101 protein-coding genes and 1 pseudogene (1 of these 102 only partly in view) are annotated in these 114,831 nt (G+C 65.5%); 57 read left to right on the forward strand and 45 right to left on the reverse strand.

Annotated features, from left to right (window positions below; genetic code table 11):
* Positions 1-333, reverse strand: a 333-nt coding sequence (locus tag BM315_RS10730) for a serine dehydratase beta chain (protein WP_280140422.1), incomplete at its 3' end; no start/stop codon positions are given.
* A 451-nt stretch (positions 334-784) separates the two neighbouring features.
* Between BM315_RS10730 and choX the strand changes: the two genes are divergently transcribed.
* The 6 genes from choX to BM315_RS10760 all read left to right on the forward strand — a co-directional run bounded on the left by choX (position 785) and on the right by BM315_RS10760 (position 7,488).
* Positions 785-1,723: a choline ABC transporter substrate-binding protein gene (gene choX, locus BM315_RS10735; protein ID WP_090500722.1), complete on the forward strand. Its 939-nt coding sequence runs from the start codon at positions 785-787 to the stop codon at positions 1,721-1,723.
* A gap of 661 nt (positions 1,724-2,384) precedes the next feature.
* On the forward strand, positions 2,385-3,581 hold the full coding sequence (locus tag BM315_RS10740) for a quaternary amine ABC transporter ATP-binding protein (RefSeq protein ID WP_090500724.1): 1,197 nt from the start codon (positions 2,385-2,387) through the stop codon (positions 3,579-3,581).
* Position 3,582: 1 nt separating this feature from the next.
* Positions 3,583-4,464, forward strand: a complete 882-nt coding sequence (locus tag BM315_RS10745) for an ABC transporter permease (protein WP_090500726.1) — start codon at positions 3,583-3,585, stop codon at positions 4,462-4,464.
* A gap of 35 nt (positions 4,465-4,499) precedes the next feature.
* Positions 4,500-5,444 (forward strand): choline ABC transporter substrate-binding protein, encoded by a 945-nt coding sequence (locus BM315_RS10750; RefSeq protein WP_090500728.1) that lies wholly within the window; start codon positions 4,500-4,502, stop codon positions 5,442-5,444.
* A gap of 192 nt (positions 5,445-5,636) precedes the next feature.
* Positions 5,637-6,494, forward strand: a complete 858-nt coding sequence (locus BM315_RS10755; protein WP_090500730.1) for a glycine betaine ABC transporter substrate-binding protein — start codon at positions 5,637-5,639, stop codon at positions 6,492-6,494.
* Positions 6,495-6,690: 196 nt separating this feature from the next.
* Entirely contained in the window at positions 6,691-7,488 is a 798-nt protein-coding gene (locus tag BM315_RS10760; RefSeq protein ID WP_090500732.1) for an alpha/beta fold hydrolase, read from the forward strand.
* Positions 7,489-7,589: 101 nt separating this feature from the next.
* Here the strand turns inward: BM315_RS10760 and BM315_RS10765 are convergent, their stop codons facing one another.
* Positions 7,590-7,820 (reverse strand): hypothetical protein, encoded by a 231-nt coding sequence (locus BM315_RS10765; RefSeq protein ID WP_090500965.1) that lies wholly within the window; start codon positions 7,818-7,820, stop codon positions 7,590-7,592.
* A gap of 113 nt (positions 7,821-7,933) precedes the next feature.
* On the opposite strand from BM315_RS10765, the gene BM315_RS10770 reads away from it, so the two are divergent.
* Positions 7,934-9,589, forward strand: a complete 1,656-nt coding sequence (locus tag BM315_RS10770; protein WP_090500734.1) for a SulP family inorganic anion transporter — start codon at positions 7,934-7,936, stop codon at positions 9,587-9,589.
* Between the two features lie 7 nt (positions 9,590-9,596).
* Here BM315_RS10770 and BM315_RS10775 read toward each other — a convergent pair whose 3' ends face one another.
* Positions 9,597-9,785 carry a CopG family transcriptional regulator gene (locus tag BM315_RS10775; RefSeq protein ID WP_090500736.1) on the reverse strand — a complete coding sequence of 63 codons (189 nt, stop codon included), beginning with the start codon at positions 9,783-9,785 and terminating at the stop codon, positions 9,597-9,599.
* Positions 9,786-9,973: 188 nt separating this feature from the next.
* On the opposite strand from BM315_RS10775, the gene betI reads away from it, so the two are divergent.
* The 3 genes from betI to betA all read left to right on the forward strand — a co-directional run bounded on the left by betI (position 9,974) and on the right by betA (position 14,320).
* Positions 9,974-10,564: a transcriptional regulator BetI gene (gene betI, locus BM315_RS10780; RefSeq protein ID WP_090500737.1), complete on the forward strand. Its 591-nt coding sequence runs from the start codon at positions 9,974-9,976 to the stop codon at positions 10,562-10,564.
* Between the two features lie 444 nt (positions 10,565-11,008).
* Entirely contained in the window at positions 11,009-12,481 is a 1,473-nt protein-coding gene (gene betB, locus BM315_RS10785) for a betaine-aldehyde dehydrogenase (protein ID WP_090500739.1), read from the forward strand.
* A 153-nt stretch (positions 12,482-12,634) separates the two neighbouring features.
* On the forward strand, positions 12,635-14,320 hold the full coding sequence (gene betA / locus BM315_RS10790) for a choline dehydrogenase (RefSeq protein WP_090500741.1): 1,686 nt from the start codon (positions 12,635-12,637) through the stop codon (positions 14,318-14,320).
* Between the two features lie 3 nt (positions 14,321-14,323).
* Here the strand turns inward: betA and rpoS are convergent, their stop codons facing one another.
* Both rpoS and norR read right to left on the reverse strand, forming a co-directional pair.
* On the reverse strand, positions 14,324-15,247 hold the full coding sequence (rpoS, locus tag BM315_RS10795; protein WP_425287780.1) for an RNA polymerase sigma factor RpoS: 924 nt from the start codon (positions 15,245-15,247) through the stop codon (positions 14,324-14,326).
* Positions 15,248-15,401: 154 nt separating this feature from the next.
* Positions 15,402-16,961 (reverse strand): nitric oxide reductase transcriptional regulator NorR, encoded by a 1,560-nt coding sequence (gene norR, locus BM315_RS10800; RefSeq protein ID WP_090500743.1) that lies wholly within the window; start codon positions 16,959-16,961, stop codon positions 15,402-15,404.
* A 213-nt stretch (positions 16,962-17,174) separates the two neighbouring features.
* On the opposite strand from norR, the gene hmpA reads away from it, so the two are divergent.
* Positions 17,175-18,356 (forward strand): NO-inducible flavohemoprotein, encoded by a 1,182-nt coding sequence (gene hmpA, locus BM315_RS10805; RefSeq protein WP_090500745.1) that lies wholly within the window; start codon positions 17,175-17,177, stop codon positions 18,354-18,356.
* A 78-nt stretch (positions 18,357-18,434) separates the two neighbouring features.
* Here hmpA and BM315_RS10810 read toward each other — a convergent pair whose 3' ends face one another.
* Together BM315_RS10810 and BM315_RS10815 are read right to left on the reverse strand one after the other, a co-directional pair.
* Positions 18,435-19,658: a CaiB/BaiF CoA transferase family protein gene (locus BM315_RS10810; RefSeq protein ID WP_090500747.1), complete on the reverse strand. Its 1,224-nt coding sequence runs from the start codon at positions 19,656-19,658 to the stop codon at positions 18,435-18,437.
* A gap of 159 nt (positions 19,659-19,817) precedes the next feature.
* Positions 19,818-20,996: an acyl-CoA dehydrogenase gene (locus BM315_RS10815; protein ID WP_090500749.1), complete on the reverse strand. Its 1,179-nt coding sequence runs from the start codon at positions 20,994-20,996 to the stop codon at positions 19,818-19,820.
* 193 nt (positions 20,997-21,189) lie between these two features.
* On the opposite strand from BM315_RS10815, the gene BM315_RS10820 reads away from it, so the two are divergent.
* From BM315_RS10820 to BM315_RS10860, 9 genes are all read left to right on the forward strand, one after another.
* On the forward strand, positions 21,190-22,098 hold the full coding sequence (locus tag BM315_RS10820; RefSeq protein ID WP_090500751.1) for a LysR family transcriptional regulator: 909 nt from the start codon (positions 21,190-21,192) through the stop codon (positions 22,096-22,098).
* A 551-nt stretch (positions 22,099-22,649) separates the two neighbouring features.
* The gene (locus tag BM315_RS10825; RefSeq protein ID WP_090500752.1) at positions 22,650-23,774 is read left to right on the forward strand and encodes a Re/Si-specific NAD(P)(+) transhydrogenase subunit alpha; all 1,125 of its coding nucleotides are present in this window, start codon (positions 22,650-22,652) and stop codon (positions 23,772-23,774) included.
* Between the two features lie 13 nt (positions 23,775-23,787).
* Entirely contained in the window at positions 23,788-24,120 is a 333-nt protein-coding gene (locus tag BM315_RS10830) for an NAD(P) transhydrogenase subunit alpha part 2 (protein WP_090500754.1), read from the forward strand.
* A gap of 5 nt (positions 24,121-24,125) precedes the next feature.
* Complete coding sequence (locus tag BM315_RS10835) at positions 24,126-25,577, forward strand: NAD(P)(+) transhydrogenase (Re/Si-specific) subunit beta (protein WP_090500968.1); 1,452 nt, start codon at positions 24,126-24,128, stop codon at positions 25,575-25,577.
* Positions 25,578-26,012: 435 nt separating this feature from the next.
* On the forward strand, positions 26,013-26,228 hold the full coding sequence (locus tag BM315_RS10840; RefSeq protein WP_090500756.1) for a DUF1127 domain-containing protein: 216 nt from the start codon (positions 26,013-26,015) through the stop codon (positions 26,226-26,228).
* Between the two features lie 252 nt (positions 26,229-26,480).
* Positions 26,481-26,687, forward strand: coding sequence for a DUF1127 domain-containing protein (locus tag BM315_RS10845; protein ID WP_090500757.1), 207 nt, complete (start codon positions 26,481-26,483; stop codon positions 26,685-26,687).
* Between the two features lie 94 nt (positions 26,688-26,781).
* Positions 26,782-27,099 (forward strand): DUF2388 domain-containing protein, encoded by a 318-nt coding sequence (locus BM315_RS10850; protein ID WP_090500758.1) that lies wholly within the window; start codon positions 26,782-26,784, stop codon positions 27,097-27,099.
* A 163-nt stretch (positions 27,100-27,262) separates the two neighbouring features.
* Positions 27,263-27,583 (forward strand): DUF2388 domain-containing protein, encoded by a 321-nt coding sequence (locus tag BM315_RS10855; protein ID WP_090500760.1) that lies wholly within the window; start codon positions 27,263-27,265, stop codon positions 27,581-27,583.
* Positions 27,580-29,535: a DUF7844 domain-containing protein gene (locus BM315_RS10860; protein ID WP_090500762.1), complete on the forward strand. Its 1,956-nt coding sequence runs from the start codon at positions 27,580-27,582 to the stop codon at positions 29,533-29,535. The genes BM315_RS10855 and BM315_RS10860 overlap by 4 nt, the downstream gene beginning before the upstream one ends.
* Before the next feature lies 1 nt (position 29,536).
* Here the strand turns inward: BM315_RS10860 and BM315_RS10865 are convergent, their stop codons facing one another.
* From BM315_RS10865 to BM315_RS10880, 4 genes are all read right to left on the reverse strand, one after another.
* The gene (locus tag BM315_RS10865) at positions 29,537-31,198 is read right to left on the reverse strand and encodes a M48 family metallopeptidase (protein ID WP_090500764.1); all 1,662 of its coding nucleotides are present in this window, start codon (positions 31,196-31,198) and stop codon (positions 29,537-29,539) included.
* A gap of 16 nt (positions 31,199-31,214) precedes the next feature.
* Positions 31,215-31,580, reverse strand: coding sequence for a hypothetical protein (locus BM315_RS10870; protein WP_090500766.1), 366 nt, complete (start codon positions 31,578-31,580; stop codon positions 31,215-31,217).
* Positions 31,562-32,932, reverse strand: coding sequence for a CHASE2 domain-containing protein (locus tag BM315_RS10875; RefSeq protein WP_090500769.1), 1,371 nt, complete (start codon positions 32,930-32,932; stop codon positions 31,562-31,564). Before BM315_RS10875 ends, BM315_RS10870 begins: the two co-directional genes overlap by 19 nt.
* Positions 32,933-33,046: 114 nt before the next feature.
* Positions 33,047-33,451 (reverse strand): GFA family protein, encoded by a 405-nt coding sequence (locus BM315_RS10880; protein ID WP_090500772.1) that lies wholly within the window; start codon positions 33,449-33,451, stop codon positions 33,047-33,049.
* Between the two features lie 131 nt (positions 33,452-33,582).
* Between BM315_RS10880 and BM315_RS10885 the strand changes: the two genes are divergently transcribed.
* The 5 genes and pseudogenes from BM315_RS10885 to BM315_RS10900 all read left to right on the forward strand — a co-directional run bounded on the left by BM315_RS10885 (position 33,583) and on the right by BM315_RS10900 (position 37,352).
* Positions 33,583-34,521 (forward strand): AEC family transporter, encoded by a 939-nt coding sequence (locus BM315_RS10885; protein WP_170862205.1) that lies wholly within the window; start codon positions 33,583-33,585, stop codon positions 34,519-34,521.
* A gap of 287 nt (positions 34,522-34,808) precedes the next feature.
* On the forward strand, positions 34,809-34,991 hold the full coding sequence (locus BM315_RS24665; protein ID WP_170862200.1) for a hypothetical protein: 183 nt from the start codon (positions 34,809-34,811) through the stop codon (positions 34,989-34,991).
* Positions 34,913-35,188, forward strand: a pseudogene (locus BM315_RS10890) (citrate transporter); the annotation flags it as partial. The gene BM315_RS24665 and the pseudogene BM315_RS10890, both read left to right, overlap by 79 nt.
* A 91-nt stretch (positions 35,189-35,279) precedes the next feature.
* Positions 35,280-36,041: a TerC family protein gene (locus BM315_RS10895; RefSeq protein ID WP_090500774.1), complete on the forward strand. Its 762-nt coding sequence runs from the start codon at positions 35,280-35,282 to the stop codon at positions 36,039-36,041.
* A 522-nt stretch (positions 36,042-36,563) separates the two neighbouring features.
* Complete coding sequence (locus BM315_RS10900) at positions 36,564-37,352, forward strand: gamma-glutamyl-gamma-aminobutyrate hydrolase family protein (RefSeq protein WP_090500776.1); 789 nt, start codon at positions 36,564-36,566, stop codon at positions 37,350-37,352.
* 58 nt (positions 37,353-37,410) lie between these two features.
* On the opposite strand, the gene BM315_RS10905 is transcribed toward BM315_RS10900, so the two are convergent.
* The 7 genes from BM315_RS10905 to recC all read right to left on the reverse strand — a co-directional run bounded on the left by BM315_RS10905 (position 37,411) and on the right by recC (position 51,513).
* Entirely contained in the window at positions 37,411-39,093 is a 1,683-nt protein-coding gene (locus BM315_RS10905) for a phosphate ABC transporter substrate-binding/OmpA family protein (protein ID WP_170862201.1), read from the reverse strand.
* Between the two features lie 211 nt (positions 39,094-39,304).
* Positions 39,305-40,162, reverse strand: a complete 858-nt coding sequence (locus tag BM315_RS10910; RefSeq protein ID WP_090500780.1) for a hypothetical protein — start codon at positions 40,160-40,162, stop codon at positions 39,305-39,307.
* Positions 40,159-41,808, reverse strand: coding sequence for an AAA family ATPase (locus BM315_RS10915; protein ID WP_090500782.1), 1,650 nt, complete (start codon positions 41,806-41,808; stop codon positions 40,159-40,161). The genes BM315_RS10910 and BM315_RS10915 overlap by 4 nt, the downstream gene beginning before the upstream one ends.
* A 9-nt stretch (positions 41,809-41,817) precedes the next feature.
* Entirely contained in the window at positions 41,818-42,573 is a 756-nt protein-coding gene (locus tag BM315_RS10920) for a PspA/IM30 family protein (RefSeq protein WP_170862202.1), read from the reverse strand.
* Positions 42,574-42,730: 157 nt separating this feature from the next.
* Entirely contained in the window at positions 42,731-44,566 is a 1,836-nt protein-coding gene (recD, locus tag BM315_RS10925) for an exodeoxyribonuclease V subunit alpha (protein ID WP_090500972.1), read from the reverse strand.
* Between the two features lie 90 nt (positions 44,567-44,656).
* Positions 44,657-48,202 (reverse strand): exodeoxyribonuclease V subunit beta, encoded by a 3,546-nt coding sequence (recB, locus tag BM315_RS10930; RefSeq protein WP_090500786.1) that lies wholly within the window; start codon positions 48,200-48,202, stop codon positions 44,657-44,659.
* Positions 48,199-51,513, reverse strand: a complete 3,315-nt coding sequence (gene recC / locus BM315_RS10935; RefSeq protein WP_090500788.1) for an exodeoxyribonuclease V subunit gamma — start codon at positions 51,511-51,513, stop codon at positions 48,199-48,201. Before recC ends, recB begins: the two co-directional genes overlap by 4 nt.
* Before the next feature lie 100 nt (positions 51,514-51,613).
* Between recC and BM315_RS10940 the strand changes: the two genes are divergently transcribed.
* The 6 genes from BM315_RS10940 (at position 51,614) to BM315_RS10965 (ending at position 58,267) form a co-directional block, all read left to right on the forward strand.
* On the forward strand, positions 51,614-52,741 hold the full coding sequence (locus BM315_RS10940) for a PilT/PilU family type 4a pilus ATPase (protein ID WP_090500790.1): 1,128 nt from the start codon (positions 51,614-51,616) through the stop codon (positions 52,739-52,741).
* A 210-nt stretch (positions 52,742-52,951) separates the two neighbouring features.
* Positions 52,952-54,598, forward strand: a complete 1,647-nt coding sequence (locus BM315_RS10945) for a Na/Pi cotransporter family protein (RefSeq protein WP_090500791.1) — start codon at positions 52,952-52,954, stop codon at positions 54,596-54,598.
* A gap of 165 nt (positions 54,599-54,763) precedes the next feature.
* Positions 54,764-55,594, forward strand: a complete 831-nt coding sequence (locus tag BM315_RS10950; RefSeq protein WP_090500793.1) for a hypothetical protein — start codon at positions 54,764-54,766, stop codon at positions 55,592-55,594.
* A 149-nt stretch (positions 55,595-55,743) separates the two neighbouring features.
* Positions 55,744-56,751, forward strand: coding sequence for a methionine ABC transporter ATP-binding protein (locus BM315_RS10955; protein ID WP_090500795.1), 1,008 nt, complete (start codon positions 55,744-55,746; stop codon positions 56,749-56,751).
* Complete coding sequence (locus BM315_RS10960) at positions 56,751-57,428, forward strand: methionine ABC transporter permease (RefSeq protein WP_090500797.1); 678 nt, start codon at positions 56,751-56,753, stop codon at positions 57,426-57,428. The genes BM315_RS10955 and BM315_RS10960 overlap by 1 nt, the downstream gene beginning before the upstream one ends.
* Positions 57,429-57,490: 62 nt before the next feature.
* A complete protein-coding gene (locus BM315_RS10965) occupies positions 57,491-58,267 on the forward strand; it encodes a MetQ/NlpA family ABC transporter substrate-binding protein (RefSeq protein ID WP_090500799.1) in 777 nt (258 codons plus the stop codon).
* Positions 58,268-58,368: 101 nt separating this feature from the next.
* Here the strand turns inward: BM315_RS10965 and BM315_RS10970 are convergent, their stop codons facing one another.
* The gene (locus tag BM315_RS10970) at positions 58,369-59,256 is read right to left on the reverse strand and encodes a LysR family transcriptional regulator (RefSeq protein ID WP_090500801.1); all 888 of its coding nucleotides are present in this window, start codon (positions 59,254-59,256) and stop codon (positions 58,369-58,371) included.
* A gap of 111 nt (positions 59,257-59,367) precedes the next feature.
* Here BM315_RS10970 and BM315_RS10975 point away from each other — a divergent pair, with 111 nt between their 5' ends.
* Positions 59,368-59,793 (forward strand): VOC family protein, encoded by a 426-nt coding sequence (locus BM315_RS10975; RefSeq protein WP_090500803.1) that lies wholly within the window; start codon positions 59,368-59,370, stop codon positions 59,791-59,793.
* Between the two features lie 8 nt (positions 59,794-59,801).
* Here the strand turns inward: BM315_RS10975 and BM315_RS10980 are convergent, their stop codons facing one another.
* The 5 genes from BM315_RS10980 to BM315_RS11000 are packed head-to-tail and all read right to left on the reverse strand — an operon-like array spanning position 59,802 to position 63,784.
* A complete protein-coding gene (locus BM315_RS10980) occupies positions 59,802-60,437 on the reverse strand; it encodes an SCO family protein (protein WP_090500804.1) in 636 nt (211 codons plus the stop codon).
* Between the two features lie 11 nt (positions 60,438-60,448).
* Positions 60,449-61,348 carry a heme o synthase gene (gene cyoE / locus BM315_RS10985; protein ID WP_090500806.1) on the reverse strand — a complete coding sequence of 300 codons (900 nt, stop codon included), beginning with the start codon at positions 61,346-61,348 and terminating at the stop codon, positions 60,449-60,451.
* A gap of 17 nt (positions 61,349-61,365) precedes the next feature.
* Positions 61,366-62,472: a COX15/CtaA family protein gene (locus BM315_RS10990; protein ID WP_483153964.1), complete on the reverse strand. Its 1,107-nt coding sequence runs from the start codon at positions 62,470-62,472 to the stop codon at positions 61,366-61,368.
* Positions 62,473-62,493: 21 nt separating this feature from the next.
* On the reverse strand, positions 62,494-63,078 hold the full coding sequence (locus BM315_RS10995; RefSeq protein ID WP_090500811.1) for a hypothetical protein: 585 nt from the start codon (positions 63,076-63,078) through the stop codon (positions 62,494-62,496).
* Positions 63,053-63,784 (reverse strand): SURF1 family protein, encoded by a 732-nt coding sequence (locus BM315_RS11000; RefSeq protein ID WP_090500973.1) that lies wholly within the window; start codon positions 63,782-63,784, stop codon positions 63,053-63,055. The genes BM315_RS10995 and BM315_RS11000 overlap by 26 nt, the downstream gene beginning before the upstream one ends.
* A 75-nt stretch (positions 63,785-63,859) precedes the next feature.
* Between BM315_RS11000 and BM315_RS11005 the strand changes: the two genes are divergently transcribed.
* Positions 63,860-64,063, forward strand: coding sequence for a twin transmembrane helix small protein (locus tag BM315_RS11005; protein WP_090500813.1), 204 nt, complete (start codon positions 63,860-63,862; stop codon positions 64,061-64,063).
* A gap of 18 nt (positions 64,064-64,081) precedes the next feature.
* Here BM315_RS11005 and BM315_RS11010 read toward each other — a convergent pair whose 3' ends face one another.
* Genes BM315_RS11010 through coxB form a run of 4 tightly spaced genes read right to left on the reverse strand, consistent with a single transcriptional unit; the run spans position 64,082 to position 68,288 of the window.
* Positions 64,082-64,969 (reverse strand): cytochrome c oxidase subunit 3, encoded by an 888-nt coding sequence (locus BM315_RS11010; protein ID WP_090500815.1) that lies wholly within the window; start codon positions 64,967-64,969, stop codon positions 64,082-64,084.
* Between the two features lie 41 nt (positions 64,970-65,010).
* A complete protein-coding gene (locus tag BM315_RS11015) occupies positions 65,011-65,562 on the reverse strand; it encodes a cytochrome c oxidase assembly protein (protein ID WP_090500817.1) in 552 nt (183 codons plus the stop codon).
* A 12-nt stretch (positions 65,563-65,574) separates the two neighbouring features.
* Complete coding sequence (gene ctaD, locus BM315_RS11020; RefSeq protein WP_090500819.1) at positions 65,575-67,158, reverse strand: cytochrome c oxidase subunit I; 1,584 nt, start codon at positions 67,156-67,158, stop codon at positions 65,575-65,577.
* Between the two features lie 5 nt (positions 67,159-67,163).
* Positions 67,164-68,288, reverse strand: a complete 1,125-nt coding sequence (gene coxB, locus BM315_RS11025; RefSeq protein WP_090500821.1) for a cytochrome c oxidase subunit II — start codon at positions 68,286-68,288, stop codon at positions 67,164-67,166.
* A 352-nt stretch (positions 68,289-68,640) separates the two neighbouring features.
* Between coxB and BM315_RS11030 the strand changes: the two genes are divergently transcribed.
* On the forward strand, positions 68,641-69,297 hold the full coding sequence (locus BM315_RS11030) for a hypothetical protein (RefSeq protein WP_090500824.1): 657 nt from the start codon (positions 68,641-68,643) through the stop codon (positions 69,295-69,297).
* A 141-nt stretch (positions 69,298-69,438) separates the two neighbouring features.
* Here the strand turns inward: BM315_RS11030 and pgi are convergent, their stop codons facing one another.
* From pgi to BM315_RS11045, 3 genes are all read right to left on the reverse strand, one after another.
* Entirely contained in the window at positions 69,439-71,103 is a 1,665-nt protein-coding gene (pgi, locus tag BM315_RS11035) for a glucose-6-phosphate isomerase (protein ID WP_090500826.1), read from the reverse strand.
* Positions 71,104-71,136: 33 nt separating this feature from the next.
* Positions 71,137-72,078, reverse strand: a complete 942-nt coding sequence (locus BM315_RS11040) for a carbohydrate kinase family protein (RefSeq protein ID WP_090500828.1) — start codon at positions 72,076-72,078, stop codon at positions 71,137-71,139.
* A 323-nt stretch (positions 72,079-72,401) separates the two neighbouring features.
* Complete coding sequence (locus tag BM315_RS11045) at positions 72,402-73,976, reverse strand: carbohydrate porin (protein ID WP_090500830.1); 1,575 nt, start codon at positions 73,974-73,976, stop codon at positions 72,402-72,404.
* 166 nt (positions 73,977-74,142) lie between these two features.
* Here BM315_RS11045 and BM315_RS11050 point away from each other — a divergent pair, with 166 nt between their 5' ends.
* The 6 genes from BM315_RS11050 (at position 74,143) to BM315_RS11075 (ending at position 81,132) form a co-directional block, all read left to right on the forward strand.
* Positions 74,143-75,417 carry an ABC transporter substrate-binding protein gene (locus BM315_RS11050; RefSeq protein ID WP_090500832.1) on the forward strand — a complete coding sequence of 425 codons (1,275 nt, stop codon included), beginning with the start codon at positions 74,143-74,145 and terminating at the stop codon, positions 75,415-75,417.
* A 16-nt stretch (positions 75,418-75,433) separates the two neighbouring features.
* Complete coding sequence (locus BM315_RS11055; protein ID WP_090500834.1) at positions 75,434-76,399, forward strand: carbohydrate ABC transporter permease; 966 nt, start codon at positions 75,434-75,436, stop codon at positions 76,397-76,399.
* On the forward strand, positions 76,399-77,241 hold the full coding sequence (locus tag BM315_RS11060; protein WP_090500836.1) for a carbohydrate ABC transporter permease: 843 nt from the start codon (positions 76,399-76,401) through the stop codon (positions 77,239-77,241). The genes BM315_RS11055 and BM315_RS11060 overlap by 1 nt, the downstream gene beginning before the upstream one ends.
* Before the next feature lie 25 nt (positions 77,242-77,266).
* A complete protein-coding gene (locus BM315_RS11065; protein ID WP_090500838.1) occupies positions 77,267-78,403 on the forward strand; it encodes an ABC transporter ATP-binding protein in 1,137 nt (378 codons plus the stop codon).
* 29 nt (positions 78,404-78,432) lie between these two features.
* On the forward strand, positions 78,433-79,905 hold the full coding sequence (locus BM315_RS11070; protein WP_090500840.1) for a glycoside hydrolase family 32 protein: 1,473 nt from the start codon (positions 78,433-78,435) through the stop codon (positions 79,903-79,905).
* Positions 79,906-80,139: 234 nt separating this feature from the next.
* Positions 80,140-81,132, forward strand: a complete 993-nt coding sequence (locus tag BM315_RS11075; protein WP_090500842.1) for a LacI family DNA-binding transcriptional regulator — start codon at positions 80,140-80,142, stop codon at positions 81,130-81,132.
* A gap of 26 nt (positions 81,133-81,158) precedes the next feature.
* On the opposite strand, the gene BM315_RS11080 is transcribed toward BM315_RS11075, so the two are convergent.
* The 5 genes from BM315_RS11080 to BM315_RS11100 all read right to left on the reverse strand — a co-directional run bounded on the left by BM315_RS11080 (position 81,159) and on the right by BM315_RS11100 (position 87,129).
* Positions 81,159-82,220 (reverse strand): PA0069 family radical SAM protein, encoded by a 1,062-nt coding sequence (locus BM315_RS11080; RefSeq protein ID WP_090500844.1) that lies wholly within the window; start codon positions 82,218-82,220, stop codon positions 81,159-81,161.
* A 139-nt stretch (positions 82,221-82,359) separates the two neighbouring features.
* Entirely contained in the window at positions 82,360-82,662 is a 303-nt protein-coding gene (locus BM315_RS11085; protein ID WP_090500846.1) for a P-II family nitrogen regulator, read from the reverse strand.
* A gap of 1 nt (position 82,663) precedes the next feature.
* Complete coding sequence (locus BM315_RS11090) at positions 82,664-83,605, reverse strand: sodium-dependent bicarbonate transport family permease (RefSeq protein WP_090500848.1); 942 nt, start codon at positions 83,603-83,605, stop codon at positions 82,664-82,666.
* A 286-nt stretch (positions 83,606-83,891) separates the two neighbouring features.
* A complete protein-coding gene (gene oadA, locus BM315_RS11095) occupies positions 83,892-85,700 on the reverse strand; it encodes a sodium-extruding oxaloacetate decarboxylase subunit alpha (protein ID WP_090500850.1) in 1,809 nt (602 codons plus the stop codon).
* A 13-nt stretch (positions 85,701-85,713) separates the two neighbouring features.
* Positions 85,714-87,129, reverse strand: coding sequence for an acetyl-CoA carboxylase biotin carboxylase subunit (locus tag BM315_RS11100; protein ID WP_090500975.1), 1,416 nt, complete (start codon positions 87,127-87,129; stop codon positions 85,714-85,716).
* Positions 87,130-87,296: 167 nt separating this feature from the next.
* Between BM315_RS11100 and BM315_RS11105 the strand changes: the two genes are divergently transcribed.
* Entirely contained in the window at positions 87,297-88,259 is a 963-nt protein-coding gene (locus tag BM315_RS11105) for a LysR family transcriptional regulator (protein ID WP_090500852.1), read from the forward strand.
* On the opposite strand, the gene BM315_RS11110 is transcribed toward BM315_RS11105, so the two are convergent.
* Positions 88,201-88,425 (reverse strand): PA3496 family putative envelope integrity protein, encoded by a 225-nt coding sequence (locus tag BM315_RS11110; protein ID WP_090500854.1) that lies wholly within the window; start codon positions 88,423-88,425, stop codon positions 88,201-88,203. The genes BM315_RS11105 and BM315_RS11110 overlap by 59 nt on opposite strands.
* Positions 88,426-88,610: 185 nt before the next feature.
* The gene (hexR, locus tag BM315_RS11115; RefSeq protein WP_090500856.1) at positions 88,611-89,477 is read right to left on the reverse strand and encodes a transcriptional regulator HexR; all 867 of its coding nucleotides are present in this window, start codon (positions 89,475-89,477) and stop codon (positions 88,611-88,613) included.
* Between the two features lie 113 nt (positions 89,478-89,590).
* Between hexR and zwf the strand changes: the two genes are divergently transcribed.
* Positions 89,591-91,078, forward strand: a complete 1,488-nt coding sequence (gene zwf, locus BM315_RS11120) for a glucose-6-phosphate dehydrogenase (RefSeq protein WP_170862203.1) — start codon at positions 89,591-89,593, stop codon at positions 91,076-91,078.
* Between the two features lie 46 nt (positions 91,079-91,124).
* On the opposite strand, the gene BM315_RS11125 is transcribed toward zwf, so the two are convergent.
* Positions 91,125-91,508 carry a c-type cytochrome gene (locus tag BM315_RS11125; protein ID WP_090500859.1) on the reverse strand — a complete coding sequence of 128 codons (384 nt, stop codon included), beginning with the start codon at positions 91,506-91,508 and terminating at the stop codon, positions 91,125-91,127.
* 774 nt (positions 91,509-92,282) lie between these two features.
* On the opposite strand from BM315_RS11125, the gene ectA reads away from it, so the two are divergent.
* From ectA to BM315_RS11150, 5 genes are all read left to right on the forward strand, one after another.
* Entirely contained in the window at positions 92,283-92,825 is a 543-nt protein-coding gene (ectA, locus tag BM315_RS11130; protein WP_090500861.1) for a diaminobutyrate acetyltransferase, read from the forward strand.
* Positions 92,822-94,096, forward strand: a complete 1,275-nt coding sequence (ectB, locus tag BM315_RS11135; protein ID WP_090500863.1) for a diaminobutyrate--2-oxoglutarate transaminase — start codon at positions 92,822-92,824, stop codon at positions 94,094-94,096. Before ectA ends, ectB begins: the two co-directional genes overlap by 4 nt.
* A 171-nt stretch (positions 94,097-94,267) precedes the next feature.
* Positions 94,268-94,663, forward strand: a complete 396-nt coding sequence (locus BM315_RS11140; protein WP_090500865.1) for an ectoine synthase — start codon at positions 94,268-94,270, stop codon at positions 94,661-94,663.
* A gap of 30 nt (positions 94,664-94,693) precedes the next feature.
* Positions 94,694-95,611 carry an ectoine hydroxylase gene (gene thpD, locus BM315_RS11145; protein WP_090500867.1) on the forward strand — a complete coding sequence of 306 codons (918 nt, stop codon included), beginning with the start codon at positions 94,694-94,696 and terminating at the stop codon, positions 95,609-95,611.
* A gap of 85 nt (positions 95,612-95,696) precedes the next feature.
* Positions 95,697-97,127 (forward strand): aspartate kinase, encoded by a 1,431-nt coding sequence (locus BM315_RS11150; protein ID WP_090500869.1) that lies wholly within the window; start codon positions 95,697-95,699, stop codon positions 97,125-97,127.
* A 76-nt stretch (positions 97,128-97,203) separates the two neighbouring features.
* Here BM315_RS11150 and BM315_RS11155 read toward each other — a convergent pair whose 3' ends face one another.
* On the reverse strand, positions 97,204-100,080 hold the full coding sequence (locus tag BM315_RS11155) for a putative bifunctional diguanylate cyclase/phosphodiesterase (protein ID WP_090500871.1): 2,877 nt from the start codon (positions 100,078-100,080) through the stop codon (positions 97,204-97,206).
* A gap of 232 nt (positions 100,081-100,312) precedes the next feature.
* On the opposite strand from BM315_RS11155, the gene uvrD reads away from it, so the two are divergent.
* The 4 genes from uvrD (at position 100,313) to BM315_RS11175 (ending at position 105,366) form a co-directional block, all read left to right on the forward strand.
* Positions 100,313-102,502: a DNA helicase II gene (gene uvrD / locus BM315_RS11160; RefSeq protein WP_090500872.1), complete on the forward strand. Its 2,190-nt coding sequence runs from the start codon at positions 100,313-100,315 to the stop codon at positions 102,500-102,502.
* A gap of 101 nt (positions 102,503-102,603) precedes the next feature.
* Positions 102,604-103,698 (forward strand): TRAP transporter substrate-binding protein, encoded by a 1,095-nt coding sequence (locus BM315_RS11165; protein ID WP_090500874.1) that lies wholly within the window; start codon positions 102,604-102,606, stop codon positions 103,696-103,698.
* 121 nt (positions 103,699-103,819) lie between these two features.
* A complete protein-coding gene (locus BM315_RS11170) occupies positions 103,820-104,398 on the forward strand; it encodes a TetR family transcriptional regulator (RefSeq protein ID WP_090500875.1) in 579 nt (192 codons plus the stop codon).
* A 125-nt stretch (positions 104,399-104,523) separates the two neighbouring features.
* The gene (locus BM315_RS11175; RefSeq protein WP_090500877.1) at positions 104,524-105,366 is read left to right on the forward strand and encodes a Tim44 domain-containing protein; all 843 of its coding nucleotides are present in this window, start codon (positions 104,524-104,526) and stop codon (positions 105,364-105,366) included.
* 167 nt (positions 105,367-105,533) lie between these two features.
* Here BM315_RS11175 and BM315_RS11180 read toward each other — a convergent pair whose 3' ends face one another.
* Positions 105,534-106,007 (reverse strand): aminoacyl-tRNA deacylase, encoded by a 474-nt coding sequence (locus BM315_RS11180; protein WP_090500879.1) that lies wholly within the window; start codon positions 106,005-106,007, stop codon positions 105,534-105,536.
* Between the two features lie 201 nt (positions 106,008-106,208).
* Between BM315_RS11180 and BM315_RS11185 the strand changes: the two genes are divergently transcribed.
* Positions 106,209-106,619: an SMI1/KNR4 family protein gene (locus tag BM315_RS11185; protein WP_090500977.1), complete on the forward strand. Its 411-nt coding sequence runs from the start codon at positions 106,209-106,211 to the stop codon at positions 106,617-106,619.
* 27 nt (positions 106,620-106,646) lie between these two features.
* On the opposite strand, the gene BM315_RS11190 is transcribed toward BM315_RS11185, so the two are convergent.
* Together BM315_RS11190 and BM315_RS11195 are read right to left on the reverse strand one after the other, a co-directional pair.
* Complete coding sequence (locus BM315_RS11190; RefSeq protein ID WP_090500881.1) at positions 106,647-107,312, reverse strand: GntR family transcriptional regulator; 666 nt, start codon at positions 107,310-107,312, stop codon at positions 106,647-106,649.
* Positions 107,313-107,523: 211 nt separating this feature from the next.
* The gene (locus tag BM315_RS11195) at positions 107,524-108,303 is read right to left on the reverse strand and encodes an SDR family NAD(P)-dependent oxidoreductase (RefSeq protein ID WP_090500883.1); all 780 of its coding nucleotides are present in this window, start codon (positions 108,301-108,303) and stop codon (positions 107,524-107,526) included.
* A gap of 122 nt (positions 108,304-108,425) precedes the next feature.
* Here BM315_RS11195 and BM315_RS11200 point away from each other — a divergent pair, with 122 nt between their 5' ends.
* The 5 genes from BM315_RS11200 to BM315_RS11220 all read left to right on the forward strand — a co-directional run bounded on the left by BM315_RS11200 (position 108,426) and on the right by BM315_RS11220 (position 113,160).
* Positions 108,426-109,817, forward strand: coding sequence for an aspartate aminotransferase family protein (locus BM315_RS11200; protein ID WP_090500885.1), 1,392 nt, complete (start codon positions 108,426-108,428; stop codon positions 109,815-109,817).
* A gap of 66 nt (positions 109,818-109,883) precedes the next feature.
* Positions 109,884-111,251, forward strand: coding sequence for a glutamine synthetase family protein (locus BM315_RS11205; protein ID WP_090500979.1), 1,368 nt, complete (start codon positions 109,884-109,886; stop codon positions 111,249-111,251).
* Between the two features lie 72 nt (positions 111,252-111,323).
* Positions 111,324-112,082: an SDR family NAD(P)-dependent oxidoreductase gene (locus BM315_RS11210; protein ID WP_090500887.1), complete on the forward strand. Its 759-nt coding sequence runs from the start codon at positions 111,324-111,326 to the stop codon at positions 112,080-112,082.
* A gap of 100 nt (positions 112,083-112,182) precedes the next feature.
* Positions 112,183-112,665 (forward strand): acyl-CoA thioesterase, encoded by a 483-nt coding sequence (locus BM315_RS11215; protein WP_090500889.1) that lies wholly within the window; start codon positions 112,183-112,185, stop codon positions 112,663-112,665.
* 90 nt (positions 112,666-112,755) lie between these two features.
* Complete coding sequence (locus BM315_RS11220; RefSeq protein WP_090500891.1) at positions 112,756-113,160, forward strand: DUF3301 domain-containing protein; 405 nt, start codon at positions 112,756-112,758, stop codon at positions 113,158-113,160.
* A 140-nt stretch (positions 113,161-113,300) separates the two neighbouring features.
* Here BM315_RS11220 and blaOXA read toward each other — a convergent pair whose 3' ends face one another.
* A complete protein-coding gene (gene blaOXA / locus BM315_RS11225; RefSeq protein WP_090500893.1) occupies positions 113,301-114,083 on the reverse strand; it encodes a class D beta-lactamase in 783 nt (260 codons plus the stop codon).
* Positions 114,084-114,128: 45 nt separating this feature from the next.
* Positions 114,129-114,831: the 3' portion of an alpha/beta fold hydrolase gene (locus tag BM315_RS11230; RefSeq protein ID WP_090500895.1), read on the reverse strand. The gene runs 176 nt beyond the window's last position; only the last 703 of its 879 coding nucleotides appear in the window; its start codon lies beyond the right edge, outside the window; its stop codon occupies positions 114,129-114,131.

Genomic DNA, 114,831 nt, shown 5'->3' on the forward strand with positions numbered 1-114,831 from the left:
GCGCGCCCAGTCGAAGGCCACCGGCACATCGCCGTCGAGCAGCAGCTGGCCGCTGGCGAGCAGCGCCGCGATGCGTGGCTCGATCTGCGCCGGGTCGATCTGGTCCGGCCAGTCGCCCATCAGGCCCATGATCACCGCCCGGTCGCTGCCGTGACCGACCCCGGTGGCCGACAGCGAGCCATACAGGCGCACTTCCACGCGCCGCACCCGCGCCAGCAGGCGCCGCTCGCGCAGCGCGCCGACAAACAGCGCGGCAGCGCGCATGGGGCCGACGGTATGCGAGCTGGAAGGCCCGATACCGATCTTGAACAAATCGAACACACTGATAGCCACAACGATCTCCTGCAGGCATTCCCGCTTTGCGGCCATCATCGGGATTTGCGCAAAGCGCAGGAGTCTCACACCGACGCGTTCGTGTCCAAAGCCGTCAGACCGGCAATCGAGGGGCCGAACGGGGGCGATTCGGTGCGGCGCTAGCTGGCGTCGCCTTGCCGCACCGCCAGGCAGTAGCCGTTCTTATCAAACAACCTGAATGTCATTGATTTTATGGGTTATGACGTTCTTTGTGGGAGGGGCCGGGCGGCGTCTGGACGACGAGGGATCTCCTACGCCTCGCCACGAGCAGATGCGACGCCTGTAGTTCTGCCAGCGACCCGATGCGTAGGCAGCGACCCGCTTTCGGCGCAATGATCCGACGCCCATGCCCGGCCAGCAGCCGTTCGTCTCGCCAGGCTCATGGCCAGAAACCCCAAAGGGATCCGTCACTCGCCATATGGATAAGCCGATGAATTTTCCCAAGCACTACCTGCTGGCGCTCGCCCTGAGCGGCCCGCTGCTGGCCCACGCCGCCGAACCCGCCAGCTGCGACCTGGTGCGTCTGGCCGACGTCGGCTGGACCGACCTGATCACCACCAACGCCGTAACCCGCCTGCTGCTCAACGAACTGGGCTACCGCTCCCAGGTCAAGCGCCTGTCGGTGCCGGAGACCTTCAAGGCGCTGCACGACAACGAGCTCGACGTGTTCCTCGACACCTGGCTGCCCAGCTCGGAGAAAGACATCCGCCCCTACCTGGACGACGGTTCGGTGGAGCTGCTGGCGGTCAACCTGGAGGGCGCGAAGTACACCCTGGCGGTCAATCAGGCCGCGCACGCAGCCGGCCTCGAGGACTTCCGCGACATCGCCAGATTCCGCCAGCAACTGGGCGGCAAGATCTACGGCATCGAACCGGGCAACAGCGGCAACCAGCTGATCCAGCAGATGATCGACAAGAACATCTTTGACCTCGGCGGATTCGAACTGGTGGAGTCCAGCGAGTCGGCCATGATCCTGCATGTCAAACGCACCGATCACCTGAATAAATGGGCGGTGTTCCTCGGCTGGGAACCGCACCCCATGAACAACCAGCTGAACATGCGCTACCTGACGGGAGGCGATGACTACTTTGGCCCCAACCTGGGGGGCGCCACCGTCTACACCACGGTGCGCAAGGGCTTTGCCACGCAATGCCCGAACCTCGGCCGACTGTTCAGAAACATGCGTTTCAGCCTGCAGATGGAAAACGACCTGATGGAGGCGATCCTCAATCAGAACACCACCCCCAGGCGCGAGGCCAAGGCCTGGCTGAAGGCCCACCCGCAGGTACGCGCGCAATGGCTCGAAGGCGTGACCCGGCGCGACGGCAGCGTGGCGGATTTGCCATCGGACAGCAAAAAAACGCCCTGAAATTGAATTTTTTTCATTCCCCCGCAGCCCCCGGGATACGCCGGCTACACTTGTATCAATAGCTGAAGACCACGGCCGGCGCGGGTTTCAGCCTGGGTCGAGGGCTGAAAAGCCCTGTTATGGTTTTTCCGCCAGCGTCATGTCGTCGTCCAATACGTCAGAGTCGTAAACCGACAATTGCCGCGATCCGAAGACTATATCGTTGAGTCAGCCGATTTCGTCGCTGCCGCCTCCAGAGGAGATGGCAGACCGCAGCCCCACAGCTCCGGACCGAATAACAGATAAGCGCTGGCAGCACCTTTTGGCTGCCAGCCCAACAAGAAAATTTCGGATGTACGCGCATCTCGGTTCGAGATGTGAACTCCCAGGGATTGGGCTTCTCAACGCTGCCAGAGGGTTTGGAAAGCAGTTTGCACTACGGCAAGGCAAGGTTCACTCGCCAGCAGGCTCGAGCAGCGCCCATGACCCATAAGGTTCCAGGCGTGTGTATGGGTTGTGCCTGAGCGCCCTGCAACCCGTCCGGCAAACGATCTTCCAGCACTCGAAACCATGTCCACACCCACAGGCAAGTACAGTCGGCATCACCTGACGAACGCCCCGATGGCGCGCGGCAGGTTCCATGTAGCTGATCTGGATGTCTACTGAAGGGGAACTACCCATCATGCAGTCTGGAAAAATCGTCGTCGAAAATCTCTACAAGGTTTTTGGCGCACAGCCACAAGAAGCAATCGACCTGCTCAAGCAGGGTTGGAGCAAGGACAAGATCCTCGCCGAGAAGGGTGCGGTAATCGGCGTCAGCGACGTGTCCTTCAGCGTCGAGGAGGGTGAAATCTTCGTCCTCATGGGCCTCTCCGGTTCGGGCAAGTCCACCCTGATCCGCCTGATCAACCGCCTGGTCGAGCCATCGGCCGGCAACGTCTACATCGACGGGCAGAACGTCGCCAAACTGCCGAAGAAGCAACTGATCGACCTGCGTCGCCGCGACATGAGCATGGTCTTCCAGTCCTTCGCCCTGATGCCCTCGCGCACCGTGCTGGACAACGCCGCCTTCGGCCTCGAGGTGGCCGGCAAGGGTCGCAAGGAACGCGAGAAGCGGGCCATGGAAGTGCTCAAACAGGTCGGTCTCGACACCTTCGCCCACAAGTATCCCCACGAGCTCTCCGGCGGCATGCAGCAACGCGTCGGCCTGGCCCGCGCCCTGGCGGTGGACCCCTCGATGATCATCATGGACGAGGCGTTTTCCGCCCTCGACCCGCTCAAGCGCCGCGAGATGCAGGACGTGCTGTTGGAGCTGCAGAAGACCCACAGGCGCACCATCATCTTCGTCTCCCACGACATTGAAGAAGCCATGCGCATCGGCACGCGCATCGGCATCATGGAAGGCGGCAAGCTGATCCAGGTCGGCACCCCGCAGGAGCTGGTCGACAACCCGGCCAACGACTACGTGCGCAACTTCTTCGACACCGTCGACACCAACCGCTACCTCACCGCCGGCCAGCTCAAGGCCGACAGCGTGCCGCTGTTCGTGCATAACGGCAAAGCACCGGACGCGCACACGGTGTCCCAGGCGCTGCAGGCGCTGGACAAGCACTATGCCTTCATCGTCGACGAGAACCACCGCTTCTACGGCTCCATCAGCCTGGAGAAAATCGCCCTGCTGGTCGAAGGCGGCCAGACCATAGGCCTCGACCAAGCGCTGTTGAAACAGATCAGTCCGGTACCGGAAGACATGCCGCTGGATCAGGTGATCGGGCGTCTGGTGGACAACGAGGGACCGATCCCGGTCGTCGACGGCAAAGGCATCTACTGCGGCGCCATCAGCAAGGGTCGCCTGCTGACCCGCATGCAGGGGGAATGACATGAGCGACAAGAAACTCGACCTGGGCAGCTGGGTCAACGACGTGGTCCAGCACCTGCTGGACAACTACAGCGGCGGCTTCGACAGCATCGGCAGCGTGGTCAGCGGCTTCTCCGAGGGCATCGAGAGCGTCCTGATGCTGCCGCCGGCCTGGCTGCTGATCGCCATCTTCGTCGGCCTCGGCCTGTGGCGCATCGGCGCGCGCTTCGCCGCCTTCACCGCGGTGTCGTTCATCCTCATCGTCCTCACCGGCTTCTGGGAACAGACCGTGGTGACCCTCGGCCTGACCTTCTCCGCCACCCTGATCAGCCTGATGCTGGGCATCCCGCTGGGTATCTGGGCCGCCACCAGCGAACGGGTGGCCACCATCATCCGGCCGATCCTCGACTTCATGCAGACCATGCCGGCCTTCGTCTACCTGATTCCGGCGGCCATGCTGTTCGGCCTCGGCCGCGTACCGGGGATCATCGCCACGGTGATCTTCGCCATGCCGCCGGCGGTGCGTCTGACCAACCTGGGCATCCGCCAGGTCAACAAGGAAATCATCGAGGCCGGCCAGTCGTTCGGCTGCAACAGCCGCCAGCTGCTGTTCAAGGTGCAGTTGCCGAACGCCATGCCGTCGATCATGGCCGGGGTCAACCAGACCATCATGATGGCCCTGTCGATGGTGATCATCGCCTCGATGGTCGGCGCCGGCGGCCTGGGTAACGACGTACTGGCGAGCATCCAGCGCCTGGATATCGGTCTAGGCTTCGAGAGCGGCATGGCCGTGGTGTTGCTGGCGATCATCCTCGACCGCATCACCGAAAGCTTCGGCACCAAGCAAACCGAGAAACGCGGCAGCCTGATCAGTTGGGTGAGCGCGAAATTTCAAAGCCAGTAAGGCCTTCACTTCTCCATTCATACAGGACGTCATAGATGAACAAGTTGAAAAGCATTGCCGGGATTAGCCTGCTGTCCTGCGCCCTGCTGCAAAGCGCCTGGGCCCAGGAGCCGGAAAGCTGCAAGCAGGTGCGTTACGCCGAAATCGGCTGGGCCGACATCGCCGCCACCACCGGCGTGGCCATGACCCTGAGCGAAGGCCTGGGCTACCAGACCCGCAAGATCATGGCGTCGGTGCCGATCGCCTTCACCGGCGTGCAAAAGGGCCAGATTGATGTATTCCTCGGCTACTGGGCGCCCTCGATGGACCCGGTGATCGAGCCGTTCCTCAAGGATGGCGGAATCAAGGTGCTGCCGACCGCCAACCTGGAAGGCGCCAAGTACACCCTGGCGGTGCCGACCTATGCGGCCGAAGCCGGCCTCAAGAGCTTCCAGGACATCGCCAAGTTCAAGAAGGAACTGGACGGCAAGATCTACGGCATCGAGCCCGGCAACGACGGCAACCTGCTGATCGAAAAAATGATCAAGGGCGACCAGTTCGGCATGGGCCAATTCCGCATGGTCGAATCCAGCGAAGCCGGCATGCTGGTGCAGGTGCAGCGCGCGGTGAAGAAGAAGCAACCGGTGGTGTTCCTCGGCTGGGCCCCGCACCCGATGAATACCCAGTTCGACATCACCTACCTGGAAGGCGGCGATGACATCTTCGGCCCGGACTACGGCGCGGCCAAGGTCTACACCGTGGTCCCGGCGGACTACGAAGCGCGTTGTGCCAACATGGGCAAACTGCTGAACAACCTGCAGTTCAGCGTCGAGATCGAGAGCCAGCTGATGGAGAAGGTGCTGGAGAAAGAAGACCCGGCCGTAGTGGCGAAAAACTGGATCAAGGCCAACCCGCAGATGCTCGACAAGTGGCTGGCCGGGGTCACCACCTACGACGGCCAGGACGGCATCGCCGCCGTGAAGAAACACGTCGGCCTGTAACGCCTAGCGCCGGCAATCCGCAACCACTTAAAGCAACCCTCAGCTGCGAGGCCTAACGGTCATCGCCTGAGTCGTTGCGCCGAGATTTTTACCTGTTGCCCGCAACAGAACCCGTAGGAGCCACGCGTTACCCAGCAAGACCCGCAATGAAAATCCATCTGCACTGCTACTCACACTGACGGAGCACTATCAATGCGCAACCTGAAGACCTTCTGCCTGCAAGGCCTCGGCGTCGCCGCCCTGGCCCTGGGCATGACCACCGCCATGGCGGCGGACAAGCCCACCCTGACCATCGGCTACGTCAACGGCTGGGACGACAGCGTCGCCGCCACCCACGTCGCCAGCGAAATCCTCAAGAGCAACCTCGGCTACACGGTCGAGCTGAAAGCGGTCGAGCCGGCCATCATGTGGCAGGGCGTGGCCCGCGGCGACCTCGACGTCACCCTTTCCGCCTGGCTGCCGGTCACCCACGGCGAGTACTACGCCAAGATGAAGGACAAGGTGGATATCCTCGGCACCAACTACGCAGGCGCGAAGATCGGCCTGGTGGTCCCGGATTACGTCGAGGCCAAGACCATCGAAGACCTGAACAAGAGCAAAGCAGCCTACGACGGCAAGATCACCGGCATCGACGCCGGCGCCGGCGTGATGCGCCGCACCGAAGAAGCCATCGAGAAATACAAACTGGACTTCAAGCTGATGCCGAGTTCCGGCCCGGCGATGGCCATCGCCCTGGCCCGCGCCGAGAAGAAGCAGGAGGCCATCGTGGTTCCCGGCTGGATTCCGCACTGGATGTTCGCCAAGTGGAAACTGCGCTTCCTCGAAGACCCACAGAATGTCTTCGGTGCAGCCGAGCATATCGACACCGTGGCCAGCATGGGCATGCAAGCCAAGGCTCCGGAAGCCGCCGCCTTCCTCAAGAAATTCTCCTGGGGGCCAGAAGAAGTGGGCGCGGTGATGTTGGCCGTCAGCGAAGGCGTCAAGCCGGAACAGGCCGCCAAGGACTGGGTCGCCGCCAACCCCGAGCGCGTGGCCGGCTGGTTGAAGTAAGCACGGCTACAGCAACAACGGAAAGCGGGCTTCGGCCCGCTTTTTGGTTTCTGATATTTGTACTCGACCGCACCCCGGCAATTCGCAGGACCGGCTGGGGACCAGGAGCCACTGCGCCGAAAAGGACCACGTTCATTGCTCGGCCGGAACCCGCGCTAGAATTAATCCGCGCCCTTTTCCCTGCCGAGGATTCGCCATGCAGCCTGCAATGCCGTTCTTTCGCGAGGCCGGTGCCGGCCCCGGGGTGGTCTGCCTGCACTCGAACGCCAGTACGTCGAGCCAGTGGCGGGCATTGCTGGAGCTCTTGGCGCCGCGCTTTCATGTGCTGGCCGCCGACTCGCTGGGGGCGGGGCGGAGTCCGGCCTGGCCCGGCGAGCGGGCGGTCGCGCTGCGCGACGAAGTGGCCCTGCTCGAGCCGCTGTTTGCCCGCGCCGGCGAGCCCTTTGCCCTGGTCGGCCATTCCTATGGCGCGGCGGTGGCCTTGATCGCCGCGCTCAGCCAGCCCCGGCGCGTTCGCGCCCTGGCCCTGTATGAACCGACCCTGTTTGCCCTGCTCGATGCCGAATCCCCGCCGCCGAACGCCGCCGACGGCATCCGCAGCACCGTGGCGATCGCGGCCGCGGCGCTGGAGGCGGGCAACCCGCAGGGTGCAGCCGAGTGTTTTATCGACTACTGGATGGGCGCAGGCAGCTGGGCGCGCATGCCCGAGTCGCGCCAAGGCCCTATCACCACCTCGATCGGCAATGTGCGCAGCTGGGCCGGGGCCTTGCTCAATGAGCCCACGCCGCTTACGGCCTTCGCCGAGCTGGATATTCCGGTGCTGTACATGCTGGGCCAGGACTCGCCGGCCTCCTCCCTGGGCGTCGCCCGACTGCTGACCCGGACCTTGCCGCGGGTCGAGATGGTCGAGTTCGCGGGCGTCGGGCACATGGGCCCGATCACCCACCCGCAGCGGGTCAACGAGACGATCTTGCGCTTTCTCGAACGGGTCTGAGGCGACTCGGTGGAAAACGCTCCGCGGGTTTTCCAGCCTACCCAGTCCTGGCCCGCTTCGCCCTGTTCCCTGTTCCCTTCGGGAGCCGGCCCGATCGGTAGTTAAAAATGGATCTCCGCGTTCTTGATCCCCAGTTCGCGCAGCTCGTCGATCAATTCATCCAGATGGACAAAGGACTCGACCTCCTCGCGCTCATCGACCAGGAAGTAACTTCTCCCCGCATCCTTCTTGAAGAACACGATCCACTCCTTGAGGTTGGTCGGGTTGGCGATCACATGGGTGTCGAAGGTGACGCCCTCGGCATGTTTGCTTTTAACGTCGTTACGGTTCATCTCGGTCACCCGCTGGTTGGTGCTCGCGCACACCTGTGCGCTCAGTGTCAAAGAGGCGCTTTATTATCACCGCATGATAATATCACGCACATCCACTGACCGAGGAGATCACCATGATTGCGCTAGGCGAAGCCTGGAAGGCCGGCTTGCTCGGACGCAAGCACTGGCTGAGCAACCTGGTCGCCGGGGTGATCGTCGGGATAGTCGCGCTACCGCTGGCCATGGCCTTTGCCATCGCCTCGGGGGTCAAGCCCGAGCAAGGCATCTATACGGCGATCGTTGCCGGCGTGCTGGTATCCCTGTTCGGCGGCAGTCGCGTGCAAATCGCCGGGCCGACCGGGGCGTTCATCGTGATTCTGGCGAGCATCACCGCCGCGCACGGCATCGATGGCTTGCAGATCGCCACCATGATGGCCGGCGTCATGCTGCTGTTGCTCGGCATCACCCGGCTCGGCGCGATCATCAAATTCATCCCGGCGCCGGTGATCGTGGGCTTCACCGCCGGGATCGGGGTGATCATCTGGGTTGGCCAGTGGCAAGACTTCTTCGGCTTGCCCAAGGTCGACGGCGAGCATTTCCACGAGAAGGTCTGGCACCTGCTGCAAGCGCTACCGGACCTGCACCCGGCCACCACGCTGCTGGCCATCCTCAGCCTGGGCCTGGTGCTGTTTTCCCCCAGGTTGCCGGGCCTCAAGCGCGTGCCGGGCCCGCTGGTGGCGATGCTGCTGGTCACGCTGATCCAGGCGCTGTTCCAGTTCGACGGTGTGGCCACCATCGGCAGCGCCTTCGGCGGTATCCCCCGGGGCTTGCCCGAGTTCGGCCTGCCCGATGTCAGCCTGGCGCGGGTGATCGAGCTGATCGGCCCGGCCTTTGCGATTGCCATGCTCGGGGCGATCGAGTCGCTGCTGTCGGCGGTGGTGGCCGACGGCATGACGGGCAGCAAGCATGATTCCAACCAGGAACTGATCGGCCAGGGCATCGCCAACCTGGCCGCGCCGCTGTTCGGCGGCTTCGCCGCCACTGGCGCGATTGCGCGCACCGCCACCAATATCCGTAACGGCGGCAACAGCCCGCTGGCCGGCGTCATGCACGCGCTCACCCTGCTGCTGATCATCCTGTTCCTCGCCCCGCTGGCGTCCGACATTCCGCTGTGCGCGCTGGCGGCGATCCTGTTCGTGGTCGCCTACAACATGAGCGAACTGCGCCACTTCAAGCGCATGGTGCTGCGGGCGCCGCGGGCGGACGTGGCAATCCTGCTGATCACCTTCGGCCTCACGGTATTCAGCGACCTGGTGGTCGCGGTGAACATCGGCGTGATCCTGGCGATGCTGCATTTCATGCGCCGCATGGCCGCCTCGGTAGAGGTGCAGCAGGTGGTCGAGCAGGAGCTGGAAGAGGAGTTACGGCTTGGCGGGCATAGCCGCCTGCCGCCCGGGGTGCTGGTGTACACGATCGAAGGGCCGCTGTTCTTTGCCGCGGCGGAGAACTTCGAGCGCGCCCTGGCACAAACCCATACCGATCCGCAGATGCTGGTGATTCGCCTGAACCGCGTCCCCTTCATGGACATCACCGGCCTGCAGACGCTGGAGGAAGTCATCCAGCAACTGCACAAACGCCAGATCGTGGTGAAACTCTGCGAGGCCAACCGCAAGGTGCTGGCCAAGCTGGACAAGGCCGGCATCCTGCAACAGGTCGGTGCGGCGCATTATCACCCCGACTTCAACGCCGCGCTGGGCGCCTACCAGGAGCGCGAGCAGGCGCCGGGCTAGCCGCGGATCATGACTTGGCGCTGGGGCCGCGCTTGCTCTGGGTGGCGTAGCTGACGCCGTGGCTCTCGAGGTAATCGCGAATCAGCTGGCGCACGACCTGGGAAGGCGTCAGATCCTGCCCGGCGCACAGCTCCTCGAACGCCTTCTTCTTGACCGGATCGATCAGCACGGTGAGACGCGCAGTCTTGCTTTCCATAAGATAGCCAATCACTCAAGTTTGATGTTAATCAAATTGTAATGGCATAGTCCGCCACTGTCACGGCGCGGGCTTGCCTGCCTGGCCCGGCCACAACCGGCAGGCCGGCATATTTAATTGATCGATCAATAAAAACCGTCCTAGACTGCGGTCCACCCAGGGACAGCCCTCAAGCCACGGAGACACCGATGCCCAAGGTCGGAATGCAGCCGATCCGCCGCTCGCAACTGATTGCGGCCACCCTCGAAGCCGTCGACCAGGTCGGCATGGGCGATGCCAGCATTGCCTATATAGCCCGCCTGGCGGGGGTCTCCAACGGCATCATCAGCCATTACTTCAAGGACAAGAACGGCCTGCTCGAGGCCACCATGCGCCACCTGATGCTGGCCCTGAGCACTGCGGTGCGCACCCGCCGGGCCGCGCTCGAGGACGACAGCCCGCGCGCCCACCTGCGGGCGATGATCGACGGCAACTTCGACGACAGTCAGGTCAACGGTCCGGCGATCAAGACCTGGCTGGCGTTCTGGGCCAGCAGCATGCACCAGCCGTCCCTGCGCCGCCTGCAGCGGGTCAACGACCAGCGCCTGGACTCCAACCTGTGCTGCCAGTTCCGCCGCGTCCTCCCCGTGCCGCAGGCCCGCGCCGCCTCGCGCGGCCTGGCCGCCCTGATCGACGGCCTGTGGCTGCGCGGAGCGCTGTCCGGCGGCAGCTTCGACACCCGCCAGGCGATCCAGATCGCCTACGACTACCTCGACCAGCAACTGGGCAAGGCGGGCTGAGTGCAACGCTGTCCATAAATGACGATGGGACGTTGCTGATCGCCGTGTGCGCCGGTGCGCATGGCGCACCCTACGGACTGCGGCTCCGCAGCCGCTAGATCACGCCGCCCGCAATGCCGATCGCCGTGTAGGGTGCGCCGTGCGCACCATTAACAACCCACGCCATGACCTCGGGCGCCGGTGCGCACGGCGCACCCTACGGGCCGCAAGACCCTTTCACCCCGCCTCTACCACCCTGCCTGTCGCATCCAGGCCAGAGTGGGTCGTTCCCGATTATTTTTGTTGATTGATCGTTCAATAAAAATAACGTAGGCTGATTTTCACTCTTTTCCGGCCTGGACATTGTCGCCGCGCGCGACACCTGACCCCGCCGATCCATCTGGCCAGGGCGCAGCGAAGCCGCCAGCCAGCCTTGCCAAGACAACCGACAACAGAGGACTGCCCATGGCCCGATTCGACGAACAGAAGCTCTACATCGGCGGTCGCTATGTCGACTCGACCAGCGGCGTCACCTTCGAAAGCATCAACCCGGCCAACGGTGAAGTGCTGGCCAACGTGCAACGCGCCAGCCAGGAAGACGTCGAACGCGCCGTGGCCAGCGCGAGCGCCGGACAGAAGGTCTGGGCGGCGATGACCGCCGTGCAGCGCTCGCGGATCTTGCGCAAGGCGGTGGACATCCTGCGCGAGCGCAACGACGAACTGGCCGAGCTGGAAACCCTCGACACCGGCAAGCCGCTATCGGAGACCCGCTACGTCGACATCGTCACCGGCGCCGACGTGCTCGAGTATTACGCCGGCCTGGTGCCCGCCATCGAAGGCCAGCAGATCCCCCTGCGCGACACCAGCTTCGTCTACACCCGCCGCGAACCGCTGGGCGTGGTCGCCGGCATCGGCGCCTGGAACTACCCGATCCAGATCGCCCTGTGGAAATCCGCCCCGGCCCTGGCCGCCGGCAACGCGATGATCTTCAAGCCCAGCGAAGTGACTTCGCTGACCACCCTCAAGCTGGCCGAGATCTACAGCGAAGCCGGCCTGCCCGATGGCGTGTTCAACGTGCTCACCGGCAGCGGTCGCGAAGTCGGCCAGTGGCTGACCGAACACCCGGGCATCGCGAAGATTTCCTTCACCGGCGGCACCGTCACCGGCAAGAAGGTCATGGCCAGCGCCTCCAGCTCCACCCTCAAGGAAGTGACCATGGAGCTGGGCGGCAAGTCGCCGCTGATCGTCTTCGAGGACGCCGACCTCGACCGCGCCGCCGACATCGCGGTGATGGCCAACTTCTACAGCTCCGGCCAGGTCTGCACCAACGGCACCCGGGTGTTCGTGCCTCGCATGCTGCAGGCGCGTTTCGAAAGCAAGGTGCTCGATCGGGTCAAGCGCATCCGCCTGGGCGACCCGCAGATTGAGTCCACCAACTTCGGCCCGCTGGTCAGCTTCGCCCATATGGAAAGCGTGCTCGGCTACATCGCCAAGGGCCGCAGCGAGGGCGCGCGCCTGCTGATCGGCGGCGAGCGGGTCAGCGACGGCGACTACGCCAAGGGCGCCTACGTGGCGCCGACCGTGTTCACCGACTGCACGGACGGGATGTGCATCGTCCGCGAGGAAATCTTCGGCCCGGTGATGAGCATCCTGGTCTACGACAGCGAAGAGGAAGTGATCCGCCGCGCCAATGCCACCGACTACGGTCTCGCCGCCGGCGTGGTGACCCGCGATCTGGCCCGCGCGCACCGCGTCATCCACCAGTTGGAAGCCGGCATCTGCTGGATCAACACCTGGGGCGAGTCGCCGGCGCAGATGCCGGTGGGCGGTTACAAGCAGTCCGGCGTCGGTCGCGAGAACGGCCTGAGCACCCTGGAGCACTACACCCGGATCAAGTCGGTGCAGGTCGAACTGGGCGACTACGCCTCGGTGTTCTGACCACCGAAACCCTTGTAGGAGCGGGCCATGCCCGCGATAGCGTTTCGTGGGCATGGCCCGCTCCTACACAGTGATCACCACCCCGTAGCCCGGATGTAATCCGGGAACAGTCACCGCGTTTTCCCGGATTGCATCCGGGCTACAGGAGCTTCCATGTCCCAAGAATTCGACTACATCATCATCGGCGCCGGCTCGGCCGGTAACGTGCTGGCCACCCGCCTGAGCGAAGACCAGGACGTCAGCGTGCTGCTGCTGGAAGCCGGCGGCCCCGACTACCGCCTAGATTTTCGCACCCAGATGCCCGCCGCACTGGCCTTCCCGCTGCAGGGCCGGCGTTACAACTGGGCCTACGAGACCGAGCCGGAACCCTTCATGAACAACCGGCGCATGGAGTGCGGACGCGGCAAAGGTCTCGGCGGCTCGTCCCTGATCAACGGCATGTGCTACATCCGTGGCAACGCCCTCGACTACGATGGCTGGGCCAAGGAGAAGGGCCTGGAAGACTGGACCTACCTGGATTGCCTGCCGTATTTCAGAAAAGCAGAAACCAGGGACAGCGGCGCCAACGCCTACCACGGTGGCGACGGCCCGGTCAGCGTATGCACGCCGAAGAACGGCAACAACCCGCTGTTCCACGCCATGGTCGAGGCCGGGGTGCAGGCCGGCTACCCGCGCACCGACGATCTGAACGGCTACCAGCAGGAAGGCTTCGGCCCGATGGACCGCACCGTCACCCCACAGGGCCGGCGCGCCAGCACCGCGCGCGGCTATCTGGACCAGGCCCGCGGCCGGCCGAACCTGCGCATCGTCACCCACGCCCTCACCGAGCGCATCCTGTTCAGCGGCAAGCGCGCCGTCGGCGTGGCCTACCTGCACGGCGACAGCAACACCCCGACCACCGTCAATGCGCGCCGCGAAGTGCTGCTGTGCAGCGGCGCCATCGCTTCGCCGCAGATCCTGCAGCGCTCCGGGGTCGGCCCGGCGGCGCTGCTGCGCGAGCTCGACATCCCGCTGGTGCATGATCTGCCCGGGGTCGGCGAGAACCTCCAGGACCACCTGGAGCTGTACCTGCAGTACGCCTGCAAGCAGCCGGTGTCGCTCTATCCGGCGCTGCAATGGTGGAACCAGCCGCCGATCGGCGCCAAATGGCTGCTGCTCGGCAAGGGCACCGGCGCCAGCAACCAGTTCGAGGCCGGCGGCTTCATCCGCACCCGCGCCGAGTTCGAGTGGCCGAATATCCAGTACCACTTCCTGCCGGTGGCGATCAATTACAACGGCAGCAACGCGGTCAGGGAGCACGGTTTCCAGGCCCATATGGGCTCCATGCGTTCGCCGAGCCGCGGCCGCATCCGGGCGAAATCCAAGGACCCGCGCCAGCACCCGAGCATCCTGTTCAACTACATGAGCAGCCCGCAGGACTGGCAGGAATTCCGCGACGGCATCCGCATCACCCGCGAGATCATGAGCCAGTCGGCGCTCGATCCCTTCCGCGGCCGCGAACTGAGCCCGGGCAAGGAGGTGCAGAGCGACGCCGAGCTGGACGCCTTCATCCGCGAACATGCGGAAACCGCCTTCCACCCCTCCTGCTCCTGCAAGATGGGCGAGGACGAAATGGCAGTGGTCGACGGCCAGGGCCGGGTGCACGGTATCGAAGGGCTGCGGGTGGTCGATGCCTCGATCATGCCGCTGATCACCACCGGCAACCTCAACGCGCCGACCATCATGATGGCCGAGAAGATCGCCGACAAAATCCGCGGGCGTACCCCGCTGCCGCGCAGCACCGCGCCCTACTACGTGGCGGGCGGCGCGCCGGTGCGAAACACCCCGCAGCGTAACTAGGTTTCACTCGAGCAGGGTGGCGCTGGACTGGCCATCCTCCTGCAGGATCGCACGCAGTTGCTTGAGTGCCTCGACCTGGATCTGCCGCACCCGTTCGCGGGTCAGGCCGAACTCCTGGCCGATCGCCTCCAGCGTGCAACTGTCGTGGCCACGCAGACCGAAATGGCGCACCACGACCTCGCACTGCTTGGCGCTGAGACCCGCCAGCCACTTGTCGATGCTATGCGCCAGTTGCTCATCCTGCGCCAGCTCGCAGGGATCTTTGGCATATTCGGCGCTCAAGGTGTCGAGCAGGGTCGTCGCCGAATCGGATTGGAGCACGGCATCGGTCGAGCCGACCCGCTCCCCCAGCGCCAGTATGCGCTTGACCTCCTCCAGCGGTTTTGTCAGCAGTCCGGCGATGTCCTCGGCAGTCGGTTCATGCTCGAGCCTACTGGCCAGCAGATGGGCGGCGTGCAGATAGCTATTGAGCCGCTTGGCGACATGGATCGGCAGGCGGATAGTGCGGGTCTGACTCATGATGGCCCACTCGATGTGCTGACGGACCCACCAGGTGGCGTACGTCGAAAAACGGTAACCCAGCTCCGGGTCGAACTTGCCCACCGCATGGATCAGCCCGAGATTCCCCTCCTCGATCAGGTCCAGCAGCAGCAAGCCACGGTTGATATAACCTCGGGCAATCCGCACCACCAGGCGCAGATTGCTCTCGATCATGCGTTGGCGCGCCAGCGGGTTGCCCTGCTGCGCCAGACGCGCGAAGTACAGTTCCTCTTCCGCACTGAGCAAAGGACTGAAACCGATTTCGCTCAAATACAGCTGGGTCGCAGTCAACGCCCGCTGGCAGGCGACAGGTTTGCGTTTCTTCCCTGAGCCGCGTTTCGCTTGAGGTTGAGCGCATTCGTCCTGCTCGGCGCGGCACGATTGCATCGGTTGCATGGCGGTCACTCTCGGTGTAGCGGTTACACCCCCAAGCTAAGGCCCTGCGCAAAACCGGTGTTGACGCACGTCAATAGCGGTGACCGCTCGGCCAGAGATGCACCGGGCCACTGGCGGCTGCGGGGATGCCGAGTGCCGCCCGGCGCTACGACTTCAAGCCCAGACGTCTGGCCAGACGTATCAGGTTGGCGCGATCGACCCCCAGCTCGCGGGCGGTGTCGGCCCATTTGTACTGGTGACGCTGCAGGGCGGCGTCGATCAGCTGCTTCTGATAGGCATCCACGGCCTCGCGCAGCGGCACGCCGCCGGCGGCTGCGGCTGCGGGTAGCGCCAGCGGCGGCGACTCGACAGCGCCGTCGCGCTGGGGCAGGTCCAGTGCCTGGCTGTCGATGCTGAGGATGCGCGGCCGCTCGGTGCAGGCCGACAAGGCCTTGAGCGCGGCGCGGCCGATCAGGTGCTCGAGTTCGCGCACGTTGCCCGGCCAGTCGTGGGCCAGCAGGGCCTTCTGCGCATCGCCGGTCAGGCGCAGGCTACGCAGCCCCAGGCGCGCGCGATTCTCCTCGAGGAAGTAACCGGCCAGCAGCAGGACGTCGCGGCCGCGCTCACGCAACGCCGGGACTTTCAGCGGGTACACGCTCAGGCGGTGGTAGAGGTCGGCGCGAAAGCGCCCGGCGCGCACTTCGTCGGCGAGGTCGCGGTTGCTCGCCGCCAGCACCCGCACATTGACCCGGTGCTCGCGGTCCGAGCCGACCCGCTGCAACTGCCCGCTCTGCAGCACCCGCAGCAACTTGGCCTGCACCACCACCGGCAGCTCGCCGACCTCGTCGAGAAACAGGGTGCCGCCGTCGGCCAGCTCGAACTTGCCGCTGCGCTCGTTGACCGCGCCGGAGAAGGCGCCCCGCACATGGCCGAACAACTCGCTCTCGACCAGGGTCTCGGGCAACGCCGCGCAGTTGAGGCTGATCAACGGGCGCCTGGCCCGCGCCGATGCGGCATGGATGGCCTCGGCCACCAGCTCCTTGCCGACCCCGGTTTCGCCGCTGATCAACACCGTCAGCTCGCTGTCGCCGACCAGCGCGATTTCCTCCTGCAGGCGTTTGTGCTGCGGGCTCTGGCCGATCAGCTCGCGCGGCCGATGCTGGTCGGCAGCCTGCTTGTAGACCTCGGCCAGCCGATGCTCGTCCTCGACCCGACGCAGCAACTGGGCGATGCGCTCATTGGCCATCACGGTGGCGGCGGCCAGGCTGGCGAACGCGTCCAGGGTTTCCAGGTCGACGCGACCGAAGCGGGCCGGGGCCAGCGAGTCGAGGGTCAACAGGCCCCACAACTGGTCCTGCAGGTACAGCGGACAGCCCATGCAGTCATGCACCTCGAGATGACCGCAATGACCTTCGACCAGACCGTCGTAGGGGTCCGGCAGGCCGCAGTCGCTGGCGAAGCGGGTCGGCCCGCGCTGCGCCAGCAGGGCCTGCAGGCGTGGATGCTCGGCGAGCTTGAAACGCCGGCCGAGGGTGTCGGCGCTCAGGCCGTCGACCGCCAGCGGCACCAGCACCTCGCCCTCGAGCCTGAGCAAGGCCACCGCATCGCACGGCAACAGCTCGCGCAGGGCCAGCAACAGCCGCCGATAACGCTCGACCTCGGACAGCTCGCGGGACAGGTCGGCAACCAGCGGGATCAAGGCCGTCAGCAGTGGGTTTGCTGTCATAAAGACTACTCAGCGTCATTCAGACCCGTCTCTGCCAGCGGTCATAAAGACAGCAAAGCATGCAAGTCATTGAAATTATTGGTCTATATAAGTGGCACGAATTGTGTAACAACCCAGGCGCCATGAACTTAGCACGTCTGAGTGCGCCGGCCGAACGCTTCTCGATAATCGCCCGCATGCCTCAGGCTGCACAGCCCACCCAGGAACCACTCAATGCTCACTGCCCAACAACGCACCCTGATCAAGGCCACAGTGCCGCTGCTGGAAACCGGCGGCGAAGCCCTGACCCGGCACTTCTACCAGCTGATGCTCGGCGAATACCCGCAGGTACGCCCGCTGTTCAACCAGGCGCACCAGGCCAGCGGCGACCAGCAACGCGCACTGGCCAACGGCGTGCTGATGTACGCCCGCCATATCGACCGCCTGGAGGCGCTCGGCCCGCTGGTCGGGCAGATCGTCAGCAAGCATGTGTCGTTGCAGATCCTGCCCGAACATTACCCGATCGTCGGCAGTTGCCTGTTGCGGGCGATTCGCGAGGTGCTCGGCGCAGAGATCGCCACCGACGCGGTGATCGACGCCTGGGGCGCCGCCTATGGCCAGCTGGCGCAGATCCTGATCGACGCCGAAGAGAGCGCCTATGCCGCCAATGCCGCAGCCAGCGGCGGCTGGCGCGGCGCCCGCGACTTCCGGGTGGCGCAAAAGATCGTCGAAAGCGAGGAGATCGTCTCCCTGCACCTGGTGCCGGCAGACGGCGGTGCGCTGCTCGACTTCCGGCCGGGCCAGTACATCGGCCTGCGCCTGCAACTGGAGGGCGAGGAAGTGCGGCGCAACTACTCGCTGTCGGCCCGCGGCAATGGTCGCGAATACCGCATCAGCGTCAAGCGCGAGCCCGGCGGCAAGGCGTCCAACCACCTGCACGACCGGGTGCAGGTCGGCGACCGCCTGGAACTGTTCCCGCCGGCCGGCGATTTCGTCCTGCGCGAGTCGAGCAAGCCGCTGGTGCTGATCAGCGCCGGCGTCGGCATCACCCCGGCGCTGAGCATGCTCGAGGCCGCGCGCGATCACGGCCGGCCGATCCACTTCATCCATTGCGCCCGGCATGCCGGGGTGCATGCCTTCCGCGACTGGGTCGAGGCGCAGAGCGAGGCGCACCCGCAGGTCCGGCATTACGTCTGTTACAGCGAGCCGCGCGACCAAGACCAGGCCGATGCCGAGGGTTTTCTGAGCCGCGCGCAACTGGCCGAGTGGCTGCCGGCCGAACGCGACCTGGACGCCTACTTCCTCGGCCCCAAGCCGTTCATGGCCCAGGTGAAGCAGCACCTGCGCGAACTCGGGGTGCCGGAGCAGCAGAGCCACTACGAGTTCTTCGGCCCGGCCAGCTCGCTGGAGGCCTGAGTAGCTCTACAGATCCGCTGTCACCGGCCTGGGTGCGGCACATGTGTTTCGCCTAACGCCTGGTGCGCAAAGCGCACCCTACAGCACCCCGGCCCGCCGCAGTTCGGCTATCTGCTCCAGGCTCAAGCCCAGCCATTGCTGCAACACCTGCTCGGTGTGTTCGCCGAGCAGCGGCGGGGCGTTGCGGTATTGCACCGGGGTCGCCGACAGGCGAATCGGGCTGGCCACCTGCGGCACGCTGCCGGCCAGCGGATGCGGCAGTTCGACACGCAGGCCGCGGGCCTGGACCTGCGGGTCGGCGAACACCTGCTGCAGGTCGTTGATCGGCCCGCAGGGCACCCCGGCCTGTTCCAGGGCCGCCAGCCACTCGGCGGTGGTCTTGAATACGGTGGCCTGGCGGAGCAGCGGGATCAGTTCGGCGCGATGGGCGACGCGCGCCTGATTGGTGGAAAAACGCGGGTCGACGGCCAAAGCCGGAAGGCCGGCGACCTCGCAAAATTTGCGGAACTGCCCATCGTTGCCGACCGTGAGGATGATGTCGCCGTCGGCGGTGGGAAAGTCCTGGTAGGGCACGATGTTCGGGTGGGCATTGCCCAGCCGGCGCGGCGCCACGCCGGTGGTCAGGTAGTTCATCGCCTGGTTGGCCAGGCAGGCGACCTGCACGTCGAGCAGGGCCATGTCGATGTGCTGGCCTTGGCCGGTCTGGTCGCGGCTGGCCAGGGCGGCCAGAATCGCCGCGCTCGAGTACAGGCCGGTGAGGATATCGGTCAGGGCCACACCGACCTTGACCGGCCCGGCGCCCGCTTCGTCGTCGGCGCGCCCGGTCAAGCTCATCAGGCCGCCCAGGCCCTGGATCATGAAGTCGTAACCGGCGCGCTTGGCGTAGGGGCCGTCCTGGCCGAAGCCGGTGATCGAGCAGTAGATCAGTTTCGGGTTGAGCGCCTTCAGCGTGGCGTAATCGAGGCCATAGGCGGCCAGGCCGCCGACCTTGAAGTTCTCGATCAGGATGTCGGCCTTGGCCACCATCTCGCGCACCAGGCGCTGGCCCTCGGCCTGGGTGAAATCCACGGTGAGCGACTGCTTGTTGCGATTGGCCGACAGATAATAGGCGGCCTCGCTGGTGTTCTCGCCCTGGGCATCCTTGAGGAACGGCGGGCCCCAGTGGCGGGTGTCGTCGCCGACCCCGGGGCGCTCGATCTTGATCACCTCGGCGCCGAGGTCGGCGAGAATCTGCCCGGCCCAGGGCCCGGCGAGTACGCGGGAGAGGTCGAGTACACGGATATGCGACAGGGCACCGGGCATGGGAACTCCGTAGGGTGCGCCGTGCGCACCGACAGCAAACAGGACGTGGATGGGTTCGCCGCAAGGCGACGTAACCCTTCGGGCAATCTGATGGGGGGCTCTGCGCACCGCCAGCAAAGCATGGTGCGCAGAGCCTGGGCGGCCCCGCACACCCTGGCTTTAGAAAAACGCCTGAATCCCGGTCTGCGCGCGACCGAGGATCAGCGCATGGACGTCGTGGGTGCCTTCATAGGTATTCACCACTTCCAGGTTGACCAGATGCCGGGCCACGCCGAACTCGTCGCTGATGCCGTTGCCGCCGAGCATGTCGCGGGCCAGGCGGGCGATGTCCAGGGACTTGCCGCAGCTGTTGCGCTTCATGATCGAGGTGATTTCCACCGCGGCGCTGCCTTCGTCCTTCATCCGGCCCAGACGCAGACAGCCTTGCAGGGCCAGGGTGATCTCGGTCTGCATGTCGGCCAGCTTCTTCTGGATCAGCTGGTTGGCGGCCAGTGGGCGGCCGAACTGCTTGCGATCCAGGCAGTACTGACGCGCGGTGTGCCAGCAGTCTTCGGCGGCGCCCAGCGCACCCCAGCTGATGCCGTAACGGGCGGAGTTGAGGCAGGTGAACGGCCCTTTCAGTCCACGCACATCGGGGAAGGCGTTTTCTTCCGGGCAGAACACGTTGTCCATGACGATTTCGCCGGTGATCGAGGCGCGCAGGCCAACCTTGCCGTGGATCGCCGGGGCGCTCAGGCCCTGCCAGCCTTTTTCCAGGACGAAGCCGCGGATCTCGCCGGCGTCATCTTTGGCCCAGACCACGAAGACATCGGCGATCGGGCTGTTGGTGATCCACATCTTGGCACCGCTCAGGCGGTAGCCACCGTCGACCTTCTTCGCCCGGGTGATCATCGAGCCCGGGTCGGAGCCATGGTCCGGCTCGGTCAGGCCGAAGCAGCCGATGTATTCGCCGCTGGCCAGTTTCGGCAGGTATTTCTGCTTGGTCGCCTCGTTGCCGAACTCGTTAATCGGCACCATTACCAGGGACGACTGCACGCTCATCATCGAGCGGTAGCCGGAATCGATACGCTCCACTTCGCGGGCGATCAGGCCGTAGCACACGTAGTTCAGGCCGCTGCCGCCGTAGGCCTCGGGGATGGTCGCGCCGAGCAGGCCGGTGTCGCCCATCTCGCGGAAGATCGCCGGGTCGGTCTGCTCGTTGCGGAAGGCCAGCTGCACGCGCGGCTTGAGCTTATCGGCGGCGAACTGCTGGGCGCTGTCGCGCACCATGCGCTCTTCTTCAGTCAGTTGCTGATCGAGCAGCAGCGGGTCGATCCAGTTGAAGCTTGCCTTGGCCATCGTGAAAACCTCGAGTTGGGACGGGGGAGTAGCGTCGCGGCCACTGGCCGCGCCCACGGGGTGCATGGGATTGATCCTAGGCCGCATCGGCCCGCGGGGCAAACGAGGATTTTGCATGCTGTTGTGCTCTTTACGCACTCCGAGTTAGCTTTGAACGGCATTTAATCCAGAAAATAGTGAGAGTGCCGCACAGATGCGCCGTAAAATCCCCAGCACCACGGCCCTGATCGCCTTCGAGTCGGCGGCCCGCCACCAGAGCTTCACCCGCGCGGCCGAGGAACTGGCCCTGACCCAGAGCGCCATCTGCCGGCAGATCGCCGGGCTGGAGGAGTTTCTCAACGTCGAACTGTTTCGCCGCTCGCGGCGCGGAGTCCAACTGACCGAGGCCGGCCTGTCCTACGCCCGACGGGTCGCCGCGCAACTCGACGCGGTGGAACGCGACACCCTGGCGGTGATGGGCCAGCAAGGCGCCATGAGCATCGAGCTGGCGGTGGTGCCGACCTTCGGCACCCAGTGGCTGCTGCCGCGCCTGAAGGATTTCCAGCGCCTGCACCCGCAGGTCACGGTCAACCTGACCAACCGTACCCGCCCGTTCCTGTTCGCCGATACCCAGTTCGATGCCGCGGTGTACTTCGGCGACGCCGACTGGTCCGGTACGGCCTCGCACCGACTGATGCGCGAAAACCCCATGCCGGTGTGCAGCCCGACGCTGCTCGACGGGCAAAGCGCCCTGAGCGCCGAAGGGATCGCCGGTCTGCCGCTGCTGCAGCAAACCACCCGGCCCTACGCCTGGCGCCAGTGGTTCGCCTCGCTGGGGTTGAATGTGCCCCGGGACATGAGCGGGCCACGCTACGAACTGTTCTCCATGCTCGCCCAGGCGGCCATGCACGAGATGGGCGTGGCCCTGATTCCGCCCTTCCTGATTCAACGGGAACTGGCCGAGGGCCGTCTGGTGCTGGCACTGGAACATGCCTGCAACAGCGACAAGGCCTATTACCTGATGATTCCCGAGCGCAAGGTGGAATCTGCGGCGCTGCAAAGCTTTCGCGACTGGCTGGTTCGGCAAGCGCGGGACTATTCCCGGGAAAGCGGCCTGGAATAAACGACAGCAAGCGAAGCAACTGCTCCGGCTGCAGCCCGCCGGGCGCCCTGTCGGGTATTCCTGCTGGCGGCGGCAGCCCCCTTTCAGCATGGCCAGCTCAAGCCAAACTGACCCCGTAGTCAACAATGTCCGCAACTACAACCTGACGCTCGGTGCCGAGCGCAGGCGTCCAATTTATTGCACAAAAAAGCAGGTGCACCGCCCTGAACGCTTAGGCTGCACGGTTTATTTGCCCATGCGACAGCCATTTGATGGGCGGCCATTCATGATGCCCATGCCGGCGACGCGAGAAATAGCCGCCACCTGCCCTGGCGGCCAGGCGCAGCAAGCCTTTGCCGAAGAGAATGGCCGATAAGTCGCTGAGTGACTTGTAGTTGTCGCAAGGTTTTACTCCCTAACGCCTTGAAGGACTTATGCTGCGCCTGCAAAATGCCGCCCCGCCCGCAACATAGCTTCTGCTAGGGTGATTTGTGCTGATCCTCCCTTCGCCGACGCACCATCCGCAGTGCGCCGGTTCATTAAAAAGATAAAGATCACGCAGGAGATTTGACGTGCACATCGGTGTTCCTCTCGAAACCCATGCCGGCGAAACGCGGGTAGCCGCCACGCCCGAAACCATCAAGAAACTGGTCGGCCAAGGCCACCAGGTCACGGTGCAGAGCGGAGCCGGCGTCAGCGCCAGCATTCCCGACAGTGCCTATGAAGCCGTAGGTGCGGCCATCGGTAGCGCTGCCGCCGCCTTCGGTGCCGATCTGGTGCTGAAAGTGCTGGCCCCGAGCGACGCCGAACTGGCCCAGATGCAGACCGGCGCGGTGCTGGTCGGCATGCTCAACCCGTTCAGCAACGAGACCATCGCGCGGATCAATGCCCGCGGCATCACCGCCTTCGCCCTCGAAGCCGCGCCGCGCACCTCGCGCGCGCAGAGCCTCGACGTGCTCAGCTCGCAGGCCAACATCGCCGGCTACAAGGCCGTGCTGCTGGCCGCCCACCATTATCCGCGCTTCATGCCGATGCTGATGACCGCCGCCGGTACGGTGAAGGCCGCCCGCGTGCTGATCCTCGGCGCCGGCGTCGCCGGCCTGCAGGCCATCGCCACGGCCCGGCGCCTGGGTGCGGTGATCGAAGCCTCGGACGTGCGCCCGGCGGTCAAGGAGCAGATCGAGTCGCTCGGCGCCAAGTTCGTCGACGTGCCCTGCGAGACCGACGAGGAGCGCGAATGCGCCGAAGGGGTCGGCGGCTACGCGCGGCCGATGCCGGCCTCGTGGATGGCGCGCCAGGCCAAGGCGGTGCACGAGCGCGCCAAGCAGGCCGACATCGTCATCACCACCGCGCTGATCCCCGGGCGCAAGGCACCGACCCTGCTGCATGAGAGCACCGTGGCCGAGATGAAACCGGGTTCGGTGGTCATCGACCTGGCCGCGGCGCAAGGCGGCAACTGCCCGCTGACAGTGGCCGAGCAGGTAATCGTCAGCAACAACGGCGTGACCATTGTCGGCCACAGCAACCTGGCGGCCCTGGTCCCCGCCGACGCCTCGGCGCTGTACGCGCGCAACCTGCTGGACTTTCTCAAGCTGGTCATCGACAAGGACGGCCAGTTCCACCTCAACCTCGAAGACGACATCGTCAAAGCGTGCCTGATGTGCCGCGACGGCCAAGTCGTACGAACCAACGGCTAAGGGGAAAACAACCATGGATATGATTTCCGACGGTATCTACAACCTGATCATCTTCGTGCTGGCCATCTACATCGGCTATCACGTGGTCTGGAACGTCACCCCGGCCCTGCACACCCCGCTGATGTCGGTGACCAACGCGATCTCGGCGATCGTCATCGTCGGCGCCATGCTCGCCGCCGCCCTGACCGTGACCCCACTGGGCAAGACCATGGGCACCCTGGCCGTGGCCCTGGCCGCGGTCAACGTGTTCGGCGGCTTCCTGGTGACCCGGCGCATGCTGGAAATGTTCAAGAAAAAAGCGCCCAAGACGGCAGTAGCCACCGGCGCGCTGGCGGAGAAGCACTGATGACCATGAGCATGAACCTGATCACCGTTCTCTACCTGGTCGCCTCGGTGTGCTTTATCCAGGCCCTCAAGGGCCTGTCGCACCCGACCACATCGCGGCGCGGCAACCTGTTCGGTATGCTCGGCATGGGCCTGGCCATCGTCACCACCGTCGCCCTGGTGTACAAGCTCGGCGCGCAAGTCAGTACGGAGGGCGGCGCCACCCAGGGTCTGGGCTTCGTCATAGTCGCCCTGCTGGCCGGCGGCTCGGCCGGCACCCTGATGGCCAAGCGCGTGGAAATGACCAAGATGCCCGAACTGGTCGCCTTCATGCACAGCATGATCGGCCTGGCGGCGGTATTCATCGCCATCGCCGCGGTGGTCGAGCCGCAGTCGCTGGGCATAGTCGCCAGCCTGGGCGATGCGATCCCGGCCGGTAATCGTCTGGAGCTGTTCCTCGGCGCCGCCATCGGTGCCATCACCTTCTCCGGTTCGGTGATCGCCTTCGGCAAACTCTCGGGCAAGTACCAGTTCCGCCTGTTCAAGAGCGCACCGGTACAGTTCAACGGCCAGCACAAGGTCAACCTGGCGGTCGGCCTGGCGATTCTCGGCCTCGGCCTGGTCTACACCTTCACCGGCAACCTCGGCGCCTTCGCCCTGCTGGTGGCCCTGGCCTTCGTCATCGGCGTGCTGATCATCATTCCGATCGGCGGCGCCGACATGCCGGTGGTGGTGTCGATGCTCAACAGCTACTCGGGCTGGGCGGCCGCCGGGATCGGCTTCTCGCTGAACAACTCGATGCTGATCATCGCCGGCTCCCTGGTTGGCTCGAGCGGCGCGATCCTCTCCTACATCATGTGCAAGGCGATGAACCGCTCGTTCTTCAACGTCATCCTCGGCGGCTTCGGCGGCGCCACGGATGCCGGCCCGGCCGCCGGCAGCCAGGAGGCGCGCCCGGTCAAATCCGGCTCGAGCGACGACGCCGCCTTCCTCCTGAGCAACGCCGACAGCGTGATCATCGTGCCCGGCTACGGCCTGGCCGTGGCCCGCGCCCAGCACGCGCTGATGGAGCTGACCGAGAAGCTGACCCACCGTGGCGTCACCGTGAAATTCGGCATCCACCCGGTGGCCGGGCGCATGCCCGGGCACATGAACGTGCTGCTGGCCGAGGCCGAGGTGCCCTACGACATGGTGTTCGAGATGGAGGACATCAACTCCGAGTTCGGCCAGGCCGACGTGGTCCTGGTGCTGGGCGCCAACGACGTGGTCAACCCGGCGGCGAAGAACGATCCGAAGTCGCCGATCGCCGGCATGCCGATCCTCGAGGCCTACAAGGCCAAGACCGTGATCGTCAACAAGCGCTCGATGGCCAGCGGCTACGCCGGCCTGGACAACGAACTGTTCTACCTGGACAAGACCATGATGGTCTTCGGCGACGCCAAGAAGGTCATCGAGGACATGGTCAAGGCCGTCGACTGACCGCTGCAGCGCATGAGCAAACCCGGCCACTGCGTGCCGGGTTTTTTTCTGCGCGCAGGAACCCGCCCTTTCGCCTTGCGACTTCTCTGCAGGGCCTCGTCACCGATGCAGATCGGTCTCGCCCCGCAGCAGGTTTGGATAAAAAGCTGAACTACAGATCAGCGACCCCTGCCAATCAATCTGAAACTGTACCTATAGATAACCACTGCATTTCTATTCAATAACAAGATAAAAGTCCGTATTACGCACTACAACACGGCAATTCACTTATAACCCATACAGTTTCCGTATAAAACAGCAAAACAGTTACTAAGCACACTATCTAATAGCTCAACAATTTAATCCAGCTGTGACTATTGCACCGGTTGCCAGAAGCGGAACATAGGCACCAGGCAAAACACTCTCTAGACCCGCCACAAGCGGAAGGATGACACCATGGGACGTACACTCAGTTCCGACCTGCTTTTTCAAACCCACTCCTCCAGCGCTACCAGCGGTCTGCCGCTGCGCATGGTTGCCGCCCTGCTCACCTGGCAGCGCCGCATCGTCAGCCGCCGCCAACTGGCGCGCCTGGATGCCCGCCTGCTGGCCGATGCCGGCATCAGCGAGGCCCAGCGCCACGCCGAGCTGAGCAAGCCGTTCTGGCGCTGAGCCCGGCGGCGCAAGCCGCTGCACTCACTCCGACAAACCCGCCCACGCCCAGCGTTGGCGGGTTTTGTCATTATGGGGCGACGCAGCAGGGCGGGCAGAACAGATGGTAGCGAGCGCAAGTGGAACAGTTTTTAAAAAACCAAAACTGAACCAATACAATCAAACCCCACTGTGACTGTCGGCAACACCGATGCCACGCGACCATGGACGCTCATATATCCACACCCGCCCAGCGCGGGAAGGACCATTGCCATGGAGCGCATCCTCAGCAACATCACCCCTGCATTCAGCCAGCCATCCGTCACCTGGCTCACCCGCCTGCGCGCCACCTTCAAGCACTGGCTACTCAACGCCCGCACACGCCGCCAGTTGGCCTTGCTGGACAAGCGCCTGCTCGCCGACGCCGGCATCAGCCCGAGCGAGCGCGAGGCGGAGCTGGCCAAGCCGTTCTGGCAATAGGCCAGGCTGTGCGCCGGGTTGCGGCTGAGCTAGGATTACTTCCGACAGGCATGCTGTTTGGCGTGCTACCAATGATTACTCGGGAGTTACCAGGATGAACTCTGTACGTCTATTCGGCTTTGCCGCCCTGCTGGCTCTTGCCACCACTGCCTCGGCCACCAGCTTCGTAGTCACCACTGACGCCGTGGTCGGCGCCATAGGCGCCACCTCGGATGCCACCTCCGACGTCACCTCGTCGCTGGGCGATGACAAGGTAGTGCTCGCTGCCCGTGACGATGCCGCCAGCTTCGTCGCCAGCCAAGGCCACATCCGTGGCGTGCGGCTGGAAGCCGCCCTGCTGCACATCCGCCAGCAGGCGCCGAACCTGGTCGCCGACGATCTGCAACTGGCACAGGCCATCCTCAGCCTGTAACCACAGCCAGGGCATGCCCAGCCGCTGGCTCTGGTTCCCGGCGGGACATTCCGTTAGCCTTGCCGGCCCGACCCGTTCGGCCGGAAGCCTCGTGTGTTGCCTGCTGGAACCGATACGGGTTCTCGCCGTCAAATCGCCATCGCTCGCTTTTTGGAGACTGCTCATGCATCGTCCGTTGCTCGCCGCTGTTGCGCTGATTGCGCTGTTCACGGGTGGTGTCCAGGCGCAAACCCTGGTCGCCACCAGCAACATCATCGTTCGCGCGCTGGATCGCACCTTCGATTTCACCTCGGACACCACCACCTCGATCCGCGACTCGAAAATCGTCCTCGCCGCGCGTGACGATGCCGCCAGTTTCGTCGCCAGCCAGGGCGCGATCCGTGGCGCACAGCTGGAAGCCGCGCTCGGCACCATTCGCAGCCGCGTGCCGCAAGCACAGCACGTCTCCGATCAGGTACTGGCCGAAGCCATTCTCGCCAGGTGACCCTGACCCGCGCCTGGCTGCTGGCACTTGCCCTGCTGACCAGTAGCTGCAGCTATGCCGAGTTGCAGCTGGCGCTGGATGGCGCTGCGCTCAGCCGCAGCGAACGGCAGGCCAGCCAGGCTCTCCTGGCCGAAGCACTCAGCGTCCTTCCTCCCGCTTTCAAGCAGCGCCTGGACCGGCGCGTCAAGGTGCGTTGGCGACCCATGCCGAACGAGGTCTACGGTCGCGCCGGACGCTTCAGCGGCATCGAACTGAACAGCCAGCTGCTGCCGTCCCTCAGCGATGGCAGCGCCGCCACCACGCCGACCCGGCGTCCGCACGGTAACGTGCGCCGTGAGCTGCTGGCCACCGTGCTGCACGAGCTGACTCATCTCTACGACCGCGCGCAGCTCTGGCCACAGGAGCAGCAGCGCCTGCTGCAGCGCTGCCGGCAGCGCCTGGCCAGCCTCGGCGCGGTGGGTTTGTCCGACGCTTGCCGTGGTCAAACCGCGAGGCGCTTCACCCTCAGCGACGACCCGCTCCTGCTCGACCTGGCCGGCTGGCCACAACGGGTCGGCACGCGCGGCGCACGCGAGCAGGCCAACGGCCAGGTGGCGCGCAGCCCGGATGCCTACGAGCTGAGCAACCCGCGCGAGTTCGTCGCGGTGAACATGGAGTACTTTCTCCTCGACCCCGGCTACGCCTGTCGCCGGCCCTCGCTGGCGCGTCACCTGCGCGCGCATTTCGGCGGCTGGACAGCGGCCCGCCAGCAGCCCTGCGCCGACGGTTACGCCTACCTCAACGCCGGCCGCGATTTCGCCCGCCAGCCGCTGGGCACACTCGACCCCGCACGGGTCTACCAGATCGACTACCTGCTCGCCGAGGCCAACCAGCAATGGGCCAGCCGCTGGGGCCACAGCATGCTGCGCCTGGTGATCTGCGCCCCCGGCCGACCGCGCGGGCCGGATTGTCGGCTGGATCTGGACCAGCACCTGGTGCTGTCCTACCGCGCCTTCGTCGGCGATCTGCAACTGTCCAGCTGGGACGGCCTGACCGGCGCCTACCCGTCGCGGCTGTTCGTCCTGCCGCTGGAACAGGTGATCGAGGAATACACCAAGGTCGAGCTGCGCAGCCTGGCCTCGGTGCCGCTGCGGCTCGAGCGCGCCCAACTGGAGCGCCTGGTCACCCGTGCCGCCGAGCAGCACTGGAGTTATGACGGCGACTACTACTTCATCTCCAACAACTGCGCGGTGGAGACGCTCAAGTTGCTCCGCAGCGGCAGCCAGCACCCTCGCCTGCAGGCGCTCGACAGCATCCTGCCCAACGGCCTGCTCGACAGCCTGGTGGCGCGCGGCCTGGCCGACCGCAGCGTGCTCGACGACCCGCGCGAGGCCCTGCGCCTGGGCTATCGCTTCGACTCCTTCCGCGAGCGCTACCAGGCCATGTTCGCGGTGCTGCAGCAGCGCCTGCCGATCGCCCAGGACAACGTCGAAGACTGGCTGGCGCAGAGCGCCGAGGCCCGCCGGCCCTGGTTCGCCAAGGCCGACCTGCGCGCCAGCGCCGCGCTGCTGCTGCTCGAGCAGGCGGCGCTACGCCGGCAATTGCTGCTGGCCCAGGACGAACTCAAGCGCCGCTACCTCAGCGGCCGCGCGGCCCAGGATCCGGGCCTGGACAAGGCCGGCGGGGCGCTGGAACAGATTCTTGCCAACAGTGGTTTCCTCAGCCGCCCGGCGGAGCTGCTCGAGGGCGGTTACGGCCTGCCGCAGCGCGCCGAATGGCAGCGCCTGGAAGCCGAGAGCCGCAGCCGCCAGCAGCAACTGCGCCAGCTCAGCGACGACCTCGACCAGGAAGTGCGCAACCTGCTGGAGCCGACGCGCCTGGCCGAACTGGAGGCCAGCGAAGCCAACCTGGTGCAGCTCGGCGAACACCTGCGCGCGCTGCACAAGGCCAGCGGCGGGCTGCGACTGCCTTGACTCAGCTCCCCATCAACTGATCCAGATCCGGCAGACCCAGTTGCTCCAGCGGGTTTCCCTTGGCCTTCTGCGGCTTGAACTCACCGATCACGCTGTCACATTGCGCCAACAGGCTTTTACTCTTGCTGCCCTGACAGGTCTGGTAAGCCTGCAGAGCCTGCTCAACGCGATCGCCCTGCAAGTGCACCATGATCGCCAGTGGCGCCATCAGCTCCGCGCCCCAGTTGTCCTGGCCACGTTGCAGATAACGCGCGGCCTGATCCGTCCGGCCCAAGCTGAGCGACAGGCTGATGACCTGGTCATAGCTGGCCAGCGACGCATACTGCCATTCGCTCTTGGGCACCTGTTCGAGGCTGGAGAGCGCCTGCTTGTAATGGCCCTGTTGCACACCGAGAACAAACTGCAAGGTCTGCGCCCGCAGGCTATTGCGGGTCGGCCCCTTGGCGACCTCGGCGGCCAACTGGCGCGCCTCCTGTTTGTCGCCCCGATCCAGTGCCTTGGTGGCGCGATTGATCAACACCTGTCCAGCCAGAATTTGACCACTCTTGCCACCTAGCAATGAACGCTGATAGCTGGCGAGCTGAGGTTTACGTCGGCGCTCGACCCGGTATTCGCTGGCAATGTAGCGGGTCAGCTCGGCCTCACGCTGGGCGGGTAACTGGTGGGTCTTACCAAAGTCCTGCCACAGGTCGACCGCCGCATACTGAGTCGCCGTCAGGCCACTCTGCACCCCTTGTTCAATCAGCCCTCCAAGCCCTTTTTTGTGTATGGCCTGGCTGAACAGTTGCTTTTGCTGCGCCTGGTAACGTTGCAACAGGGTCTCGCGGGCGCCTGCGAAACTCTGCAAGCGTTGGATGCTATGCACCGCCCCGCGGGGCGAGTATCCCGCCCGGCTCGCCAAGTCGACGGACAAGAGATCTGCCTCGTCTTCCTGGGCACGCGTCCAACTGCTGTTCCAGAAATTGTCGGTTACGGCTTTGAGCAAAGTCCCCGATAGCGAACTCTGGATAATGGTTTTACCCACCGCATCCGGATCGCCGATCACCCACTTACGCGACGTCCCGCTTTTCTGGCTTTCCAGACCGCCCACAGTAGCTGCCAGGTTCACAGCATTGACGGAAGCATCGAGCAACTTCTTTTGCTGGTTGAAGAAGTGTTGACGATCAAGGTGCCCAAGCAACAGGTGCGCAGCCTCATGACCGAGAATCGCCGCCAGCTCATCCTCGCTCTCGATAGCCTGCAAGGTACCGATATTGATGTAGATGATGTTCTCTTTGGTGGCCTGGGCACCGAAACTCTCGGAGGCGCTGAAACGCACTCTGATCGCCGGCTTTTCGTGCGGCCAATGCGCCAGCAGTTGACTCAGCACGCGGTCGCAATAGGCCTGCAACTCGGCGGCCTGGAAACTCTCCACCTGAGCCATCTGCTCGCTCAGGTCGAGTTTGCCAAAACCGCGCACTTCATCGGGATCGGTCGAGCCCGCCAGGCTGTCGACCAATTTGTTGTTGAGCCAGGGATTGGCCGTGACTTGTTGCAGTTCAAGCGGGCGGGCCCGGGGGCTATCGATGAACTTGCCTTGCACAGGTTGCTGATTCACCAGCATCGCATGCTGGCAGCCGCCCAGGGTCAAACAGGTCGCGGCCAGAATGAGTTTCTTAAACATACAGACGTCCTTGTATTTACTTGCCGCAGGCTTGCGAATAGCCCATCACCGCCTTGACCTTGCTGTCCGCCTGCATGCTGGTTTCGGCAACCTTGCGGCAATCGAATGCAACGGTCTTGCCCTGATTCAGCTTGACGTCCAGTGGATCAAGCCAGACTTGTCGATCCGCCAGCGCAATCAGAATCAGGTTCTTCTCTTCATCGAAGCTCAGCACCTGAACCTCGGGAGGCGGCAATTGATCGCGCGCAAGATCGCCGAGAAAGTCGCCTTGGGCGTCATACAGCGCCACCTTCTCCAACGGATAGCCGATGATTTTCAGCGGCTCCTGCGCCCAGGTCGGGGCACTGCATAGCAGCAGTCCGATCAGTAGGGTTTTACGCATCCTGCATCTCCTTTCTTGTTTAGCTTGCCAATTCGTTGTTCCCACCAGGCCGCCAGCCTGGGCTCGCCGAGGTAGGCGTAGAACAGGCCGATCACCAGAATCAAACCCAACCAGTCGAGCGGTGCTATGTGCCACCACAGCGCCAATACGACGCTGGCGCCGATCGCACACAGACTGAGCGCAATGAACCAGAACCGGTAATGGCTCATCCAACGCAACAGCCGACCTTTATGGGTAATGGGTTTCGCCGGAATCCACAGCGCGACCAGGCCCGCGACCAGCACCAGGCCCATCTCCAGGGCATCGCTTATGCTCACCCCACTGATGACCTCGGGGGCGCTACGCCAGTATTCACGGCCTTGAGTAAGCAAGTTATCCAAGGCCATGGCATGCCAGTAGACGCCCGGGAGCTGGCCCTGCACCGGGCTCATCACCAGATCCGGAATGCCTCGGATATGCGCGCCCAGCAGGACATGCTTGCCACGCAATACCTCGGCCACCCGTGGGTCGCGCAGTTGATTGGCATACAGGGTTCGGGTGTACGGACAGGGTTGTGGCCGTTCGACTGCATTCGCATCGCGCTGCGACCTGACGCTGTCTGTACCGAGCATGCTCAACAGCTGCATGGCATTGCTGCGTTGACCCCGCACGCCACAGCCGCTCAGGTCAACAAAACGGCTCATCCGTCCGTCACTCCAATAGCCCCAGCGCACCAGCAGAGGCTCGGCGAACGGTTCCAAGGCACAGGCCTCATCGACGCAGCCTTGCTGGTACATCTGCAGCGCCGGAGTGCGCGAATCGCTTTCGCCAGGCACCAGCAACAGCGGGTAACGCTCGCCAAAGCCGCTCCAATTGACCTGTGCCGTGCGGGCGAGCGCCCGCAGCTCCGTGAGCATCTGGGAGCGCCCTTCGGCGTCGCGATAATCCGCCAGAATCAGTGGAATGCCTTGCTCGTCGGCACTGCTCAATACGCGCTGCAGGCTTACGGTCGAGCCGCCGTCGTAGCGACGCTGGGTAAAGAGGACATCGACAAATACCGACTTCGGCTGGTAGCTGAGCAACTGACGCAACAGCCGAGCCTGCTCGTTGTAACGCAACGGCCAGCTCGCCTGCATGCGGGCCAAGGCCTGATCATCGATGAGCACGACCACCACATCAGCCTGCGCCTGCGCCGGGTAGGACGGTGCAAACATGCGCAGCAACCACGTCTCCGTACTCTGCTCGGAAGACTCGCGCAAGCCGAACGGATTGAAGAAGGTCACAAACAGCATCAGCAACAGGCCGATCACTGCGCCAGGCTTGGTCAGCAACGGGCTGGTACACAGCCAGTTGAAAAGCGCCTTTGCAAACACTGCACATTCCTTTGCCTGATCAGGGCTCGGAATGTGACACAGGACTCAAGTGAAGAAAACAGAAATTTGACATCAAATTAGTGGCACATTTCCGTGGGCGTCATGCCTCAAGGCCTAGCGGATATTCTCTTGCCACTCATCGGGCAACTGCTCGTCCAGATGCAGCCAGGGCAAACGGCTCTGCACCCAGATATGCCGGTCCGCCGGCGCCAGCTCCGGCTGATCCAGGGTGGCGACGGTGATGTCCAGGGTCTGCGGACTGAGCGTGGTAAACAGGGTCAGCTGCGCGCCGCAAGTCGGACAGAAACTGCGCGTGCAACTGGCCGAGGAGGCGTACTGGCTGGGCGCACCGGCCAGCCAGCGGAAACTCGCCAGCGGCACCGTGAGCCAGGTGGTGACGATGCCGCCGCTGCTACGCCGGCACACCGTGCAATGGCAGTGGGCGATATCGGCCAGGGGGGCGGCGAATTGATAGCGCATGGCGCCGCACTGGCAGCCGCCGCTGTGGATCTCGGTCATAAGCGCTCCAGGTGCAAGGCAATAGACGGGGCGGAATCAGTAAACAGGAGCGGCCCCGGCTAAGGCAATCACCCGCTTGCATTGCAAGCCAGCGGATATCGGCCTTGCGCCGCCGCGGCGGGCTGACCAAGATAGGCGCCTGCCACGCGCCAGGGGTTGCCGTGATCGATTTGTTGCTGGCCTTGTGGCCATTGTTCGCCTTGATCGTCGCCGGTTTTTACCTGCGCCGCTGGGACTTCCCCAGCGAAGCCTTCTGGCCCGGCGCCGAGCGGCTGAACTACTTCATCCTGTTTCCCGCCCTGCTGTTCAGCAGCCTGGCCACGGCGCCGCTGGATAACCCGGCGCTGCCGCGCCTGGCCCTCGCGGTCATGCTCGGCCTGGGTAGCGCCTGGCTGGCCCTGCTCCTGCTGCGCCGCCTGCGCGGCTGGCCGGCCGGGCGTTTCGGCGCCTTCAGCCAGGGCGCGCTGCGCTTCAACACCTACCTGGGCCTGGCCGCAGTGGGCAGCCTGTTCGGCCAGGCCGGCCTGACCCTGGCGGCGCTGATGCTGGCGCTGATGGTGCCGACGGTGAACGTGCTGTCGGTCTGGTCGCTGACCGCCGAGCGCGGCGTCAGCGCGCGCAGCCTGCTGCTGCCGATCCTGAAGAACCCGCTGATCCTCGCCTGCCTCGGCGGCGCCCTGATCAACCTCAGCGGCCTCGGCCTGCCCGGCGGCAGCGACCGTCTGCTCGGCCTGCTCGCCGCCGCCAGCCTGCCGCTCGGCCTGCTCTGCGTCGGCGCCGCACTCAAGCCCGAGCAACTCGGCGGCGAGATCCCCGCCCTGGCCTGGAACAGCGGCCTGCGCCTGCTGGCCATGCCAGTGCTGGCCTGGGCCGTGGCCTTTGGCCTGCGCTTGCCGCCGATGGAAAGCAGCGTGCTGGTGCTGTTCTTCGCCCTGCCGACGGCGCCGACCGCCTACGTGCTGACCCGCCAACTGGGCGGCGACAGCCACCTGATGGCCGGCATCATCACCCTGCAGACGCTGCTCGCCGCGGTCAGCCTGCCACTGGCGTTGCAGTTGCTCGTGCCCTGAGCGGCGGCAGGACAGGCCGGCCAAGGCCAACCGCCAGCCGACGTCAGGCGACGAAAGCTTGCCGAAAGCTTCGGCGCCTAGCATCTACCCCACCGCCGGCACCAGACCGGCCTGCTCGGGCGCGGCGTCTTGCACGCTGCCCGGCCAATCCCGACAACAACAAAATGGTGATTGCCATGCTTCATGCCCCCAGCCTGACCGGCCGCCCCGCACCCTCTCTCCGCCCGCTGAATGCCCTGCGCTGACTCTACCCCGCGCCGTGCCCCACTCACCCCGGAGAGACCGCCATGCTGACCTTCCTCGGTTTCGCCATGCTCATGACCTTCATGTACCTGATCATGAGCAAGTGCCTGTCCGCCCTGCTCGGTGGCTTCGCCGCCGGCATCGGCCCGATGATGCTTTTTATTACGGCGTGTTACCGGTGCTGGCCGCAGCGGCCAGCCAGTACGGCATCACTCCGGTGGAGATGACGCGCGCCTCCATCGTCGGCCAGCCGGTGCACCTGCTGAGTCCGCTGGTACCCTCCACCTACCTGCTGGTCGGCCTGGCCAAGGTCGAATTCGGCGAGCACCAGCGTTTCACCTTGAAGTGGGCAGTATCGATCTGCCTGTGTATCCTCCTCGCGGCATTGCTGCTGGGAGTATTCCCACTATTCGGCAGGCCGTGATCGCCGCGCCCTGAACCCCTACCGCTGCAGCCGGCATTGCCCGGCTTCGGCGCGTAACAACCCCACTGAATGCACACAAGGAAACTGCAACATGGAGTGGCTGACCAGTCCAGAAATCTGGATCGCCTTCTTGACCCTGACCGCCCTGGAAATCGTCCTCGGCATCGACAACATCATCATGATCGCCATCCTGGTCGGGCGCATGCCGCCGCACATGCAGGCGCGCACCCGCCTGTTCGGCCTGGCCCTGGCGATGGTCACGCGCATCATGCTGCTGCTGTCGATCACCTGGATCATGCGCCTGACCACCGACCTGTTCGAGTTGTTCGGTCAGGGCATCTCCGGCCGCGACCTGATCCTGTTCTTCGGTGGCCTGTTCCTTCTATGGAAGAGCAGCAGCGAGATCTACCACGGCCTGGAAGGCGAAGACGAGTCCCAGCAGACGCCCAACGGCGCGGCGCGCAACTTCATCGGCACCATCATCCAGATCGCCATCATCGACATCGTCTTCTCGCTGGACTCGGTGATCACCGCCGTCGGCATGGTCGACCACGTGCCGGTCATGGTCGCCGCCATCATCGTCGCCGTGCTGGTGATGATGCTGGCCGCCGGTACCATCAGTGCCTTCATCGACAAGCATCCGTCGCTGAAGATGCTGGCGCTGTCGTTCCTCACCGTGGTCGGTACCGTGCTGATCGCCGAAGCCTTCGAAGTGCATGTGCCAAAAGGTTACGTCTACTTCGCCATGGCCTTCTCGCTGGCGGTGGAAGCGATCAACATCCGCATGCGCACCGCGCGTGGCGGCAAGGCCGTGGAGCCGGTCAAGCTGCGCATGGATATTCCGGGCGAGTAAAGTCAACCGGATGAACGACAACGGGGCCGCAAGGCCCCGTTTTGCTTTCCGCCTGGATGCCATTCCAGGGTGAACCGCGGCACCGCAACGCGGCGGCTCTGTTCGCGCGCTGGTCGAACGGCATCCTCACCCGCTGTTGGCGGCCGCCAGCCTGCCCCTGCTGCTGATGCTGGTGGCGGGTTGAAGGCTTGACTTGTCAGGCGTTAAAAATATTGGACTACCCCGCATGCTAAAAACGAAAATATATTCGTTTAAAAACAGCTATATAGGCCAATATTTCGCAGTGCCCAGCAGAGCGAGCGCTCGGTTTCCCCCACAAATAGCGCATCATTCGTTTGACATATTTTACGGCTTTGGCAGACTGGGCCGGTGTTTCGACGGCCAGAGCGCGCCGGGAACAGGCTCAATCGCCTCGCTCCCGACACGCCTGCGCCGCCTAGCAGGCAACAAACAGGAAGCAGCGCCGCCGCGCCGGCCCTTCCTGCACAGCAACGGCAGGCCCTCCCTGCCCCAAGGTGATCTATGTCCAACAACAACAGCGGCAAACGCAAGCCCGTGGTCCTCATGTCCATGGGCGTTCAGGAACGTAAAGGGCATGCCTATCAGGTGATGACCCACAAATACATTGTCCCCCTCGTCGAGCTCTCCGGCTGCGTACCGCTACTGGCACCGACCTGCTGCGGCAGCGACGACCTCGAGCAATACCTCGACATGGTCGACGGCGTGTACCTCACCGGCGCCGGCAGCAACATCGACCCGGCGCTCTACAACCAGGAAAACCTCACCCCGGACAAGGCCCAGGACCGCGATCGCGACCTGTTCGACCTGCCGCTGATCCGCGCCGCCATCGCCCGTGGCCTGCCGCTCTTCGGCATCTGCCGCGGCATGCAGGAAATCAACGTGGCCCTGGGTGGCGACATCCACCAGAAACTCTATGCCGTCGGCGACTTCGACGACCACCGCGAAGACTCCGACGACCCGGTGGATGTGCAGTACGGCGAAAGCCACAGCGTGCGCCTGGTAGCCGGCAGCTGGCTGGCCGAGTTGCTGGGCAAGGATGAGATCAGCACCAACTCGCTGCACGGCCAGGGCATCGCCACCCTGGGCGAAGGCCTCGAGCCGCTGGCCTACGCCGAAGACGGCCTGATCGAAGCCATCCATGCGCCCGGCCTGGCGCAGTTCACCCTCGCCGTGCAGTGGCACCCGGAATGGCAGGCCAGCGCAAATCCCGACTCGGTGAAAATCTTCCAGGCCTTCGGCGCGGCCTGCCGCCAGCGCATGGCGCAGACCACGCCGGCGAACCACCGCTAGCCGACCGCGCTTGCGCGGCCGAGCACCTGCACGCAGACGCTCGGCCGGGGTTGGCGGGCTATTCGAGGGTGAACCACTGCACCTCGACCCGGCGGTTCTGCTCGCTGTCGGCACCGAGCGGCTCTTCCCAGCCACGGCCGACCAGTTCGATGCGCTCCTCGGCGATCCCCGGATGGCGCGCCAGCAGCGCCTCCTTGACCGCCTGGGTGCGCTGGCGCGACAGCTCCATGGCCTTCAGCGCCATCTTGCGCAGCAGCGCCGGGCCGCCCTGACGCTCGAACTCGCCGACCATGGCGTTATCCACATGGCCGCGTAGCAGGACGATGGAGCCGGGGCTGACCTGGAGGAACTGCTTGATGGTGTCCAGGTAGTCCTGGTTGTCCTTGGCCTGTTTGTCCAGCTCAGCCGAGTTCGGTTCGAAGAAGAAGCGGATGTCCTTGCTCAGCAGCGCGTCGCCCTCCAGGGCGACCTTGCCGCTGGTGCGGATCGGCGCGATGGCGATGCTCTGGCCCTTGAACTGGCCGCCCTCGGCCAGTGCCTTGAGGTGCTGCAGATCAGCGAAGCGCGCCGGATCGGCCGGGTTGCGGATCAGCGCACCATAGGCCAGCACCGAAGACTGGAAGATGCCCTGGAAGGAGCCGGCCGAATCGATGCTGCCGTCGAAGAACGCCAGGTTTTCCGGCAGGTTGCTCAGGTGCACCTTGCTCAGCTCGTCGAGGGTTTCTTCCGGGGTCCAGCCGAACGCCTGGGCGACTACGCCGGCATGGCTTTTCGGATCGTCGCGCAGCAGGCGGTTGCCTTCCAGCAGGCCGTGTACCAGGCCCTTGACGATCTGCGGGTGGGCCGTGGCGAAACCCTTGTTGACCACCAGGATGTCGGCGACCACCAGCAGGTTGCGGTTGGACACCAGCATCTTCGCCGCGCCGGCGGATTCGGCGACCACTTCATCGGTACGCGGCGACCAGCCGACGCAGCCGTTCAGGCGCTGCTTGCCGGTCAATTCCGCGGCGTAGGCATCGCAGGCGATAAAGGCATCCTCGTAGAACACCAGGCCCAGCTCGTTCGGCCCCGGCCGGGCGTCCAGGTCGCGCAGCACCTTGACCGGCACGCCGGCTTCGGACGCCAGGTAGCGGATGAAGAACTCGCTCTCGTTGAACTGGGTGGCGCCGAGCACCTTGCCCTTGAGCTGATTGACGCTGGCGATGGCGCTGTCCACCACCACCTGGTCGGCGCCGCGGGAGAAGGCGATCTGCGCCGGCACCGTGACCTCGAACTGCCGGCCGAGCACGGCCAGCACATCGGCAGTGGTGGCCACCGCGGCCATCTGACCGTTGTTCAGCGCCGACCATTCCTCGCTCTCGCCCTTGCTCAGGCGCACCTGGAAGCCGTACTGCTTGGCGAAGAAGGAGTCGGGGTTGGGCGCCAGCCCGCCGTTGGCGACGATCAGCCCGCCGTAACCGGCGTACTCGCTCATGTCGACGTCGATGATGTTGTTCTTCATCTCGTAGGGCGCGGCCGATTGCAGGGTCGGCGTACCGCTTACCGGCTCGACCGGCACAGGCCCGCCGTCCACCCCGAGGCTGGCGGGCAGGCCGCCGAGCACGCTGTCGCCACCTTCCTTGAGCATGTCCTTGCCGACCAGCCAGGCGCCCAGGCCAAGCAGGCCGAGCACCAGCACTATGGTCAGCAACTTGCCGGCGGCATTGCCGCGCTGGCGCGCCCTGGGTGCGAATAGATACATGACGCCTCTCCCTGTCGGATGCGGGCCAGCGGCCCGCCAATCAAAAGTGTTCATAGCCTAAATCGCTTCCCGGATTTCATCCGGACTACGGTCTGCGACAACGTAGGGTGGATAACGCCTTTTTCATCCACCATCGTCGATGGTGGATGGGTGAAGCGTCATCCACCCTACCCAGATCCGTGACCCGGATAAGCCTGGGTGCAGCAGCCCATCAGTGTCGAAGCGACTGGCCTTGCGCCGGCTTGTCGCCCTGGCCTTGCAGCACATAGCGCGGCAGGCTCTGTTGTTCGTCGAGTTCGAGCACGCCGAGCAGGTCGCGCTGGCTGTTCAGCCAGCGGCTGGCCTCGTTGAACGAGCTGGTCAGGGCGTTCAGCGCCAGGCCGATCTGTTCCTCGTCGGTGGCCAGCAGGGTCTGTTCGCGGATCAGGGCGATCTGCTGCTCGATGCGCTGCAGCTCGGCATCCACATGCTCCTGGCGCCGCAGGCCTTCGACATGGGCCGCCTGGCGCGCGTCTATCACCTGCTTCTGCTGTTCCAGGCTGCGGCGCAGTTCGTCGCTCAGCTCGGCGGCGGCCAGGCGCAGATCGATCTGTTCTTCCTGCTGCTGCAACTCGGCGCTGTCGCGGGCGGCGGTGTCCGCCACCACGCTCAGCGCCTGGCCGGCGACCAGCAGGCGCAGGTTGAGCCACACCAGTTGCTCCAGGCTGGCGGCGTGCGAGGCCATCAACGGCGAGCGCGCCAGCAGTTGCAGCACCTCGCGGGCGCGCGCCTCGACCTGCTGCTGACGCTGGCGCTGCGCCGCATCGAGCAGGGCCAGGCTGGCCTCGTAACGTTGTCCGGCAGGGTCGACCGGCTGCACTTGCCGGGCATCCACGCTGCGACGAAAACGCGCGTTGCGCGCCAGCAGCGCCAGATAAGCCAGCTCCAGGCCGGCGCCAAGGACCCAAAAGCCGGGGCTGACAAAGGCGCCCAACAAGCCGAACGCCGCCAGGCCGAACCAGTTCGGCGCCAGCGGCATGCCCAGCGGGCGGGCATTGAAGGCCGCCCATAGGTAGCGTCCGCCACTCATGGGCTGAGGTTCTCGTCGGCGAGATGGCGCAGGGACTCGGGCACGAAGGCCATGTCGGTGGCTTCGCGGATGGCGATGCTCATCTGCAGGCGCAGCACCTGCTCGGCCACCGGCGGCTGGTAACCCTGCAGGCAATGCTCGAGCGCTGCCAAGGGCTGCATCTGCGCGGTGCGCACCTGACGGTAGACCTTCACCGCCAGCGCCTCGGCGGCGCCCGGAGTGAGCAGCAAGGGTAGCGGCAACTTCACCAGCGCCTTGCTTTCCAGCTTGAGCTCGAAGCGCTTGAGCAGGGCCCTGAGCAGCGCCGCGCTCTCCTCGATTGTGGTGGTCGGCAGCAGCGGGATCTTCACATCGACCCGACCCGGACGCTTGAGGTCGACCTCGATCAGGTCGGGGCGCGAGGAGGCGAGAATCCAGATCACCTTGCCGCGGTTGTCGGCGTCGCCCATCTCCTGGGCGATCATCGAGTAGAGGCGCCCGGACAGGCCACTGTCGCCACTGCCGCCATCGCGCTTGCCGAGGGTCTGGTCGGCTTCGTCGATAAATACGATGCAGCGGCCGAGGCCACGGATCAGGCGGAAGATCTTCTCCAGGTTGCCTTCGCTGGAACCGACCCAACGGTCGCGGAAGTTCTTCAGCTTGACCACCGGCACCCCGGCCTCGCCGGCCAGGCACTCGACCAGGTAGGTCTTGCCGGTGCCGACCGGGCCGCAAAAGATGTAGCCCTTGGGCAGCGCGCGCAGGTCGGCGGCCTGCCAGAGCGCCATGTCCTGACGCAGCCAGACTTTCAGCGCGTCCTGGGCGTGGTAATCGTCCAGGGTGCGCTTGGATTCGATGAATTCCACCAGGCCGGCGCTGTCGGTTTCCACCAGCTGCTTCTTGGCTTCGACCCAGTCCTGGGCGCCGAGCACCTTGCCCTGGTGGGCGCGGCGCTTGACCAGGCTGGCCAGGGCGCTGAGGCTGACCCCGGCCAGGGCCTGCACCGCGCCGTTATCCTCGGCGGCGAAGGCCTTGGGGTGGTCCAGGCGCAGCTGCGCCAGGCACTGGCCGAGGCTGTCGGCATCCGGCAGCGGCACCTGCACCCGGTCGATGCGCGGGTTATTGGCCACCAGCGGATGCAGGTCATTGAGGTTGTCGGCGAGCAGCAGGCTGGCGAAGGCCATATCGGCGAACGGCGGCTCGGCAGCCCAGTCGCGCACCAGGCTGGCCAGGCTGGCGCTGGCGAAATCGCCCTGACGGCTGGCCGGCAGCACCAGCTCGGCGCCGCGCAGGATCACCGCCACATGTTCGCTGTCGCCGCGGCCCAGCGCCTGCAGGTTGGCGCGGTAACGCAGGTAGCGGCTGATCAGCTCGATCGCCGCGCGCGGCTCATGGGGCCAGGGCTGGATCTTTTCCGCCGCCGGCCACTGGGCGAAACGCTCGCCGCCGCGCAACAGACTGAGGCCGTTGCCCGGATCGTAGAGAAACACCAGGTCGAAGGTGCCGAGCAGCCTGGCCTCCAGGTAGCGGGTCAGGCTGACCAGGCGACCGTCCAGCGGGAAGCGGTCGGCGACATTGCCATAGAGCACGAACTGGCCGTGGGCGCCGCTCTCGTAGGCCAGGCGCAGCTCGTCGAGCCAGGCGGGTGCTTTGCCTTCACTGCTCATGGGCGCGCCTTACTGGCTTTCGGATTGCGGGTTGCTACCACCCATACTGCGATTGGCCGGCGCCTCGGGGGTGGCCTCCTGGCCCGGCAGGCTGATGCCTTCCTTGGCGGCGAAATCGGCCAGGGCCTGGTCGGCCAGGGCGTCCATCTCGGCTTCCTTGAGGTTCACTTCGCTCATGTCCATCGAGTCGCGGGCCATGCGCGCGCGGCCAGCGGCCTGGGTGCGTTCTTCCTCGACCATCTCGTGCAGGCGGTTGAGGGTGTCGCCGGAGCCGCCGATGCTGCTGACCATGCCGGCGGCCATCTCGTTCATCTCGGCCATGGCGGTCTTCATGCGCAGGTCGTTGATCGCGCCCTTGAGCGCCTCGATCTTGCTGCGCGCGGCGGCCACCGCCACTTCGCGGGCCTTGGTCAGGTTCTGGTAGGTCTCCTCGGCCTGGGCCAGCTGGCGGCGGTTTTCCTCCAGCTCGCGGCCAAGGTTCTGCAGGCGCAGGGCGTTCTGCGCGGCGGCCGACTTGTTGCCGGCGCGCAGGTGCGCGGTGGTGCGCGCATGCAGCTCGCGCTCCTCGGCCTCCTGCTTGCGCACCTGGCTCATCAGCCGCTCGGCCAGGCCGGCATGGGCGGCCAGGCCCTGGTTGAAGTTGGCGATCTGCTTGCGCAGGTTCTCCTGTTCCAGCTCCAGCAGGGCTTCCGGGTTCTTGCGCTCCAGGTCCTTGATGAACAGGGAGAGGATGCCTTTGAAGATATTGGTCAGACGAAAGAACATGGTGTCTCCTTGCGCTATGCGGGCAATCCATCGGTACCGGCGCCGCCGGTCAGGCTTGGCGCATTCTTGGCGAGCGCGTCGATTGTTGCAACCTTCTCGGCAATTGGCCGGACTCGGGCCACGACTGCCGGCGATGGGCACCATCCTACAAAGGCGGCTAGAACAGCGGCAGCTGAGCGTGACCGGCGCCGCTCGCGGGCGGCGCTGCAGGCCCGGGCTGGGTGGCCGGGTCGACAGCCAGGCGCTCGGCCAGGCCCGCCGCGCGCTCGGCGCGGGTGGCGACCGCCTCGCCCAGGCGCGCCGGCAGGCCCCAGATTTCCACCTTGTGCTTGGCCCGGGTGATGCCGGTGTAGAACAGGCTGCGGCTCAGCAGCGGGCTGGGTTGTTCGGGCAGGACCAACAGCACTTCGGAAAATTCCGAGCCCTGGCTCTTGTGCACGGTCATGGCGAAGGCGCTGTCGTGGCTGGGCAGCCGCGCCGGGGCGAAGGGCCGGTAGCCGGCCTCGCCTTCGAAGAACACCCGCAGACCGAACTCGCTGTGCAGGCAGATGCCGATATCGCCGTTGAACAAACCGAGGGCGTAGTCGTTCTGCCGCACCATCACCGGCCGGCCGACATACCAGCGTTCGCGGCTGGCGACCTGATTGCGCCTTTTCACCCGCGCCTCCAGCGCTTCGTTGATGCCGGCCACGCCCCAGCTACCTTCGCGCTGGGCGCAGAGGGCGCGGAAGTCGTTGAAGGCGGCAAAGGCCGCCTGCGGATCGGCGCTTTTCGCCGCGGCGAGAAAGGGCGCATAGCCGCGATCCAGCCGTTCCAGCAGATCGGCGGGGGTCGGCTGGGCGTTCCAGGCCAGGTCGCTACGCTGTTCTTTGAGCAAACTCAGGGTGCCGCTGACGTCGCCGCCGTTGATCCGCCGGGCCAGCTCGCCGATGCCGCTGTCGCCGGCGAAGCGGTGGCTGTGGGTCAGCAGCACCACGGCATCGCCCAGGCGTGAAGTGGGTGGTGCGACCGCTACCGGCTGGCCGGTGATGCGCTGCAGGTCGGCAGCGGCCTGGGCGTCGAAGCCGCGGCCTTCGCAGAGTTCGGCGAATACCGCGCCGGCTTCCACCGCACAGAGTTGGTCCTTGTCGCCGAGCAGGATCAGCCGCGCGTTGGGCGGCAGGGCATCGACCAGTTTGGCCATCAGCGCCAGGTCGACCATCGAGGCTTCGTCGACCACCAGCACGTCCAGCGCCAGCGGGTTGGCTGCGTTATGGCGTACCTGCGGGCTGTCGCCACGGCTGCCGAGCAGGCGGTGCAGGGTGCGCGCCTCGTCCGGCAGAGCCGCCCTGATCGCCTCGCTGACCGGCAGGCTGGCCTTGGCATTGCGGATCGCCTCGGCCATGCGCGCCGCCGCCTTGCCGGTGGGTGCGGCCAGGCCGATGGCCAGCCGAGCGCCGCCTGGCTGCTCCAGCAACGCGGCGAGCAGGCGCACCACGGTGGTGGTCTTGCCGGTGCCGGGGCCGCCGGAAATCACCGCCAGCCGGCGCCGCACCGCCTGGGCGGCGGCCAGGCGTTGCCAGTCCGGTTGCTGGGCGTTGAAGGCGAACAGGCGGGTCAGGCTTTCGCTCAGCTGCGCCTCATCGACGGCTGGTAGAGCGGCGGCGCGGCTAAGCAGCTGTTCGGCGAGCTGGCGTTCGTAGACCTGGTAGCGCGCCAGATAGAGGCGCTCGCCGACCAGAATCAGCGGGGTGAAGTCGCCGTCGGTGCCGACCAGGGACGAGGCGGCAAGCCGCACCTGCCACTCGGCCAGCGGCGGCAGGCAGAAGCCGTGTTCCGGCCAGGGCCGCTGCCCGGCGCGTCGGGCCAGCGGCAGGCAGACATCGCCGTTATCCAGCGCCGCACAGAGCAGCGCGGCCGAGGCCAGCACCAGCGGTTCGGCGGCCGGGTCGAGGCGGCGCAAGCTGTCGACCAGGGCGCGCTCCAGCGGGCCGAGGGGCAGATCAGGCAGCATGGCGGTACTCCGGTAGGAGCGGGCCATGTCCGCGATGCTCTTGCGCCGTCGAATTTTCGCGGGCATGGCCCGCTCCTACAAAAGCTGCCATCACCCCTCTCCTTCGAACAGCTTATCCAACGCATCCAGCAGCTCATCGCCGGGCCGCGAGAAATACACCCCGGCCGTTGGCATGCCGCGCAGGAACAGGTAGTAGGCGCCGCCCAGCTGGCTGTTATCGAAGTCGCTCAGGCGCTGGCGCAGGAAGCGCCGCAGCGCCACCAGGTAGATAAGGTATTGCAGGTAGTAGTGCTCGCCGGCCAGGGCCTGGAGCAGGCGTTCGCCGCCGTAGTAGCTGGCGTCCGGGCCGAGCCAGTTGGATTTGTAGTCGGCGATGTACCAGCGCCCATCGTGCTCGAAGGTCAGGTCGATAAAGCCCTTGAGGAAGCCTTTCAGGTTGTCGAACTCCAGGCGTGCGGCGGCTTCGCGCATCGGCACGGCCAGGCCATGAGCCGGATCGCTGAGGATCGCCCGCAGGCGCTGCAGGTCGAGATTGGCCACCGGGAAGGTGAAGCCAAGTTCCGGCAGGCGCCGCGCCGCGTGTAGGCTGGCCAAGGTCAGGCCATTGCCGTCGAGGTCGCTGTCGAGCACCTGCTGCAATTGGCTCAGCGCCACCTCGCTCCAGTCGCTGTCGATGCCGTGGCCGCGCAGCGCCGGTTCGATCAGCTCGGCCAGGGTTGCCTTGCCGCGCGCCCAGTCCTCCAGAATCGCGTGCAGGCAGGTGCCGGCGCGGGCGCCGCGGGGGAAGGCGAAGAAGCCACTGCCCGGCTCGCTGGCGGCGGGCAGCACCAGGCCGTCGCGGTCCGGCGCCTCCATGTGCATGCCGGAGGCCAGCCCGGAGAAGCTGCCGATGCGCCAGGCGCTGTGCAGGCTGCGGTTCATCTGCTGCAGCTGCAGGGGCGGCCGCGCACGGCGTTCACCGGCGGCGCTGGCTTCGCTGTCGCGCAACGCCTGCACGGCCATATGGCCGTGGCTGGCGCCCACCAGCTGCTCGATCTCGCCGCGCAGGCCAGCAGGGCCGAGGGCCTGCAGATGGCCGGCGAGTTCGCCCAGGGCATCCTCGCCGGGCAGCTGGCGACCGTGCAGCAGCCAGGCCAGGGCGCTGCTGTGCAGGCCGGCCTCGCTGAGGCTGCCGTCCTTTTTCGGCTTGCAGTCCACCGGCCCCCAGTGCAGCCAGAGGCGGTCACGGGCCCGGGTCAGGGCCACGTAGGTCAGGCGCAGGCGCTCGGCGAAGCGCTCGTGGCGGGCGCGCTCACGGTGGACGTCGAACTGCTCGCCACCCAGGTCGAGCAGCGGCGTGCCGTCGTCGGCGTGGCAGCTGATGTCTTCGCTCTGGCGCAGCAGCGCGCCGTCCCACAGGTAGGGGCAGAACACCAGCGGGTATTCCAGGCCCTTGGCGGTATGGATGGTGACGATCTGCACCCGCTCGGCATCGCTTTCCAGGCGCAGCAGGGCTTCTTCGCCGTGGGCCTCGGCGCTGCGCTGGGCGTTGAACCAGCTCAGCAGTTGTTCCAGCCCGGGGCGTTGCAGGCTCTCGCTCTGCAGCAGTTCGGCCAGGTGCAGCAGGTTGGTCAGGCGCCGTTCGCCATCGACCAGGGCGAGCAGGCGCGGCGCCACCTGCTGCTCGTCCAGCCAGGCGCGGAAGGCGCGCATGAAACCCTGTTGCTGCCAGAGCTGGTGATAGCGCTCGGCGGCTTCGCGCTCGGCATCCCAGGCCTGGGCGTCGTCCTGGCAGGCGGCCAGATCGGCGGCGCTGCGGCCGAGCAGACGGCTGGCCAGGGCATAGCGCAGTGCGCCTTCGCGGCCCGGCTCGGCATAGGCGGCCAGCACCGCGGCCAGTTCGCCGGCCTCTTCGCTGTGCCAGACGTTTTCCTTGCCGCGGCGCACGCTGGGCACGCCGCGCGCCGCCAGTTCGGCGGCGACTTCGCCGGCCTGGCGGTGGCTGGCGACCAGCACCGCGATATCGCCGCCTTTCAGCAAGGTGCGCTCGCCCGACGCCTCGAAATAGGCCTCGCCACGGCCGCTCGCGGTCAGCAGCGTGGCGATGCGTCGGGCCGTGTCGCGAGCCACCAGGGCGCCGGCCTCGCCTTTGCCGAGGTAATCGTCGGCCAGCCAGACCAGCGCCAATGGTGCGTCCTGTTCGGCATCGACAACCGGCAGTACCAGCTGCGGCCGCGCCCGCTGGCTGGCGCCGACCTGCGGATAGGCCAGGCCCTTTTCGGCGAAGGGCATGGGCCGGTCGAACAACTGGTTGAGCGCGGCGATCAGCTCCGGCGTCGAACGGTGGTTGGTGGCCAGGCTGTACTGGCGCGCGGCTTCGGCGCGGGCCTGGAGGTAGGTGGCCAGGTCCGCGCCCCTGAAGGCGTAGATCGCCTGCTTGGGGTCGCCGACAAAACACAGGTCGCCCTGGTTTTCGTAGATCCGCCGGAACACCTGGTATTGCACCGGGTCGGTGTCCTGGAACTCGTCGATCAGCGCCACCGGGTACTGTTCGCGCAGGGTGCCGGCCAGGTGGTCGCCACCCTCGCCATAGAGCGCCTGTTGCAGTTTGTTGAGCAGGTCGTCGAAGGCCAGTAGGCGCTGGGCCGCCTTGCGTTGCGGCAACTGCTCATTGAGCTGGCCGATCAGGCGTACCTGCAGGTCGATCAGGCGCTGCTCGGCTTCGGGCTGCGCGGCCTGCAGCGCCTCGCACAGGCCTTGCAGGGCATCGGCCAGCGGGCTATCCGGCGCGCTTTCGCCTTTCTTGCTGGCCTTGGCCAGGCCTTCGCGGGACAGCCGCTGGTGCGCCTCGGTCTTGCCGAACAGCGCGGCGACGTCGCTGAAGTAACCGTCCAGCTCGGCCTGCCAGGCGCCGAGCTTGGCCGGGTTGCACATATTGCTCTTGAAGCCGGCGAAGGCCTTGAGCTGCTGCAGCCACTCACCGCTCAGTTGCTGCCAGGCATCCCGCGCCTGCTGCCAGGCGTGGCGCAATGCGCTCATCTCGCTGCTGGCACCGGGCGGCGGCTCGATGCGCAGGTAGGGCTTGCCCAGGTGGTTGCGCAGACGCTGACGCAGGCTCTGCGGGGTGATCTTCTGCTGTACCAGGAAGGCCGCCCACTCCGGCTCGGCGGCCGCCAGCTCGTGGCGCCAGAGGTCGGCGAGCAGGGCGTCGAGGATTTCGCGGTCGTCGTGGGTCAGCTCGTTGTCGAAATCGCCGCCGGCCTCGAACGCCGCATCCTGCAACGCACGCTGACAGAAGCCGTGGATGGTGAAGATCGCCGCCTCGTCGAAGCCGTGCACCGCCAGCAGCAGACGCCGATGACTGGCCGTATCCGGGTACTGCGCGTGCAGGCGGTTGAGCAAGTCGTCCGCGCCTGGGCCGTTGTCGTAGACCGCCAGCAGCTCGGCCAGGCGCAGACGAATGCGTTCGCGCAATTCGGCGGTGGCCGCGGTGGTAAAGGTCACCACCAGAATCTGGCTGACGTTGAGCCGTTTCTCCAGCAACAGCCGGGCGTAGAGGGCGGTGAGGGTCCAGGTCTTGCCGGTGCCGGCGCTGGCCTCGATCAGCGAGCGGCCGGCGAAGCTGTCCTGCAGCAGATCCAAAGGCGCGCTGGTCATGCTTCGTCCTCGTCACTGCCGTGCAACGCATCCAGGGCCGGGCCGTAGAGTTGTTCGGCCAGCGCCTCGAAGCGCGCGTCCAGCGGCTCGCGGTCGCGGAAGGCCAGGGCGTTCCAGGGGTCCTGGCCTTCGCCGCTCATATAGTCGTTGCCTTGCCACATCACCCGCGCTTCGCTGCGCGCGGCGTCGAGCGGTTCCTTGCGGCCGGGTTTGCGCCATTTTTTGGCGAAGCCATAACTACACTTGGCCAGCACCGGCAGCGGTTCGCACAGGGCGCTCTTGTAGGCCTCGAGCCAGGGTTCGAGCAGTTGCAGCGGGTTGCTCAGCGGCCCCAGGCGCCACTCGCTTTTCGGCGACAGCAGGCGGCTGTCGCGGGCGATGCCGGGGGTGGCGGCGCAGTTGAGCAGCAGGTGGCGCAGCCAGAACGGCGCCAGCTCCCAGGCGCCGAGGTCGCGCAGGCGGTAGTCGAACAGGCCGCTGGCGCTGACCCCGTCGAGCCAGCCGTGGATGCGCACGCCGGCCAGCTGGATATCCACCAGCAGCGGTTGCGGGACGTCTTGCGGGCGTTCGTCGAACAGGGTCGGGGCGAAGGCGCGGATCGGCCCGCGAATCTGCCCCCAGTGGGCCTGGCCCAGCTCGCCCACCGGCAACCAGCCGGAGGCGGCGGCCACGCGGCGTTCCTCGCCCTCGCTCCAGCCCTGTTCGATGGCCTGCAGCGCCAGCTGACGCAGGCCGTGCTGGCTGGTCCACTCGACGCTGAAGGGTTCGTCGCCGGCCAGGGCCTCCTCGCTCTGCGCCAGACGCAGGCCGAGGCGCTGTTCCAGCAGGTAGCGCGCCGGGTGCTTGAAGCAGTGGATCAGCTGGCTGGGTTCCAGGGTCAGCGGATCGCCGCCCGGCCCGTCCGGTTCCGGCGCGGCCAGGGTGCCGGCGAAGGGCTGCGGCGCTTCGACCGCCTGGCTCAGGCGCTGGGCGGCGCGGAACCAGGGCGCGGCAAAACCGGCCTGGGCGCCGCCGGCGAAATTGCCGGCGGCGAAGGGTTGCAGCGGGTGCTGGTGGGTGATCTGGGTGCTGGCTTTTTTGCTGGTCTCAGATTCGTCGCGGCTGAAGCCCCTCCCACAAGTTGCGGTCAGATCGATGACATCCAGCAGTTCGCTGACCAGCACCGAGGGTGGCAGTTCGGCGTTGCTGCGCGGGTCGCGGCCGACGTAGCTGAGGTAGAGGCCGCCGCGCGCCGAGAGGAGGATTTCCAGCAGCAGGTAACGGTCGTCGAGGCGCCGGGCGCGGTCGCCACGCCGCGGTTTCTGCCCGATCAGGTCGAAGCCGGCCGCCGGGGTGCGCCGCGGCAGGGCGCCATCGTCGAGGCCGAGCAGGCAGACCAGGCGAAACGGCAGGCTGCGCATCGGCACCATGGTGCAGAAGGTCACCGCGCCGGTGAGAAAGCCCGAGGCGCCGCCGCCCTGCTCCAGAGCCGAGGTCAGCTGCTGGCGGATCAGCGCCAGTTCCAGCGGCCGCTCGATGCCGGCAGCCGTGGCCTGATCCTGCAGCGCCGCACAGGCGCGGGAGAGCAGCAACAGGGTGTCGCCGGCCTCGCGCTCGTCGAACAGGGTGTCGATCAGCGCCAGCAGGGTCTCGCTCCACTCGCCCAGGCTGCGCGGGCGTTGCAGGCTCTGCGCCAGGGCGGCCAGGCGTTCGACGAAGGCGGCCAGGCGCCCGAGCAACTGCGCGCGACCGCCTTCCAGGGCATCCAGCGGCCAGCTGTCGCCGAGCAGAGGCGCGTGCGCGCCGGCCAGTTTCGGCGGCGCGGCGAAGCCCAGGAGCAGGCGATCCAGACCCTGGCGCCAGGTGAAGGCGGCATCCGCCGGCAGGCCCAGCTGCTGACGATGCTCGCCATCGCGGCCCCAGCGCACGCCGGCCTCGCGCAGCCAATCGCGCAGCAGCGGCAGGTCCTCGGCTTCGATGCCGGCGCGGCGGGCGAGCGCCGGTTGCTCCAGCCAGGCGAGGATTTCCTCGGCGGCGAAGCGGCTGTCGGGCAGGGCGAGCAGGTTGAGGAAGGCTTCGATCAACGGGATTTCCGCGCGCAGGCTGCGGTCGGCCAGGCTGAAGGGAATGCGGGGTCCGGCCGTCCGGGCAGCGCCGCTTTTAGCCGCGAAAATCGCCTCGATATAGGGCGCGTAACGTTCGATATCCGGGGTCAGCACCACCACCTGATCCGGGGTCAGCTCGGGATCGGCGGCGAAGCGGGCGAGCAACTGGTCATGGAGGATTTCCACCTCGCGCAGCGGCGAGTGGGCGATATGCAGCTCCAGCGAGCGGTCGTCCTCGCGCAACACCAGTCGCTCATCGGCCTGGCGGGTGCGCAGGCGCAGGATGTCGTTCTGCAGCGCCTGCAGCAGGCTGCTGTCGTGCAGATCCTCATCTTCGGAATACAGACCGATTTCCTGGCTGCCTTCGCTCGAAGCCAGGGAGAACAGGCTGTCGAAGAAGTCGCGGCCCTGCTTGCCCAGGCTGGCGAGCAGCGGATGGCCAACATCCAGGTACCAGTCATCCGGGCTCAGCTCGGGTTGGCGGGCCAGCTCGCGGATATCGCGAATCTCGCCCCAGGCCTCACGGCAGGGATTGAGGGCGAAGATCACCACCTCGGTGTGCCGCGCCAGGCCTTCGAGCACGCGCAGGTGGTGGGTCGGCAGGCTGCTGATGCCGAATACCAGCAGGCGTTCCGGCAGAGCGGCAATGGGCGACGCGTCGTACAGACGGCGCAACAGGTCGTCGAGCAGGCGCGCACGGTGCGGGTGGCCGCCCTCGGTCAGCTCGCGCCAGAGCAGCGCCTGCCAGGCTTCGTCCGGGCCCAGGCCGAGCAGTTCGTTGCGCTCCCAAGCCGCCAGCCAGTCGTCGCGATACAGCAGGTATTGGTCGAATACATCGGCGATCTTGCTGGCCAACGACAGGCGGCGGCGCTCATCGCCGCCCTCCAGGTAATGCGCCAGGCGCGGCGCTTCCGCGAGGTTGACCGGCTCGCACAGCCAGTCGTAGAGGCGCCAGGCCAGGGTGGTCGGCGCGAACGCCGATTGCTCGGGCAACTGACCCAGCACCAGGCGCGACAGATCCCAGACGAACTTGGCCGGCAACTGCACCTCGAGCTGCATGGCGATGCCCTGCTTGCGCGCCAGTTCCAGGGTCAGCCAACGGCCCATGCCCTGGCTCGGCACCACCACCAGCGCCGGCGCCAGGGGCTCGCGCAATGGCTGGGCGAGCAGGCTGGTGGCCAGTGCGCCGAGGGTTTCCAGATCGGGAGCGTGATAAAGACTGAGCATGGTGGGCACTGCATCCGTGGCGAAGCGCTAGATTAACCAGTCTGGCGGCGTGGAGCGACCGCCAGTGCTAGGATGGCAGCGCACAAGGCCAGGAGGCACGATGAACGACACGACCGATGACCCGGTGGATGTATTCCCCTATCTGCAACTGCTCTACGAACGCGGCGGTTCGGACCTGTTCTTCAGTGTCGGCGCGCCACCGCACATGAAGGTCGAAGGCCATAGCCAGGCGGTCGGCGAACGCCTGCTGAAGGCCGGCGAGGTGCAGCGGCAAGCCTACCAGTTGATGACCCAGAAACAGATCATGGAGTTCGAGCGCGATCTGGAGATGAACCTGGCGGTCAGCGTGCAGAACGCCGGGCGCTTCCGGGTCAACGTCTACTACCAGCGCGGTGAAGTGAGCATGGTGGTGCGCCTGATCAAGAGCCGGATTCCCGACTTCACGGCGCTCGGCCTGCCCAAGCTGCTGGAAAAACTGAGCATGCAGGACCGCGGCCTGATCCTCATGGTTGGCGCGGCCGGCTCGGGCAAGTCGACCACCCTGGCGGCCATGCTGGACTTTCGCAACCGCCACAAGAGCGGGCATATCGTCTGCATCGAAGACCCCATCGAGTTCCTGCACAAACACCAGAAGTCGATCATCGACCAGCGCGAAGTCGGCCTGGATACCCACAGCTTCGCCGACGCCCTGCGCAACGTGCTGCGCGAGGCGCCGGACGTGATCATGCTCGGCGAGATCCGCGATGCCGCGACCATGCAGCACGCCCTGCACTACGCGGAAACCGGCCACCTGTGCCTGGCCACCCTGCATGCCACCAGCAGCAGCCACGCGGTCGAGCGGATCGTGCGTTTCTTCCCCGACGAGGCGCGCAAGCAGGTATTGGCCGACCTGGCGCAGAACCTGCTGGCGGTGATCGGCCAGCGCCTGGTGCCCGGCGTGACGCAGAAACGCGTGGCCGCAGTGGAGTTGATGCTGGCCACTCCCTATATCCGCGACCTGATCCAGCGCGACCAGCTGGACGACCTCCGCGAAGCCACGGCACGGGCGCTGGAACAGGGCCTGCAGACCTTCGACCAGCACCTCTACCAGTTGCTCGAAGCCGGCCGGGTCAGCCTGGGCGAGGCGCTCAAGTTCGCCGATTCGCGAACCGACCTAAGCCTCAAGGTCAAGCTGCAGCACGGTTTCGGCGCCGAGGATGGCGAGTTCAAGGTGCTGCACGACAGCTGAGGGCGGGAGAGAAACGCTCGCCTATTGCACCGTCGCCAAACGCCCGTTGCGACCACCTGCAGGCGGTCTCGCGGCGACGCTCGAAATCTGACACCTGCAGAAAGCGGCTGACGCCCAGTGCATTTACGGCTATAGCTAAATGCAGGCCTGGATAAAACCGTGCTTCATGCATCCAACAACCACAGGCCGGTCGCCAGGGAGGCCGTCGTCATGCTCACCCTGCTCAATCTGCTGTCTGCCGTCGCCCTGCTGATCTGGGGGACCCACATCGTTCGTACCGGCATCCTGCGGGTGTACGGCTCGCACCTGCGCCAGGTGCTCAGCCACAACGTCAGCAAGCGGCCGATGGCCTTCGCCGCCGGTATCGGCGTCACCGCCCTGGTGCAGAGCAGCAACGCCACCGCGCTGCTGGTCACCTCCTTCGTCGGCCAGGGCTTGATGGCGCTGCCGCCAGCGTTGGCGATCATGCTCGGCGCCGACGTCGGCACGGCGCTGATGGCGCGGGTGCTGACCTTCGACCTGAGCTGGCTGTCGCCGCTGCTGATTTTCCTCGGGGTGATCTTCTTCCTCTCCCGCCGGCAAACCCGTGCCGGCCAGCTGGGCCGCGTGGGTATCGGTCTGGGCCTGATGCTCCTGGCGCTGGAACTGATCGTCGCCGCTGCCACGCCGATCACCCAGGCAACCGGAATCAAGGTGCTGTTCGCCTCGCTGACCGGCGACCTGCTGCTGGATGCCCTGATCGGCGCCTTGTTCGCCCTGATTTCCTACTCCAGCCTGGCGGCGGTGCTGCTCACCGCGACCCTGGCCGGCGCCGGCCTGATCAGCCTGCCGGTGGCCATCGGCCTGGTGATCGGCGCCAATATCGGCAGCGGCCTGCTGGCCTTCCTCACCGCCAGCCTGCAGACCCCGGCGGGACGGCGGGTGGCCCTGGGCAGCCTGCTGTACAAACTGATCGGCCTGATCGTGGTGATCCCCCTGCTCAACCCGCTGGTGAGCTGGCTGGACAGCCTCGAGTGGCGGCCGGCGGAGCTGGTGATCGGCTTCCACCTGCTCTACAACAGCCTGCGCTGCGTGCTGATGCTGCCCACGGTCGGGCCGATGGCGCGCTTCTGCAACTGGCTGCTGCCGGATCGCCCCGACACCAGTGGCGTGGCCCGCCCGCGCCACCTCGATGCTACGGCACTGGCCACACCGAGCCTGGCGCTGGCCAATGCGGTGCGTGAGACCCTGCGCATCGGCGACCTGATCGATACCATGCTCAGCCACCTGCTGGAAGTGCTGCGCAGCAACCAGCCGGCGCTGAGCAAGGAGTTGCGCCGCCTGGACGACGACGTCGATGCGCTCTACAGCGCGGTCAAACTCTACCTGGCGCAGGTGCCGCGCGAGGCGCTCAGCGAACAGGACAGCCGGCGCTGGGCGGAGATCATCGAGCTGGCGGTCAACCTGGAGCGCGCCGGCGACATCATCGAACGCATGCTCGGCAAGGTGCAGGATCAGAAGACCGCACAGCGCCATTCGTTCTCCGAAAGCGGCCTGGAGGAACTGGCCAGCCTGCACGGGCGGCTGATGGTCAACCTGCGCCTGGGGCTATCGGTATTCCTCTCCGGCGATCCCGAGAGCGCTCGCCAGCTGCTGCGCGAGAAGCGCCGCTTCCGCGCCCAGGAGCGCCGCCTGGCCCACGCCCACGTCGGCCGCCTGCACCGCCAGGTGGTGCAAAGCATCGAAACCAGCTCGCTGCACCTGGAGCTGATCGGCGACATGAAACGCCTCAACTCGCTGTTCTGCAGCAGCGCCTACGTGGTGTTGGAGTCCGCGGACACCGGTGCGCTGCATGCGGAGGAAGTGGGTGGCGAGTAGCACACAGGCAAAAGACAGCGTGCCTCTGGAGTTGCGTTTGAATAATGCGCAGCGCGGATTTCATTGGGCTACGGGACTGGCGCAGAATTGTCGACGACGGTTTGGTTGCGCCCGGCCCGGCGGTGTAGAATTGGCCGTTTTTTGCCCGATATGAGACTCGCAGTAATGATCTCGTTCGCCTCACGTTGTCTTTCCATCCTTGCCTTTTCGCTGCTGTTGGCCGCGTGCCAGAGCACGCCACAAGAAGCCGGCGCGGCCACCGACGAGCTGCTCGGCGACTTTCGCCTGCTCGAACAGAGCCTGGCCAGTGGCCAGTTGAGCGAGGCCGAAAGCCACCTCGAGTCCCTGCAATCGCGCGCCAGCGGCGACGCCCGCCTGGAGGTCTATCAGCGCCAGCTGGCCGAGGCCTATCTGCGCCAAGGGCAAACGGCCCTGCAGTCCGGCGATCTGGACCGTGCGACCAAGGCCCTCAGCCAGGCGCGCCAGTTGATGCCGCAGGCACCCGCACTGACCACCGGACTGGGTGGCGCGATTGCCCAGGTCCGGCAAAGCGAACTGGCTGCAGCGGATCTTGCCAGCAACGCCGCCGAGCAGGCAGCCGCTCAGGCCCGGGCCGCACGGGACGAGCAGGTGCGGCAATTGCGCCAGGCCGCCGAGCGTCAGGCGGCTGCGCTCAGGGCGATCCAGTTGCCCGAGGAGGTGGCGCAGCCCGCCCAACTGATCGACCCGGCCGCGCCCAGCAGCATGATCGCCCTGCCGATGCTGGACAGCCGGGACAACCAGGGCCTCTACCGTCTGCTCGATGCGGTCGCCGCGGATGTGGTCAGGTTCCGCTGCGCGGTGGCTATCCAGGTCCGCCAGGCCAGTGACTATCTGTGGCTCGCCCCACTGCTCGAGGCCCGGATCGAACGTCTCGACCCGGACTTCAGCCCGACCATGAAACAGCTACTCGAGCCCGAGCAGACCCCGCAACTGCTGCTCAGTCCGCAGCGCTAACCGCAACGGCATCTGCAGGCCCTGCATTTACTCATGCGTTTTGGCTATAACCATAGGCCTACAAAGATTTTTGCGGCCTAAACAGTGCCGGGTAGACTAGGCGCCTTTGTGCCTACCCGGCAGCTCGACAAACCCAAAAGGTTTAATGCGTGATCAACTTCCATCAGGTTCACAAGGCGTATCGCGTCAGTGGCCAAGATATCCCCGCCTTGCAGCCGAGCGACCTGCGGATCGCCCGCGGCGAAGTGTTCGGCATCATCGGCCATTCCGGTGCCGGCAAGAGCACCCTGCTGCGCCTGATCAACCGTCTGGAGGAACCCACCGGCGGGCGCATCGAGATCGACGGCGAAGACGTCACCGCGCTGGACGCGGCGGGCCTGCGGCGCTTCCGCCAGCGTGTCGGAATGATCTTCCAGCACTTCAACCTGCTGTCGTCGAAGACCGTCGCCGCCAACGTCGCCCTGCCGCTGAAGCTGGCCGGGCTGCTGTCGCGCAGTGCCATGGAGGCACGGGTGGCCGAGCTGCTGGCGCGGGTCGGCCTCAGCGAGCACGCGGGCAAATACCCGGCGCAACTGTCCGGCGGGCAGAAGCAGCGGGTCGGCATCGCCCGCGCCCTGGCCACCGAGCCGAAGATCCTGCTGTGCGACGAGGCCACCAGCGCCCTCGACCCGCAGACCACCGCTTCGGTGTTGCAACTGCTGGCGCAGATCAACCGCGAGCTGAACCTGACCATAGTGCTGATCACCCACGAAATGGACGTGATCCGCCGGATCTGCGACCGCGTGGCGGTGATGGACGCCGGCGTGATCGTCGAGCAGGGCTCGGTGGCCGAGGTCTTCCTGCATCCGCAACACGCCACCAGCAAACGCTTCGTCCTGGAAGCCGAACAGGTCGACGAAGACGAACTGCACGACGACTTCGCCCATGTGCAAGGGCGCATCCTGCGCCTGACCTTCCAGGGCCAGGCTACCTACGCGCCGCTGCTCGGCACGGTAGCGCGCGAGACCGGGGTGGATTACAGCATCCTCGCCGGGCGCATCGACCACATCAAGGACACCCCCTACGGCCAGTTGACCCTGGCCCTGACCGGCGGCGACCTGGACGCCGCGCTGGCGCGCTTTGCCGCCGCCGACGTGCACATGGAGGTGCTGCGCTGATGGAGGCTCTCCTGACCCGCCTGTTACCGAACGTCGATTGGGCGGAAATCGGCTACGCCAGCCTGGATACCCTGAGCATGCTCGGCGGCTCGCTGCTGTTCACCGTACTGCTCGGCCTGCCCCTGGGCGTGCTGCTGTTCCTCACCGGCCCGCGGCAGATGTTCGAACAGAAGGCGCTGTACGGCGTACTGTCGCTGCTGGTGAACATCCTGCGCTCGGTGCCCTTCGTCATCCTGCTGATCGTGATGATTCCCTTCACCGTGCTGGTCACCGGCACCTCGCTGGGCGTGGCCGGAGCCATCCCGCCGCTGGTGGTGGGCGCCACGCCGTTCTTCGCCCGCCTGGTGGAAACCGCGCTGCGCGAAGTCGATCGCGGCATCATCGAGGCGACCCAGGCGATGGGCGCGAGCACCCGCCAGATCGTGCTCAACGCCCTGCTGCCCGAGGCGCTGCCGGGCATCTTTGCCGCGGTGACGGTGACCGCCATCACCCTGGTGTCCTACACCGCCATGAGCGGCCTGATCGGCGGCGGCGGCCTCGGCGACCTGGCGGTGCGCTACGGCTACCAGCGCTACCAGCCCGACGTGATGCTGGTCACCGTGGTCCTGCTGCTGGTGCTGGTGCAGATTCTGCAAAGCGCCGGCGACAAGCTGGTGGTGCACTTCTCGCGTAAATAATTGCGCTTTATCGAATCGCGGCTATCCGCCGAACCCGCATCCATCCCACAAGGAGCTTCATGATGAAAAAATTGCTGAGCGCCATCGCCGTCGTCGCCGCGTTTTCCAGCGCCGCCCAGGCCGAAACCCTGAACGTGGCGGCCACCGCCGTACCCCACGCGGAAATCCTCGAGTTCGTCAAACCGACCCTGGCCAAGGAGGGCGTCGAGCTGAACGTCAAGGTCTTCACCGACTACGTGCAGCCCAACGTGCAGGTCGCCGAGAAGCGCCTGGACGCCAACTTCTTCCAGCACCAGCCGTACCTCGACGAGTTCAACCAGAGCCGCGGCACCGAGCTGACCAGCGTCGCCGGCGTGCATGTCGAGCCCTTCGGTGCCTATTCGAGCAAGATCGAGGACCTCAAGGACCTGCCGCAGGGCGCCAACGTGGTCATCCCCAACGACGCCACCAACGGCGGCCGCGCCCTGTTGCTGCTGCAGAAGGCCGGGGTGATCCGCCTGAAGGACGACGCCGGCATCACCGCGAGCGTCAAGGACATCGCCGAGAACCCGAAAGCCATCAAGGTGCGCGAACTGGAGGCGGCAACCCTGGCGCGCGTGCTGGGCCAGGTCGACCTGGCACTGATCAACACCAACTACGCCCTGGAAGCCAAGCTCAACCCGACCGAGGATGCGCTGATCATCGAAGGCAGCGACTCGCCCTACGTCAACATCCTGGTCGCCCGCCCGGACAACCAGGACAGCGCCGCCATGCAGAAACTGGCCAAGGCGCTGAACAGCCCCGAAGTCAAAGCCTTCATCCTGGAGAAATACCAGGGCGCGGTAGTTCCGGCGTTCTAAGCTGTCGCTTCTCCGCTAGTCACATGAGCCCGCTCCCGTAGCGGGCTTTTTCTTGTCGGCAAGTCGTTCTGGTGTGCACGACCTAGGCGGCCCCGCGCACCCTAGGGTGCTGGGTAGGGTGCGCCGTGCGCACCAGCTTCCAGCAGGCATTCCAGCAGACAGTCCAGCGCCGGCTGGCGCTGCGCCCGGCGCAGCAGCGCGATCAGTTCGCGGTGAAAGGTCAGTTCGCCCAGTTCCAGCACCCGCAGCCGGGTCGGCCGCTGCAACCACAGGCCGGCGCACGGGACCAGCGAGACGCCGAGGCCGCACTCGACCATGCGCACTATGGCCTCCAGCTCGTCCAGCTCCAGCGCCTCCTGCACGCTCAGGCGCTGCTCGCGGAGGAACTGGCTGACCAGTCGGCCACCGAAGGAGCGGCGGTCGTAACGCACGAACGGCTGCCTGGCGAGGATCTGCAGCGGGTCGTCGCCGGCAACGCTCAATGGCGTGATCAGGACGAAAGGTTCGCGCGCCAGGCCGATCTGCAGCAGTTCCTTGGGCAACTCGAACGGCGGCTTGATCAGCAGCGCCAGGTCCAGTTCGCCGGCATCCACCCGGCTCAGCAGATCGAGCGACACACCGGGCACCAGCTTCAGTTCGACCCGCGGCGCCAGTGCCCGAAAGCGTGGCAGGGCGTCGGGCAGCATGCCGGTCTGCAGGCTGGCGATGGCGCCGACCCTCAGCTCGCCCTGCCACTCGGCCGCGGCGGTCGGCAGGGCCATCTGCGTATAGAGCGCGAGCATCTGCTCGGCCAGGGGCAGCGCGTGCCGGCCGGCGCCATTGAGCACGGCGGCGCGGCCGCTGCGGTCGAACAGGCGCACACCCAGGCTCTGCTCCAACACGCGCATCTGCGCGCTGACCGCCGACTGGGTCAGGCCAACCTGCTGACCGGCGGCAGCGAAGGTGCCATGGCGGGCGACCATCACGAAGGTTCTCAACTCGCGCAACATAGCGGGCTCGACTGATCAATTTTGTTTGTGCTTGCGAACAAGGATATTCGCTTTCAATCAGTAATGCTGTTGCTGAGAATTGGCCGGACATCGACCATCAGGAGTCTCGCCATGGCACTCGCCCCCTTCCACCTGGCCATTCCCGTCCACGACCTGGCTGCGGCCCGGCACTTCTACGGCGAGGTATTCGGCTGCGCCGAAGGCCGCAGCAGCGAGCACTGGGTGGACTTCGACTTCTTCGGCCACCAGTTGGTGATCCACCAGGCGCCGCAGATGGACTACCAAAGAGCCGCGCACAGCAACCCGGTGGACGGCCACGAGGTGCCGGTGCCGCATTTCGGCGTGGTGCTGGGCTGGCAGGATTGGCAGCAATTGGCCGAGCGGCTAAAGGCCAGGCACACCCGCTTCGTCATCGAGCCTTACGTGCGCTTCGCGGGCCAGGTCGGCGAGCAGGCCACCCTGTTCCTCCTCGACCCCAGCGGCAACGCCCTGGAGTTCAAGGCGTTCAAGGATAGGTCCCAACTGTTCGCCAAGTAGCCCATCGATCACTTCAGCGGATTGATCAACCCCGGCAACTGCGCCGCCAGTTTTGCGTTGTTCAACGGCGCGCGGATGAAGCCGCGCTGGGTACCGTCCGGGCCGATGATCACCAGGTTGCCGCTGTGGTCGACGGTGTAGTTTTCCTGGCTGGTATCGGCCGGGATATAGGGAATGCTCAGCGCATTGGCGAACTTCTGCAGGTTGGCTTCCTCACCGGTCAGGCCGATGAAGCCGGCATCGAAGTAGGCCAGGTATTTCTTCAACTGCTCCGGGGTGTCGCGCTTGGGGTCGACGCTGACCAGCACCACCCGCAGGTTGGCGCGGGTTTGCTCCGGCAACTGGCCCTGCAGCTGGCGCAGTTGGGCGAGGGTCGCCGGGCAGATGTCCGGACAGAAGGTGTAGCCGAAAAACAGCAGGCTCCACTGCTCCTTGAGCTGATCGACCGCCACCGTCTGGCCATTCTGGTCGATCAGGCTCAGTTCCGGCAGCGCACGGCTCTGCGGCAGCAGCACGATGCCGGCATCCAGCAGCGCGGTCGGGTCACCCTGACCCTTGCTGGTCAACACCTTGTTGACGGTGAGGCCGAGGACCAGGGCGATGACGGCGACGAGGATGAAAACGGTTTTCTGGGTTCGGGTCATGACACCAACGATTACAGGTTGAGCAGCAGGTAATGGTCGAGCAACAGGGCGATGAACAGCAGGAACAGGTACCAGATACTGTACTTGAAGGTGTTGATCGCCGCGTGCGGTTTGCTGTCACGGTACAGCACCCAGGCCCAGTGCAGGAAGCGCCCGCCCAGGCCGATGGCGCAGACCAGGTAGAGCAGGCCGCTCATGTGGATGGCGTAGGGCAGCAGGCTGACGGCGAACAGCGCGCCGGTGTAGAGCAGGATGTGCACCTTGGTGTAATGCTCGCCATGGGTCACCGGCAGCATCGGGATGTTGGCTTTGGCGTATTCGGCCTTGCGGTGAATGGCCAGGGCCCAGAAGTGCGGCGGGGTCCAGGCGAAGATGATCAGCACCAGCAGCAGCGGCTCGGCGGTCAGCTCGCCGGTGACCGCGACCCAGCCAAGCAGCGGCGGCGCGGCACCGGCCAGGCCGCCGATGACGATGTTCTGCGGCGTGGCGCGCTTGAGAAAGCCGGTATAGATCACCGCATAGCCGAGCAGCGAGGCCAGGGTCAGCCAGGCGGCCAGCTCGTTGGTGAAGACCAGCAGCAGGCTGAGGCCGGCCACCGCCAGCAGCAGGGCGAAACTCAGCGCCGCCAGCGGGGTGACCCGGCCTTCGGCCAACGGGCGCTTGTGGGTGCGCGCCATGATCGAGTCGATACGCCGATCCACCACATGATTGACCGCCGCCGCCCCTCCGGCGCACAGGCCGATGCCCAGGTTGCCGAACACCAGCACCGTCCAGGGCACGCCGGCGCGGGTAGCGAGGAACATGCCGACCAGCGAGGTGATCAGCATCAGCACCACCACCTTGGGCTTGGTCAGTTCCAGGTAGTCGCGCCAGCTGGCGTGGGCATGATGTTCGCGCAGTAGAGTAGCCATGGGGTCTCTCCTTGTTGTTATGGGCGGGGCAGCTCGAGGCTGCCATGCTCTTGTGGGGTCGACCGGGCGGTCATCCGTGTTGGCCGCGGAGCCATCGGTGTGTCGGTCTTCGCGGTCGAGGTCGCGATCACAGGGGAGCGTACTCGGTAGTTGACCAGCACCAGAGTCAGCAGCAACAGCGCACCACCGGCGTTATGCGCCACCGCCACCAGCAGCGGCAGATGGAACACCACGTTGCTGATGCCCAGGCCGATCTGCGCGCCCAGCGCCAGCAGCAGCAAGCCGGCCAGGCGCGACAAGCCGGCGCGGCGCAGGCGCCAGGCCAGGAGCAGCAGCACCAGAGCCACCACCAGCGCGCCGAGACGATGGCTCATGTGGATGGCCGTGCGCGCGGCGCTGTCGAGCTGGCCGCCGAGGTAGTTCGGACCGATATGCTGGGTCAGGTGAAAACCGTTGGCGAAATCCATCGCCGGCCACCATTCGCCGTGACAGGTCGGCAGATCCACGCAGGCGACCGCCGCATAGTTGCTACTGACCCAGCCACCGAGGGCGATCTGGCCGATCACCAGCAGCAGGCCGAGCGCGGCCAGGCTGCGCAGGCGCGCGGAAGGCCTGGGCAACGGCGCGGCGGCGCCGGACAGGCGCGGGTGCAACCGCAGGCACAACAGGAACAGCAGGCTGAGGGTGGCAAAACCACCGAGCAAATGGCCGGTCACCACTTGCGGCCAGAGCTTCAGGGTGACCGTCCACATACCGAAGGCCCCTTGCAGGATCACCAGCCCGAGCAGCAACAGCGGCAGTTTCAACGGTTGCCCCGGCTCGCCGCGACGACGCAGCGCCTGTACCGCCAGGGCCAGGATCACCAGACCGAGGCTGCCGGCAAAATAGCGGTGGATCATCTCGTACCAGCCCTTGGCCACCTCCACCGGCGCCTCGGGGAAGCGCACCTCGGCCAGCGCCTGCTGCTGCTCGCTCATCGGCACCGCGAGAAAGCCGTAGCAACCCGGCCAATCGGGGCAACCCAGCCCCGCGTGGGTCAATCGGGTATAGGCGCCGAGCAGCACCACCACCACGGCCAGCAGGGTGGCGAACAAGGCCAGGCGATAACCGGGTTTGCCCATCATCAAGTTCCTTGTTGCTGCGCGTCAGCCGATCTGGGAAATCTTCAGCAAATGCCGCAGGTCGTTGAGAATCGCCTTGCCCTGGCTGCGGCTGTCGTAACGCAGCACCAGATTGCCGTGCGGATCGACTATCCAGAGTTGCGCCCCTTCGACTTTGCCGGCGCTTTCGGCATAGACCCGGGGCTCCAGTCGATAGCGGCTCAACTGCGGAAATTCGCGACGCAGCAACGCGTCATAGTCATCGGCCAGGGGCTGGGCGCTGGCCAGGGCATGGGAGGCCCGGGCGGTATCCCGATTGAGGCCGATATGAATCTGCCGGGCGAGAAACACCAGTTGCTTGCAGTCCGCATCGCAGACGCCCGCCACTGTCACCAGCAGCTGCCAGCGCACTTCCTGCGCGCCGCTCACGCCGAGATCCGCGCGGGTCTGGCCGTTGCCGATCAGCTCGCCGTGGTAGCTGCGGGTTTCCGGCACCCAGAAGCGCCATTGGTACATGGCGCTGGCCAGGATCATCGGGCCGATAACCACGGCGAGAATCATGACTAGCTGCAGGCGCCCACGGCGACGGCGGCTGGCTGACGCGTCAGGCAGAGTGATGGCTGGGTTCATGGCGAGTCTCCCGCGCGTTGTGCAAACCTAAATAGACGAACAGGCCGAGCAAAGCCGTTGCCAGAGCGAACCATTGAACAGCATAGCCCAGGTGCTTGTCCGGGCTCATGGCGACCACCGGCCAGTCGACCCGCAACGACCCGGGGCCGGGCTGCAGCCGCAGCTCGAACGGCAAGCCCGCGCGACCCAATTGCCGCCAGAGTTCGTCCGGCTTGACCGCGCCTATCACCCGCGGCCAGGCACTGCTCTGCGGCCCCTGCTGCAGTTGCAGGGCCTCGCCCAGGGGTACGTACACCCTGGCCTGCAGCCGTAGCGGCGTGTCGGGGGTGGCGAAGGTCGGGGTTATCCGGCGATCCGGCCAGGGCAGCCAGCCGCGATTGAGCAACAGCCACTGGCCGCTGGCCTGGTCATGGAAGGGTTGCAGGACTTCGACGCCGGCCTGGCCATCACGGGTGCGGTTATCCAGCAGGAAACTGTGCCGCGCATCGAAGTAGCCCTGCAGCTGGACCCGTACATAGGCAGGATCGGCAAGCTTTGCCAGCTCGGCGATAGCGATAGGTGCGGCCAGTTGCCGAGCCTGATGGGCCGCCAGCAATTGGCGCTTTTCCTCGGCACGCGCCAGTTGCCAGAAACCCAGGCCGATCAGCCCGGGCAACAGCAGCAGCACCAGCAGACTGGGCAGCCAGCCGGGGCGAAAGGCGCTCATCGCGTACGCGCCGAAGCCCGGGCCAAGCTGGTTATACTGCATCTGCAAGACATTCCCCTCCCCCCGGAGTTACGCATGCTCAAGGTCGCAATCGTCCTCTTGCTGTTGGCCACCGTGGTCAGTCTGTTCAGCGGCCTGTTCTTTCTGGTCAAGGACGAGGGCCGCTCCTCCCGCGTGGTCAACTCCCTGACCGTTCGGGTCACGCTCACCGCCCTGACTGTAGCCCTGATTGCCTGGGGCTTCTACAGCGGCCAACTGGTGCCCCAGGTGACCTGGTAAGTAGCTTTGCCGCGAGTGTCAGAGCACATAAACGAAGGTGAACAGGCCGATCCACACCACGTCGACGAAGTGCCAGTACCAGGCGGCGGCCTCGAAGCCGAAGTGATGCTCAGGGCTGAAGTGGCCACGCATCACGCGAACCAGCATCACCGTCAGCATGATCGCCCCCAGGGTGACGTGAGCGCCGTGAAAACCGGTGAGCATGAAGAAGGTCGCGCCATAGATGCCCGAGCCCAGGGTCAGGCCCAGTTCGGTATAGGCATGGATGTACTCTTCGGCCTGGAACACCAGGAACGCCGCGCCAAGGATCAGGGTCAGCGCCAGCCAGAGGGTCAGCGGCTTGCGCTGGTTCTTGCGCAGGGCGTGGTGGGCAAAGGTCAGGGTGAAGCTGGAGCTCACCAACAGCACGGTGTTGAGCAAGGGCAAACCCCAGGCGCTGATGATCCCGCTGGGCGCCGGGTAGAGCTTGGGATCCGGGGTGTCGAGCAACGGCCAGCTGTACTCGAAGCCCGGCCAGAGCATGTTGGCGATACCCTTGTCGCCCTCGCCACCCAGCCAGGGCCCGGCGAAGGTACGCACGTAGAACAGCACGCCGAAGAAGGCGGCGAAGAACATCACCTCGGAGAAGATGAACCAGCTCATGCCCCAGCGGAACGAGAGGTCCATCTGCGGGCTGTACAGGCCGGAACGGCTTTCCTTGATCACGGTGCCGAACCAGCCGAACAGCATGTAGGCGAGGAACAGGCCGCCGACGAAGAAGATCAGCGGGCCGTTGGAGTCGGCCCGCTCGGCCTTGAGGTCGTTGAACCAGGTGCCGAGCCCGACGACCGTGATCAGCAAGCCGAGGGTGGCGATAATCGGCCACTTGCTCTGGGCGGGAACGTAGTACTGCTCATGAGCTGCCATCTTTGTTCTCCTTATTGGCCCGCCGGTTATTGGCCCACCGGTTATTGGCCCACCTGGGCTACAGGCGGTTTACTCGCAGTGATATCGAACAGGGTGTAGGCCAGGGTCAGGTGGCGTACATCTGCCGGCAGATCCCGGTCGACGATGAAACGCACCGGCATTTCGATACGCTCGCCCGGCTGCAGTACCTGCTGGGTAAAGCAAAAGCATTCGGTCTTGTGGAAATACGCGGCCGCCTTGGAGGGCGCGACGCTGGGAATCGCCTGGGCGGTCATCGGCCTGTCCGTGGGGTTGTGCGCGACGAACACCATCTGCGTGCTGTCGCCCGGATGCACCGCCACCTCATCGGCCATGGGGCGGAACTCCCAGACCATATCGGCCGCATTGGTCGCGAGAAACTGCACACGCACCCGGCGCGCTTCGTCCACGCCTTGCTCCCCGGCCTCGTAGGCGCCGGCGGTCTTGCCGTTGATGCCGAAGGCCTGGCACATCACGTCGTAGATCGGCACCAGGGCGAAACCGAAGCCGAACATCGCCACCACCACCAATGACAGGCGGATAACCAGGCGGCGAATCGACAGGGCTTCGCTCATGGCCGCGGCTCCTTACTTCACGTCCGGCGGGGTCTGGAAGGTGTGGTAGGGCGCCGGCGACGGTATCGTCCACTCCAGCCCCTCGGCACCGTCCCAGGGCTTGGCCGCTGCCGGCTGGCCGCCACGGATGCACTTGATGACGATGAACAGGAACAGCAACTGGGTCGCGCCGAACATGAAGGCGCCGATGCTCGAGACCATGTTGAAGTTGGCGAACATCATGTTGTAGTCGGGGATGCGCCGCGGCATGCCGGCCAGGCCGACGAAGTGCATGGGGAAGAACGCCAGGTTCATGCCGACGAAGCTCATCCAGAAGTGCAGCTTGCCGAGGGTTTCGTCGTACATGTGCCCGGTCCACTTCGGCAGCCAGTAGTAGGCCGAGGCGAAGATGCCGAAGATCGCCCCCGGCACCAGCACGTAGTGGAAGTGCGCCACCACGAAGTAGGTGTCGTGGTACTGGAAGTCCGCCGGGGCGATGGCCAGCATCAGGCCGGAGAAACCGCCGATGGTGAACAGGATGACGAAGGCCACCGAGAACAGCATCGGCGTCTCGAAGGTCATCGAACCCTGCCACATGGTGCTGGCCCAGTTGAACACCTTCACCCCGGTCGGCACGGCGATCAGCATGGTGGCATACATGAAGAACAGCTCGCCGGTCAGCGGAATGCCGACGGTGAACATGTGGTGCGCCCACACGATAAAAGACAGGAAGGCGATCGACGCCGTGGCATAGACCATCGAGGTGTAGCCGAACAGCGGCTTGCGGGCGAAGGCCGGGATGATCGAGCTGACCGCGCCGAAGGCCGGCAGGATCATGATGTACACCTCGGGGTGGCCGAAGAACCAGAACACGTGCTGGAACAGCACCGGGTCGCCGCCGCCGGCGGCACTGAAGAAGCTGGTGCCGAAGTGGATGTCCATCAGCATCATGGTCACGCAACCGGCCAGCACCGGCATCACCGCGATCAGCAGGAAGGCGGTGATCAGCCAGGTCCAGACGAACAGCGGCATCTTCATCAGGGTCATGCCGGGGGCGCGCAGGTTGAGGATGGTGGCGACCACGTTGATCGCCCCCATGATCGAACTGATGCCCATCAGGTGCACGGCGAAGATGAAGAAGGTCACGCTTTCCGGCGCGTAGGTGGTGGACAGCGGGGCGTAGAAGGTCCAGCCGAAGTTGGGCCCGCCGCCCTCCATGAACAGGGTGCTGACCAGCATGCCGAAGGCCGCCGGCAGCAGCCAGAAGCTGAAGTTGTTCATCCGCGGCAGGGCCATGTCCGGCGCGCCGATCATCAGCGGGATCATCCAGTTGGCCAGGCCGACGAAGGCCGGCATCACCGCGCCGAAGACCATGATCAGGCCGTGCATGGTGGTCATCTGGTTGAAGAACTCCGGCTGCACGATCTGCAGACCCGGCTGGAACAACTCGGCGCGAATCACCATGGCCATGGTTCCACCGAGGAGGAACATGGCGAAGCTGAACCACAGGTACATGGTGCCGATGTCTTTGTGGTTGGTGGTCAGCACCCAGCGCATCAGGCCCTTGGCCGGGCCATGGTGGTGGTCAGTATGACCGTGGTCGATCACTGCACTCATGTCCCTTACTCCTGAGCCTGTTTGAACGCGAGAACCTCTTGCGGCGTGACCATGTCACCCACCTTGTTGCCCCAGGCGTTGCGTTCGTAGGTGATGATCGCGGCCAGATCGACTTCCGAGAGTTGCTTGCCGAAGGCGGCCATGGAGGTGCCCGGCTTGCCGTTGACCACTATGGCGATATGCTCCGCAGCCGGGCCGGTGGCGATGGCCGAGCCCTTGAGCGCCGGGAACATCGGCGGCAAGCCTTCGCCGGTAGGCTGGTGGCAGGCCGCGCAGGAGGTGTTGTAGGCCTTCTCGCCGCGAGCCAGCAGCTCATCCAGGGTCCATTCCTTGCTGGTCAGCTCCTTATCGGCGGCCGCCAGCTGTTTGCGCTCGGTCAGCCAGGCGGCGAAGTCGTCTTTCGACTTGGCCTCGACCACCACCGGCATGAAGCCGTGATCCTTGCCGCACAGCTCGGTGCATTGGCCGCGGTAAATGCCCGGCTCGTCGATGCGGGTCCAGGACTCGTTGATGAAGCCGGGAATCGCGTCCTTCTTCACCGCCAGGGCCGGCACCCACCAGGAGTGGATCACGTCGGCGGCGGTGATGAGGAAGCGCACCTTGGTGCCGACCGGCACCACCAGCGGCTCGTCGACCTCGAGCAGATAGTGCTCGCCCTTGGCGGCGCGATTGTCGATCTGCTCTTTCGGCGTGGCCATGTTGCTGAAGAACTCGACGTCCTGGCCCAGGTATTTGTAGTGCCACTTCCACTGGTAGCCGGTGATCTGGATGTCCAGTTCGGATTCCGAGCTGTCGTAGATTTCGATCAGGGTCTTGGTCGCCGGAATGGCCATCAGCACCAGAATCACCAGCGGCACCACGGTCCAGAGGATCTCCACCGTGGTGCTTTCGTGAAAGTGCGCGGGCTGCTGCCCGGTCGAGCGGCGGTGGACCAGCATCGACCAGAACATCGCGCCGAATACCACCACGCCGATCACGACGCAGATCCAGAAAATGGTCATGTGCAAGTCAAACACCGAGCGACTGACCTCGGTAGCTCCGGGCGCCATATTGACCGTCCAGCTGGCGTGCGCCGAACTGAATGCCAAGCACAGCAGGAGGCTCATCCAAACGCGTGGATGTCGCATCATTGCGGGTTCCCCTTATCGTTCTTGTTATCCCGCCGGCGGACTTGCAGCAAAAGGATCGAGCGCCATACAACTGTCGAAACCTCTCCGTGCCGAAGCCCTTCCGGTGTTACCAAGTACTGCCCTTCGGGTTCGAGTATAGACGGCGACTTCGGCCTGGCAACGTCAACACGAAAATGACCAAATGCCGCGCAAGGCCTGTGCTAAACACTACGGTGGGGGGGAGCGAAAAATAATCGCCGAGGCAACGTTATAGCGGACTCGAATAACCATTAAAGAAATATGACAATTACGTCTTAGCTATCGTCTCCCAGCAGCTATGGTTCACGCCCATGTCCTTACTTCAGGAGTAGTCATGAACATCCCCGCATTACGCGAACTGATTCAGCACGCGAACCGACACGAAGCCGGCAGCAAGCAACTCTCTGCACAACTGGCCACGCAACTGGAACACCTGCACCCCTCCATCCGCCTGCCCGACACCGACACCCTCGGGGTGCTCACGCGCTTTGTCAGCGCCTATATCGAACAGGTTCCCGATGTCCTTGAGGCGGCCAACCAGGTCGCCCGCGAAGCCGGCATCGAGGCGCAGATCAAGCCGGTGCTGAAGGTCGCCGAGCAGTTCTTTCTGCAGCCGCCCGCACTGATCAGCGGGCATGACGGCCTCGACGGCCTGCTCGACGAGGCCTACCTGGCCCATCGCCTGGTCGAGGAGGTCAACGACCGCTACATCACCCACCTGGGCCAGCCATTGATTCCGCTGAACACCACGGTGGCCAACCTGATCGCCCATCAGCTGATCGGCGAACCCTTCGCCAATCAGCTGGACGAAGCCGTGCATCACGCGGTGGATGGCATGCTCGACGAGGCCAGCTTCGATCAGGCCTCGGTACGCGCCTATCGCGAGCGCCTGAGCGACCCGCAAACCGAAGCCGCCTGGAAGCGCTGGCCCTGCCTGTCTGGCCAGCTGGGTGTCGAGTTACAGCTGGATGAATCGCGCGCGGCGGGCTGAGGTGCTCCTGATCGTTCTTGTTGCGGGAAACCGACGGCTTCTGTGAGGCCTCGATGCGCGCAGCCGCCCCTGTCGAGCGGCTGAACCGGTCGGGCTGAGCATTGGCAGGATGCGCTGTGCCGCGGCCCCGGCGCTGCCCGATCAGCCGCGATGACGGCCGCGGAAGAACTCGACCAGACCCTGGGTAGAGCCGTCCTCGGCAGCGTCTTTCGCACTGCCGACCAGGCGCGCATAGACACCCTGACCGAGCTGCTTGCCCAGTTCCACGCCCCACTGGTCGAAGGCGTTGGTGCCCCAGATCGCGCTCTGGGCGAACACCTTGTGCTCGTACAGGGCGATCAGGGCGCCCAGGCGTCCCGGGCTGACCCGCTCGAGCACCAGGGTGTTGCTCGGCCGATTGCCGGGGATCACCTTGTGCGGCGCCAGGCGCTGCACCTGGTCGTCGTCGACGCCCTGGGCACGCAGCTCGGCTTCGGCTTCGGCGCGGGATTTGCCGAGCATCAATGCCTGGCTCTGCGACAGGCAGTTGGCGAACAGCCACTGGTGGTGGTCGGCGACCGGGTTGTAGCTGCTCACCGGCACGATGAAGTCCGCCGGGATCAGCGCGGTGCCCTGGTGCAGCAGCTGGTGATAGGCGTGCTGGCCGTTGCAGCCGACACCGCCCCAGATCACCGGGCCGCTGGCCGTGGTCACCGGGCTGCCGTCCTGGCGCACGCGCTTGCCGTTGGATTCCATGTCCAGCTGCTGCAAATGCTTGGTGATGTTTCTCAGGTAATGGTCGTACGGCAGGATCGCGTGGCTCTGCGCGCCCCAGAAATTGCCGTACCAGATGCCCAGCAGGGCCAGCAGCACCGGCATGTTGCGTTCGAAGGGCGCGCTCTGGAAGTGCTGGTCCATGCGGTAGGCACCGGCCAGCAGTTCCTTGAAATTGGAGATGCCGATCGACAGGGCGATCGGCAGGCCGATGGCCGACCACAGCGAGTAGCGCCCGCCGACCCAGTCCCACATCGGCAGGATGTTCTCCTCGCGGATACCGAAGGCCATGGCCGCCTCACGGTTGCTGGATACGGCCATGAAGTGCCGGTGCAACTCGGTCTCGCTGCCGCCCTGGGCCAGGTACCAGCTGCGCGCGGCCTGCGCGTTCTTCAGGGTTTCCAGGGTGTTGAAGGTCTTCGACGAGACGATGAACAGGGTGGTTTCGGCGTGCAGCTTGGCGGCCAGTTCATGGAACGAGCTGCCGTCGATATTGGCCAGGTAATGGCAGCGCACCCCGCGCTGGGCGAACGGCAGCAAGGCCTCAGAGACCAGTTGCGGGCCGAGGAAGGAGCCGCCGATGCCGATATTCACCACATCGGTGATCGGCTTTTCCGTGTAGCCACGCCACAGGCCGTTGTGCACCCGGCCGACCAGTTCGCTCATGCGCTTGAGCACGCGCTGCACCTCGGGCATCACGTCGACCCCGTCGACCAATACCCGGTCGCCGATCGGCCGGCGCAAGGCGGTGTGCAGGGCCGGACGCTGTTCCGAGCCATTGACCAGGGCGCCGTCGAACAGATCGCGGATCGCCGGCTGCAGTCCAGCCTCCTCGGCCAGGCCGACCAGCAGTTCGCGGGTGCGGGTGTCGATCAGGTTCTTCGAGTAGTCGAGAAACAGACCGCAGTCGTTCAGCGAGAACGTGGCGAAGCGCTGGGGATCCGCGGCGAAGACCTGGCGCAGGCTGAAATCGTCGAGCTGTTCGCGGTGCGCGGCGAGGGCCTGCCAACTGGCCAGGCGGGTGACATCAATGGATGAGGCAGAGTGCGGCATATCGGCTCCTGGGGGGCGAGGGGGGCAGGTCGATCAAAACGCTTCGAGTTCGTGCCAGTGCGGCAGGTCCGGGCCGACCCGCGAACAGGTCAGCGCCGCGGCCCCGACCGCCAGCCCGAGCATGGCGTCGAGCTGTTCGCGGGATATCCCGGCCAGCCCCGACGGGCTGTCCAGGCCATGGCGGGACAGGTAGGCAAGCAAGGCGGCCTGAAAGGTATCGCCGGCACCGACCGTGTCGCGGGTCTGCACCGCAACGGCCGGCACCGACCAGTGGCCATGGGCGCGGCTGTGTACGCTGGCGCCAGCGCCGCCGTGGGTCAGGCACACCAGCTGGCAACGCTGGCCGAGCCAACGCTGGGCCACGGCCTGCGGGTCTTGGTCGGGGTAGAGCAGGCTCAGGTCCTCCTCACTGACCTTGATCAGGTGGGCGTAGGCGGCGAAGGCCTCGATACGCCGGCGCCACAGGGCGATATCCGGCTCGACGTTGAGCCGCACATTGGGGTCGAGGCTGATCAGGCGCCGCTCGGATTCGCGGCCGACCAGCTCGAACAGGGTGTCGGCGACCGGGGTGACCACCAGCGAATAGGAGCCGACATGCAGGCCGCGCACCCGCTCGCTCAGCTGCGGCAGGTGCTCGCGGCGCAGCTGGCGGTCGGCGCAGCCCTCGCCGCGGAACGAATACTGCGGCGAACCCTGGGCATCCACTCCGACCATGGCCAGGGTGGTCGGTGCGACGCTGGCGATCAGGTAATCGCCGCACACCCCCTCCTCGGCCAGCACTAGGCGCAGGCGGGCGCCGAGGTAGTCGCCGGATATGCCGGTGAACAGCGCCGCCTCGCTGCCGAGGCGGCGCAAACCGACCGCCACGTTGAACGGCGAGCCGCCGGCCAGCGCCTTGAACGCCAGCTCGCTGCTGCGCGCGCCGGGTCCCAGGCTGAAGAAATCGAACAGGGCTTCGCCACAGACCAAGTACATGGGATGTCTCCACATCGATAGATAATTGAAAAGGCTACGTCCCCATTGCGTGTTGCAAGGCGATCAGCCGTTGGGTCGGGAGCGTAGTCTGAGGAGCAAAGCGACGAAGCCCAACGAGACATGCCACTGCCTGTTGGGCTTCGCTGCGCTCAGCGCCAACCTACCCGCGTGCGCCCGGCCCCAGACCTGCACTGGTGCGCACGGCGCACCCTACCCATGCATGCAACAGTTAACGAGCACATGACCACTGGAAAACTGCTGCGTTCGGCCAGGGCGTAGCGCCTGGGGCTTTTCCGCCGTCCGTGGCGCCACGGGCGTGGGTGTTAGAACCAGGTTTCCATCTGCACGCCGAACTGCCAGAGACCACCGGCCTGGAAGCCATCCTCGCCGAAGGCGTCTGAGTCGCTGTAGTTATCCAGATCCGCCGACCAGTCCATCAGGCTGGCGAACACCCGCAGCTCGGGGCGGGTGAAGAAGCCGCCCATGTCGGGCTTGAACGTCGGCGCCACGGTCAGTTTCCAGAAGCTGCCATCGACCGCATTGCGCTGCTGATAACCTTTGGGGTCGAGGTCCATGGTTTGCCAGCTCATTTCATAGACCATCTCGAAGTTGCTGCTGACTTCCTTGGCCAGGCGCAGATTGAGGGTCATCCAGCGGTAATCGTCGCCGCCGACGTAGCGGTCCTGGCTTTGCTCGGCGAGCAGGCTGGGGGCGATCCGCCAGCCACGGGCCAGCGGTGTCTGGCCATAGAGCGCCAGGCGCAAGGCCTTGGCGTCGTCGAGCAGCTCTCCATCCGAGCCCAGGTTCTTGACCTCTGCACCGAGGCCCTGGCCATACAGCAGCGCCGTCTTGAAGAAGCCCTCGCGGCCGAAGAAGCCCTTCTGGTGATGGGCCAGCATACTCTGCACGCCGGAGTCGGCGGGGGTCAGCCCGGCAGCGTTGCTGCGGGTATCGTTCTTGTTCGCGCCTATGGCATTGAGCATCCACTGCCAGCGGCCGTCGGCGAAGAACTGGTTGGACGTGAGGATGTAGCTTTCCACGTCACCGTCACCGCCAGTGGCGCTGAAGTCGCCGTAATCGCGGCCCATCAGGGAGAAGTTGGAACGCCAGTTGTCGCCGAGCTGCAGGTCGTAGATGCCGCCGCCGGTACCGGCCAGATAGACCACATCCGAGTCCAGCCAATGGATGTCGAAGGTATCCCGGTCGTAGCGCTTGCCCGCCCACAGGCTGGCATTTTCCAGCATGGGGTTGCCCTTGAAGGCGGCGATATGGTCGAGGGCGGCATACACCTGGCGCACGTTCAGGCTGCTTTCTGCGGCCGTCCAGTCGTTGGAGGTTTCCACCCCGTCGGCAATCGACACTGTGACTTTGGAGCGGGTGCCGTTCTCGGCATGCAGCTCTTTCGACAGGTCGATACGCATATAGGTATCGTCTTCGTTGCCGAGCCGCCCAACGGCGCCGCCAACCGAACCGGCCGGCGTAACATAGGGGCCGCCACGTCCGCCGCTCAGCCCTTCGCCGACCAGCAGTCCGGAGCGGGCATAGCCGTTGAAGCTGAAGCCGTTGGTCAGCTTGCTGGGGTTCTGGGTCTCGCTACGGCCGAGCTTTTCCAGGGCCTCCTGGCGGGCTTCGACTTTTGCCAGGCGAGCATCCAGAACGGGCGCCGTTGCCTGCGCCGAGGCGGAAAGATCGGGGCTGCCGCCCTTGAGCCGCTGCAGCTCAAGGGCGATGGCCTGGGCTTGTTGTTCGGCAGCGGACGCACGCATTTCAGCGGCGCTGGCTCTGGCTTCCAGCGCGAGCATACGCTCTTCCAGGGTCATGGGGCTGGCGGCCAGGGCCGAGACCGTTGCCGAACTGCTGAGCAGGCCGGCCAGTAGATATCGTGCTGCGTGCTGCATGGGTCTACCTCTATTTGTTTTTATTCTGTATTCCAATCCGCCCCTGATCCGGTGCTCGGGGAATGGCCGGATACCGGGAAAATTGGAGGTGTACATCCGCGGATGTGCTGCTATATTAGCGATGTTAACGTTATCTTCAACAAAAATAAAAATTCCTGAGGTTCTTATGCAACGACTGAAAGCGGCTCTTCCCGCGGCTCTGCTGATGCTCTGCAGCGGCCTGCCTGCACTCGCCAACGCGGCCAACCTGACCATTTCCTGCGGCGCCGTGGGCGCCGAATTGCAGCTGTGCAAGGAAGCCGTCGAAGCCTGGTCGAAACAGACCGGGCACAGCGTCGAGGTGGTGTCGACGCCCAATTCGGCGACCGAGCGCTTGTCCTTCTATCAGCAGATTCTCAGCGCCCAATCGGCCGACATCGACATCATCCAGATCGACGTGGTCTGGCCCGGCATGCTCGCCAATCACCTGCTCGACCTGCATGAAGTACTGCCAGCCAACGCCACCCAGGGCTATTTCCAGGCGCAGCTGGACAACGCCACCGTCGACGGCCGGCTGGTGAGCATGCCCTGGTTCACCGACTCGGGCCTGCTCTACTACCGCAAGGATCTGCTGGAAAAACACGGCAAGCCGGTGCCGCAAACCTGGGACGAACTCACCACCACCGCACGCAGCATCCAGCAGGCCGAGCGCGAGGCCGGCAACGCCAATCTGTGGGGCTATGTGTTCCAGGGCCGCGCCTACGAGGGCCTGACCTGCAACGCCCTGGAGTGGATCGGCAGCCAGCCCGGCGGCGGCTTGATCGATGCCCAGGGCAATATCCAGGTCGACAGCCCGGCCACGCGCACCGCCCTGACCCTGGCCAAGAGCTGGGTCGGCGATATCTCCCCGCGCGGCGTGCTCAACTACACCGAAGAAGAAGGCCGCGGCGTGTTCCAGTCCAGCAATGCGCTGTTCATGCGCAACTGGCCCTATGCCTGGGCCCTGGTGCAGAGCCCGGAGAGCGCGATCAAGGGCCAGGTCGGCATCGCCCCGCTGCCCAAGGGCGGCGAGAACGGCAGCCATGCCTCGACCCTCGGCGGCTGGGGCTTGTCGGTGTCGCGCTACAGCGCCGAGCCCAAGCTCGCCGGCGAACTGGTGGCCTACCTGACCAGCGCCCAGCAGCAGAAGCGCCGTGCCCTGGTCGGCGCCTACAACCCGGTGATCGAATCGCTCTACGAAGACCCCGAGCTGCTCGCGGCGATGCCCTATTACAGCCAACTGCGCACCATTCTCGATGCAGGCGTGATGCGCCCCGCGGCAATCACCGCCGACCGCTACCCACGGGTATCCAATGCCCTGTTCGACCGCGTGCACGGCGTACTCTCCGGCGAGGCCCCCGTCGATCAGGCGGTGACCGAGCTGGGCAGCGATCTCAAGCGCATCAAGCGCCGCAACTGGTAACCGCCAAGGAACTGCCATGACGACCTCTATCTCCCGGGCCCAGCCGTTCTACGACGAGCCCCTACCCATTAAGGAAACGCCCGTGCAGCGCCGGCGCATCCGCGCCGCCTGGCTGTTTCTGACGCCGATGCTGCTGTGCCTGTTGCTGGTGGCCGGCTGGCCGTTGCTGCGCACCTTCTGGTTCAGCCTGACCGATACCAGCCTTAGCGACGCCGGGGCCGGGGCCTTCATCGGCCTGAGCAACTACCTGGCCATTGATGGCGATGGCTGGTCGGGCATCCTGGTCGACCCGCTGTGGTGGCAGGCCGTGCGCAACACCCTGCACTTCACCGCGGTGTCGGTGAGCCTTGAGATCTGCATCGGCCTGGCGGTGGCCCTGTTGCTCAACGTCCGCTTCACCGGCCGGGCGCTGGTGCGCGCCATGATCCTGATCCCCTGGGCAATTCCCACCATCGTCTCGGCGAAGATCTGGGCCTGGATGCTCAACGACCAGTTCGGCATCATCAATCACCTGATGCTCGGCCTCGGCCTGATCGACGCGCCCCTGGCCTGGACCGCCGACGCCAGCCTGTCGATGTGGGCGGTGATCATGGTCGATGTGTGGAAGACCGTGCCCTTCGTTGCACTGCTGATGCTGGCCGCCTTGCAGATGCTGCCGGGCGATTGCTACGAGGCCGCCCGGGTCGACGGCGTGCACCCGCTCAAGGTGTTCTGGCGGGTCACCCTGCCGTTGTTGATGCCGGCGCTGCTGGTAGCGGCGATCTTCCGCATCCTCGACTCGTTGCGGGTGTTCGACGTCATCTATGTGCTGACCTCGAACTCCTCATCGACCATGAGCATGTCGATCTACGCCCGCCAGCAACTGGTGGAATTCCAGGACGTCGGCTACGGCAGCGCCGCCTCGACCCTGCTGTTCCTGATAGTGGCGGTGATCGCCGTGCTTTATCTCTACCTCGGCCGCCGTCAGATGGAGGTGCGCTGATGAGCCTGCGCTTACTGAAAAAAACACTGCTGCGCCTGGGCTTCTGCGTCGCCATTGGCATCCTGCTGCTGTACGCGGTATTCCCCTTCTACTACGCGGTGCTGACCTCGCTGAAACCGTCCAGCGCCCTGTTCCAGGTGAGCTACTGGCTCGATAAGCCGGACTTCTCTAACTACACCGCGGTGTTGCAGCAGGCGTCGTTCCTGCAGGCCATCGGCAACTCGGTATTCGTCGCCATCTGCGTGGTGGCGCTGGCGCTGTTCCTCAGCCTGACCGCCGCCTACGCCCTGGGCAGGGTCAAGTTCCGCGGCCGCGGGACTGTACTGCTGCTGGTGCTGGGGGTGTCGATGTTTCCCCAGGTCGCGGTGCTTTCCGGGCTGTTCGAGGTGATCCGCGCCCTCGGCCTGTACAACAGCGCCTGGGCGCTGATCCTCAGCTACACCATCTTCACCCTGCCGTTCACCGTCTGGGTGCTGACCACCTTTATCGGGCAACTGCCCGGCGAACTGGAAGAGGCGGCGATCATGGACGGCGCCTCGCCCTGGGTGGCGCTGACCCGGGTGCTGCTGCCGCTGCTCTGGCCGGCGCTGGTGACCACCGGCCTGCTGGCGTTTATCGCCGCCTGGAACGAGTTCCTCTTCGCCCTGACCTTCACCCTGACCGACCAGGAACGCACGGTGCCGGTGGCGATCGCGCTGATTTCCGGCGGCAGCCAGCACGAGCTGCCCTGGGGCCTGCTGATGGCCGCCTCGGTAATAGTCACAGTGCCCCTGGTGCTGCTGGTGCTGGTGTTCCAGCGGCGCATCGTCTCCGGCCTCACCACCGGCGCGCTCAAGGGCTGACCCCACAAGAATAAGGAATCACAGCATGAGCAAGTTGCAACTCGACAACGTGAACAAGCAACTGGGCGGCCTGCGCATCCTGCGCGACATCAGCCTGGAGATCGCCAGCGGCGAATTCGTGGTGTTCGTCGGCCCCTCGGGCTGCGGCAAGTCGACCCTGCTGCGGCTGATCGCCGGGCTGGAGTCGATCTGCGCCGGCGACCTGCTGATCGACGGGCGCCGGGTCAACGACCTGGAGCCGCGCGAGCGCGGGGTCGGCATGGTGTTCCAGTCCTATGCGCTGTACCCGCACATGAGCGTCTATGACAACATCGGTTTCGGCCTCAAACTGGCCAAGACCGACAAGCGCAGCCTGCGCGAGCGGGTACTGGAAACCGCGCGCGTACTGCAACTGGACAAGCTATTGCAGCGCAAGCCGAAAGAGCTCTCCGGCGGCCAGCGCCAGCGCGTGGCCATGGGCCGGGCGATGGCCCGCGAGCCGGACATCCTGCTGTTCGACGAGCCGCTGTCCAACCTCGACGCCTCCCTGCGCGTGCAGATGCGCAACGAGATCGCCCGGCTCCACGCCAGCCTGGGCACCACCATGATCTACGTGACCCACGACCAGGTCGAGGCGATGACCCTGGCCGACAAGATAGTCGTGCTCAATGCCGGGCGCATCGAGCAGGTCGGCTCGCCGCGCGAACTCTACGAGCGGCCGGTGAGCCGCTTCGTCGCCGGCTTTCTCGGCTCGCCGCGAATGAACTTCCTGCCGGCGCAGCTGCTCGCGCCGGGCTTGCACAGTGCGATCAGCACGCCGGCCCTCGGCCAGCTGGCGGCCTTGCCGTTCGACAGCCGCGCGCTGGCGGCCGGCAGTCCGCTGACCCTGGGTATCCGCCCCGAGCACCTGAGCCTGCAGAAGGCATCGGGCGACGCCGGTTTGCGCGTGGTCGGCGTCGAGTACCTGGGCTGCGAAACCTATGTGCACCTCGATGTCGACCAGGACGAACCGCTGATCTGCCGCTGCGCGGCGACTGCCGAATGGCGTCACGGCGACCGCGCCGAACTGCGCCCGGAATTCGCCGGCCTGCACCTGTTCGATGCCGACGGCAATTGCCTGCCGCGCCAAGCCGCGGCAACCGCTAGCAATCCAGCCAGCGCGTTACGCCAAGGCTGCGCATAACCCTTTTCAACACTTCTGCGAGCGATTCCATGCCTGTTTTTCCCGACCTCGCCCAGCGAACGCTGAGCGAGGGCAGCGCCCCCCTCACGCCCGATTTTCGGCCCGGCTACCATATCGCCCCCCCAACCGGCTGGATGAACGACCCCAACGGCGTGGTGTATTTCCGCGGCGAATACCATGTTTTCTATCAACACCACCCATTCGATACGAGCTGGGGGCCGATGTACTGGGGGCACGCCAAAAGCCGCGACCTGGTGCATTGGCAGCACCTGCCCATCGCCCTGCAGCCGGGTGACGAATTCGACCGCCATGGCTGCTTTTCCGGCAGCGCGGTGGTCTGCGGCGACAGCTTGGCGCTGCTCTACACCGGGCATACCTGGCTCGGTGAGGTGGGTGACGAGCGCAGCATCCGCCAGGTCCAGTGCCTGGCCAGCAGTGACGACGGCGTGCATTTCGTCAAGCACGGGGCGGTTATCGAGACCGCGCCGGATGCCGCGATCATGCATTTTCGCGACCCCAAGGTCTGGCGCGACGGCGAGCACTGGTACCTGATCGCCGGCGCGCGCCTGGGCGACGTGCCGTTGCTGCCGTTGTACCGCTCCAGCGACCTGCGCACCTGGGAGTTCCTCGCCTATGCCAGCCGCGGCGGCGAGGGCGACGGCTATATGTGGGAATGCCCGGACCTGTTCCGTCTGGACGGCCAGGACGTGCTGCTGTATTCCCCCCAGGGCATGCAGCCGGATGGTTTCGAGCGGCTGAACAGGTTCCACACCGGCTACCGGGTCGGCCGCCTCGACAGCGACTGGCGCTTCACTGGCGGGCCCTTTATCGAACTGGATAACGGTCACGATTTCTACGCCGCGCAAACCCTGCTGGCCGCCGATGGCCGACGCCTGCTCTGGGCCTGGCTGGACATGTGGGAAAGCCCGATGCCGAGCAAGGCCCAACACTGGTGCGGCATGCTCGGCTTGCCGCGGGAACTGCAGCTGCACGAGGGCCGCCTGCACAGCTACCCCGCGCGCGAACTCACTGCGTTGCGCCGAGCACCCTTGCTGGTGGACGACGCGCTCTGCTGGGACGGATCGGGCAGCCAGCCGCTTGCCGGATTGAGCGGCGATAGGCTGGAAATCGAGTTGCAACTGGATGTGGCAGGCTGCCGCGACGGCCGCCTGGGCATCGCCCTGCGCTGTAGCGCCGATGGCCAGGAGCAGACCCTGCTCTACTACGACGCCCACCTGCAGCGCCTGGTACTCGACCGCAGCCGCTCGGGCGCGGGAGTCAGCGGCCAGCGCAGCGTGGCACTGGCGCCCGTCCGGGAACCCCTGCTGCTGCGGGTGTTCCTCGACCGCTCTTCCATCGAGGTGTTCGCCGCAGACGGCAGCTTCAGCCTCAGCAGCCGCATCTACCCGCAACCGGACAGTCTCGGGCTGGCGCTATTCGGCAGCAGCGGCGGGCGGGTGGCGGTGCACCAGGCCTGGCAGCTGTCCAGCGGCTGGGTCTGATAGGCTGCTGGCACTGCTTGCAGAGGCCGCAATGGGTAGGGTGCGCCGTGCGCACCAGAAATCTGCGCCGAGGCTGGTGCGCGTGGCGCACCCTACGAAGTCAGCCCCTCCACTTAAGCGCCGATACCTGAACGCAACAGCGGACATGGCCCGCAGACCAGCAACGCCGCTGCCATCGCGGCAGGCGGCGGCACTGTGGCATGATTCACGCCTCACACCGCCTGGGTGCATCGCATGACTTCTGTGAAAGACGTTGCACGACTGGCCGGCGTGTCCCTGATGACGGTCTCGCGGGCGCTCAACAGTCCGGAAAAGCTCAGCCCCGAGACCTATCAACGGGTACGCAGCGCCATCGACGAACTGCAATTCGTGCCCAACATGTCGGCACGCAAGATTCGCGGCGACAACCTGCAGAGCCGGACCATTGGCGTATTCGCCCTGGACACCGCGACCACGCCGTTCGCCGTGGAGCTGCTGCTGTCCATCGAACAAACCGCGCAACAGGCCGGCTGGAACGTGTTCGTACTCAACCTGCTGAGCGATCCGCCGAGCGAGCAGAGCATCGATCTGATGCTCTCGCACCGTCCCGACGGCCTGATCTTCAGCGCCATGGGCCTGCGCCGGGTGAGTATTCCCGAACGGCTGAAAAGCAAACCGCTGATCCTCGCCAACTGTCTGGACGAGGACAGCAACCTGGTCAGCTACATACCGGATGACGAGGCGGGCCAGTACCGCGCCGTGCGACACGCCCTGAGTCAGGGTTATCGCCGCCCGCTGTGCATCAACCTGCCGAGCCAGAGCCTGGCCTGGCAACTGCGCCAGAAAGGCATGCAGCGCGCCTTCGCCGAGTTCGGCCTGGCGCCCGGGGATGTGCTGCAGTACGACCTCTCGGCCCATGACGCCTACGGCGAGACGCCGGGCATCCTCGAGCGGCACATCGTCGAGGACCGGCCACAGTTCGACATCCTCATCTGCGGCAACGACCGTATCGCCTTCTGCGCCTACCAGGTGCTGCTGGCCCGCGGCCTGAAGATCCCCACTGACGTCGCGGTGCTCGGCTACGACAACATGATCGGCATCGCCGAGCTGTTCCTGCCGCCGCTGACCACGGTACAGCTGCCCTACTACGAGATCGGCCAGCGCGCCGCGCAACACCTGATCGAGACCCTGGAGGTATCCGGGATCCAACGGGTGGACTGTCCTCTGGTCGTCCGCAAATCGCTTTGAGCGCCGACTCGGCTGGCCGGGCCGCATCAAAGCAGACTCAGCTGCGCCCCCGGCGGGCAGAACTGCGAGCAGTCCAGGCCCTGGGTATCGCGGTGGTCCAGGCCGAGCTTGCGGCTGGCCAGGCGAAAGCGCTGGGCCAGCAGCTCGGCGAACGGGCCTTCGCCGCACATGCGAGTGCCGAAGCGGCTGTCGTAGTTCTTGCCGCCGCGGGACTGGCGGATCAGGCTCATGACATGCACGGCGCGCTCGGGAAAATGCGCCTGCAGCCAGTCCTCGAACAGCTCGGCGATTTCCAGCGGCAGGCGCAGTAGCACATAGCCGGCCGAGCGCGCGCCGGCATCGCGGGCTGCCTCGAGCAGGTGCTCCAGCTCCATGTCGTTGATCATCGGGATCATCGGCGCGCAGATCACGCTGACCGGCACGCCGGCCTCGTGCAGCGTGCGCATGGCGCGCAAGCGTGCCCCCGGCGAGGCGGCGCGTGGTTCCATGATGCGTTTCAGCTCATCGTCCAGGGTGGTCAGGCTGAAGGCCACGCTGATCAGGTTGTGGCCGGCCAGCTCGCCGAGCAGATCGAGGTCGCGCAGGATCAGCGAACCCTTGGTGATCAGGTGCACCGGGTGCTTGTAGCGCAGGAGAATCTCCAGGGTCTGGCGGGTCAGGCGCTGCTCGCGCTCGATCGGCTGGTAGGCGTCGGTGTTGATGCCCAGGGCAATCGGCTGCGGCACATAGCCGGGCTTCTGCAGTTCTTCCTCGAGACGGCTGGCCAGGTTGGTCTTGGCGATCAGCCGGGTTTCGAAATCGATGCCCGGCGACAGGTCCCAGTAGGCGTGGCTGGGCCGGGCGAAACAATAGATGCAGCCGTGCTCGCAGCCACGATAGGGGTTCAGCGAACGGTCGAAACCGACATCCGGCGAGTTGTTGCGGGTGATCACCGTCTTCGCCAGTTCGCTGCGCACCTCGGTGGCACGCGACGGCGGCGTCTCGTCCTGGAACCAACCGTCGTCCTCGGCCACCGAGCGGGTCGGGGCGAAGCGGTTGTGCGGGTTGCTGGCGCTAGCGCGACCGCGTGGCGGCAGGGAAACGGACATGGGGCGACTCCGACAAATACTGTATATAAATACAGTTAATTTGCCCTACCACCAAGTACCAACCGTCGCCTACCGGCAGCCCCCGTAGCCGGACAAGCCTTGGCGCACCCGGAAAATCGGCGCTTTATTCGCAAGCCCTTCAGAACTTCTCCGGCCTGAGCACTTCCACCTGGGCCAGATAGCAGACCATGGCGAAGTTGGCGTAGTACTGGCCCTGCAGGTGAGTGGCGAGGCGTTCGGCGAGGTCCCGGGCGCAGATGATTTCCACCCGGATATTGCCTTCGGTGTCCCAGCCGGCGCTGCGTACGCCGCGGCTGCCACGGCCGCGGGCGTCGGAGAGGGTCCAGCCGGGCGCGCCGAGCGCTTCCAGATCGGCCAGCAGTTTTTTCTCCAGCGCGGCTTCGCAGATCACGGTGAGCAGGGTGCGGCTGTGTGCGTTCATCTCAGAGTCCCCAGGCGATCAGTTGTTCGGCCAGCGCCAGGTACAGCGGGATGCCGAGCAGGATATTGAAGGGGAAGCTGATCCCCAGCGAAGCGGTCAGCGACAGTGACGGATTGGCCGCGGGCAAGGCCAGGCGCATGGCTGCCGGCACGGCGATGTAGGAGGCACTGGCCGCCAGGGTCGCGAGCACCGCGGTGCCGCCCAGCGACAGGCCCATCAGGCGCGCCAGCAAGGCGCCGATCAGCGCGCCGAGCAACGGCATCAGCAGGGCGAAGCCGAGCAGGCGCAGGCCGAACTGCCTGAGCGCGCCGAGCTGGCCGGAGGCGATCAGGCCCATCTCCAGCAGGAAGAACGCCAGCACCGGCTTGAACATGCTGGTGTACAGCGGCTCCAGCGGCTTGATCGCCTCCTTGCCGGCCACCGCGCCGATGATCAGGCCGCCGAGCAGCAGCATGATGCTCTTGCCGAGGAAGATCTCCCGGCCCAGCTCGCGCCAGTCGGTGTCGCGGGCCAGGCCCTTGGCCAGGAGGATGCCGACCAGGATCGCCGGGATTTCCAGGATCGCCACGAACAGCGGCATGTAACTCTCGAACTCGATGCCGCGGGCCAGCATGAACGCCACCACCACGGCGAAGGTGCCGGCGCTCACCGAGCCGTAGTGCGCCGCCACTGCCGCCGCATTGACCCGGTCGAAGCCCAGGCCGCGCAGCACGGCGAAGGCCAGCACCGGCAGCACCACACCCAAACCGAGCACCAGCAGCGCCTGGCCCAGCAGCTGCAGGCTGGCCTGCTCCGCCAGCTCCACCCCGCCATGCAGACCGATGGCCAGCAGCAGGATGATCGACAGGGTCTCATAGAGCGCCGGCGGCAGCTTCAGCTCGCTTTTCAGCAGGCCGGCGCAGAGGCCGAAGATAAAAAACAGTACCACCGGGTCAAGCCCCACCGCGCCTACCTCCGATCATCTGCCGGCGCCACAGCACCGGCAGCATTCCCGCCCAGCGGATAAAAAGGTCATGTCCCGACACCGAGTTGTGCTGAATCCCGGTGCTTTGCCGCCTCCCCGCTGCCCATGCAGGCGCCGAGGACACAGCAGGCGGGACATAACCGGAAAAATAGGGAGCCGCGCGGCTCCCCAGGGGAAAGCAGGGGGCCAGCGCCCGACTGCGGAATAAAAAAGAAGCCCCGGCAAACCTGATCGAATGCCTGTTCAACCAGCCGGAGCTCCGAGGTTAAGCTTCTATTTCGATCAGCACTTCGCCCGGGTTGACCCGGTCGCCCTTGGCCACATGCACCACCTTGACGGTACCGGCGATGGGCGCCTGGACTTCGGTTTCCATCTTCATCGCCTCGGTGATCAGCACGGCCTGGCCGGTCTTGACCACGTCGCCTTCCTGCACCAGCACCTCGACGATATTGCCCGGCATGCTGGTGCTGACGTCGCCCGCTGCGCTGGCCTGCTTGCGCTTGTTGCCGCCAGCGGCGACGAACTGATTAAGCGGCTCGAACACCACCTCTTCCGGCATGCCGTCGAGGGACAGGTAGAAGTGGCGCTTGCCGTCGGTCTTCACCCCGACCCCGGTGATGTCGACGCGGTAGCTTTCGCCGTGCACGTCGATGATGAACTCGGTCGGTACGCCCTCGCCCCCGGCCGACGCCACGGCACCGGCTTCGGGAATCGGCAGCAGCACTTCCGGCTTGAGGGTGCCGGCGGCCCGCTCCTCGAGGAACTTGCGCCCGATATCGGGGAACATGGCGTAGGTCAACACGTCTTCCTCGGACTTGGCCAGCAGGCTGATTTCCTCGCGCAGCTTGGCCATTTCCGGCTTGAGCAGGTCGGCCGGGCGCCCCTCGATCACCTCCTCGCTGCCGATCGCCTGCTTGCGCAGTTGCTCGTCGATCTTGCCGGGCGCCTTGCCGTAGCGGCCTTGCAGGTAGAGTTTGACCTCGTTGGTGATGGTCTTGTAGCGCTCGCCGGCCAACACGTTGAACACCGCCTGGGTGCCGACGATCTGCGAGGTCGGCGTGACCAGCGGCGGGAAGCCGAGGTCGGCACGCACCCGCGGAATCTCGGCGAACACCTCGTCGATCCGCTGCAGGGCGCCCTGTTCCTTGAGTTGGTTGGCCAGGTTGGACATCATCCCGCCCGGCACCTGATTGACCTGCACGCGGGTGTCGACGGTGGTGAACTCGCTCTCGAACTGGTGGTACTTCTTGCGCACCGCATAGAAGTACAGACCGATTTCCTGCAGCAGTTCCAGGTCCAGGCCGGTGTCGTATTCGCTGCCGCGCAGGGCCGCGACCATCGATTCGGTGCCGGCGTGGCTGGTGCCCCAGGCGAAGCTGGAGATGGCGGTGTCGATATGGCTGGCGCCGTTCTCGATCGCCTTCATCTGGCACATCGAGGCCTGGCCGGCGGTATCGTGGCAGTGGATGAAGACCGGCAGCGACTGCTCGGCCTTCAGCGCCTTGACCAGCTCGCCGGTGGCATAGGGGGTGAGCAGGCCGGCCATGTCCTTGATCGCCACCGAGTCGCAGCCCATGGCTTCCATCTGCTTGGCTTGTTCGACGAAGGCCGCGACCGTATGCACCGGGCTGGTGGTGTAGGCGATGGTGCCCTGGGCATGCTTGCCGGCGGCCTTGACCGCCTCGATGGCCACGCGCAGGTTACGCACGTCGTTCATCGCGTCGAAGATGCGGAACACGTCGATGCCATTCACCGCCGCCTTGGCGACGAAGGCACGCACCACGTCGTCGCTGTAGTGGCGGTAGCCGAGCAGGTTCTGCCCGCGCAGGAGCATCTGCAGGCGGGTGTTGGGCAGCGCCGCCTTGAGCTGACGCAGACGCTCCCAGGGGTCTTCCTTGAGGAAGCGCACGCAGGCGTCGAAGGTGGCGCCGCCCCAGACTTCCAGCGACCAGTAGCCGACCCGGTCGAGTTTGGGACAGATCGGCAGCATGTCCTCGGTGCGCATGCGCGTGGCGATCAGCGACTGGTGGGCGTCGCGCAGGATGGTGTCGGTAACAAATATCTTCTTGGACATGACTGGGTTCCCCTTACAGGCCGGCGTGGGCGGCGATAGCCGTGGCAATCGCCAGGGCCAGGTGCGATGGGTTGAGCTTGATCGAGTACTCGGTCAGCTCCGGATGGGCTTCGACGAAGCTGGTGTTGAACTGGCCGCTGCGAAACTCCGGGTTGCGCAGGATTTCCTGGTAATAGGCGGCGGTGGTCTTCACCCCTTGCACACGCATGTCGTCGAGCGCGCGCAGGCCGCGGTCCAGCGCCTCTTCCCAGGTCAGCGCCCAGACGATCAGCTTCAGGCACATGGAGTCGTAATAGGGCGGAATGGTGTAGCCGGTATAGATCGCCGTGTCGGTGCGCACGCCGGGGCCGCCGGGGGCGTAGTAGCGGGTGATCTTGCCGAAGGACGGCAGGAAGTTGTTCTTCGGGTCCTCGGCGTTGATGCGGAACTGCAGGGCGAAGCCGCGATGGATGATGTCCTCCTGCTTGACCGACAGCGGCAGGCCGGAAGCGATGCGGATCTGCTCGCGGACGATGTCGATGCCGGTGATTTCCTCGGTGATGGTGTGCTCCACCTGCACCCGGGTGTTCATCTCCATGAAGTACACCTCGCCCTCGGCCAGGAGGAACTCCACGGTGCCGGCGTTCTCGTAACCCACGGCCTTGGCCGCGCGCACCGCCAGATCGCCGATGTAGGCGCGCTGCTCGGGGGTCAGTTGGGGGCTGGGGGCGATCTCGATGAGCTTCTGGTTGCGCCGCTGGATCGAGCAGTCGCGCTCGAACAGGTGCACCACGTTGCCGAAACTGTCGCCGAGGATCTGCGCCTCGATGTGCTTGGGATTGACGATGCACTTTTCCAGGAAGACCTCCGCCGAGCCGAAGGCCTTGGTCGCCTCGGAGATCACCCGCGGAAACGCCTGCTCCAGTTCTTCGCGCGAGTTGCAGCGGCGAATGCCGCGGCCGCCGCCGCCGCTGGTGGCCTTGAGCATCACCGGATAACCGATGCGCTCGGCCTCGGCCAGGGCCTCGGCGATGTCGGCGACATTGCCCTCGGTGCCCGGGGTAACCGGCACGCCGGCCTTGATCATGCTGCGCCGCGCCTCGGTCTTATCGCCCATGCGGCGGATCACCTCGGCGGCCGGGCCGATGAACTTGATCCCGCGCTCGGCGCAGATGTTCGCCAGTTCGGCGTTCTCCGAGAGGAAGCCATAGCCCGGATGCAAGGCATCGCAGCCGGTTTCCACCGCCAGGTTGACCAGCTTGCGCGGGTTCAGGTAGCCGGCCAGCGGCTCGTCGCCGATGCAGTGGGCCTCGTCGGCACGCTTGACATGCAGGGCATGGCGGTCTGCTTCGGAATAGACGGCCACCGAACGGACGCCCATCTCGGCGCAAGCGCGCACTATGCGCACGGCAATCTCGCCGCGGTTGGCAATCAGGAGTTTCTTGATCACACGTGCTTCCTCGACCCAGGGGACAGACAGATAATCGCTGCCCATTCACCCTACGCCCGAGTGCTGGATAACCAAAATCAATAATTATTTGCCTGGCCATAAGCCATAGCTTATACACTCAGCGGGCAGACCTGCTGCAAGACGCCATCCGGCCAAGGAGATATCCCGTGCGCAAATCCTTGATGCGCATCACCCTGCGCCAACTTCAGGTGTTCCGCTCGGTGTGCCAGCAGCGCTCCTACAGCCGCGCCGCCGAAGACATGGCGCTAACCCAGCCGGCGGTCAGCCTGCAGATCCGCCAACTAGAAGAGCTGCTCGGCCAGCCGCTGTTCGATTACGTCGGCAAGAAGCTCTATCTGACCGACGCCGCCGAAGCCCTGCAGCGGGCCAGCGCAGATATTTTCGGTCGCCTGGAAAGCCTGGATATGCAGCTGGGCGACCTGCAGGGCAGCCTGCAGGGACAGCTGAGCCTGGCCGTCGAATCCAGCGCGAAGTACTTCACTCCCCACCTGTTCGCCGCTTTTCGCCGCCACTACCCGGAAGTCAGCTTGCAGCTGGTGGTCACCAACCACACCCAGGCCCTCAAGCGTCTGAGCGCCAATCGCGATGACTTGTTGATCATGTCGCAGGTACCGACGGACCTGAATCTGGAATTCCTGCCGTTCCTCAACAACCCGATAGTCGCAGTGGCGCCGGCGACGCACCCGCTGTGCAGCCAGGGGCTACTGTGCCTGCAGGACCTCACCGCCTGGCCGCTGCTGGTGCGCGAACGCGGCTCGGGCAGCCGCCAGGCGGGCGAGGAATATTGCCACCAGAAACGCGCGCACTTCGCCCAGACCCTGGAGCTCGGCTCGACCGAAAGCCAGCTCGAAGGGGTACTCGCCGGTCTCGGCCTGGCCCTGCTGCCGCGCCACGCGGTGCGCCGCGAACTGGCCTGCGGCGCACTGCGCGAATTGCCGGTGGCGGAACTGCCCTTGCTGCGCAGCTGGTGCCTGGTGCACCCGCGCGGCAAATACCTGTCGCCGGTGGCCCAGGCGTTCTTCGCCTTCGTGCGCGATCAGCGCAGCCAGATCAACGCCCTGGCTGAGAGTTTCGCCGAGCCGGCGCCTGAACGGCGGCCAGGTAGTTAGCCGCGATCAGTTCCGGGTAATCGGCCAGTTGTTCCTGCAACTGACGGCGCTCGGCGTAACTTTCGATGGCGCGGCGGTATTCCATGCGCCGCTGATCGAGCAGCTTGCGCCGGCTCTTTGCATCGCTGCTGACGTGCGACTGCGCTTCATCCGAATAACGAGGCATCTCAGGTCTCCCAGGCTGAATAACGGGAGTTACAGGATCGGCCCGGGATGTGACGCTTTGGGGGCTAGGCGATGAAGTTGCGATGACTCCGACCAGCGGCGGTGTGTGCTTGTGCGCCGCAGCCCGCCTACATTCATGGAGCAGACCCAGGCGTAATCCGGGACAGGGACCGGAGCTGGCGCCGGCTAGTCCTCGTGCGACTTCACCGACTTGGGCGACAGACGCAGGCTGCGCAGGCTGCGCTTGACGCTCTTGAGGTGGTTGACCAGGCTCGGCCCGCGGGCCATGGCCACGCCCATGGCCAGCACGTCGATCACCACCAGGTGGGCGATGCGCGAGGTCAGCGGGGTGTAGATCTCGGTGTCTTCCTGCACGTCGATGGCCAGGTTGACCGTGGCCAGGTCGGCCAGCGGGGTCTGGCTCGGACACAGGGTGATCAGGGTGGCGCCGGCCTCGCGCACCAGGTTGGCGGTGATCAGCAGGTCCTTGGAACGCCCGGACTGGGAGATGCAGATGGCCACATCGGTGGGCTTGAGGGTCACCGCGCTCATCGCCTGCATGTGCGGGTCGGAGTAGGCGGCGGCGGTCAGCAGCAGGCGGAAGAACTTGTGCTGGGCATCCGCCGCCACCGCACCGGAGGCGCCGAAGCCATAGAACTCCACGCGCTGGGCCTGGGCGCAGGCGGCGATGGCACGCTGCAGGGCCTGCGGATCGAGTTTCTCGCGCACCTCGATCAGGGTGTGCAGGGTGGTGTCGAAGATCTTCAGGCTGAAGTCGGCGACCGAATCGTCTTCATGGATGGCGAACTGGCCGAAGCTGGCGCCGGCAGCCAGGCTCTGCGCCAGCTTCAGCTTGAGGTCCTGGAAACCGCTGCAGCCGATGGCGCGGCAGAAGCGCACGATGGTCGGCTCGCTGATGCCGACGCTGTGCGCCAGGTCGGCCATGGAGCTGTGCATCACCGCGGCCGGGTCGAGTAGCACATGGTCGGCCACCTTGAGCTCCGACTTGCGTAACAGGTGACGCGACTGGGCGATGTGTTGCAACAAATTCACGGAAATAGGCTCGGCTGAATAAAGTGGCGAATTCACCGGCTGGCCTCATCCGAGTTGCGACTCGGTTATGATCGGGGGCACGCCGGGTTGTAGTGACCTTGTAGTTATACTACATGGCCGCCGCCCCCGCACGGCTAAACCGAGTCGGAGTTCCCGCTTTGAGCATTCCCTGTGACATGCTGGTGTTTGGCGGCACGGGCGATCTGGCCCTGCACAAGCTGCTGCCGGCGCTCTACCACCTGCACCGCGTCGGTCGGCTGCATGCCGACATGCGCATCCTCGCCCTGGCGCGCAGCCAGCACAGCCGCGCCGCCTACCAGGCCCTCGCCGAACGCCGCTGTCGCGCCCAGGTGGCGCGCGCCGACTTCGACAACGACACCTGGCAGAGCTTCGCCGCGCGCCTCGACTATTTCGCCATGGACGCCAGCCAGGGCGCCGATTTCGGCCGCCTGGGCAAGCACCTGGGCGCCGCCGGCGAGCGCGTGCGGGTCTACTACCTGGCCACCGCGCCCGACCTGTTCGAGGAGATTGCCTCGCACCTGCAGATCGCCGGCCTGGCCGGCCCCCACGCACGCATCGTGCTGGAGAAACCGATCGGCCACTCGCTGCCGTCGGCGCAGGCGATCAACGCGGCGATCGGCGCGGTATTCGATGAGTCGCGGGTGTTTCGTATCGATCACTACCTGGGCAAGGAAACCGTGCAGAACCTGATGGCGCTGCGCTTCGCCAACGCCCTGTTCGAGCCGGTATGGCGCGCCGGGCATATCGACCATGTGCAGATCAGCGTATGCGAGACCCTCGGCGTGGAGAACCGCGGTGCCTACTACGACAACGCCGGGGCCATGCGCGACATGATCCAGAACCACCTGCTGCAACTGCTGTGCCTGGTGGCCATGGAGGCGCCGGTGCGCTTCGACGCCGAGGCGGTGCGCAACGAGAAGGTCAAGGTGCTCGAGGCGCTGAAAGCCATCTCTGGCCTCGACGTGCGCGACAAGACCGTGCGCGGCCAGTACAGCGCCGGCAAGATCGGCGGACAGGAAGTGCCGGCCTACTACTTCGAGAAGAATGTCGACAACGACAGCGATACCGAAACCTTTGTCGCCCTGCAGGTGGAGATCGAGAACTGGCGCTGGGCCGGCGTGCCCTTCTACCTGCGCACCGGCAAGCGCCTGGCCCGCAAGACCTCGGAAATCCTTATCCAGTTCAAGCCGGTACCGCACCAGCTGTTCGGCGACGGCGAGGCCAACCGCCTGCTGATCCGCCTGCAGCCGGAAGAGCGCATCAGCCTGCAACTGATGGCCAAGCATCCCGGCAAGGGCATGCATCTGCAGCCGGTGGAACTGGACCTCAACCTGGCCCAGGCGTTTCGCCAGAAGCGCCGCTGGGACGCCTACGAGCGCCTGCTGCTGGACGTCATCGAAGGCGACTCGACGCTGTTCATGCGCCGCGACGAAGTCGAAGCGGCCTGGAACTGGATCGACCCGATCATCCAGGGCTGGCAGCAGCACCACCAGAGCCCGCGGCCCTACCCGGCCGGCAGCAGCGGGCCGGAGCAGGCCAACCTGCTACTGGAGTTGGCGGGACGCAAGTGGATGGAGTGAAGCGCTGGCGACGACCTGGCGGTACGCCGCACGAAGGTCCTGTGGCTTATTTCAGCGAACGCAGGAAGCTGATCAGGTAATCCTGTTCGGCCTGATCGGTGATGGACACATGGCGCATGCGCGTGCCCGGAACCAATGCCTCGTTGTCGGCAATCCACTTGCGCAGATTATCTTCGCTCCAGGTGATCCCCGAGGCCTGCATGGCTTCGGAATAGGCAAACCGGGGCACGGAAGCCGCAGGCCGGTCCACCACACCGAACAGGCTGGGACCGAAGGCGTTCTCGCTGGTATCCAGCGAATGGCACGCTGTGCAGTGGTGCGTAAACAACTGACGCCCGGCGGCCTCCATGGCCTGCTCATCGGCCTGAACGGACGGCACAACCGCCAGTGCACTGCTGAATGCTAAAGACGCTAGCAAAATCGTTTTCATCGCATATTCCCTCAAAATGGCTCGGCAAAAACAGTATATTTTGCAAGGTTAAGCGCCGACTCTTGTACAAAAGCAGCATTTTGCTAGCACCAAAGTACATTTTTCAGGATGCAATGACTCGAACCCGGCTCGAGCGCGCGGCAGGCAACTCTACCGACCTGGCGATATATGCGAACTAGAGGGGCTAGCGGCACTTCGAGCGCCTGGCTGATATAACCGCGAGCGGTTTTGTTGACGGAATATATATATCCAACAGTCATCAGGCTTGATCCGGCAATCTCCCCGCCGCACAACCAAGCCCTGCTTCGCTACATATATAGCCTTCGTCACCCGGGTATTCCATGGACAATCCAGAAAGTTCAGGGACGCCCTATTCGCCGGCATATTCCAGCGAATACACCCAGAATACCGGCCACTCTCCGAGCCACTTCCGCAGCCAACCGTCGAAACCTCAAATTCCGCGCAAGCCCTTGTACTCAGAGGCCTGCATGGGGTCACAGGGGGCACCCTGCGCCGCCTTGCGCGACGGCTCCAAGCAACTACTGCGCCAGTCGATGGGCAGACCGGCCAACCCGCGCGATCGATAGCCGATTATCGCGCCTACTTATCTGCCACCACGGCGCGCGCAATCTGCTAGTTATTCGGCCCTAAATTAACCCCGCTCGCGAACAATCTTCATCGAGTCGTCATCTTGACTATCGTCATTGCGGGTTGAGAAAACTTTCTACCTATGTTTACCCTAATAGGGATTTGTCCAACTTCAAGGATTCTGGTTTGAGTTTTGCCCCCGTCACGCTCCGTCGCCCAACCGACGGCGACGGATATCCGCTGCATCAATTGGTAGCCCGCTGCCAACCCCTGGACACCAATTCGGCGTATTGCAATCTGCTGCAGTGCACCGATTTCGCCGATACCGCCATAGCCGCCGAGAACGCTGACGGCCAACTGGTGGGATTCATCTCCGGCTACCGTCCACCCTCGCGTCCAGACACGCTATTCGTCTGGCAGGTCGCGGTGGATGCCTCGCTCCGCGGCCAGGGTTTGGCCCTGCGCATGCTGCTGGCGCTGACCGAACGGGTCGCCGCTCAGGGCGTACGCTTTCTGGAAACCACCATTTCGCCGGACAACGGCGCCTCACAGGCGCTGTTCAAGCGGGCCTTTGCCCGCCTGGGCATCGACTACGAGACCCGCACCCTGTTCTCCCGCGCCGCGCACTTCGCCGGCCAGCACGAGGACGAGGTGCTCTATCGCGCCGGCCCGTTCCACGCCCCCGTCTTGCCCCCCCTTTCGAAAGAAAGCCTCAAGGAGACCGCATGAACCTCTTCGAACAGAACGAATCGTCCGTCAGGAGCTATTGCCGCTCATTCCCCGTGGTATTCGACCAGGCGCGTGGCGCCGAGCTGATCACCCGCGACGGCAAGCACTACATCGATTTCCTCGCCGGCGCCGGCACCCTGAATTACGGGCACAACCACCCGGTGCTCAAGCAGGCGCTGCTCGACTACATCGGCAACGACGGCATCACCCACGGCCTGGACATGTATTCCGATGCCAAGGAGCGTTTCCTCGAGACCTTCAGCCGCTTGATCCTCAAGCCGCGCGGCATGGATTACCTGATGCAGTTCACCGGCCCGACCGGCACCAACGCGGTGGAAGCCGCGCTCAAGCTGGCGCGCAAGGTCACCGGACGCAGCAACGTCATCAGCTTCACCAACGGTTTCCACGGCTGCAGCATCGGCGCCCTGGCCGCCACCGGCAACCAGCACCATCGCGGTGCCGCCGGCGTGCCGCTGACCGATGTCAGCCGCATGCCCTACGCCAACTACTTCGGCGACAAGGTCAACACCATCGGCATGATGGACAAGCTGCTCGGCGACCCGAGCAGCGGCATCGACAAGCCGGCCGCGGTGATCGTCGAAGTGGTGCAGGGCGAAGGCGGCCTGAATGCCGCATCGGCCGAATGGGTGCGCAAGCTGGAGAAACTCTGCCGCAAGCACCAGATGCTGCTGATCGTCGACGACATCCAGGCCGGCTGCGGCCGCACCGGCAGCTTCTTCAGCTTCGAGGCGATGGGCATCAAGCCGGACATGATCACCCTGTCCAAGTCGCTCAGCGGCTTCGGCCTGCCGTTCGCCATGCTGCTGCTGCGCAAGGAGCTGGACCAGTGGAAGCCGGGCGAGCACAACGGCACCTTCCGCGGCAACAACCACGCCTTCGTCACTGCCACCGCGGCCCTCGAGCACTTCTGGCGCGACGACCAGTTCGCCAGGAGCGTGCAGGCCAAGGGCAAGCGCATCGCCGACGGGATGAACAAGATCGTCCGCCGCTACGGCCCGGACTCGTTGTTCATCAAGGGCCGCGGCATGATGATCGGCATCAGCTGCCCGGATGGCGACAGCGCCGCCGCCATCTGCCGTCATGCCTTCGAGCACGGCCTGGTGATCGAGACCAGCGGCGCCCACAGCGAAGTGGTCAAGTGCCTGTGCCCGCTGACCATCAGCGAAGCGCAGATCGACAAGGCCATGAGCATTCTCGACGCGGCCTTCGCCGCCGTGATGTCCGAACAAGCTCGCGAACAGGCTGTGTGAAAACGTAGCGAGCAAAGGTTAGGCAAGGCAAAAACAGGCGAGGAAGCGGAGTCTACGAGTTGTAAATGAGCATTCCGACTGGGCTCGCATCCGAGCCTGTTTTTAACGCCGCATAACCGAGCGCAGTAGTTTTCACACAGTCTGCAATCAAGCCTCTTGAGGAATCGAAACATGATCGTACGTACCCTCGCCGACTGCGAGCAGTCCAACCGCAAGATCGTCACTGAAACCTGGGACAGCACGCGCATGCTGCTCAAGGACGACAACATGGGCTTCTCGTTCCATATCACCACCATCTACGCCAACACCGAGACCCACATCTGGTACCAGAACCACCTGGAGTCGGTGTACTGCATCAGCGGCGAAGGCGAAATCGAGACCATTGCCGACGGCAAGATCTACCCGATCGCCCCCGGCACCCTGTACATCCTCGACAAGCACGACGAGCACCTGCTGCGCGGCACCACGGAGATGAAGATGGCCTGCGTGTTCAATCCGCCGCTCAACGGCAAGGAAGTGCATGACGAAAGCGGTGTGTATCCGCTGGAGGCAGAAACCGTCGCCTGATAATCGGCCCGGCGAAAGGAGAAATTCCACATGACCCCTGAACCAATCGACCTCTACCCCTCGCGCCAGCACGAGCAACCGAGCTGGCAGGACCGCCTCGACCCGGTGGTCTACCGCAGTGATCTGGAAAACGCGCCGCTCAGCGCGCAACAGCTCGAGCGCTACCAGCGCGACGGCTACCTGGTATTGCACGATGTGTTCAGCGCCGAGGAAGTGGCGGTGTTGCGCCAGGAACTCGACCGCGTACGCCGCGACCCGGCGATCGCGGATTCCGGCAAAACCATCACCGAGCCGGAAAGCGGCGCGATACGCTCGGTGTTCGCCATCCACAAGGACAACGCCCTGTTCGGTCGCGTCGCCCGTGACGAACGCATCGCTGGGATCGCGCGCTTCCTGCTCGGCGGCGAGCTGTATGTGCACCAGTCGCGGATGAACTTCAAGCCGGGCTTCACCGGCAAGGAGTTCTACTGGCATTCGGACTTCGAGACCTGGCACGTCGAGGACGGCATGCCGCGCATGCGCGCGCTGAGCTGCTCGATCCTGCTCACCGACAACCAGCCGCACAACGGCCCGCTGCTGCTGATTCCCGGCTCGCACAAGCACTACGTGCGCTGCGTCGGCGCCACGCCGGAGAACCACTACGAAGAATCGCTGCGCAAGCAGCAGTTCGGCGTGCCGGACGACCACAGCCTGAGCGAGATGGCCAGCCGTTACGGCATCGACACCGCCCTCGGCCCGGCCGGCAGCGTGGTGTTCTTCGACAGCAACATCCTCCACGGCTCCAACAGCAACATCACCCCCAGCGCCCGCAGCAACCTGTTCTACGTCTACAACCAGGTGGACAACGCGCTGCAGGCGCCCTTCTGCGCCCAGGTGCCACGCCCGGCCTTCGTCGCCGAGCGCGAGGACTTCGCCGCGCTGGATATCCAGCCGCAAGCGTACCCCTGAGTCACAGGCCCGCAACAGCGGGCCTGATCCATTCCCGGGTGGGCGCTTGCCGGCCACCTGCCGAACTCACCACGACCGGACTCTCATGCATACCGTAGAAAAGATCGGCGGCACCTCCATGAGCCGCTTCGAGGAAGTGCTCGACAATATTCTCCTCGGCCAGCGCCAAGACCAGCGGCTATACCAGCGGGTCTTCGTCGTCTCGGCCTTCAGCGGCATGACCAACCTGCTGCTGGAGCACAAGAAAACCGGCGAACCCGGCGTCTACCAGCGCTTCGCCGATGCCCACAACGAGGAGGCCTGGCTCGAGGCGCTGGAAGCGGTGCGCCAGCAGATGCTGGCGAAGAACGCCGCGTTGTTCGCCGGCGAATTCGAGCGCCAGGCGGCCAACCAGTTCATCGGCGCGCGCATCGACGATGTCCGCGAGTGCATGCACAGCCTGCAGCGGCTGTGCGTCTACGGCCACTTCCAGCTCAGCGAACACCTGATGAAGGTGCGCGAGATGCTCGCCTCTCTGGGTGAGGCGCACAGCGCCTTCAATACCGTGCTGGCGCTCAAGCAGCGCGGGGTCAACGCCAAGCTGGTCGACCTCACCGGCTGGCACCTGGACGCGCCACTGCCCTTCGAGGAGATGATCCGCAGTTGCTTCGCGGAGCTCGACCTGAGCTGCGAGCTGGCCGTCGCCACCGGCTATACCCACTGCAGCGAAGGCCTGATGAACACCTTCGACCGCGGCTACAGCGAGATCACCTTCGCCCAGATTGCCGCCGCCACCGGCGCCCGCGAGGCGATCATCCACAAGGAATTCCACCTCAGCAGCGCCGACCCCAACCTGGTTGGCGCCGACAAGGTGGTGACCATCGGCCGGACCAATTACGACGTCGCCGACCAACTGTCCAACCTGGGCATGGAGGCCATCCACCCCAAGGCCGCCAAGACCCTGCGCCGGGCCAATATCGAGTTGCGCATCAAGAATGCCTTCGAGCCCGAGCATGCCGGCACCCTGATCAGCCAGCCCTACCGCAGCGAGCGGCCCTGCGTGGAGATCATCGCCGGGCGCAAGGACGTATTCGGCCTGGAAGTCTTCGATCAGGAAATGCTCGGCGACGTCGGCTACGACATCGAGATCACCAAGCTGCTCAAGCAGCTCAAGCTGTACGTGGTCAACAAGGACTCCGACGCCAACAGCATCACCTATTACGCCTCGGGTTCGCGCAAGCTGATCAACCGCGCCGCGCGGCTGATCGAGGAACGCTACCCGGCCGCCGAGGTGACCGTGCACAACGTCGCCATCGTCTCGGCGATCGGCTCGGACCTCAAGGTCAAGGGCATCCTCGCCAAGACGGTGGCGGCGCTGGCCGAAGCGGGCATCAGCATCCAGGCGGTGCACCAGTCGATCCGCCAGGTGGGGATGCAGTGCGTGGTCAACGAGGAAGACTACGACGCCGCCGTGGCCGCGCTGCACCGGGCGCTGATCGAACCGGAAAATCATGGCGACGTGATCGCCGCGGCCTAGGAGCCTGCTGGTCCATTCCGGCACCTGAGGCGGCTCGATGGGCGATGAGGCGCATAGGCCTCATCGCTAATCGATCTCAGGGTGCGCGGGTCTGGTCACGCAGCAGCTGGGCAAACTGCTCCGCCGGCACCGGCCTGCTGATCAGGTAGCCCTGAATCTCGTCGCACTGCTGGGCCTTGAGGAAATCCATCTGCGCCTGGGTTTCCACGCCCTCGGCGACCACCTTCAGCTCCAGGCTGTGGGCCATGACGATGATCGCCCGGGTAATGGCCGCATCCTCGCCGCCGAGCGCCAGGTCGCGGATGAAGGTCTGGTCGATCTTCACGTAGTCCACCGGGAAGCGCTTGAGGTAGCTGAGCGAGGAGTAGCCGGTGCCGAAGTCGTCGATCGCCAGCTTGACCCCCAGGTCGCGCAGCTGCTGGAAGGTGCTGATGACGCTCTCGACGTTGTCGAGCAACTGGCTCTCGGTCAATTCCAGCTCGAGGAACTGCGGCGCCAGGCCGGTTTCGTCGAGCACCTGACGCACCAGGCTGGTCAGCTTGCCCTGGCGCAACTGATGCACCGACAGGTTCACCGACACGCGGATCTGCGCCAGGCCCTGCAGTTGCCAGGCCCGCGCCTGCTGACAGGCGCGGCGCAGGACGAATTCGCCGATCGGCGCGATCAGCCCGGTTTCCTCGGCCAGGCCGATGAAGTCCCCCGGCGGCACCATCCCGCGCTCCGGATGGCGCCAGCGCACCAGCGCCTCGGCGGCGTTGAGGCTGTCGTCGGCCAGGCACAGCTTGGGCTGGTAGAACACCTCCAGCTGCTGTTCGTCGATCGCCTTGCGCAGCTGGGTCTCCAGTTGCAGGCGTTCCAGGGTGCAGGCCTGCAGGTTGTCGGTGAAGAACTGGAAGGTGTTGCCGCCCAGGTGCTTGGCATGCTGCATGGCCATATCGGCCTGGCTGACCAGGGTCGAGATCTCCCGCGCGTTGTCCGGCAGCAGGCTGATGCCCAGGGAGGCGCTGACCACCAGTTCCTGGCCGCCGACGGTCATCGGCAGGCGCAACTTGGCCAGCAGGCGGCTAGCCATGCGCGCCAGGGTCGAGAGGCTGCCGTAGGAATCGAGCAGCACGGCGAACTCGTCGCCGGACAAGCGCGCGATGCAGTCGGCTTCCGGCACGGCCTGGGTCAGGCGGCGGCTCATCTGCCGCAGCAGTTGGTCGGCCACTTCATGGCCGAGGCTGTCGTTGAGCCACTTGAAACGGTCCAGGTCGACGTGCAGCAGGGCCAGGCTGCGCCCGCTCTGCCGCGAGCGCTGGCTGGCCTCGTGCAGGCGGTTCTTAAACAGGCTGCGGTTGGCCAGGCCGGTCAGTTCGTCGTAGTGCGACAGGTAGCGCAGACGCTCCTCGGCCTCGCGCCGCGACGACAGGTCGGCGAAGAAGCCGACGATATGGCTGACCAGCCCGCGCGCATCGCGCACCACGTTGAGTTGCAGCAGTTGCGGGTAGAGTTCGCCGTTCTTACGCGTCTCGATCAACTCGCCCTGCCAGCGGTCGCCGCGCTCCAGCTCCAGACGGATCAGCTGGTACTGGTGGCGGGTGTCGCGGCTGCCGATCAGGCTGGCGACGCTCTTGCCGAGCACCTCCTCCTGGCGATAGCCGGTGACCTGGCTGAACGCCTGGTTGACCGCCAGCAGGCGGTAGTTCGGGTCGAGAATGACGATGCCTTCGCTGGCCGCTTCGAACACGGTGGCGGCCAGGCGCTGCTGTTCTTCTTGCTGCTTGCGCGCGGTGATGGTGCGCCGCGTGCCGAGCATGCGCAGCACCCGACCCTGGGCGTCGCGCTCCACCGCACGACCGCGGTCCTCGACCCAGACCCAATGGCCATCGGCGTGCTTGACCCGGTACTCGATCTGATAACCGTCGCTGCGGCCCTTCATGTGCTCGACCAGGGTGCGGCGCAGCAACGGCAGGTCGTCCGGGTGCAGGCGCGGCTTGAGGTCGCGCAGCATGGCCTGCACCGCCTCGGGTTCGAGGCCGAAGATTTCCTTGAGCTGCGAGTGATGCACTTCATCGCTCTGCAGGTTCCAGTCCCACAAGCCCAGCTCGCTGGCCTCCAGGGCCAGGGCCAGGCGCGCCTGGCTCTTGCTCAGGGCGTGGGTGGCATCGTCCAGCTCCAGGGTACGCTCGGCCACGCGCATTTCCAGTTCTGCATGGGCGGTGCGCAGCTCGCCTTCGGCCCAGCGGCGCTGCTCGACTTCGCGTTCCAGTTCGCCATTGAGCGTCTCGGCCCGCTGCCGGGCATGCTGCAGACGGCCGATCAGCGCCTGATTCTGGAAGCGCTGCAACAGGCTGCGCTGCAGCAGGCGGTTGACCTGCCAGGCCACCACCAGCAGGGTCAGCAAGAGGATACCGCCGAGCATGCCCCAGCCGCGCTGCAGGCTATGCTCGCTGAGCAGCAGATAGGCCACCGACGGCAGCAGGCAGGGCAAGGCGAAGGTCAGGAACGCCGACAGGCTGACGGCATAGGCCACGCTGGCGGAAAGGATAGCCGCGGCGATCAGGCCGTAGACCAGAGCCTGCTGATAGAACACGTCGGCCGGCACCAGGGCGATGGCGGCGAAGGCCAGGGTCAGGCCGGAGGCGCCGGCGCCGAACAGGAAGTTGCGCCGCCAGTGCGCCTGCACCTGGCTGCTCGGCGGTGCCGTGTTGAAGGCCCTGACCTGAAGCAGGCGCAGCACGGCCAGCAGCACCAACCAGATCAGCCAGCCGGAGAGCAGCACCCGGCTCGGCGGCGCCCAGAGCAAATAGGCACAGGCCGCGCCATTGAGCAGCATAAATAGGGTCGGCACCCACGAGCCCTGATACAGCAGGCGGGTACGTTCGATGGCGATATCCGTGGCGAATTGCTGACGAATCTCGCGGGCACTGTCCAGGGTTAGCTCGGCAGCGGCGCTAGCGGTCTGAGTCATAGGCTATTTTCTTGTAATGGGCTGCCTAGGTCGGCGGAGCATACCCGAGCTAGACGCTTCGCCCAACAATCATCTGTGCAAATCCACCGAGCCGGCAGGCCCCTTCATCTGGCCAGGATGCGCCGCAACATCCAGCCGGCAAGCTGACTGGCCGGTCGTCCACTGGCCACCGTGCGGCGATGTGCCACGCGCCCGGTTTGCCCTCGCCGCCGCCGCCCCCTAGAATGCCGCGATGCAAAACGACCCCGAACTCCTGATCGCCTCCCTCAACGATGCCCAACGCCAGGCCGTCACCGCCCGCCTCGGCCGGCAACTGGTGCTGGCCGGCGCCGGCTCCGGCAAGACCCGGGTGCTGGTGCACCGTATCGCCTGGCTGATCCAGATCGAAAACGCCTCGCCGCACAGCGTCCTGTCGGTGACCTTCACCAACAAGGCTGCCGCCGAGATGCGTGCGCGCATCGAGCAGATGCTCGGCGTCAATCCGGCCGGCATGTGGGTCGGCACCTTCCACGGCCTGGCCCATCGCCTGCTGCGCGCGCACTGGCAGGAAGCCGGGCTGGCGGAGAACTTCCAGATCCTCGACTCCGACGACCAGCAGCGCCTGGTCAAGCGGGTGATCCGCGAACTGGGCCTGGACGAGCAGCGCTGGCCGGCCAAGCAGGCGCAGTGGTTCATCAACGGGCAGAAGGACGAAGGCATCCGAGCGCAGGGCATCCAGGCCAGCGGCGACCTGTTCCTGGCCACCATGCGCGGCATCTACGAAGCCTACGAAGCGGCCTGCGCGCGCGCCGGGGTGATCGACTTCGCCGAACTGCTGCTGCGCGCCCTCGACCTGTGGCGCGACAAGCCGGGCCTGCTCGAACATTACCAGCGGCGCTTCCGCCATGTCCTGGTCGACGAGTTCCAGGACACCAACGCCGTGCAGTACGCTTGGCTGCGCCTGCTGGCCAGGGGCGGCGACAGCCTGATGGTGGTCGGCGACGACGACCAGTCGATCTACGGCTGGCGCGGGGCCAAGATCGAGAACATCCAGCAGTACAGCAGCGACTTCCCGGACGCCGAGGTGATCCGCCTGGAGCAGAACTACCGCTCCAGCGCCGGCATCCTCAAGGCCGCCAACGCGCTGATTGCCCATAACCAGGGGCGCCTGGGCAAGGAGCTGTGGACCGAGGACGGCGACGGCGAGCCGCTCAACCTGTATGCGGCGTTCAACGAACACGACGAAGCCCGCTACGTGGTCGAGACGATCGAGGACGCCCTGCGCAAGGACGGCCTCAAACGCAGCGAGATCGCCATCCTGTACCGCTCCAACGCCCAGTCGCGGGTGCTCGAAGAGGCGCTGCTGCGCGAGAAGATCCCCTACCGCATCTACGGCGGTCAGCGCTTCTTCGAGCGCGCCGAGATCAAGAACGCCATGGCCTACCTGCGCCTGCTCGACGGCCGCGGCAACGATGCGGCGCTGGAGCGGGTGATCAACGTGCCGGCCCGCGGCATCGGCGAGAAGAGCGTCGAAGCGATCCGCGCCTACGCCCGCGAGCATGATGTATCGATGTGGGAAGCGGTGCGCCTGATGCTGGCCGGCAAGGTTCTGCCCGGCCGCGCCGCGGGCGCCCTGGCCGGCTTCGTCGAGCTGATCGAGAATCTCGCGGCCAAGGTGCTGGACATGCCGCTGCACCTGATGACCCAGACCGTCATCGAACAGAGCGGCCTGATCGCCTACCACCAGGCCGAGAAAGGCGAGAAGGCCCAGGCGCGCATCGACAACCTCGAGGAACTGGTCAGTGCCGCGCGCACCTTCGACAACGACGAGGACGCCGAACTGACCCCGCTGCAGGCCTTCCTCAGCCACGCCTCGCTGGAGGCCGGCGACACCCAGGCCGCGGAAAACGAAGACAGCGTGCAACTGATGACCCTGCACAGCGCCAAGGGCCTGGAGTTTCCCCTGGTGTTCCTGGTCGGCATGGAGGAAGGCCTGTTCCCGCACAAGATGAGCCTGGAAGAACCCGGCCGCCTGGAAGAGGAGCGCCGCCTGGCCTATGTCGGCATCACCCGCGCCATGCACAAACTGGTGATCAGCTACGCCGAGACCCGCCGCCTCTATGGCAGCGAAACCTACAACAAGGTGTCGCGCTTCGTCCGCGAGATTCCAGCGCCGCTGATCCAGGAAGTGCGCCTGTCCAATAGCGTCAGCCGGCCCTTCACCTCGAACAATCGCGGCATGGCCGGCAGCAGCATGTTCGCCGGCAGCGCCGTGCCGGACACCGCCTTTAGCCTCGGCCAGCGGGTGCAGCATGCGCTGTTCGGCGAGGGCACCATCCTCAACTTCGAGGGTGCCGGCGCCCAGGCGCGGGTGCAGGTGAATTTCGAAAGCGAGGGCAGCAAGTGGCTGATGCTCAGCTACGCCAAGCTGCAGGCCCTGTAACAACGGACCGTAGCCCGGATGAAATCCGGGGGCACTACCGACGACCTTCCCGGATTGCATCCGGGCTACGGAATTAACCCAAAACAACAAGGAAGCACCCGATGAACCGCCGCAATCTCTTCAGCGCCGCCGCGGCGCTGCTCGTCGCCCTCGGCCTGGCCGGCTGCAATGACGAAAAAGCCGCCAGCGAGCAGGCCGCTGTCGAACCGGCGCAGCGCTTCCAGTGGAAAATGGTCACCGCCTGGCCGAAGAACTACCCGGGCCTGGGCACCGCCGCCGAGCGCCTGGCCGAGCGGGTCGCGACCATGAGTGGCGGGCGCCTGACCATCAAGGTCTACGCCGGCGGCGAGCTGGTGCCGCCGCTGGAGGTGTTCGACGCCGTCTCGCGCGGCACCGCCGAACTGGGTCACGGCGCCGCCTATTACTGGAAGGGCAAGGTGCCGGCCGCGCAGTTCTTCACCGCCGTGCCCTTCGGCCTGTCCACCAGCGAGATGAACGCCTGGCTGAGCAAGGGCGGCGGTCAGGCGCTGTGGGACGAGGCCTACGCCCCCTACGGGGTGAAACCGCTGGTGGTGGGCAATACCGGCATGCAGATGGGCGGCTGGTACAACAAGGAGATCAACGCCCTGGACGACCTCAAGGGCCTGAAGATCCGCATGCCGGGCCTCGGCGGCGAGGTGCTGAGCAAGCTCGGCGCGACCACCGTCAACCTGCCCGGCGGCGAGGTGTTCACCGCCCTGCAGACGGGCGCCATCGACGCCAGCGACTGGGTCAGCCCCTACAACGACCTGGCCTTCGGCCTGCACAAGGCGGCCAAGTTCTACTACTACCCGGGCTGGCAGGAGCCGCAGGCGGTGCTCGAACTGCTGATCAACCAGCAGGCCTTCGACAGCCTGCCGGCCGACCTGCAGGCGATCCTCAGCGAAGCGGCCCGCGCCGCCAGCCAGGACATGCTCGACGACTACGTCTACCACAACGCCCTGGCCCTGGACGAACTCAAGCAACAGGGCGCCCTGCTCAAGCGCTTCCCCGACGAGGTACTCGACGCCCTGCAACGCGAATCCGAAGTGGTACTCGGCGAACTGGCCGCGCAGAGCGAGCTGAATGGACGCATCTGGGCCTCGATGAAGGCCTTCCAGGCCCAGGCCAGCCAGATGCACAAACTGTCCGAGAAGGAGCTGTATAACTGGCGTTGAGCCCCCTCGCAATCTCAGGTGGTGCGCACGGCCCACGACCAACCGAAACCGAGGCTTCCGTTGGTCGACTGCACCCCGCCTCCCGCGCCTCCCGGCCCATACTGCTTGGCGAGGTGAACCGATGAAACAAGCGAAAATCACTGCCCCGCAGATCCTCGATGCCGCTCTGCACCTGGCCGATGTCTGCGGCTGGGAGCGCCTGCACCTGTTCGATGTGGCCGCCCGACTCGACGTTGGCCTGGACGCCATCGCCACCCATTACCGGGAAAAGGACCAACTGGTGGAGGCCTGGTTCGACCGCGCCGACCGGGCCATGCTGGCGCGCGGCAGCGCCGCCGACCTGAGCAGTCTGGCGCCGGCCAAACGTCTGGAAGAGCTGCTGGTCGCCTGGCTCGACAGCCTGGCCGCACACCGCTCGGTGACCGGGCAGATGCTGCTGTACAAGCTCGAACCCGGGCATATCCACCTGCAGATACTCGGCCTGCTGCGCATCAGCCGCACCGTGCAGTGGTGGCGCGAGGGCGCCCGCCGGGAAACCCAACACCTGCAGCGTATCGCCGAGGAGAGCCTGCTGACCGGCGCCTACCTGCGCAGCTTCATCCACTGGTTGCGCCATCCCGAGGAAGACGCCGCCGAGTTCCGCGCCTTCCTCCGTCGGCAACTGCGCTGCGGGCCGCTGCTGCTGTTGTTGTGCCGGTAAGTTGCGGCGCCGAGGCCATACCGTTGAGCGAAAAGCAAAAGCCCGAAACATTCTATGACTAGCCTTCCACGCGGCTGGCGGGCAAGATGCCGCGCATAGTTCCAACAACCAAGAGACAGCCGATAATGCAGCGTTTCCTCAGCATCGCCCTGGCCATGTGCCTGAGTTTGGGTCTTACCATGAGCTTCGACGCCGAAGCCAAGCGTTTTGGTGGCGCTAAATCCTTCGGCTCCGCGCCGAGCCATCAGACCCGCCAGGCGCCGACCCAGCAAAGCGCCGCCGCGCCGACCGCCGGTCGTCAGCCAGCTGCCGCCAGTGGCGCCTCGCGCTGGCTCGGCCCATTGGCCGGCCTGGCCGCCGGCGGCCTGCTCGCCTCGATGTTCATGGGTGACGGCTTCGAAGGCCTGCAGATCATGGACATGCTGATCTTCGGCCTGATCGCCTTCCTGCTGTTCCGCTTCCTCGCCTCCCGGCGCAAGCAGGCCGGCCCGCTAACCGCCAATGGCGCGCCCATGCAGCGCGAAATGCCCGCTCAGGCTGCCCCCGCCTCGATCTTCGGTGGCGCTGGCGCCGCCGCGATCAAGCCGGTGATCAATGCCCCGGCCTGGTTCAACGAGCAAAGCTTCGTCAGCGCCGGCCGCGAGCACTTCCTCAGTCTGCAGCAGCACTGGGACGCCAACGAGATGGACAAGATCGCCGAGTTCGTCACCCCGCAGCTGCTCGAGTTCCTCAAGCGCGAGCGCGCCGACCTGGGTGACGGCTTCCAGTCCACCTATGTCGACAACCTCGAGGTGCAGCTCGATGGCGTCGACGACCTGAGCGACAAGACCGTTGCCACCCTGACCTTCACCGGCGTGGCCAAGACCTCGCGCTTCGACCAGGGCGAAGCCTTCAGCGAAAGCTGGCGCCTGGAACGCGAAGCCGGTGACAACCAGCCGTGGCTGGTGGCCGGTATCCGCCAGAACTGATCCGTTGCGCAATACGGACACCACCCCAGGCTTGCCTGGGGTTTTTTATGCCTGCAGCCTCGGCGGCGGACCCTCAGCGGCGCTCCTTCGGCACAGGTCGGCCGACCCGATGCGGCTGGCGCCGGGCAATCGACCGGCGCCAGACGAAGATCGGCGGCACCGGCGGCTTAGCCGGGCTGTGGGCACAGCTCGCAGACTTCGGCACGGGGCACCAGCTTGAGAAATTCCTCGGTGCTCATATGCACCAGGCTCTCATGGTCGCCGGCCTCGAAGTAGATGTCCTGCTGGCGGGTCAACAGGGGATCGACGCGCATGCTCATCCCGTAGGGCTCACTGACCGCCGGCACCGCGCCCAGCTCGCAATCCTTGAACAGCCTGGCGATGGTCGATTCGCTGCTGAGCTCCCAGTGCTCGCCGCCCTTGCTGACCATGCTCATGTCCAGATGCCGGCTGGCCGGCACGACGGCCATCAGGTAGTGGCCCTTGCGATCGTCGAGGATCACCGGTTTGGCCAGGCGCTCCGCCGGGATGCTGGCCACCCGCGCCGACTCCAGGCTGCTCGCCGAATGCGGGTGCGGGACGATCTCGAACTGACACTGCGCGCTTTCCAGAGTGCGTTTCAACGTTGCTGCCATATGCATGATCCACCTCCTGCGCGAGCCTGGCGTTCAGGTCGTAATCAAGTGACAGGCTCCTGTTCCCAGTTTAGTTCGCGCCCAGGCGCCGAGCCGCGCCAGTGGATGGAAGGCCACCCGAAAAAAAGCAGTGGCGGCGTGGGCTGCTATTCCTCCACACGCCGGCTACTGTATAAAGCCCATCCCTATGCACGAGGTCCTGTGGTCGTGGAAGAAGTCATCGAACAACTGCGTGAACTCAACGAACCGGTGCCAGTGCCGCTGGAGTTGCCGGAGGAAGAACTGCTGGTGGAGATCGAGGAGCAGATCCTGATCAACCTGCCGTTCGAGCTGCGCGAGTTTCTGCTCAAGGTCAGCGACGTGGTCTACGGCCGCCTGGAGCCCGTCACCGCCACCGACCCGCAATCACACACCTACCTGCCGGAAGTCGCCGCAGTGGCCTGGTCGCTGGGCGTACCGCGCGAGCTGGTGCCGATCTGCGAGGATCACGGCAACTACTACTGCGTCGAACAGGACGGCAGCGTGGTGCTCTGGGAAGGCGACAGCGGCGAGCTGAGCGAAGAAGAAAGCTGGGACTCGGTGTGGCACTGGGTGCGCGACGTCTGGCTGGAGAGCTGAGCCCGTCCAGGTCGGGCCAGGCGGGGATCAAGCCTCGCGACTGGCCTCACCCTGCTCCAGCCCTAGCAGGTTGAGCAGGAACTGACCGAAGAAGCTCAGGTCCTGCTCGATCGCCGCCCGCGCCGCCTTGCCGTCGCCGGCCTGCAGGGCTTTCAGGCAGTCGCCGTGAAAATCGTTGAGACGCAATGACAGATCGGCCGCGGTGAACAGGCGATTGAAGAAGGGCCCGACCTGCAGCCACAGCGACTCGATCAACCGCAGCAGCACCGGATTGCCGCAGGCCTGGTACAGGCTCAGGTGAAACTGGCTGTTGTCGCTCAGGTAGGCCTGCACGTCGCGCCGCTCGAGGGCGCTTTCCATGCGCGCGATGCACGCCTGCAACGCCGCCAGCTCGGCCGCACCGATGCGCGCGGCGGCCAGTTCCACCGCCAGGCCCTCCAGACTGATGCGCACCGGCAGCAACTGCTGGTAGCGCTCGCGGGTCATCGCCGGCACCCGCACCGAGCGCTGTGGCTCGCCCTCCAGCGCGCCCTCGGCCACCAGCCGCTGCAAGGCGGCGCGCACCGGCATCGGGCTGGTGCCCCACTCGGCCGCCAGATCACGAATCTTCAGCCGCTCGCCGGGCTGGAAACGCCCGCTCAGCAGGGCCGCTCGGATATTCTGGTAGAGCTGCTCCTGCAGGTTATCGGCCATGGGTCAGCGGTTCCCGGGTACTGGTGGGGCGGGCAGTTGGGCCAGGGTCAGTAGGCAGTTGCGCATGTTGTTCTCCAAAGTATTCAACGAAAGCGAAGCGGTTCTGCGAGCAGCAGGCTAGGCGCAGGGGCGCTTGCAAAGCGCAGTCGACTGCAAGTCAATGAGCCTTTTCGAGCGTCCCTGCAACACCGCCTGAGCGACGCAGAAACGCTCAGGGGGCCTTGTTTTCGATCAGGCAGTTGCCGCCGTCCACCACCAGCACCTCGCCGGTAATGTAGCTGGCTTCGGGCGAGGCGAGAAAGGCCACGGCAGCGGCGATCTCCTCTGGGCGGCCGGCCCGGCCAATCGGCGTGTACGCGGCGGCATGGCGCTCCTCGTCGGTGCTCGAGCCGGTGGCGATCCAGCCCGGCGCCACGCTGTTGACGGTGATGCCCTGCTTGCCGACTTCCAGCGCCAGGCTCATGTTCAGCCCCAACATGGCCGCCTTGGCCGCGCTATAGGCCGATTCACCGGGATTGCTACCGCGGGTGCCGGTGGTCGAGCTGATATGCACAATGCGCCCATAACCACGGGCCTTCATCCCCGGCAACACGGCGCGGGTGAGCAAGAAGGCGCTGGTCAGGTTGCGCGCCAGCGACAGGTTCCAGGTGGCCAGGTCCATGTCCGCCACCTCGGCAAAGGGTTCAGGGCTGCCCTGCATGGCCATGCCGGCGTTATTCACCAAAATGTCGAGATGGCCGAACTGGCCGTGGGCCCAGACGGCCAGCTCGGCCACCTGCGCCTCGTCAGTCAAATCCGCGGCCATGGCGCGGGCGTCTATACCTTCAGCTTGCAACTCGGCGGCGCGTTGGTGAATGCGCGCGCTGCTGGCGGTGATCAGCACCCGCACGCCTTCACGGCCTAAACGCCGGGCGATGGCCAGGCCGATGCCGCTGTCGCTGCCGGCCCCGCTGACCAGTGCCACTTGCTCATGCCACCTAGAATCGCTCATGTTTAAATTCTCTGTGATCACAAATGTGCCTGCATCTTAGCAAGATCGGCCATAAAATCTAGACATTGACAGTTTTGTGATCACAAATAATACTGTGCACAAATTCGAACGAGGTGTTCAACATGACATCCAGTGGTATCAGCTCAGCCGCCGTAGCAACCTTCACCGCCCGCGAGCGGCAGCGCTTTGTGGCGCAGAATCCCAAGTCAGTGGCCCTGGCGGAGCGCGCCCGGCACTCACTGTTCGGTGGCGTGCCGATGCACTGGATGGCCGACTGGTCGACGCCTTCGCCACTGTTTGTCGAGCGGGCCAAGGGCGCGCGCTTCTATGATGTCGACGGCCATGAGTACATCGACTTCTGCCTGGGCGACACCGGCAGCATGTTCGGCCACTCGCCGGCCCCGATCGCCAAAGCCCTTGCCGAACAAGGCAACAACGGCCTGACCACCATGCTCCCCGGCGAAGACGCGGTGGTCGCCGGCGAGCTGCTGGCCGCGCGCTTCGGCCTGCCGTTCTGGCAGGTCACCGCCACCGCCACCGACTCCAACCGTTATGTGCTGCGCTGGGCGCGAGCGATCACCGAGCGCAAGGTGTTGCTGGTGTTCGATGGCTGCTACCACGGCACCGTGGATGACGTGATGGTGCGCTGCCGCGACGGCGAAACCCAGCCACGCTCCGGCCTGATCGGCCAGGCCTACGATCTGACCCGGTACAGCCGCTCGATCCCGTTCAACGATGTCGATGCGCTGGAAGCCGCATTGGCCAAGGGCGACGTCGCGGCGCTGATATGCGAGCCGGCGATGACCAACATCGGCATGGTCCTGCCTGAGCCGGGCTTTATGCAGAAGTGCCGCGAGCTGACCCAGAAGTACGGCAGCCTGCTGATCATCGACGAGACCCACACCATTTCCACCGACATGGGCGGCTGCACCAAGCTGTGGAACCTCGAGCCGGACTTCTTCGTGGTCGGCAAGCCAATCGCCGGCGGCGTGCCGTGCGGCATCTTCGGCTGCAGTGCGGCCATGGCCGAGGCCATGCTCAAGGCGCGCCAGCAGGCCAGCGAAGCGAGCCACGGGCATGGCCACAGCGGCATGGGCACCACCCTGTCGGCCAACGCCCTGGCCATGCACTGCATGCGCGCCAACCTGGAACAGGTGATGACCCAGGCCGCCTACGACCATATGTTGCCGCTGGCCAAGCGCCTGGCCGATGGTTTCCGCCGCCTGATCGGCAAGTACGAGCTCAAGTGGTCGGTAACCGAACTGGGTGCGCGCAGCGAATTCCAGTTCTGCCCGCAGTCGCCGAAGACCGGCGCCGAGGCCGAAGCGGCATTCCATGACGAACTGCAGATGGCCCTGCACCTGTACCTGATCAACCGCGGCATCCTGATCACGCCATTCCACAACATGACCCTGTGCTGCCCGGCCACCACGGCGGCGGATGTGGACAAGCTGATCGCCACGCTCGATCAAGCGCTCGGCGAATTGCTGGCCATCCCCGGCGCCCGCGAATAATCCCATCAGATCGCATCGATGGGTTACGCCGCTTCGCGGCTAACCCATCCTACCCAGGACACCATCATGCAATTCGCCACTATTCAAGAAGCCCACGACTTCCTAGAACAACACCCGCAAGTACGCCTGATCGAACTGTTCCTGATCGACGCCAACGGTGTGCCGCGCGGCAAACTGTTGCACCGCGAGGAGCTGCTGGCCGTCTACCAGAACGGCCGGCCGCTGCCCAGTTCGATCCTGGCGCTGACCATCAACGGCGAAGACGTCGAAGAAACCGGTCTGGTCTGGGACGTTGCCGATACCGACTGCTGGACCTACCCACTGCCCGGCAGCCTGTGCCTGCAACCCTGGCGCAGCCAACCCACGGGCCAGCTGCAGGTGAGCATGCACCCGACCCAGGGCCTGCCGGCCAGCCCGGCCGACCCGCGCCACGTGCTGGTGCAGGTGATCGAACGGCTCAAGGCCGACGGCTATCATCCGGTGATGGCGGTGGAGTTGGAGTTCTACCTGCTCGACCAGCAACGCGATGCCAACGGTCGGCCGCAACCGGCGCGACAGATGAACGGGGAGCGTCCGCAGGCGCCGCAGGTCTATGGAGTGGCCGAACTGGAGCAGTTGCAGCCCTTCCTCGACGACCTCTACGCCGCCTGCGAAGCCCAGGGTCTGCCGGTGCGCACGGCGATTTCCGAGTTCGCCCCCGGCCAGCTGGAGCTGACCCTGGAGCACCGCTTCGACGCCCTGCAAGCGATCGACGAAGGCGTGCGCTACAAGCGTCTGGTCAAGGGCGTGGCAAACCAGCACGGCCTGCAAGCCTGTTTCATGGCCAAGCCGTTCGGCGATCAGTCCGGTAGCGGCATGCACCTGCATGTCAGCCTGGCTGACGCCCAGGGCAACAACCTCTATGCCAGCGAAGAGCCAACTGGCACGCCGCTACTGTGCCACTCCATTGGCGGTATGCTGGCCACCCTGCTGGATTCCCTGGCGATCTTCTGCCCCAACGCCAACTCCTTCCGCCGCTTCCAGGCCAACAGCTACGCGCCGCTGGCCAAGAACTGGGGGGTGAACAACCGCACCGTGTCGTTGCGCGTACCCGGCGGCCCGGCCAATAGCCGGCATATCGAGCACCGGATCTGCGGCGCCGATGCCAACCCCTATCTCGCCGCTGCGGCAGTGCTCGCCGGCATCCATCTGGGCATCCGCCAACAGATCGATCCGGGCGCGCCGATCGAAGGTAACGGTTATGCCCAGGCCACGGAATTCCTACCCACCGACTGGCTCAGTGCCCTGCGCGCGCTGGAACACTCGAGCTGGGCCCGCGAAGCATTGGGGGCAGAGTTCATCAAGGTGTTCCTGGCGATCAAACATGCTGAGTATCGTCAGTTCATGGGCGAAGTCGGCGAGCAGGATTGGCGCTGGTACCTCAGCCAAGCCTGAGTCACCATGCGCTGCGCAACCTACCAGGTTTACCTAAACTGGATTGACCACCGCCCCTGGAGGAACCGCCCCATGAGCACGCCCGTTATCCTGATTACCGGCGCCGCCGGCGGCCTCGGCCGCGCCATCGCCAAACGCTTCTCCCAGAGCCGCTGGCGGGTCACCGCCAGCGATGTCGACAAGGCCGGTCTGCATGCGCTCAATACCGTGGTACCGCTGGACTTCAGCGCCACCGCCGACCTGCGCAGCGCCAGCAACTGCCAGGAGCTGATCGCCGAGACCCTGGTCGCCACCGGCCGCCTGGATGCCGTGGTCAACGCCGCCGGGGTCTGGCGCGAGGGGCCGGTGGAGAGCTTCGGCGAGGAGGACTTCGACCTGGTCATGGGCGTCAACCTGAAGGCGGCCTTCTACATCAGCCAGGCGGCCATCCCCCACCTCAAAGAGAGCCGCGGCTGCATCGTCAATATCGCCAGCGACGCCGGCCGCCAGGCCTACCGCGGCTCGGCGGCCTACTGCGCGAGCAAGGCGGCGCTGGTGATGCTGAGCAAGACCCTGGCTCTGGAACTGGCCGGGCACGGCGTGCGGGTCAACGCAGTGTCGCCCGGCGACATCGCCACGCCGATGCTCGACTACCAGGCCGAACGCTACGGCAAGGGCAACCCGACCGGCTACAAGCGCGAGCTGCTGAGCCTCTACCCCCAGGGCCGCGAGGCACGCTTCCTGCGTCCCGAGGAGGTCGCCGAACTGGTCTGGTACCTGTACCAGCCGCAGGCCGAGGCGATCACCGGCGCCGACCTGGCGATCGACTTCGGCCTCTCGGCGGGCAAGTAGGCCATGACGCCACCGGCGTGACCCGTCCGACGGCGGCGTCGTTCTGATAGAGAAGGTGCATAATCCACCTCGCGCCGCCCCCCACTTGAAGAGCCCGCCCATGGAACCCGGAAACGCCCAACTGACGATGACCGTGTTGATGACCCCGGATATGGCCAATTTCTCCGGCAATGTCCACGGCGGCACCCTGCTCAAATACCTCGACGAGGTCGCCTACGCCTGTGCCAGCCGCTACGCCGGCTGCTACGTGGTGACCCTGTCGGTGGACCAGGTGACCTTCCGCGAGCCGGTGCACGTCGGCGAACTGGTGACCTTCCTCGCCTCGGTCAACTTCACCGGGCGCAGCTCCATGGAGATCGGTATCAAGGTGATCACCGAAAACATCCGCCAGCGCTCGGTACGGCATACCAACAGCTGCTTCTTCACCATGGTCGCGGTCGACGATCAGGGCAAGCCCATCGCGGTGCCGCCGCGTCAGCCGCAGACCTCCGAGGAACAGCGGCGCTTCACCCAGGGCCAGCAGCGCCGGGCGATTCGCCAGGAGCTGGAGCAGCGCTACCGCGATCTCAAACACGACGGTTGAGAGCAAGACAGCCCGCCGCCGGGCTGTCAGAATGCGCCAACGGATCGCCGCCAGACGCGGCGACCGGCCCGAGCCCGCCTGGAACCCACGATGCTGACCCTCGGTAATATTTTCGTTCTGATGCTGCTGGCCACCGCCGGCGCCTGGCTGTGGCACGCCCACGGCTTGCGCGAGCGCGCCCTGGCGCAGGTCAAACAGCACTGTGCGAAAGCCGATGTCGAATTGCTCGACGGCAACGTCGCCCTGCGCAAGATCACCCTCTCGACCGATGCCCGCGGACGCAAGCGCCTGGCACGGGTGTATGGCTTCGAGTTCACCGTCACCGGCGAACAACGGCATGTCGGCAGCATCGTCATGTTCGGCCCGCAGGTCGGGCGCATCGAACTGGCGCCCCATCCGTTCAGGACGCCACCGACTGAAAACCCTCAGGTCATCGAGCTGGAGCACTGGCGCGCCACTCATCACCAACCCGACAGGCGGCAGCCCGAGCCGTGACAGGCCGTTGAAAAACGTAGGCGAGGCAGGCAAGACAAGGCAAAAACAGGCGAGGAAGCGCAGTTTACGAGCTGTAAATGAGCATTCAGAGCCTGTTTTTAACGCAGTATTGCCAACGCAGGTAGTTTTTCAACAGCCTGTTAAAGCAGGCCCAGCGCCCGCAAACTGGCTTTGCCCAACTCGATACGCTTGCCGGCATCGCGCAAATCCGTCATGGGGATGTTCAGCGCGAAGCTGTACAGCTTGTCGTCCTGTTCCAGCCAGCCAACCCACCAGCCGATGTTCGAATCCTGGGCGGTGGCCCAGCCGGTCTTGCCGTACAGCGTCCAATTGGCGCCCTGCTCGAGCCGGCTGATTTCCCGGACCTGGGCCTGAATGGCCGGCGGCAATGGCAACTGATCCTGGGCCAGGCGCGCCAAAAACCGAGCCTGCTCCACGGCACTGATGGTCAGGGGCCCCTTCAGCCAGAACTGATCGACCTCAGTGCCGACCTGGCCATTGCCGTAACCCAGTGCCTCTACCTGCCTGCGCATGCGCTGCAGGCCGATGCGCCGCGCCAGCTCCTGGTAAACCGGCAGGTTGGAGACCTTGATCGCTTCGCGCAGGCCCATATCCCGCTCCCAGGACTTGAGAAAGCGGGGCTTGCCGTCGTAAGGGAACACCTCGTCGACACTGCTGACCGCGCCCGTGGCGAGGCCGATCAGGCTGTTGCCAATCTTGAAGGTGGAGGCCGGGATATAGCGGGTTTGCGCACGCAGGCGGTTGTGCCCGAGCAGTTGCCCGCTGCCGATCTCGTACAGCACAAAGGTGCCCGGCATGCCGGCACGCGCGAATTCAGCGGATACCGCAGGGCTGTCCCGCCAGTCGAGGGCCAGGGCCTGACTGCTCAGCAACAGCAAGACCAGGCAGAGAATCCGCTGCATAGCGACTCCTTGACCAGGGAAATAGGCGGAGTTTTTCACCAGCTTTCAGCCGCACTGCAGGAGGAAGTTGCTGACCCGCTCGGCCGTATCTCGCGGCTGTTCCTGCATGAAGCAGTGCCCGCCCTCCACCACCTGGGCGTGAATATGCGGATTGCCGGCACACCAGCGCGCCACCGACTTGGCGACGAAGGGGTAGCTGTGCTGGCCGTAGAGCACCTGGGTCGGCGTCGTCACCTTGGCCAGCGACGGCCACAAGCGCCTGGGATAGGAGCCGAAGATCTCCGCCTCGCGGCTCGGCCGGCACTTCAACTCGACGCCCGCCTCGGTGTCCTTCAAGGCATGATTGATATAGGCGTCGAACGCGTCCTCACTCCAGCCGCGGAACATCCCGCGGCCATGCAGCGCGGCATGCGCCGCCACGCGATCCGGCCACTCGCGGCGACGCTTGCGCGCCTTGCTCGCCAGGGTATTGCGCTGACTCAGACCGACCACGTCGGACAGCGCCATCACGCCGATCATCGCCGGAGTGAACAGCACCGGATCGAGCAGCGCCGCACGCTTGAACAGCTGCGGCTGCCGAGCCAGCATCAGGCTGCTCAAGACCCCGCCGAAACTGTGGCCGACGGCAAACAACGGCACCTCGGCAAAGTGCTTGCGACCCACGGCGAACGCCTCCAGGGCCAGCTCGGCGCTGCGGTTCCAGCCATGAAAACGGCCGCCATGATCGCTGTCGCCATGGCCCTGGACA

Origin of the sequence: Pseudomonas borbori, assembly GCF_900115555.1 — a bacterium.
In the GTDB taxonomy this organism is placed as follows: domain Bacteria; phylum Pseudomonadota; class Gammaproteobacteria; order Pseudomonadales; family Pseudomonadaceae; genus Aquipseudomonas; species Aquipseudomonas borbori.

Bases quoted from the DNA above. Each gene is read 5' to 3' on its own strand.
- choX (WP_090500722.1), top strand. From the start codon at position 785: ATGAATTTTCCCAAGCACTACCTGCTGGCGCTCGCCCTGAGCGGCCCG.
- BM315_RS10740 (WP_090500724.1), top strand. From the start codon at position 2,385: ATGCAGTCTGGAAAAATCGTCGTCGAAAATCTCTACAAGGTTTTTGGC.
- BM315_RS10745 (WP_090500726.1), top strand. From the start codon at position 3,583: ATGAGCGACAAGAAACTCGACCTGGGCAGCTGGGTCAACGACGTGGTC.
- BM315_RS10750 (WP_090500728.1), top strand. From the start codon at position 4,500: ATGAACAAGTTGAAAAGCATTGCCGGGATTAGCCTGCTGTCCTGCGCC.
- BM315_RS10755 (WP_090500730.1), top strand. From the start codon at position 5,637: ATGCGCAACCTGAAGACCTTCTGCCTGCAAGGCCTCGGCGTCGCCGCC.
- BM315_RS10760 (WP_090500732.1), top strand. From the start codon at position 6,691: ATGCAGCCTGCAATGCCGTTCTTTCGCGAGGCCGGTGCCGGCCCCGGG.
- BM315_RS10765 (WP_090500965.1), bottom strand. From the start codon at position 7,820: ATGAACCGTAACGACGTTAAAAGCAAACATGCCGAGGGCGTCACCTTC.
- BM315_RS10770 (WP_090500734.1), top strand. From the start codon at position 7,934: ATGATTGCGCTAGGCGAAGCCTGGAAGGCCGGCTTGCTCGGACGCAAG.
- BM315_RS10775 (WP_090500736.1), bottom strand. From the start codon at position 9,785: ATGGAAAGCAAGACTGCGCGTCTCACCGTGCTGATCGATCCGGTCAAG.
- betI (WP_090500737.1), top strand. From the start codon at position 9,974: ATGCCCAAGGTCGGAATGCAGCCGATCCGCCGCTCGCAACTGATTGCG.
- betB (WP_090500739.1), top strand. From the start codon at position 11,009: ATGGCCCGATTCGACGAACAGAAGCTCTACATCGGCGGTCGCTATGTC.
- betA (WP_090500741.1), top strand. From the start codon at position 12,635: ATGTCCCAAGAATTCGACTACATCATCATCGGCGCCGGCTCGGCCGGT.
- rpoS (WP_425287780.1), bottom strand. From the start codon at position 15,247: ATGCAATCGTGCCGCGCCGAGCAGGACGAATGCGCTCAACCTCAAGCG.
- norR (WP_090500743.1), bottom strand. From the start codon at position 16,961: ATGACAGCAAACCCACTGCTGACGGCCTTGATCCCGCTGGTTGCCGAC.
- hmpA (WP_090500745.1), top strand. From the start codon at position 17,175: ATGCTCACTGCCCAACAACGCACCCTGATCAAGGCCACAGTGCCGCTG.
- BM315_RS10810 (WP_090500747.1), bottom strand. From the start codon at position 19,658: ATGCCCGGTGCCCTGTCGCATATCCGTGTACTCGACCTCTCCCGCGTA.
- BM315_RS10815 (WP_090500749.1), bottom strand. From the start codon at position 20,996: ATGGCCAAGGCAAGCTTCAACTGGATCGACCCGCTGCTGCTCGATCAG.
- BM315_RS10820 (WP_090500751.1), top strand. From the start codon at position 21,190: ATGCGCCGTAAAATCCCCAGCACCACGGCCCTGATCGCCTTCGAGTCG.
- BM315_RS10830 (WP_090500754.1), top strand. From the start codon at position 23,788: ATGGATATGATTTCCGACGGTATCTACAACCTGATCATCTTCGTGCTG.
- BM315_RS10835 (WP_090500968.1), top strand. From the start codon at position 24,126: ATGAGCATGAACCTGATCACCGTTCTCTACCTGGTCGCCTCGGTGTGC.
- BM315_RS10840 (WP_090500756.1), top strand. From the start codon at position 26,013: ATGGGACGTACACTCAGTTCCGACCTGCTTTTTCAAACCCACTCCTCC.
- BM315_RS10845 (WP_090500757.1), top strand. From the start codon at position 26,481: ATGGAGCGCATCCTCAGCAACATCACCCCTGCATTCAGCCAGCCATCC.
- BM315_RS10850 (WP_090500758.1), top strand. From the start codon at position 26,782: ATGAACTCTGTACGTCTATTCGGCTTTGCCGCCCTGCTGGCTCTTGCC.
- BM315_RS10855 (WP_090500760.1), top strand. From the start codon at position 27,263: ATGCATCGTCCGTTGCTCGCCGCTGTTGCGCTGATTGCGCTGTTCACG.
- BM315_RS10865 (WP_090500764.1), bottom strand. From the start codon at position 31,198: ATGTTTAAGAAACTCATTCTGGCCGCGACCTGTTTGACCCTGGGCGGC.
- BM315_RS10870 (WP_090500766.1), bottom strand. From the start codon at position 31,580: ATGCGTAAAACCCTACTGATCGGACTGCTGCTATGCAGTGCCCCGACC.
- BM315_RS10880 (WP_090500772.1), bottom strand. From the start codon at position 33,451: ATGACCGAGATCCACAGCGGCGGCTGCCAGTGCGGCGCCATGCGCTAT.
- BM315_RS24665 (WP_170862200.1), top strand. From the start codon at position 34,809: ATGCTGACCTTCCTCGGTTTCGCCATGCTCATGACCTTCATGTACCTG.
- BM315_RS10895 (WP_090500774.1), top strand. From the start codon at position 35,280: ATGGAGTGGCTGACCAGTCCAGAAATCTGGATCGCCTTCTTGACCCTG.
- BM315_RS10900 (WP_090500776.1), top strand. From the start codon at position 36,564: ATGTCCAACAACAACAGCGGCAAACGCAAGCCCGTGGTCCTCATGTCC.
- BM315_RS10905 (WP_170862201.1), bottom strand. From the start codon at position 39,093: ATGTATCTATTCGCACCCAGGGCGCGCCAGCGCGGCAATGCCGCCGGC.
- BM315_RS10910 (WP_090500780.1), bottom strand. From the start codon at position 40,162: ATGAGTGGCGGACGCTACCTATGGGCGGCCTTCAATGCCCGCCCGCTG.
- BM315_RS10915 (WP_090500782.1), bottom strand. From the start codon at position 41,808: ATGAGCAGTGAAGGCAAAGCACCCGCCTGGCTCGACGAGCTGCGCCTG.
- BM315_RS10920 (WP_170862202.1), bottom strand. From the start codon at position 42,573: ATGTTCTTTCGTCTGACCAATATCTTCAAAGGCATCCTCTCCCTGTTC.
- recD (WP_090500972.1), bottom strand. From the start codon at position 44,566: ATGCTGCCTGATCTGCCCCTCGGCCCGCTGGAGCGCGCCCTGGTCGAC.
- recB (WP_090500786.1), bottom strand. From the start codon at position 48,202: ATGACCAGCGCGCCTTTGGATCTGCTGCAGGACAGCTTCGCCGGCCGC.
- recC (WP_090500788.1), bottom strand. From the start codon at position 51,513: ATGCTCAGTCTTTATCACGCTCCCGATCTGGAAACCCTCGGCGCACTG.
- BM315_RS10940 (WP_090500790.1), top strand. From the start codon at position 51,614: ATGAACGACACGACCGATGACCCGGTGGATGTATTCCCCTATCTGCAA.
- BM315_RS10945 (WP_090500791.1), top strand. From the start codon at position 52,952: ATGCTCACCCTGCTCAATCTGCTGTCTGCCGTCGCCCTGCTGATCTGG.
- BM315_RS10950 (WP_090500793.1), top strand. From the start codon at position 54,764: ATGATCTCGTTCGCCTCACGTTGTCTTTCCATCCTTGCCTTTTCGCTG.
- BM315_RS10960 (WP_090500797.1), top strand. From the start codon at position 56,751: ATGGAGGCTCTCCTGACCCGCCTGTTACCGAACGTCGATTGGGCGGAA.
- BM315_RS10965 (WP_090500799.1), top strand. From the start codon at position 57,491: ATGAAAAAATTGCTGAGCGCCATCGCCGTCGTCGCCGCGTTTTCCAGC.
- BM315_RS10970 (WP_090500801.1), bottom strand. From the start codon at position 59,256: ATGTTGCGCGAGTTGAGAACCTTCGTGATGGTCGCCCGCCATGGCACC.
- BM315_RS10975 (WP_090500803.1), top strand. From the start codon at position 59,368: ATGGCACTCGCCCCCTTCCACCTGGCCATTCCCGTCCACGACCTGGCT.
- BM315_RS10980 (WP_090500804.1), bottom strand. From the start codon at position 60,437: ATGACCCGAACCCAGAAAACCGTTTTCATCCTCGTCGCCGTCATCGCC.
- cyoE (WP_090500806.1), bottom strand. From the start codon at position 61,348: ATGGCTACTCTACTGCGCGAACATCATGCCCACGCCAGCTGGCGCGAC.
- BM315_RS10990 (WP_483153964.1), bottom strand. From the start codon at position 62,472: ATGATGGGCAAACCCGGTTATCGCCTGGCCTTGTTCGCCACCCTGCTG.
- BM315_RS10995 (WP_090500811.1), bottom strand. From the start codon at position 63,078: ATGAACCCAGCCATCACTCTGCCTGACGCGTCAGCCAGCCGCCGTCGC.
- BM315_RS11000 (WP_090500973.1), bottom strand. From the start codon at position 63,784: ATGAGCGCCTTTCGCCCCGGCTGGCTGCCCAGTCTGCTGGTGCTGCTG.
- BM315_RS11005 (WP_090500813.1), top strand. From the start codon at position 63,860: ATGCTCAAGGTCGCAATCGTCCTCTTGCTGTTGGCCACCGTGGTCAGT.
- BM315_RS11010 (WP_090500815.1), bottom strand. From the start codon at position 64,969: ATGGCAGCTCATGAGCAGTACTACGTTCCCGCCCAGAGCAAGTGGCCG.
- BM315_RS11015 (WP_090500817.1), bottom strand. From the start codon at position 65,562: ATGAGCGAAGCCCTGTCGATTCGCCGCCTGGTTATCCGCCTGTCATTG.
- ctaD (WP_090500819.1), bottom strand. From the start codon at position 67,158: ATGAGTGCAGTGATCGACCACGGTCATACTGACCACCACCATGGCCCG.
- coxB (WP_090500821.1), bottom strand. From the start codon at position 68,288: ATGATGCGACATCCACGCGTTTGGATGAGCCTCCTGCTGTGCTTGGCA.
- BM315_RS11030 (WP_090500824.1), top strand. From the start codon at position 68,641: ATGAACATCCCCGCATTACGCGAACTGATTCAGCACGCGAACCGACAC.
- pgi (WP_090500826.1), bottom strand. From the start codon at position 71,103: ATGCCGCACTCTGCCTCATCCATTGATGTCACCCGCCTGGCCAGTTGG.
- BM315_RS11040 (WP_090500828.1), bottom strand. From the start codon at position 72,078: ATGTACTTGGTCTGTGGCGAAGCCCTGTTCGATTTCTTCAGCCTGGGA.
- BM315_RS11045 (WP_090500830.1), bottom strand. From the start codon at position 73,976: ATGCAGCACGCAGCACGATATCTACTGGCCGGCCTGCTCAGCAGTTCG.
- BM315_RS11050 (WP_090500832.1), top strand. From the start codon at position 74,143: ATGCAACGACTGAAAGCGGCTCTTCCCGCGGCTCTGCTGATGCTCTGC.
- BM315_RS11055 (WP_090500834.1), top strand. From the start codon at position 75,434: ATGACGACCTCTATCTCCCGGGCCCAGCCGTTCTACGACGAGCCCCTA.
- BM315_RS11060 (WP_090500836.1), top strand. From the start codon at position 76,399: ATGAGCCTGCGCTTACTGAAAAAAACACTGCTGCGCCTGGGCTTCTGC.
- BM315_RS11065 (WP_090500838.1), top strand. From the start codon at position 77,267: ATGAGCAAGTTGCAACTCGACAACGTGAACAAGCAACTGGGCGGCCTG.
- BM315_RS11070 (WP_090500840.1), top strand. From the start codon at position 78,433: ATGCCTGTTTTTCCCGACCTCGCCCAGCGAACGCTGAGCGAGGGCAGC.
- BM315_RS11075 (WP_090500842.1), top strand. From the start codon at position 80,140: ATGACTTCTGTGAAAGACGTTGCACGACTGGCCGGCGTGTCCCTGATG.
- BM315_RS11080 (WP_090500844.1), bottom strand. From the start codon at position 82,220: ATGTCCGTTTCCCTGCCGCCACGCGGTCGCGCTAGCGCCAGCAACCCG.
- BM315_RS11085 (WP_090500846.1), bottom strand. From the start codon at position 82,662: ATGAACGCACACAGCCGCACCCTGCTCACCGTGATCTGCGAAGCCGCG.
- oadA (WP_090500850.1), bottom strand. From the start codon at position 85,700: ATGTCCAAGAAGATATTTGTTACCGACACCATCCTGCGCGACGCCCAC.
- BM315_RS11110 (WP_090500854.1), bottom strand. From the start codon at position 88,425: ATGCCTCGTTATTCGGATGAAGCGCAGTCGCACGTCAGCAGCGATGCA.
- zwf (WP_170862203.1), top strand. From the start codon at position 89,591: ATGGCCGCCGCCCCCGCACGGCTAAACCGAGTCGGAGTTCCCGCTTTG.
- BM315_RS11125 (WP_090500859.1), bottom strand. From the start codon at position 91,508: ATGAAAACGATTTTGCTAGCGTCTTTAGCATTCAGCAGTGCACTGGCG.
- ectB (WP_090500863.1), top strand. From the start codon at position 92,822: ATGAACCTCTTCGAACAGAACGAATCGTCCGTCAGGAGCTATTGCCGC.
- BM315_RS11140 (WP_090500865.1), top strand. From the start codon at position 94,268: ATGATCGTACGTACCCTCGCCGACTGCGAGCAGTCCAACCGCAAGATC.
- thpD (WP_090500867.1), top strand. From the start codon at position 94,694: ATGACCCCTGAACCAATCGACCTCTACCCCTCGCGCCAGCACGAGCAA.
- BM315_RS11150 (WP_090500869.1), top strand. From the start codon at position 95,697: ATGCATACCGTAGAAAAGATCGGCGGCACCTCCATGAGCCGCTTCGAG.
- BM315_RS11155 (WP_090500871.1), bottom strand. From the start codon at position 100,080: ATGACTCAGACCGCTAGCGCCGCTGCCGAGCTAACCCTGGACAGTGCC.
- uvrD (WP_090500872.1), top strand. From the start codon at position 100,313: ATGCAAAACGACCCCGAACTCCTGATCGCCTCCCTCAACGATGCCCAA.
- BM315_RS11165 (WP_090500874.1), top strand. From the start codon at position 102,604: ATGAACCGCCGCAATCTCTTCAGCGCCGCCGCGGCGCTGCTCGTCGCC.
- BM315_RS11170 (WP_090500875.1), top strand. From the start codon at position 103,820: ATGAAACAAGCGAAAATCACTGCCCCGCAGATCCTCGATGCCGCTCTG.
- BM315_RS11175 (WP_090500877.1), top strand. From the start codon at position 104,524: ATGCAGCGTTTCCTCAGCATCGCCCTGGCCATGTGCCTGAGTTTGGGT.
- BM315_RS11180 (WP_090500879.1), bottom strand. From the start codon at position 106,007: ATGCATATGGCAGCAACGTTGAAACGCACTCTGGAAAGCGCGCAGTGT.
- BM315_RS11190 (WP_090500881.1), bottom strand. From the start codon at position 107,312: ATGGCCGATAACCTGCAGGAGCAGCTCTACCAGAATATCCGAGCGGCC.
- BM315_RS11195 (WP_090500883.1), bottom strand. From the start codon at position 108,303: ATGAGCGATTCTAGGTGGCATGAGCAAGTGGCACTGGTCAGCGGGGCC.
- BM315_RS11200 (WP_090500885.1), top strand. From the start codon at position 108,426: ATGACATCCAGTGGTATCAGCTCAGCCGCCGTAGCAACCTTCACCGCC.
- BM315_RS11205 (WP_090500979.1), top strand. From the start codon at position 109,884: ATGCAATTCGCCACTATTCAAGAAGCCCACGACTTCCTAGAACAACAC.
- BM315_RS11210 (WP_090500887.1), top strand. From the start codon at position 111,324: ATGAGCACGCCCGTTATCCTGATTACCGGCGCCGCCGGCGGCCTCGGC.
- BM315_RS11215 (WP_090500889.1), top strand. From the start codon at position 112,183: ATGGAACCCGGAAACGCCCAACTGACGATGACCGTGTTGATGACCCCG.
- BM315_RS11220 (WP_090500891.1), top strand. From the start codon at position 112,756: ATGCTGACCCTCGGTAATATTTTCGTTCTGATGCTGCTGGCCACCGCC.
- blaOXA (WP_090500893.1), bottom strand. From the start codon at position 114,083: ATGCAGCGGATTCTCTGCCTGGTCTTGCTGTTGCTGAGCAGTCAGGCC.